Genomic DNA, 115,343 nt, shown 5'->3' with positions numbered 1-115,343 from the left:
TGCGTTTTGATTTTTGTAACCCCGCGAGGACGAACCAGCAGCTTTTTGAGCATAGCCTCGGTTTCATTGGTAATAATGTACAATGTGACCTTGACGTGACTGATATGAATGAGATCCAGCACCTTGCCTGTAACATAGATGGAAACCATGGAGGCAAGAGCGATGTTCCAGTTATCATTCAGATAGCCTGCAAGCAGAATAATAGCCCCGTTCATGCCGGCCATTACGGTACCGATCGGGAAATCGCGATTCCGGGTGAAAATAGAACCCACGATATCAAGTCCACCGGTGGAACCACCAACTCTGAAGGAGAACCCGGTGCCGATTCCAATAAGCACACCGCCAAAGACACAGCTTAACAGGGGATCGGTGGCGACAGCAGAAACAGGCAGCAGGGCGATGAACCAGGAAGTGGCTGCTACCGAGATAATGCTTAATATAATGAAGCGGCGTCCAAGAATAAACCAACCTGCAACAAGCAGGGGAATGTTTAGAACAAAATACATTATACTAAGGTTCAGCTTTGTGAAATAACCCAGAAGCATGGAAATACCGGATACCCCGCCGCTCAGCAGCTGGTGGGGAACCAAAAACCAGTTAAAGCCGCAGGCAATCGCTGCAGCACCCAAAATGATCACCAAAGAGTGCCAAATTATTTTGGGCAATTTAATCACCTCATTTTTATTTAAAACCAGATTGCTGGTAATCTTGAATAGTTTTATGATATAATGATTTGTGGATATTCTTGAGTAGGAAACTTTTCCCAAATCGAAAGCTAAAATTTGAAATGTTTCAAACGCACGATTGTAGTTTTAGTCTTATGTTGGGGACCCATTCATGGAATTATGTTCGTACGTGAAAATAATTCATCCCGTTGGGATACCCTATAAATATTAACGCTACTTAAGAATACAGACAACAAAGTGGATTGTCCACCATGTCCACCATATAAAAGGAGTATGAATAATTTTGACAAATTTAAATTTCTCAGATTTCAATCTTGAACCACTGGTGCTGCAAGCCATCACTGAGCTCGGGTTTGAAGAAGCAACACCGATTCAATCCAAATCGATTCCAATTGCACTTGAAGGCAAAGATTTGATTGGTCAAGCTCAAACAGGTACAGGTAAAACTGCAGCATTTGGTATTCCATTGATTAGTAAAATCTCCAAAACGGATGAAAAAATCCGCGCCCTCATTATGGCACCTACACGTGAACTTGCGATCCAAGTTGCTGAAGAGATCGAAAAACTTACTCGCTTCAAAGGTCTGCGCTCCCTGCCAATCTACGGCGGACAAGATATCGTACGCCAGATTCGTGCACTGAAAAGAAAACCACAGATTATCATCGGTACACCAGGACGTCTCCTTGACCACATCAACCGTAAAACAATCAAACTTGATGATGTACAAACTGTCGTATTGGACGAAGCGGATGAAATGCTCGACATGGGCTTTATGGAGGATATTCAATCCATCCTGAAACAAGTTCCAGACGATCGTCAAACGATGTTGTTCTCTGCAACAATGCCTCCTAACATTCAAAAACTGGCTCAACAATTCTTGAATAACCCAGAACACGTTTCTGTTATTCCTAAACAAGTCAGCGCTCCGTTGATTGATCAGGCGTATATCGAAGTTCCTGAGCGCCAGAAATTCGAAGCACTCAGCCGTTTGCTGGATATGGAATCTCCTGAACTGGCAATTGTATTCGGACGTACAAAGCGTCGCGTAGACGAATTGGCTGAAGCTTTGCAAAAACGTGGATATTCTGCGGATGGCCTGCATGGTGACTTGTCACAAAACCAACGTGATACGGTAATGCGTAAGTTCCGTGACGGCAGCATTGATGTACTCGTTGCAACAGACGTAGCGGCTCGTGGTCTCGATGTATCGGGCGTAACCCACGTAGTGAACTTTGACCTTCCGCAAGATCCTGAAAGTTATGTTCACCGTATTGGTCGTACAGGCCGTGCGGGTAAAGAAGGTGCAGCATGGTCTTTCGTTACACCGCGTGAGATTGATCACCTGCACTTCATTGAGCGCGTAACTCGTCACCGTATTCCGCGTAAACCACTGCCAACGATGGCTGAAGCGGTTGAAGGAAAACAACGTGTAACGGCTGAACGTCTCCTGGAGATTGTTCAATCCGGCGAACTGAACGAGTACAAAGGCATTGCGATTCAAATGCTTGAGCAGTATGATTCTGTGCAATTGCTGTCTGCAGCATTGAAACTTCTCACGGGCGACAAAAAGGATGCTCAGGTTGATCTGACTCCAGAAGATCCAATCCGTGCAAAACGTCGCAGACCAGATGTTCGTTCTGGCGGACGTAAGCCATCTGGTTATAACGGTAACCGCAGTAGCGGCAGTGGTGGTGGCTACAACCGTGACCGCAACAGCAGCAGCGGTGGACGTGGTGGCTACAACCGTGACCGTAACAGTGGTGGAACCGGAAGCAGAGAAGGCGGCTACAACCGTGATCGCAAACCGCGCCCAAGCAACAACAATGAGGGACGTCGTCCAGCTAGAGACAACTCCTTCGAATAAGCATACGATTTAATGAGGATGGGGCAGGGATGCTGCCCCATCCTTTTGTATTTGTAAATGTTCATATAATTTCCAATTATTACTGTGATGCATGTTTTTGAAAGTGATCTTCTTTCGGGAAGTGCTGGCTTTTCCTATATATAATAAGGTATATTAATATTAGACTTGAGGTTATAGGCAAGGTACGGAGGGGGAGAATGGTTTGGAGTTTAAAGGAGCTATGGGCGGGATATACCGGCTGACAGAATGGATTACGAGACTGGCTGCAACCAATCTATTGTGGGCCATCTGTTCGTCACCATTTCTGTTTTTCTTGATTATGAAACTGCTCGTGATGCAGCAGAATCTCGCCAACGAATCATTACAAATGAACTGGGCTATAGCCATTGTGGCACCGCTTACACTTTTTCCGGCTACAGCAGCATTGTTCACGGTTGTTCGTAAATGGAATATGGGAGATACGGATGTTCCGATCTTCCGTACGTTCTTTACAGGTTACAAGGAAAACTACAAGCAAAGCTTAATCGGGGGTATTTTCTATACACTGCTGTTTGTGATTATGTACCTGGACTATACGGTGTATATGACGCAGTTCCGCAATATGCAGCTGGTTGGTATCATTATGCTGGTGCTGCTCCTGTTGCTGTTTGTATCCTTGTTTAACTTCTTCTCAATGGTTGTTCACTATCACATGTCAATCGGACTAATTATCAAAAATGCCGTGCTTCTGACGTTGATTCGGCCTTTCCGTGTGTTCTCCACATTGTTGGGAAGCGGATTGCTGTTTTATATCGGATTGCGTTATCCGGTGTTGTTTATCTTTTTCATCATGAGCATTATAGCCTGGTTTGCGTTCTTTAACTTCTATGCGACCTACAACAAAATGCAGGAGCAGATGCAGAAGCTTCAACTGCAGAAGGAGGAAGAAGAGGCTGCCGCACTGGCTGAGAAGTCTGATGATGCTAATGAAGAGGGCAAGGCAGCTGAACCGGCTGACCAGAAGGATTTTACACAGTCTAAATAAAACGTGGTGCTGCGGCATTTACTTTTTACACAGTTAGGGATATAATAATTGTACATCCTGCGATGTACGTTTCGGTTATTCGTTGTTTTGAACCAATGATGATGTCTTTGGGAGATTAATACAGAATGTTGCTGAAAAGCCCTGTCTATAAGACAAGGGGACTTCAAATGCATTTTTGCAGTCACCCACCTGCCAAGCAGGTTCATAAGACAATGTAGCCGGACGGCATAGGCGGGTTTTCAATGTTACAATGTACAGCACCCTGACTTTTCCTTCAACGAAGGAAGCCAGGGTGTTTTTACGTTTGTTTACGGGCTGCTGTAGATGAATGATTAAGCATCGCGGGGAGTTGGCGTTCTATTTTTGTTAAATATGATGCTTACCCTTTTGTTACTCCAAGAACAATGTTACACTAGAATACATAAATGGAACGGTTACACTCAAAGGAGGAAGGGTCTTGACCTTAAAGAGAACGCTCGTCGGTATCATCCGCAGCATGGAGGGAACCAGCGATCGAGCCAAGGATCCCAAATTAAAAACACGGTATTACAATCTATCTAAAGAGAAGGCCTGGGAAGAGATCTCGTCGACACTCAAAAAAATTCCGGGTTATAAAGTGTTGCATGAGGTGCACTCGGTAGGGGAAATTATACTGGAGAAGCGCACGACGTTTGGGCGCACGATGGATATTACGGTTTCCATTATTTCAGTAAGTCCTGTGCGGAGTGCAGTAGATATGTATTCAGCATCCCGCGGCTCAATGGGAGATCTGGGTTCAAACTACCGTACAATTATGAACCTGTTCTCTGTATTGGATAAAAAGCTGAGCAAATACAAAGTGAATGAGTAACATAAAGGATGGCATACAAAAAGCGAGAGAAGGCGGACCTTCCTCGCTTTTATTCTGCACATATGAAACCAGTTTTACAGCAAAGCTTTTACAGCAGCGATGGCTTGCTCGAAGTTAGGGGAGTCTGTCATTTCAGGCAGGTACTCCACATATGTAATTTTGTCTTCGGCATCCACTACAAATATAGAACGCATGTCGAGCTGGAATTCTTTGATCAGAACGCCGTAGTTCTCGCCAAAAGAGCGCGTTTTATAGTCAGAAAGTGTCACTACGCGGTCAACGCCCGCTGCACCGCACCAACGTTCCTGTGCGAATGGGAGGTCAACGCTGACAGTTAGAACAACAACGTTCTCTCCGAGATCTGCGGCTTCAACATTGAAGCGGCGAGTCTGTGCATCACATACGCCAGTGTCCAGAGAAGGAACAACGCTGATTAATTTGATTTTGCCTGCGAAATCTTTCAGAGATGCGTCTTCAAGCAGGTTTTTGCTCACAGTGAAGTCTGGAGCTTGATCGCCTACCTTCAATTCAGGTCCGATCAAGGTAATAGGGTTGCCTTTAAAAGTGGCTGCGCCTGTACGTTCTTGTGTCATAAATAATGTTCCTCCTTATAAATTGGTGATCCGTGCCAAAATCCATTATAATCTTTTATGAAAGGCATTGTCCAATCCGTGGATGCGCCTTGTGGTGTATCCGAGAAGCTGTGTCTGATCTTAACAGGGTGGAGTGAAAGTAAAAAGTCTATGATATTTATCCGCTATGAAAATTGGAAAAGTTATTTGAAGTTCTTTCCTTTGACATCGTTGTTATTAATTGCGAATGTAATTATGTTTTTTGTCTTGACGTTTAATGGTGGTTCAACGAGCAGTCTGGTGTTGTTGAAGTTCGGTGCGCTGACAAACCATGAGTTATTGGCTGGAGAGTGGTGGCGTTATGTGACCTCCATCTTCCTGCATGCCGGCTTCAGTCATCTATTGTTTAACAGCTTTGCGTTAGTTGTGTTTGCTCCGCCGATGGAGCGTCTTCTGGGATCGTTACGATACGGAGTGTTGTACCTGGCAGGTGGTGTGGTCGGCAATATTCTTGCAATTGCGTACTATAATTCGATCAACGTAATTACGATTTCGGTAGGAGCATCCGGTGCGATTTATGCTGTGTATGGGGCGTTTCTCTACGTGGCGTTGTTCCAGCGGGGCCTGATGGATGAGACATCACGCAAAACGTTGTACACGTTGCTGTTATTCGGGATTATTTTCTCCTTTGCAGTAGCAAATGTCAATTGGATGGCGCATTTAGGTGGTCTGGTGGCCGGATTCTTTATCTATGGCTTGATGATTCGTTTGTGGAAACCGCGTATATTCAGGAAGAGGAAGTAGTCAGAACGTTCTCAAGATGGAATGCGTTAATAGGGATAGAGTAGGGTATAACAGATTGGAGCGATCAGGCAAGTGGAATTAAGACAGTTGCATTATTTTTTAAAGGTGGCGCAGAAGGAGCACGTCACACAAGCGGCTGAAGAGCTTCATGTGGCGCAATCTGCGGTCAGCAGGCAGATTCATCAGCTCGAAGAAGAGCTTGGGGTGGATCTATTTATGCAAAAAGGAAGGAACCTGCAGTTAACTGCTGTGGGCCAGCTTTTTTGCAAACGGGTTGAAGGCATATTGAAAGACCTCGACAAGGCAGTTGGAGAGGTGCATGAGTTTCTTGACCCGGAGCATGGGGAAATTCGCATCGGTTTTCCCCACAGTCTGGGAATTCATCTGATTCCTTCGGTGGTGGCTGCTTTTCGTCAGCGTTATCCGAATGTGAAATTCAGGTTCAAGCAGGGAATGTATCCAACATTGATTCGGGATGTGTTATCTGCGGAGGTTGATTTGGCTTTCATTTCACCATTTCCCGAAAAACATGATCAAGTAGCGGGTGATATTGTACTGACCGAGGAGCTGCATGCCATTTTGCCGCCAAATCATCCGCTCGCAGGGGAAGAGAGAATTGCATTGGAGCAGTTGAAGGATGACAAGTTTGTACTTTTTAGCAAAGGGTACTCACTTCGTCCGATTGTGTGGCATGCCTGTCTGGAGGCAGGGTTTACACCTAAAATTGCGTTTGAGGGCGAAGAGACGGATACGATTCGTGGATTAGTTGCCGCGGGTATGGGGGTTAGTTTGCTGCCGGAAATGGCATTATTTCAGACCAATCCGTTGCAGCCTGCACATGTGGCGATTTCTCATCCGAAGGTAACCAGAACAATCGGCTTAATTCATCGTGCAGATGATAAGCTCCCGTTGGTTGCACAGTCCTTCCGCTCGTTCTTGCTTCATTATTTTGGTTTACAGCAAAACAATACCCCATCCGAATAAACGGTGGGGTATTGTTTTGTTTTTACCAAGCTATTATGGATGTTTTAATTAATCACGGCTGTTAAAGATACCGATGTAACGTATCAACTCAAGCAACGAGATTAAAGCGGCAGCCACATAAGTTAAAGCTGCGGCATTCAACACTTTAGCTACGCCTTTTTCCTCTTCGTTACGGATATAACCTTCGGATACCATAATCTCACGAGCGCGATTGCTGGCATTGAACTCAACCGGCAGGGTGATCAATTGAAAAGCAACCGTCACCGAGAAGAAAATAATGCCGACGCCGACCAGGTTCATTGCGTTAAAGATGAAACCTGCGATTAACAAGAGTGGTGCAATTCCGGATGCAAAGTTTACTATCGGGAAGATCCGATGACGTAGTGCCAGCATTGGATAACTTTCTTTATGTTGGATCGCATGGCCAACCTCGTGACAAGCAACGGATAGGGCCGAGATGGAGCGTTCATAGTATACAGGCTCGGACAAACGAACGACCCGATTAATGGGATCGTAGTGGTCAGAGAGTGAACCGCGAACGGGTTCAATCGGTACATCGTGAAGGCCGTTAGCATCTAACATGTGGCGGGCTGCGTCGTAACCAGTCATGCCACTCAGGTTAGGTACCTCGGACCAGCGTCTAAATGTACCTTTAACTCGGAATTGCGCCCATAAAGAGAGTAAAAAGGCGATAATGATCAGTACGAACATTCCGTTATTGAAACTCATATTCATTCCTCCGCTTTCATCATAATAAGCTACATCATGGTGTTTTCAAGCAGGATTTTTAAAGCCTCCATCGTGCCTGCGCTTTTTGTGAGGAGTCCTGCCATCATTTTGCGAGCTTGTACTGGCTTCATCTCTCCAAGGAGTGGCTTGAGCTCATTAACCTCTCGCTCAAGCTGCTGCACATGAAGTTCAAGTGATGTCAGTTTGCTTGCAACCTGTTCCTCTGTGCTGACCAGACTCCATTTCTCAAGAGATTGTTTGATCTCTTCGAGACTATACTTCTCCTGTTTCATCTGTACAATACGTTCTAGCCTGGTTAAGGTTTCATGACTGTAGAGACGATAATTTTTTTGTGTTCGTTCTTCAGGAGCGATGAGCCCAAGTTTTGTGTAATAGTCAATTGTTCGTTCACTTACACTAGCGGTTTTGGCGAGCTCGCCAATCCGGAAAAGTTTCATATCCCCAATGATATTCACCTCGCTTGCAAGTTCAAATGTAGGGAAATGTAGTTTCCTCAAGCGCTTCATTAGAGTGCGCCCGGTTATTATTACTAATAAGTATGATACATGATCACCAACCATACAGTCAAACGTTATGCTTTGGCATAGCTTGCCTCCATTTCTATATCTATGTGCTTAAGCAATATGAATATGTACTTAAGTGCAAGAAAAAGACGTAAGACTTTATTCCCATAAAATATTTTGAAAAATGATGAAAATACTCTTGTCAACTTTCCTGTCTTCTGCTTATAATGACATTAAGAGTTTCACGATGTGTTAAGAAATATAACATAAGAGGGAGTGGGGTATATGAGAAAGAAATGGATGGTTTCAATGTTAGTAATGCTTACTTTGCTGGCTTTTCCGGTAAGTGCATTCGCAGCTGCAGCGGAGGGTCCGAGTACTATTGAACTTCAAAGTGGTTTGAATTCAGTGTTTACGTTCCTGGCTGTAGTGCTCGTGTTCTTTATGCAAGGGGGCTTTGCACTTTTGGAGGCAGGCTCTACTCGAATGAAAAATGCAGGACACATTGCGGGTAAGACAATCCTGACACTCGGGATTTCGGTTATTGCATTCTGGGGAATTGGTTTTGGCCTAGGATTCGGTAACGGTAATGGATTCTTCGGGACGACTGGTTTCTTCTTGAGCGGAGACAAGATGGCTGCTTCCTTTGAGTCACTGGCTGCTTCCGACGTTCCGCTAACGATTAAATTTATATTCCACCTTGCCTTTGCTGCTGTATCCTTGGCGATTGCCTGCGGTGGTATGGCAGAACGTGCAAAAATGAGCGTATATATCGTGTTTGGTACACTGTACACCATTATTATGTATCCGGTTGTTGCTCACTGGGTATGGGGTGGCGGCTGGCTTGCCGAGCTGGGCATGCAAGACTTCGCAGGTTCTACCGTTGTTCACTTGACTGGTGCAACTGCAGCGCTCGTAGCAACGATCTTGCTTAAACCTCGTATTGGTAAATACAACAAAGATGGCAAACCTAACATCATTCCAGGTCATAACCAAGTGTACTCCGTACTCGGGGTAATCATCCTCTGGATCGGTTGGTTCGGTTTCAACCCAGGTAGTACGTTGTCTGCTATGGGTGATGGTTTCTTCGGATATGTGGCATTGACTACCAATGTAGCTGCTGCTGCGGGTGGTGTAGCTGCACTGTTGATTTCCTGGGCAGTTCTTGGGAAATCAGATATCCCTAGCATGCTGAATGGTGTGCTTGCTGCACTCGTTGCCATTACTGGTGCTTGTGCCTTCGTAGAACCTTGGGCAGCTCTGGTAATTGGTGCACTGGCAGGTATTATTACATTCTTCACAGCACAATATTTCGATCGTAAAGGGATTGATGATCCAATCTATGCCTTCTCCGTACACGGTATCGCTGGTATGTGGGGTGCGATTTCTACAGGTTTGTTCGCAACACCTGAACTGGCTGAGAAAGTAGGCGTAGGTCAAGCGGGTCTGTTCTATGGCGGTGGATTCCACCAATTGGGCGTGCAATTGTTAGGTCTTGTAGGTGCATTTGCCTTCGTACTTGTGATGTCCTTCATTATTCTGGGCGGTATGAAAGCTATTATGGGTATCCGTGTTACTGAAGAAGAAGAAACAATGGGTCTTGATCTTAGTGAACACGGTACGTATGGCTATCCTGAGCAAATGAAACATGCAGACTCCAAATCGGGCGGTACGTTCAGCTCCTGAGGTGAATCATGATGGAAATTGCTTCAAGGAGGCTGGATATGATGGAACCTATCTCAATAACTAACCCTTTCTGGTCTTATCAAGGGATCGAGGGTGCAGCTTCTGCACATGATCTGCGCCAGGCACGCGTCATTTTACAGAGAGAGCTTCAGCAATCACTGTCCGCTTCCTTGTCGCTGGTAGAATGGTACGAGACGGTAAATGAACTGCATGACCGCATTGCACGGAAAGCAGTAGAGTTATGCATGCAGGGGATGGTAGAGGAGGGCTTCGGCCTGCCTCCCGTCCCCTATGCCTTTATCGTATTTGGAAGCTCCGGCAGGGAAGAGGCGACATTATGGAGTGATCAGGATAATGGCATGATTATCAGTGATGCTCCGCATGAAGGGAAAGAAGCGTATTTTAACGAATTCGGTGCCCGGATTGCAGATTTGTTAGAGCAGCTTGGTTATGCAAAATGTGAAGGCAAAGTCATGTGTTCAGAGCCGTTATGGTGCAAAACACTCACAGCCTGGAAGGAACAGCTCGTTCAATGGAGCTCAGACCTGAGCTGGGAGCCAATCCGTAATCTGATCATCGCTTCGGATATGCGCTTTGTTGCAGGAGAAATTAGTCTTGCAGATGAATGGCTTGCAAGCTTTTATGAGCAATTCCGCCGGGTGCCAGAGCTTTCGGATGCGGTGTTGCGTAATACAGTGAAACATAAGGCTACGTTAAACATACTCGGCCAAGTGGTTACTGAACGATTTGGTGAACATGCAGGCGGTTTTGATGTCAAATATGGTGTATATATCCCGCTTGTAAACAGTGCAAGGTTTTTAGCTCTTCACCATGGTATTCAGGAATCGTCAACGGTAAAGCGGATGGAAAGGCTCACTTCGCTTGAGGCGGTGCCTTTTCCATTAATGGATGCGTGCCAGCGTGCGTTTACAGCTGCTTTGAAGCTGCGCCGGAATACACCAGTAGTTATCCGGCAGGAGCTTCAGCAGAGCAGTGGTTTTCTGGACGAGAAACAGATGAAGCAAAAACAGATTCATTATGATCTGAGAGAGACACTGGGATTAGTCAAGCGAGTGCATCGTGCCTTGCAAAGGCAGCTGCGTTTTGCAGAAAGGAGACGTCCATGAGAGAGCCGGCAAGGGGCAGTACAGGATTTTGGAATTCGCTGCGTCAGGGAGGGGTTCCTTCCGCCATCGCTTCCATTATGGGGGCCCCTACGGCGCAACATATGGCGTTTATCCGCTCGATGATGAGGGAGCAACGCAGACCGGAAGTGCTGCATACCCCTTTGAACGAGCTGGATGCGGTTGTGTTTGATCTCGAAACGACCGGGTTTTCTCCCCAGCATGGAGATGAGATTTTGTCCTTTGGTGCCGTGCGCATTCGAGGAGGCGTCGTGCTGGAAGAAGAGCAATTCTACACGGTGGTTCAGTCCAAAGCGTTGGTACCAAAGCATATTACCGAGCTAACGGGAATAACACAGCAGATGACGGAGGAGGCTCCGACACTGCTGGAGGGACTACATGATTTCATGTCTTTTGTTGGGGGCAATGTACTGGTTGCACATGCCAGTGCGCATGACCGTGCGTTCCTCAATGCAGCATTATGGCGAACCTCCAAGGTCAGGTTGACACACCGTTTAATTGATACGATGATGCTTGCTCGCTGGCTGGAGCCGACCAGATCCGGATATGGTCTGGATGAGCTGCTGGAATCAAGGGGGATTCCCATCTACGGTCGGCATCATGCGCTTGAAGATGCCAAGATGACAGCACAATTATGGTCCTGTTACCTGGAGGATATGAAGCATAAGCATGTTGAGACATTGGGCGACCTGTATACACGCCTAAGTCACGCGTAGCTCCATAGGGATCAGATGAACGGACGGAAACTTGGAAGCTGCATTGCTTGGTTGCTGGTGATTGGACGTTGCGATCTGATAGGCGTTCATTAGCATACGGGATGGCGATTCGTTTGGATTGGAACATGAAGATTGGGTATCCGGATTGGGTGAGCCGATGAGATACACCTGAACCATGCCGCCAAAGTCAGGGAGGGCTTGCAGGTCCTCGTGCGAAGGCGTAGGGGTGGTGTGTGGGTGGGTGTGGAAGATGCCCACGATGGTGGAACCGGAGAAGATACAACGTATCCATTCTGTTTGATCCAGTGTAAAGTGATGCAGCGGGTCAGGCGCTACGTTACGAATGGGCTGAAACCGACTGATTCGTATGCCGCCCGCTGCGGATTCACCCAGCACAACCCCGCAGGCTTCCTGCGGCAGCGAAAGATGCATGTGCCTGGACATTTCCTGTTCCACCGAGCAGGGGATGGTTAAGGTATTTTGCTGCCCGTGAAGTGCTGCCATTTGTATTCACCCCTCTCTCTTTTGGCTCCTGCTTAGGCAGGGGTCCTTTTTCATTTTATTTTGCTTGAAGCAGATTGTAAAATTTTTAACGAAAAGGGTACAATATAACAGAGGAGCGATGGAAGATACCTCAGAAACATGTTTAATGAACAAGAGGGTGGCGAGTGATGAAACGAAATAAATACATAATGCTTGGGGTCGTCCTGCTTGTTACACTGACTATGGCCCGTAATACCGAGGGGGGCATCGCCACTGTTTTTAAACAGGATGAGCCTATGCCCACAGAGACTGGCGCAAAGGCTGGCATGCTAGCTCCTCCGTTTACACTGACAGGACTTGATGGCAAGACGTACAGCGTGGGCGGTGCCAAAGAGAAGGCGACGTTTGTCAGCTTTTGGGCATCGTGGTGTGACCCGTGCAAGCAGGAAGCGCCTGAACTGAACAAACTAGCTGAAAAGTATAAGGATAAGATGGATCTCTACGGTGTGAACGTGACTTCATACGATAAATTGAAGGATGCCAAGGCCTTTGTTGACCAATACAAGCTGACCTTCCCGATTCCACTGGATGAGAAAGGTACTGTGTATGCCAAGTATAACGGGATGGCATTTCCGACAAATGTATTAATTGATTCCAGAGGAGTCATTCAAGAAATTGTGCTGGGCATCATGCCAGAAAAAGAATTGGAGAAAAAGATTAAAAAGTTAATTGCAAATTAACATTCCGGCTGTAATTGCGAATACAAGATTGCTTGTATCCGTTGTGCTCAAAAAAGCTTCTGCCCATTAGAAATGGATGCAGAAGCTTTTAATATTTTCCGGGAAATAAGAAAAAAGGGTTGAACGATTAATGGTTAACTAAACCGTGAGACGGAAGTGAACGTGCATCGGGCTCGTCCAGTATGCGTTCCTGAAGCAGGGCATATCGGAAGCTGTGAACGAGTGCTTCCCAGCTGGCTTCAATGACGTTCTCGGATACACCGACCGTGTTCCAGGTGTTTTCTGTATTTTTGGATTCAATCAATACACGAACCTTGGCTGCGGTAGCATCCTTCTCATCGAGTACACGTACTTTGTAGTCAGACAAGTGCATATGAGCGAGTGAAGGGAAGTATTGCACTAATGCTTTACGCAGTGCGTTATCCAGCGCATTGACCGGACCGTTACCTTCAGCTGCGGTGTATACACTTGCTCCCGCCACGTTCAGTTTCACAAACGCTTCGGAAACAACGGATTTGCCTGCTGTTTTTTCCACAAGCATTTTGAAGGATTCAAATGTGAACAGTTCTTTCATGTCTCCATTGGCTTCGCGGATTAACAATTCCAATGAAGCATCTGCACCCTCGAACTGATAACCTTGATGCTCCAGATCCTTGATTTTCTCAATAATCTGGCGTGAGTTAGCACTGTTCGTGTCGAATTCCAGTCCCATCTCCTGTGCTTTGGATACAATATTGCTCTGTCCGGCCAGCTCGGAGACCAATACCCGCTGTTTATTGCCAACGAGTTCAGGTACGATGTGTTCATATGTCCGTGAGTCACGCAATATTGCAGATACGTGGATGCCCCCTTTATGTGCAAAGGCTGCATTGCCCACGTACGGCTGGTTGATTGGCATATTCACATTGGCGATCTCGCTGATGTAGCGGGCGACATTGGTGAGCTGCTTCATGGAATCCTCGGCAACACACTCGTAGCCGAGCTTCAGCTGCAGGTTCGGAATAATGGAAGCAAGATTGGCATTACCACAACGCTCGCCATAACCGTTCATGGTGCCTTGCACCTGACGTGCCCCGGCTTGCACAGCGCTAAGTGTGTTAGCAACAGCCAGTTCGCAGTCATTATGGGTATGAATGCCGAGATGTGCCTGCGGCAGCATGCGGTGCAGACTGGATACGATCTCATGCACTTCATGTGGCATCGTGCCACCGTTGGTATCACACATCACTAGCCAGTCTGCTCCGGCTTCATGGGCTTTGGTCAGGACGGCTTGGGCGTATTCGGGATTATGCTTGAAGCCGTCGAAGAAATGCTCTGCATCAAAGATAACTTCCATACCGCTTTGTTTCAGGTAGGCGATGGAATCATAGATCATGGACAGGTTTTCCTCGAGTGTTGTCTGCAAAGCCGTGTGCACATGGAAGTCCCATGACTTTCCGACCAGTGTGGCTGCCTGTGCTCCAGACTCGATCATACGTTTGAGATTGGCATCCTCGCTGGCAATGCTGCCTTTGCGGCGTGTGCTTCCGAATGCAACAACCTTGGCGTTCAGCTTCAGCTCCTTGACTCTTTTAAAAAACTCAATGTCCTTGGTGTTGCTGCCGGGAATTCCGCCTTCAATATAATGAGCACCTAGGTCATCCAGCTTTTTGGCTATTTTGAGTTTGTCGTCTGCTGACAAGCTGACGCCCTCTCCTTGTGTGCCGTCACGTAAAGTCGTATCGAAGATGGAAATGGCCTTTGACATGAAGATCCTCCTTTAAGGTAAAGCGCTTTTTTTATAAGTTTGATGGAAGGGTTGAAAAGCATGTGAAGATGTTAATGGATAAATCCTTCGGTTCAGCAACGCTACACTGTGTTAAATTCGTTGAATGGATTTGTCCCAAACACGTGAATTTGTATAATTAATTATTATAGCATCATTATAGCCAAATGCTACATAGAATTCGCCGCTTGACACAAACAATTGTAGATTGAAGGGTGGAACAGGCGCCAGAAACATATGGAAGGACCATTATGTTATAATTGGCTTACTACATTTATGGAAGATAATACGAGTGAAGGATATGTGGAAGGGAAGTGATTGTTGTGACGATCATATGGGAAAATGTGCTTCTTGCAGTGCTATTACTGCTTGTCGTAGTTATGGTATGTACAGCCATTTTTCGCGGTATAATCCGACTGGGTCGAAAATAAATGAACTCATCAGCGAAGACTGAATATAAATCATACTTTTGATATAATGTATAAACAGATTGACTTAGATGAAGAACGTGAGGATAGAAAGGGTGGGGGGCGTGAAGTCTTCAGACAGCAATCCTCCAGTGGATGTAAGCGAATATTATCCGGTAGCGGGCAGAGTCATTTTGCATGTGGACATGAATGCCTTTTATTGTTCTGTACATGAGGCCGAGGAGCCTGAGCTATATAAAGGAAGAGCAACGGCAGTTGCCGGCAGCAGTGAGCTGCGCAAGGGTGTAATTGTAACTTGCTCGTATACAGCCCGAGGCCGGGGGATCTCAACAGGAATGGTTGTACATCAGGCCTTGAAGAAATGCCCGGATCTTATCGTCATACGTCCAGATTTTCACTTATATCGCAAGTACTCCAGAGCTTTTATGCAGATTGCATACAGCTACACCCCTCAACTTGAAGCGACTTCAATTGACGAGTGTTATCTGGACATCACGGGATCAAAGCAATTTGGTACACCTGTGGAGATTGCTGAACAGATGCAGCAAAGAATCAGAGATGAACTTGGCCTGCCTTGTTCCATTGGTATTGCACCTAATAAATTGCTGGCCAAAATGGCGTCGGATCTGAAAAAGCCCAATGGCATATCCATTCTGCGGATGAGGGACGTTCCCCGTATATTATGGCACAGGCCTTGCAACGAGATGTTTGGCATTGGCAGGAAGACGGCCGAGAAGCTTAAAAAGCTCGGCATTGATACCATCGGTCAGCTGGCTAAATCAGATGAGAAAATGCTGACGGACCTGTTCGGTATTAATGGAGCATGGCTAAAAAATTCGGCAAATGGCATTCATCACTCTCCTGTCGTTGCTGAACGGGAAGCGAACAAATCTATTGGTCATACGACTACACTGCCAGCCGATGTTGAGGAAATACATGATATACATCGAGTGTTTCTGAATATCAGTGATCAGGTGGCCCGAAGATTGCGCAAGCACGAAATGTTAAGTCAGGGCATTCAGATTACGATTCGAACACCAGATATGAAAACGATCACCAGATCCCATATGATGGACACACCGACTGAGGATGCGGCAGTGATCTATCGCGAGGCCTGCCAGCTCTTTGCGAAACATTGGGGAAGTGGCAAGCCGGTGCGTATGCTTGGTATAACGCTGCAGAGTTTGATTCCACGGGAGGAGTCAGCAGTGCAGATGGACTTGTTCGAATACGAACAAAAGCCGAAAAAGGAAAGCCTGATTCGGATCATGGATGAATTGCGTGATAAGTTTGGTGAGAATGCAGTTGTGACGGCGGGTATGCTGGGCGATGATCCTTCCACATTACTCCGCAACCATAAGGTGCGAGGAACGTCACTGCAAAAAGATAACTTGCAAAGTCTGGACTGAATAGGAGATAATAAAGACTTGCGGGTGCAATTTTATTTGTAATTATTCTTGCTTTGTATTAATATGTTTCTAGATAAAAACACAGTACGTGGTGAATCCTAGGAGGAGAGATTGTAAAATGAGCAAATATACTTGGGTAGAAAAAGATACATGCATTGCATGCGGCGCATGCGGCGCAACAGCGCCAGACATTTATGATTATGACGATGAGGGCTTGGCAGAAGTCATCTTTGACGGTGATGCAAACAAGGGCATCAAGGCTATTCCTGAAGATCTGTTTGACGATATGCAGGATGCATGCGATGGCTGCCCGACTGACTCCATTAAAGTAGCGGACGAGCCTTTCAATAAAGAGGGTTAATTTTTTTATATAAGAGATGAAAGCACACGTTTTGTCCTGGCGACAAGAGGTGTGCTTTTTTTTTTGTGTGTGTCAGGGAGGCGAAGTGTTTCTTCAATGTTTGGATGAGTGGGAGCTGCTGGTTTGCATCAAATTTAGTTAGTACCAGGTGCTGTAGTCCTATGCAATATGAAGTGCTGTCTGCCGATATATTAATCTATAAGCTCAAGGCGGAATAGTGGAGGACTAGATGCAGAACACTGATCTAAGATCATATGTGAAGAAACATCCAGATAATAAAATGGCCTGGTATTTGCTTGGTAAAGAATATCTGGCGGAAGGACAGGAAGCGAAGGCTAATTATTGCTTTCAACAAGCGGGCGAAATATATGAGGCGTTTGAACGCAGTAAAGCTCCTGCCCACATATGGATGGATTATCAGGACAAGCTTGTAGAGATGTCTGCGCATAAGGCAAAAAAGAAACGCAGACGTAAAATGTGGCTGACGCTGCTTATGTTTCTTCTGCTAGCAGGGCTTCCACCGACAGATGCTCCTGGGGCCGCTCGGGGGGCCACGGATGCCTTGTCCTCTGCTCTGGATTCTGAGGATGAGCTGCAGGATGTGAAGCCGGAAGTAAAGGAGAAGAATGGGGCAGAGGCCTCTTCAGAGAAGCAGAGCAATGTATTCACCGCAGCGGCATTCGGTGGGGAGAATGATGGAGGAGGGGCGCTTGCAGCGGCTTGGGCAGGCTCTGGGGAGGGTGTTCAAACGACGGCAGTGCTTGGAATGCAAACTTCCGATGCCTGGGCAATCTGGAAACGGGGCATGCCGGTTAAATACATTATGCAGACGAATTCAAAAGGAAAGCTCACTGCACAGAGCTATGATGCCAAGCAGTGTAGCTGTGAACCTCCTGAAGTGTCTGCCAAGATTAAACGGATGGCGCTGGCCTGGACAGCCAAACAGGAGAGCGCGGCGGCATTGTCCAGTGCCATCGTCTCGTATCAGAAGCAACATAAAACTTGGCCGAAGAGTGTTACAGCACTCGCTCAGCCCTTCCCGGACAACATTCTGGGGGAAACCTCGGCCGAAATGAGCGAGATGTTTCCGCAGCTGCTGGCAATGCATCAGAGCAAGGCTCAAGCTATAGCGAAGGGGGATGCTGGCAAAGGGGAATCGCAGGCATCAAAGTCGCCCACCCCCAAAAAGGCATCGTTTGCCGATACCGTAGGTGGGAAGCCCTTTTTTACGAAGCCGCTTGAAATTGTCATAGACAAGAACAGCCACAGGCTGGCGCTCGTTAGTGGCAGTACAATCCTTCGTATGTATGAGGTGGGTCTTGGTGGTGAGCGCACGCCTGAGGGTTCTTATGTCATTACAGACAAGGTGGTAAATCCAAATGGTCGCTCCAATGGAGAATTTGGCAGCAGGGGAATGCAGCTTTCCGACACCAATTATGCCATCCACGGGACTAATGAGCCGAGCAGCATCGGGCTGGATGAGTCCCTTGGATGTGTACGAATGGGTAGGGATGATGTGGAGGAGCTGTTCGCTCTTGCTCCCCAAGGAACTCCAGTGCGAATTGGTAAAAATCTACTGCCTGCGTTGACGTCTGTACCGGAATCGAAGGAGCGCTACTCACACAAGCTTGTCCCGAAACAGAGCAATACAGCCAAAACGTATCACTGGCTGAATTGATTCGATCCCATAAAAGGTCTGATTGAAATGCGGTCAGAGCAAGACTTGCCGGTATCCTCGCCTCTACATGTAGTTGGCAATAACAATCAAAGCGCCAATAATAATAATCAGGCCGACTACGCTGGCTGCTGTCCAAGCAATGGCCTTGCGGTTAACCTCTTCTTTTTTTTGTTGCAGAGCGGGTGGTTTACGTTTCTGAGCCATTATTTATTCCTCCTTATAAGGTATAGAACTGGTCATGTAACCATGCTCTCATTGTAAAGAATTCAACTCGTCTTTTCCAGTAGGCGGGTTGATTTCTTGTGCATTTGCAGCTCGATTTGAAATTTATTTGTCTATGCGCAAATGACTTTCTTTTTGTAGAAGAAACCGATAGACTGGTGTGTAGAGTTTTTTACATAAATGAGACGGAGAGCGGCCATATGGCGTACCGGACCAGAACGGAGTGATTGATTTGTTATACAAAAGTCTTGCTAAACCTTTATTGTTCAAAATGGACCCAGAGCAGGCCCATCATCTGATTATTGGCGGCCTTAGCGGTGTGGGCAAGGTGAGGCCGGTTCCGTCCGGGCTGCGTGTTATGTATGGGGTGCGTGAGACCCCCGATCTGGCTGTGGACATGTTCGGATGTCATTTCCCTACACCTGTAGGGCTTGCGGCAGGCTTGGACAAAAATGGACAGGCTGTAACGGGCTTTTCCTCCATCGGATTCGGGTTTATGGAAGTGGGCACGGTGACTCCGCTGGCGCAGACAGGTAACGAGCAGCCGCGTCTGTTCCGCTTGCCGCCAGATGAGGCGCTGGTCAACCGTATGGGCTTTAACAATCTGGGTGCAGAAGCGATGGCAGGCGAGCTTGCCCGTCTTCAGGAACGACGCATCCCCGTCGCGGTGAATATCGGTAAAAATAAAACAACACCCAATGAGGAAGCTCACCTGGATTATGAGAAATGCATTCAAGCGTTGTATAATTATGCTGACCTGTTTGTCGTGAATATCAGTTCACCAAATACACCAGATTTGCGTAATCTGCAGCATGGGAATGAATTGAAGGAGCTGCTTGCGGCGGTTATGAGCGAGATGAACCGTCAACAGGAGAAGCATGGCGGAGCGAGCAAATCTGTGCTTGTCAAAATTGCGCCTGATGTGAATGATCAGGAGCTTGAATATATGGTCAGTACCATTGCGGCAAGTGGAGTGTCGGGCATCATTGCGACCAACACAACAATCAGTCGTGAAGGTCTGTCCCATCAGCATGCGAAGGAAACTGGCGGACTCAGCGGTAAGCCGCTGCGCGAACGCTCTACGGAGATTATTCGTCAGGTCTACAGACAGACTGAGGGTAAGCTTCCCATTATCGGCTCGGGCGGTATTTTTACAAGTGAGGATGCTTATGAGAAAATTAAGGCCGGGGCAAGTCTGGTGGAAATCTATACAGCCCTGATCTATGAAGGACCAGAGGTTAACCGGCGTATCCATGCGGGATTGCGCGAACTGCTGCGCAAGGATGGTTATCATCATATTTCAGAGGCCGTTGGTGCAGAGCACCGCTAAGAAGCAGGATGAATCCCCAGAGTATTAATATAGAAGCGTGGAAGAGTGTATAATGGAACGGGACTCTTCCCCCCGGCAAACATCATGTATAATGGATAAGAACAGGGGATGCTATAGAGACAGGAGGCTTAACCATGGACGGTAGAGACTGGGGTACATTTTTACTTCCTTATGAACAAGCGGTAGAGGAATTGAAGGTCAAGTTCAAAACGATGCGGGCCGAATTGAAAAAACGGGAAGAATATGCCCCGATTGAATTTGTTACTGGCCGTGTCAAAAAAATCTCCAGCATTCTGGAAAAATCAAGACGCCTGAACGTGGCACTCGACGATGTGGAGACAGGCATAGAGGATATTGCCGGTATTCGCATCATGTGTCAGTTCGTGGATGATATTCGCCGCGTTGCCGAGTATATCAGAGCCCGTAAGGATCTGACGGTGCTGATTGAGAAGGATTATATTACCAACTTCAAGGAGAGCGGTTATCGCAGCTTCCATATGATTATTGAATATCCGGTTCAAACAGCGCTTGGTCAGAAAAAGGTGCTTGCCGAGATTCAGATTCGAACCCTGGCGATGAATTTCTGGGCTACGATTGAGCATTCCTTGAGTTATAAATACCGGGAAAGCCTGCCGGATGATATGCGAGCGAGGCTCAAGAAAACGGCAGAGGCTGCCTTCGTGCTGGATAACGAGATGTCCGCTATTCGTCTGCAGATTCTGGAAGCACAGAAGGCGTTTGAGGACGACTCCAATATTGTGTCAAGGACACTCAGCATCATTCAACAGCTATATTTCTATCATCTGGTGCATGAGGCGATTGAAGCACAGAAGCGATTTAACGATTGCTGGGAACGTCATGACATGGAAGGACTCAAAGTGTTGCTGGACGATGTGAAGCAGCTTCTGAACAACGCCAGAAAGGGCGAAAACCCGGATGAACAGCTATGAGCCGCTCTACATTGACTATCTGATTTATTTTAATCGGGACCAGGATTATTTCGAGTGCCATGAGGTGCTTGAAGAGCTCTGGCTTGAACGGGATCGTGAGCCGCTCTATAAAGGTCTGTTGCAGGTAGCAGTTGGGCTGTACCATTATCGGAACGGCAATCTTCGAGGTGGACTTATGATGCTGCAAAGCTCACTTGAATTAATGGAAGCCTATCCGAATGTGATGCTCGGCATTCGTCTTGGCGAGTTGAAGGAGCAGGTAGGCAGACTTGTGAAGCAATTGCTGGCAAGTAAATCAGGATCACTTGAATATCGGGATTTGTCTATCCAGATTGAGGATAAATCGCTTCAACAGCATATACAAATCAGGTCATCCGAGCTGAAGCCAAACGTTCCGCAGCGGCGAAGTCCAACCCGGGGACGGATCTATGAAGAGAAAATGAGAGAGCAACAGAGGCAAGCACAAGCCATGGAGCACCTTAGCAATGCCAAGCTTAACAATCATGCAAATAACTAGGATGAAGCATCCTATGTCTTGTATACAAAACACCCCGACTATTCTGTTCACGGAATAGTCGGGGTGTTTTTGGCAGGCATTTCAACTAGCGTGTGTCTGATAACGCTGAAGTAAGCCAATTTTGCTAAATTTTCGTTCCAAGCCAGGACGTTTTCCGCAGCAGGGAGCGAAAAGGCGGTAAAAGATACACTTCAGTAGGTATCAAGACAAGGCCTAGCTTTTCTCAGGTGTAGTGTTGCCTTTGTATTTGTCAAAAAATTGCTTGTAGTCGTCCAGTGTATAACCGTTGTCGCTTCCATTTTCTTTCAGACCGCCAACCATGCGATCTTTCTCTACGCCCTTCTCGTAATAGACGAGTGTAGGGGTGAACTCAATGTTGTAATCGGTCCAGCCTGATTCAAATTCACGCAGATTAAACTGCGGAAGCTTGATGCCTTCACTATCTACCAGTGGCATCAATTGCGGTGTCGTTGCACGGCAGTGTGAGCAGTCAGAAGCAAAGAAGTATACAAAGAAGCTGTCTTTCTTATCTATTCTGGCTTTCAGATCGGCTGGCAGAATAATCTGCTGATAGTTAGGATCACTCAGAAGTTCACGTGTTGCCGGATTAAGCTTGGAAGCCGCGATACCATAAGCATTGGGTACAGAATCAATCTGATCCTTGGACTTCTGGTTCACAAACACCAGGGCCGCAATCATAACAACTAAAATACCGAGAAATATAAGGATTGCAGCGCTTTTCTTTTTCTTCTTGGAATTCATTGTTCATCCCCCAATATTCATATCAAGATATAATTACAGCTACAGCAAAAACAGAGGTTGGGATAATATGCATAAACAACCGAATTTTTGCTCATCAAACAATCTATTAGCATTATACTACATTACACGATGTAGTGGAATACACATGATAGGATAGGCAAGTAAAAACAGGATATGATAACATAGAGCAATATGTCATTTTAACAGGATGGGATGAGTGGAAATATGGCTGTACAGCTGCCTCACATGTTTACAGAGCGGATGAAACATCTGCTCGGTGATCAATTTGAATCTTTTATGCAATCGTATGAACAATCCCCGCATGCCGGGCTTCGCGTAAATACACTGAAAATATCAATGGAACAATTCAAGGAAATGGCACCGTTTGACTTGAGACCCATTCCGTGGTGTGAAACCGGTTTTTATGTACCGCATGGGGTGAAGCCCGGGCTGCATCCTTATTATCATGCAGGCCTGTATTATATTCAGGAGCCGAGTGCAATGGCTCCCGTCGAGCAGCTGCAGGTGCAGCCAGGAGATCGTGTGCTAGACTTGTGTGCTGCCCCTGGAGGGAAATCGACTCAGATCGCTGCCAAGCTACAGGGTAAAGGGGTGCTTGTTACCAATGATATTCATGCCGAGCGGACCAAGGCCCTTGCCAAAAATATCGAGCTCTATGGTGTGAGAAATGCAGTCGTATTAAATGAATCACCCGAGCGGATTGCCGATGCATTCCCTCATTATTTCAATAAGGTATTAATTGATGCGCCTTGTTCAGGCGAAGGCATGTTCCGCAAGGACGAGGATATGGTGAAGTCATGGGAGCACCATTCCGTGGAGAAGTGTGTGCTGATGCAGCGCGATATTCTGGAAACGGCAGCCCGGTTACTGGCTCCGGGAGGTACGATCGTATATTCGACCTGTACCTTTGCACCAGAGGAGAATGAAGCGATGATTGCTGCGTTTTTGAAACTGAATCCAGACTTTAGCGTTGTTAATATCGCAGAGACTAAAGGGTTTGCCCCAGGACGTCCGGATTGGGTGCGTGAAATGCTGCCGACGCAGGCATCAGAGACAGCAGAGGTGCTGGATCAGACGCGAGGCACGGCGAGATTGTGGCCCCATCTTCTGGAGGGAGAAGGACATTACGTCGCGGTATTACAGCATATCGCTGGGCATGAAAGTGATGTGAAATTATCTGAACATGTGAATGATAAGTCTGCGCCGCTGAATGAATCGAGTGAGGATCGTTCCTTTTTACGATCGGCTTCGTATCCATTAACCAAAGCCGATCGTAAAAAGGAACGTTTGTTACGTGTTGAATCAAGAGAGGGCAGTGACAGGAATACACGCTCTGGCCACCCCTCAGGCAAAGCAGGCAGAAAAGCTAAAGAGACCGGTGGACGCAAATCGGAACGAGGGCAGGGACGGGCAACGGATTCAGGGAATGTTGATCCGTTGGCGGTTTACAGCCAATTTGTAAAAGACAATATAGATCTGCCGTTGCACGGAGAGACGGTGTGTTACGGAGATCGGATATACCAGTCAGCGGTCGGTGCTTCCCGCTTGGAGGGACTGAAGGTCGTTCGCCCCGGATGGTTTGTCGGTACGATCAAGCATGCACGTTTTGTTCCTTCTCATCCTTTGGCTTGTGCTTTGCGCACTTCCGAGGCACGCCGAAGCGTGAATCTGTCCTCAGCGGATGGAGAAGCGGTAAGGTACTTGAAGGGGGAAACGTTGAACATTGAACAGGAGCGCATCGTGCTTCATGAAGGTACCTTATCAAAAGGATATGTTCTCGTATGTATTGATGGATATGCCGCAGGCTGGGGGAAATGGCTGGACGGTGTGCTGAAAAATGAATATCCTGCCGGATGGAGGTGGACATCGAAATGAGTGGGAAGGGCAAACAAACGCAGCGTCTGGACAAAATTTTGAGTCACATGGGCGTAGGTACCCGCAGTGAGCTCAAAAAAATGGTGAAGCAGGGCCGAATTTATGTGGATGGAAAGGTGGTCAAGGATAGCGGTATCCAGGTTAACCCGGAGATTAACGTCATCGAAGCAGATGGCGAGCGAATTATGTACCGTGAAATGATCTATCTGATGCTGCACAAACCGCCGGGTGTCGTATCTGCGACAGAGGATGCACGAGACCAGACGGTGCTGGATTTACTGCGTAAGGAGGACCGAATCTTCCAACCTTTTCCGGTAGGGCGACTGGATAAGGATACAGAGGGGCTTCTTATTTTGACGAATGACGGTCCTCTTGCCCATGAACTGTTATCCCCGCGCAAACATGTGCCCAAAACGTATGAAGCACGCGTGCTCGGTAAAGTGGACGCAGAGGATGTTAAGCAATTTGCAGCCGGGGTGCGGCTGGATGATCAGTATGAGACAATGCCAGCACAGCTTACTGTGCTCGGATATGAGGAAACAGAGGAAGGCACGGTATCGCTGATCTCCCTTATTATCCATGAAGGTAAATTTCATCAGGTCAAGCGTATGTTCCAGGCTGTCGGCAAACGTGTATTGTACCTGAAGCGCGTAGCTATGGGGGAATTGAAGCTGGCTTCTGATCTGGCGATTGGGAGTTACCGTGAATTAACGCAAGAGGAATTGAAGCTTTTACGGAATGATGACGCGGCTAACTAAAACGAACAGATGGGGATGAGATCATATGACTTATAAACTGATTGCGCTGGATGTAGACGGAACCTTACTGAATGATGATCATGAGCTGACTGAGCGGACACAGGAAGCTCTGATTCAAGCCTCGCGCAAAGGGGCGGAGATCGTGCTTTGCTCCGGGCGTGGACCGGGCAACACGATTCCTTTTATGAAGCAGATGGGTCTGGATGGTTATGTCATTACACATAATGGTGCGGTAACAGCGCAGGTAGAGACCCGTGAGGTTGTTCATCAATTTGCATTGGATACTCAAGGGCTGGAGCCTATTATTTCGTATTGTCGTGAGAATGGAGTGCATTTTGACATCAATACGGCGTTTGGACTGTATGTGGATCAGCCTGAAGGCTTGGAGTTGCAAGTCAGACAGATGTATTATAATTTTCTGGCTGAGCCTCTCAAGCTGCCTCGTTGGGCCGATATGCACGAACCACTCGCCAAGTTTACGGCATTTGGCCCTATTGAGCAGATGGACGAGGTTCAACGTGAATGGACGGCCTGGAATCTTCCGTATTACATGACACGCAGCGGGGATTTCTTCATTGATCTGATGCACCCGGAAGCCTCCAAGGGAGCGGCGCTCAAGAGATTGGCTGATTCCAAAGGCATCGCTTCCTCCGAGATTATGGCCATAGGCAATTATTATAATGATATTACGATGCTGACTTTTGCCGGAAAGGGTATTGCGATGGATAACTCTCCAGAGGAGGTCAAAGCCGCCTCCGACGAAGTTACATTATCCAACAACGATGAAGGGGTTGCGCATGCCATCCACAAGTATATTTTGTCGGTATAGTTTGATCACCTCATAAACGACTGCTTCCCAGGACATCCTAAGAGGATACGTTAGGAATGAGGAGGACTGGCAATGAAGCAGGTAGAACTGACGACAGATTTGCGTACTGCATCAGGTGAAGTGCAGGATATTATGGTCGATGGCCGCTATGCAGGCTCACTTGTTCTCGTATATAGGGAGGGAGATCGGCTGTTGGGCAGCCTGCAGCTGGATCAGGAAGCGATAGATAATCAGGTAGAGCGGCTTATTACAGATAAAGCGGAAAGGTATATTCGTATGCTTGCAGATGCCGTGGGGGCTTCGCATTATGAAGTGTTGGTGAGCCGTGGCATACTGCATACAGTTCTGCAACAGTCTGATATGAGCAGCAGCCCGGCAACTGGATATGGTCTGCCGCTTGGTGAGCAGGGTCATGACGATGGTGTAGCTGACGAGGTGAACATAATTCCTGCAGCTCGGGATGACTCTTTTACATACGAAGATCCGAAGCATCTGCTGGAGATGGAGATGGTAAGTTCCGGGCGAAGTGTATCAACTTATGTATTCAATGACGCTGAAGGCGAGGAAATGGCAGAAGCGGCGCTGAAGCAGTATGGGGCTGACGCCCAGGGAGAAATCCACTGGTACGAGGAGCCGGATGAAGCACTGCAGGAAGCTGCGGCTGAGCTGCTTGTCAGGGAGCTGGACGAGGAGATCATTGATACGATTACGATTCGCATGTGGTATCAGGGAAATGAACTGGAGAACCTTGAGTGGGTGCATCGTGATGTTGAAGATGATGAAGATTTCGCAGATGAGGACGAATATGGTGAAACAAATTTTGAAGATGCATATGATGAAACAGAGGTTGTAAATGTTAATGATAAACGGCATGGATTAACGTGGAGTGCATCCGAGATGGAAGAAGCGGAGGAAACATGTTATGTCATGCTTAGAAGCAGGGATCGGGAGTTCAGAGTTTACGATCTGTATGTTCAAGAGCGTGGGGGGCTTCCGGTAGGCACAGCAACCATTGATATGTCTCATGCGGATCTCACCGGTTTCATGGATTATGATGTGCCAGGAACAAGCGTGCAGCGCAAAACGCTGGTAGAAGTGCTGATGCGGGAACTGAACAAGGAGATTGAATTCAACACGTTGCATCTCACCATGTTATATCGCAATCAGATTATAGATGAAGCCAGAGTGGAAGGGTAAGAGGCACAGGCCTTTTATCCTTTTTTTATTGATTTTGACGAGTCATGGATTTCCCGGTATAGTACGATTAGTTTAATTTTACATGAAGAGAGCTGCCGGGAAGGGGAGGGGATACAGTGACACACACATTCAACATTCACAGTGAATCCATTCATGACAATTTTCGAGCGGTGCAGGCTGGGCCAGAAGATACGGACGATGTGCAATCCCTGCTTCTAGAGACAGCGTTATGGTTGCAAAGCCAGGGCTCTTCCCAATGGAGCGCGCTCCTGGACGGAGAGGATTCTCATAATACACCGGCCGCGATTCGGCGGGGAGACGTTTTTATTTTTAAAAAAGAGGCAGAAATCGCAGGCATGGTCATTCTGATGCAGAAGCCGAGTCCATGGGATTGCAAATTATGGGGAGACAAGGCTCACGCTCTGGATGGGGCGCTCTACCTGCACCGGCTCGCCATCCGTAGAAAATATGCACATACGGGGCTGGGGAAATCCATTCTGCTGTGGTCCATCAATGGCATTAAATTTGAACATAAATCTCTTGTAAGGCTGGATTGCGGAGCAAGTAATGCTACGCTAAATGCTTTTTATGCAAGGAATGGATTCAGCTTCGTTAATGAATCAGACGGCTTCAGCATGTATGAGCGAGCAGTTGAGCTTTAACGAATACAGTAGCAGGCCTTCAAAGCTGGAAATATGATGCAGGGACGTCTTTATGATCAGTTGTATGAATATCATGTATATACCACTTCATATTTGTTACGCATAAACGGTAGATGTTCAAGCTTTTCTATGTCATAATGGACAGTAATGATATGCAATAAAATGCATGAAAATACACTTCTTCGTGTAAAGGGCTGAGCTGAGCATGAACTGGTTCTTCTTTACCCAACATATGTTCTGATATATCATAAATACATGTAGAAGAAAAGAAATGAAGCTGGAAAGGGGGATAATCACGTTGAAGTTGCTACAGGCGCTATTCTTTCCTCCGGAGCAGCCCGGGGGAGTATCCTCTATGATTCCTTACCTGCAGGAGCGATTCACAAGCCCGAGGTGGGAGATGGATTTGTTTTCCCTGCCGAAGCGCATTCGGAATAAAGGGCAGGAGGAGGTACAGTTTCAAACGTTTGATTGGACCATCTATGGAGATAGTCCTGTTGTGCAAAAATATATTCAGACGTATCGCGATTATTTATGGTGGACCCGGCTTCGCATCCAGAAGCCCTATGATCTGATTCATGCACATCATCCCATTGCAGGTCTTGCCATGAAGTCGGTGTTTCCTGACACTCCACTGATTCAAACGATTCACTCCAGTTACGAACGAGAGCTTATTCTTAACGGGCGTATTGAGCCGAACGGGCTGGAGCATCAGTTCCTGCTATCAATCTATGGGGAGCTTGAGCATCGAGCTGATCGTTTGTTAACGGTATCGGATTCCTTCCGCCGATATTTGGCCCCCTATGTTAAACATCCGGACCGGATCGGAATTATTCCTAACGGGTTTGATGAGAAACGCTTCAAGCCGATTCCTCATGACAATGCGGTGACGCAGCTTGTAACGGTCTGCCGTCTCGTTCCAGCTAAAGGGTTGGACATTTTATTCAAGGCCTGTGCAGAGCTTAAAGACAAAGGTCATGATTATGTGCTTCACATTATCGGGGATGGACCGATTCGCCCTGATCTGGAGGAGCTGGCTCAGCGTCTGGGCATATATAATGAGACTATTTTCTATGGATATACCTTGCATCCAGAAGAGTTCATGCCGTTCTTTGATGTGTTTGTGCTGCCATCGCGTGCAGAAGCCTTCGGTTCTGTGTTTGCTGAAGCAGCACTGAGCTGTCTGGCTCTCGTAGGTACAGAGGTAGGCGGGATACCCGAACAGATTGAGGACGGTATTAACGGTCTGCTTGTACCGCCGGAAGACCCATCTGCTCTGGCAGAGGCGTTGGAAAAGGTGATGCTTGATCCGGCTTATCGCTATGAGCTGGCTCGTTCGGCCTGTGAAAAGGCCAAAACGCACTATTCGCTGGGGAGATCGGTGAATGAATTGAAAAAGATGTATCTGCAGTTTCAGGCGGAAGCCTGAGAAGGGTCAGAGCAATGAAATTAGCCGCTGTAGGTGATACAGCGGCTTTTTGGTTGGTCAATATGACGATGAGGATATTAGATAATACAATTTCTCGGAGGGTATAGCTGTTTCTGAACGGACTTCATAAACAGCCTGCGTGGTAACCGTCACACACTGCGTGATGGAGCTATAATGAAATAAACTCTTGAATAAATGTCAAAGGTCAGTAAGACCTTCGAATGAAAGGTAACTGTTGGTCGATTTCCTCATACATTATTTCGGCGACGAAACGTTCCCCACCGATTCAAGAGTAACTTGATGGCCCAGAACAGTGCCATACAGCCAAAGATCGGATACAGGATGGATAGCAGTGAGCTGAAGCCGAATTGACTGAGTGAGTAACACAGCAGCATGATGGTTAATGTAATTAATCGGGGATGCACGCTGATATGCTGTCTGAGCTGTAGCGTCATCCCATAGATGTCGGCAACAAAGGTCGTGAAGATTTCCATAAAAATCAGTGACACATAGATTGATTGCACAATCCAGCCTAATTGAAAAGCAATGCTCCCCATCGGGATTTCGAACTGGGTGATGCCCGGCATATGTGCCGACATGGCAAAATGAGCCGCCATCAGCATAAAGCCTACGCCGATCCCGCCTGCAATACCGCCCCATTTCAGCGTATTGCGATGACTAATCTGGTTCCCAACGGGTACAAGCACTGCTTGAGCAAGAGCGAGGTTGAATGCCGTGTACAGCAGGGGGGATAACCAGATCTGAACCGGATTGTTATCTGTCGTAAGGGTGATAAAACGCAGGGCACCAGGGTGATGGACTGTGCTGAAAATCATCGTTAAGGAGAGCAGCAGCATCATCGGCACGACAATGCTGTTCATTTGCAAAATGGCCCGCATTCCGCGTCCCAGAAGCAGATACGTGCCTACCAGAGTGATGATCAAACCGGTTTGATAATGCAGCCCCAGATGCTCCATAAAAACAGAGCCTGCTCCGGCAAGCATCACACTGTTTACACCGATCAGCACGATCAGGGTTACCCAGGTAATCCACCCGCCCGCCTTGGGGCCGAACAGATGTTTATTCAGGTCTTCGTATGAGCGGGAACCTGTATCATGAGCGATTAGCATCATCTTGGTGCCAAGCCAGACAAAGAGCAGGGTGGACAATCCGATGGTGATGGTGGCCCACTTGCCATACTGTGTGAAAAATTGCAGTATTTCCTGTCCGGTGGCGAACCCGGCGCCAACAACAGTTCCGATATAAGTGAATGCAATCTGCAGCACCCGGAATGCCTGTTTCATATGTTACCCCTTTCAGGTCCCGGGATTCATTGGACATGCGGGTACCATAGTACAGGGTATGCTTGACCCATAAAACTCATGACAGCAGGATGAACGGGGATGTGGATTGTCATTGTTATATGGAAGTGTGCTGGATTTCGCTTGAACTTGCAGTGGGATATATGATACTTTAAACCTCATAGGATAGGCTTGGGAGGTCAAATCATGGATATATTAAAACAACGAATTTTAGAAGAAGGAGTCGTCATCTCGGATCAGGTTTTGAAGCTGGATGGACTTCTGAACCATCAGATTGATCCTGCATTAACGATGGAGATGGGACGACGGTTTGCAGCGCGTTTTCGCGAAAGTGGTGTGACACGAGTCATTACTGTTGAATCCTCTGGCATTCCGGTTGCATTTGCCGCAGCGCATGAGCTGGGGGTGCCCTTGGTATTTGCCCGTCGCAAAAAAACGCTCTTGGCCGATCCTGATGCCTACTGTGAACGTGTGCCATCCTTTACGAAAGGGATTGTAACGGACATTATGGTTTCACGCGAATTTATTCATGAAAATGACCGCATTTTGTTCATTGATGATATTATTGCGAATGGAGATGCCGCTCGTGGTGTTATCAAAATCATTGAACGTTCCGGTGCGGAGCTGGTTGGCTTCGGTGTAGTTGTGGAGAAGTGCTTCCAGGCCGGTGCGCGCACGATTCGTGAGCAGGGCATTCCGGTGGAGGCTCTTGTACGCATTCGTTCATTAAATAATGGTACTGTGCAATTTGACGATAACGAAATGTGACATTTTGAAGGAAATAGGGCCTAATTTTTGAACTATGCCTTTGCATGGCTGCGGATTTCCTTTATAATGAGGGTATGTTAGGGAGAGGAGGCAACACCATGGGGAACCAACCGGCAACAGACCAATTTTTTATTGATAAGCTGGCGGAATCGAAAGTTCATTTTGAACGTGCCCTGGATTGTAAACATACGGAATTCGATGACCTTTATCCCTATATGATTGAACATCCTCAATTTTTCTGGTACAAACGCTATGTTGCCTGGTCAGAATTGCTGACGATTGTAGGCTTGTGTGAAGAGTTGTCCTTCTCTTGGAAAGAACAATTTACACCGCACCAAGTAGAGTACCTTGAAGAACGTGTGATGTCCGCCAAAGTGCTAGATTTTTGGTTCGAGAAGAACGACAGCAAAGAGCACGCGCAGCGGTAACTCTCAGTCGGGACATTTTCTTCGAATGACATGACAGTCCAATACAGTCACGTGAGACCTAAATGACTTTTCATTTAGGTCTCTTTTTGTAAACGAATTTGAATATAGGAGTTCAGAACATGATCAGTGATACAGAGTTGGATGCCCTGCGGTTGTCAGGGGAAAAGGTAAGAGTTGTAAGGGACGAGCTGGAGTCTAACGATGTGACCGGCATTGTGGTGGCCTGGGACGAAGCGCAGGTGCTGATTCGCCGTCAGAATCGTCGTGTGGTCAAGCTGGATCGCCGCTATCACTACCAGCTGTTCAGTGAGCCTCGTCAAAGTGTTCTGGGGGAATAAACATGATCCTCGAGTCAGGCATATGCTTGGAATTACCATCATGACCTGGCATAATTGCCGCACAGCCGAGAGAAGATAGGTACAGTGGAAAAATTCGCTGTATTTACAGCCGAAAGGGTGTGCTGCAAGCCATGACATTAATGAATGATAAGGTTCATGCGTACAAGGATCAGATTGGCGCATTAAGCGATGTACTGCCGGATGTGGTGAAGTCGTATCACGAGTTTACAGGAGAGTGCTTCCAGCCAGGTGTGCTGGATGCCAAAACGAAGCAACTGATTGCGCTTGGTATCGGTCTGTTTGCCAACAATGAAGTATGTACGTTCTATCATGTGCAGGAGGCCCGCTCCAAGGGAGCGACCGATCAGGAGATTATGGAGACGGTTGCTGTCGCTGGGGCTGTTGGAGGCGGACATGCCTTGTCACAAGGGGCTATGCGGGTGCAAAAGGCGCTGCAATAGTTCAAGAGCAAGTGGTCTATATGTATGGAAAATAGAAAGGAGGCTCTGGCATGTACCAGAGCCTCTCTTTTGTATGGAAAATAAACTCTATAATTTTCCAATCATTTTGTTGTACATAAACTGACCTGTAACCCGTCTAGCTGTCACATAACGGTCGTTAAAGTAAGGGTTGGAGAGCTTGGTTATGCTGACCCCTTTGCTGCTGGACGCATGTGCAAATTGACCTCCACCGATATATACACCTGTATGTGATACGCCTTTGCCTGTTGTATTGAAGAATACCAGGTCGCCTGTACGAATGTTGGTTTTCGCTACGGGTGTACCTGTTTTGGCCTGCTGCTGTGAAGTGCGCGGCAGTTCGATGCTGTATTTGTTGAATAGATATCTCATAAACCCGGAACAATCGAAGCCAGCCATAGTTGTGCCGCCCCATTTGTACGGGATTCCTGTCATATTGTTAACCACCGTATTAATTGTGCTTGCCTCTGTGCTTGTTGCCCCGGATGTAAATAGTACAGCAGCGCCAAAAATGGAAATAAGCAATTTTTTCAAAATCAATGTTCTCCCTTCGATGCCTACGGAGTTAGCTAAGGGTTCGGTAGAAGGTTCCCTATATTTCCTATGTATAAGAATAATTCACCCAAAATGGTTCCCCCGTTTTCAATCCTGAAACTCGGCAAATGAATAATTAAGTTTTTGTAACTATTTGAAACTATATTGCATAAATACGTAATTGTCAAACCTGTTTATATAGCTTCTTTTCGGTTCAATGTTAGCGGAATTATCGAATTTCGTCATAATTCTGGTGGTATTTTGATGGCAAAGATTACAAAAAAGTCATTATTGTTTTGTGGGGTATGAAGTTGGTTATTAAACCGATCTGTCAAGAGCTAAAAGTTGGATGCAGGATGTGGATTTAGAATGGGAATTTGATTTTTATTGCATATATTGACAAAATATACTTTATTGCATATCATAAAAATATTAAATACAAATTTTGTATTTAAATAGATTTTATTGGATGACCCGTGCGATGAATAGAGACCTTGCATGAAAGAATGGTCAGCAGATAGACATGTGAATGAGCGATAAAAATTTGTAAAATGAGGAGCGTGTTGTATGTTGAAACGGAAAAAATTGGTTACGTTTGTGCTCGCGTGTTCGATGGTTTTTTCTGCAGTGGGAATGGCAGTTTTACCAGTAGCAACGGTGTCTGCGGCTGATGCCTCAGGTACAACGGCAAGTATGTCCGATATTTTGAAAAATCAGCGTCCTGATGGGGGCTGGAGAAAGGACTATAGCCAGACATCGGGTGAGTGGGCCAAATCAACGATTGATAACAAAGCTACATACTCAGAGATTAGAAGACTTGCAAGTGAATTCAAAAAAACAAATGATCCGCGATACTCGGCTGCTGCAATCAAGGGAATTAACTTTTTGCTGAACATGCAGTATTCGAATGGCGGATGGCCACAGGTGTATCAAAGCTCTGGCTATCATGCACATATTACGTATAATGACGAGGCTATGATCAATGTCATGTACATGCTTGATGAGGTTGCAGCCCGCAAAGGGGACTTCTCCTTTATCGACAGTTCACTTGCGAATCGCAGTAAAAATGCGGTATCCAAAGGTGTGGATGCGATTCTGAATACACAGGTAGTATCCGGTGGTAAGCTTACGGTATGGGGGCAGCAGCATGATGCGAGCTCACTTAAACCAGCGGGAGGCAGAATTTATGAAGTGCCTTCATTAACGGCGGCTGAAAGTGTGAGTATTGTGAAGTTTCTGAAAACCAGACCGTCCAATTCCAGAATCACGGCCTCCATCAAAGGGGCAGAGGCTTGGTTTAACAAAGTGAAAATTACAGGCTATCGCTATGAAAGAGGCAATGGAGACAGCCGGATTATAGCGGATTCAAGTGCAGCACCGATCTGGGCGCGTTTCTATGAGCTGGGCACAGACAAACCGATCTTTGTCGGTCGTGACGGAATTGTAAAATATAAGCTTAGTGATATTGAAAAGGAAAGAAGAGGCGGGTATGCATGGTATGGCAGCTGGCCGTCCAAGCTGTAATGATATAGACAGGAGAGGTCTTCAAGCTCCTGCCTTCATCTAGCAAATTAAAAAAGTGCGAATCAGATCTGCATCTGGTTCGCACTTTTTGGTTTTATTTTAGTGTTGACAAGAGAAATAGCGCGTGATATATTATTTCTTGTCGCCGATAATAATTGTTGTAACACTGAATATGCGGTCGTGGCGGAATTGGCAGACGCGCACGGTTCAGGTCCGTGTGGGCTAACCCCCCGTGGAGGTTCGAGTCCTCTCGACCGCATAACATGAAAAGGTTCTTTCAGGGCAATCCTGAAAGAACCTTTTTAATTTTTTGGATCAAGTAACCGAGATTGAGATTAATCTATATTTCTGGCTTCCATTTGGTCGGCATTGTACCGCCAAACGCTTCCGTATTAGGAGGCCGTTACTGTAATGTTATCCATATTCGGTCCCTCTGTCCCGGTGGTAACAATGCGAAGGGTGTTCACTCCTGAGTTCATAGCAACTTGAATGGTTTTCTCACCCCAGGTAGACCAGCTTCCGGTTTCGGTGAAGGGCTCATTGCTGAGTACTTTGGTGCCATTAACATAAATGTCGAGATTGCGTGTACCGCTCTCCAGCGCATAACGGAACTTGACGTTTTTGGTACCTGTTGTCATGTTGTTGATGGCATTCCATTCAATGGCCGAATTGGTATACGCGTTAAAGTTCACATATCCTGAACCCGTATATCCTGGGTAAAGGGTTTCAACCACGGCATCAGTCAACGTTGTTCCGGTCTCAGCTTCATATGTGGTGCCGGTGTTTACATTACCACCACCGCTGTTACCACCAGAGAGGTTAGCAACAAATGTTGTTACACTCTGTGCTGGAAGCTGAGCTGTGAAGGCACCGTTGGAAACATTAATCGGTGCAAGGCTTGCCAGATTACGACTGCTGTCTGTTACATACGAGGATACAGTTGAGGCGTTGCCATTTTGCAGCACAAACCGCTGACTAGCTGCCGAGGTGCCTCGGTTAATTGCGACGATGACAACTTTATTGTCTCCTTTATAAGCCGAAACGTAAGTATTGGTATCCGGGTTTTTGGTTGCATCTACACGAACATAGCCTGGACGAACAAATTTGGAGAAATGAGCCATGTTGTAACCACGCTTACTGATTGTGCCGTCTTCCTTCATCGGTCCATATTGTCTGCGAATATACCACCATACATAGGCCTGGAAATCCCCTTCAACCATCGCATTGTGCATGTGATAGGATACATCCAGTGCTTCTGGCCAGCGGTCAGCGGAATTGTTGTCACTGTTCGGGACGTATACTTCGGTCATCCACAGCTCTTTACCTGCTCCCTTTTGTTTGAAAAGAGGGTATGCAAAGTCCTTGATCTGAGTTCCGTACGTATGTGCGCCCAGAATATCCATATTAGCCAGTGCTTGAGGATCATTCAGAATCGGATCGGATATGTTTTTCAAGTATTGGAAGGATTCGGGAGCCATAACTCTAGTGCCCTGAATGCTACCTGCATTTTCTTTCATAAAACGAAGAATTTCCTGTGGTGTCCACCACGTCCAGTCATGAGCATAATCCGGCTCGTTCTGCACCGAGATGGCATAGAGGTCTACCCCATTGTTTTTCATAAAGGTAACAAAGTCATTCAGATGCTGCGCATACGCGGCATATTTGTCGTATTTCAAGCGTTTCGCGCTGGCGCCGTTGCGATTAAAGGTTTCAACCATATCACTTGGCGGGTTCCAAGGTGAAGCGAAGACGAGAGCACCTTGCTCAATTGCCCGTTTAGCCGTAGCTACTTCGCGGTACCAGTTGTTCCGATTATCGTCAACATAGATACGAAGGATGGAGAAGCCTAACTGATTCTGACCATTACCAAAAGCGGTTTCACGTTGTGCTGCCGTAAGGTCACCGATCCAAGCAGGATGGTTGATACCACCAAATCCTTTGATGAGCTGCTTTTCAGAGGACAGATTGATGTTGGCATCACTTGCTGCAGACACTTGAGTTGGAGTCAACATAAGCGGCAATGCGGTTAAACAGGCCAGCAAAATATTTACTGATTTTTTAAATTTGAATCCCATCTTCATACGTTACCCTCCTCAGATTAAGTGTTACTCCAAAAGCTGGTCAAGAAAAACATACATATGCTTGCTTGGCAGCAATACAAGGCTTCGCGCTCACTTCCTCTCTGTCGTCAAAATTTGAATATTGATGTTGATTTGAAAATTTTACCATATAACCGCGATGAAAAATACCCTACAAATTGCAGTTGTATGTAAAATTTCCACTATTTTTGTATGAAAAGAGATATAAACGTGTGAAATCGACAAAATAAATATTTTAGAGAGGTATGTCAACCGGTTGACATACTGTCTGCTGAACGTTTATGATAAATCTGCATTCGAAATGTATGCGCATTCATAACAAACACCAGGGGGGAAGTTGAGACATGAAAAAGAAATGGGTACCGTTTGTTGGCGTATTGTTACTGATGTTGATTATTACAGCCTGTTCACAAGGTAAAACAACAGAATCTTCATCACAGGATTCGGGCAAGAAGGCTGATGAGTCTTCCAAGGAGGTAAAACTGACCTTTTTTAACACCTCCGCTGAAGTCAATGGCGTGTTTGAAAAGCTGTTCAAAACGTATCATGAGCAGCATCCCAATGTAACCATTGAGCTGATTCCAACCCCGATTGGCGGAGCGCAGCTGGAGAAGTTCCAATCCCTGCTTGCGTCAGGTAATCCGGCAACGATTGCGAATCTGGATGCAGGTACGATCTTGCAATATAAAGACAAATTCCTCAATCTGGACTCCGAAAAGGCGACATATGAAGGCTTGACCAAACCAGGAGCGGTAGACGGAGCACTGCTGGACGGACAATTTCTCGGTATTCCATGGACGGCACAGGGATACGGACTGTTGTACAACAAACGTGTAGTGGAAGAGGCAATGGGGGGGTCCTTTGATCCGAGCAGTATCAAAACCCGTGATGATCTGGAGGCCGTTTTCAAAAAGGTAGAGGCCGCAGGTAAAGCGCCTGTTATGCTTCATGGCGCAGACTGGTCGCTTGGAGCGCATTATCTGGGACTGACATATTCCCTGCAATCCAGCAATGTGGATGACAATCGCAAATTCGTAAAGGATCTTGAAACTGGAACGGCGAAGCTTGCTGACAATGCCGCATATAACGGATTGATAGATACCTTTGATCTGCTGAAAAAATATAACGCACGCAGCAAAGACCCGCTAGTGGCAGATTACACCAAAGACAGCACTGATTTTGCCAAAGGCGAAGCAGCTTTTTATTTCATGGGTGACTGGACTTGGGCTGTTATTGGTAATCTGGAAGGCCGCGACAAGGAGTTCGGCATTGTGCCGGTGCCAATCAGTAACAATCCGGAAGATTACGGCAATACACAAGTAGCCTACAGCGAACCGAAGCTGTTTGCGATTGATAACTCTGGCTCCACCGAGGCTCAGCAGGCTGCAGCCAAAGAATTTATTCAGTGGATGGTCACAAGTGATGAAGGGCAGGACGCCATTGTAGCACAGATGGGTCTGGCTTTACCTTACAAGGATGTCAAAGTGAAAAGCAGCAACATTTTATCCGAGGCTGTGGGTAGTTTTGTAGACCAAGGTAAAGTGGTGAATATTAGTGTGATTAACTATTTGCCGCAGGATTACTGGGCGAAAACAGGTGCATCCATGCAGAAATATCTTGCAGGCGTAATTGATCGCAAAGGATTGACAGATGAAGTGCAGGCGTATTGGGCCAGCCAGGCAGGCAAATAAACAACTAACCCGTGATCAAGAGGATGTGTGCCGTTAGAGGTGCACATCCTTCATTCATCAAGACGTAACCAAGGGATACACAGGAGGTCAACATGGATAGAAAAATACGATTGCGAAATGCGGGAACCTTCTTGCTCTTTGGAGGTCCTTCCATTATCGCTTTTCTTGCAGTAGTTGTGATCCCGTTTATTGTCGGATTATATCTTACGTTTACCAATTGGGATGTTCGTACCGGGGATAACAGCTTCATCGGTTTATCGAATTACATTGCGGTTTGGCAGGATACCGTGTTCTGGACTCAGTTATGGTTCACGCTCAAGTATGTGTTTTTCACGGTTATTATTGCCAATGTAATCGCATTTTTTATCGCTCTGGCGTTGACCGGCGGCGGGAGAGGAGAGCAGTGGCTGCGTACAGGTTTTTTCACACCCAATCTGATTGGCGGCATTATTCTCGGATATTTGTGGCAGACGTTATTCTCGCAGGTAATGCCTTATCTGGGTGAGAAGTATGGCTGGTCCTGGTTCGAAACCTCTTGGTTAACAAACACGGATACAGCCTTCTGGGCACTGGTCATCACAACCTCATGGCAGCTGATTGGTTACTTGATGATTATTTATATCGCTGGCTTCGCCGGAGTGCCGAATGATGTACTGGAAGCAGCCAGCATTGATGGAGCAAGCCGGATGGCAACGATTCGCCGAATTATGCTGCCGCTGACAATCCCGGCCATCGTGATCTGTGTATTCATTTCCATATCCAGATCATTTCTAACTTACGATATCAACCTTGCGCTGACCAAAGGTGGCCCCTTTAACTCGACGGAACTCGCGACCTATCATATCGTGCAAAAGGCGTTTTTATCTAACCAATACGGGGTTGGTCAGGCAGAGGCTGTGGTGCTGTTTGCCGTCGTAGCCATCATTGCGCTGACACAATCGTATTTGCTGAAGAGACTGGAGGTTGAATCCTGATGACTAACCGCCAATTCCTTCCGTCGCTGAAAAAAATATTGCTGTATGTCTTGTTATTCGTATTTTTAACACCATTTTTGCTGATCATTATGAACTCGTTCAAGTCTACCCAGCAATTTGTAGAGAATCCACTATCATTTCCAACAAGTTTTCAATTGCACAATTACACGAGTGCATTCGACAATATGAATTTTATGGACGGATTTCTGAACTCGCTGCTGATTACAGTTGGTTCAGTGGTGCTAATTCTCTTTTTCTCCTCGATGACAGGATATTTGTTTGTGCGCTTTAAATGGCGGATCAACAGCATTTTTTTCTATGCGATGCTGGCTTCGCTGGCACTGCCGTTTCAGGTGTTAATGATTCCGCTGGTGATGCTATACGGCAACATGAGCCTGCTGGACTCCAAGGTGACACTGCTCTTTATGTATCTGGGCTTTGGTGTTCCGTTCGGTGTGTTTACTTTCCATGGCTTCATCAAGGGCATCCCGTTTGAGCTTGAAGAATCCGCCTTTATTGAGGGAAGCTCACGCTTGCGTACATTCTTTCAGATTGTGCTGCCCTTGCTAAGACCGGTTTTTGTGACCTTGATTGTGCTCGACGTCTTGTGGATCTGGAATGACTATCTGTTACCAAGTCTGGTGCTGTTATCGCCTGAACACAAAACGCTGCCGCTCTCTACGTACAACTTCTTCTCGTCCTACTCCGTGGATTACGCACCACTTATGGCTGGATTAATCATGACCATTATCCCGGTATTAATCATGTATTTGCTCTTGCAGAAGCAGATTATCAAGGGGATTACAGAGGGAGCACTGAAGTAGGAACGGGGCGGCTGGAGTGAAATGCATGAGGAATAAGCTTATAATGGATTAAAAAGAGCAAGGTGGTTAACGGTTATGCCCAAGATTGATGATGTTGCCAAACAAGCGGGAGTGTCGGTCACAACCGTGTCCCGTGTGCTGAATAACAGGGGGTACATTAGCGAGGAAACCCGCGAAAAGGTGTACCGTGTAATGAAAGAGCTCAATTATCAGCCCAACGAGATGGCCCGAGCGTTATTTCGCAGAAAATCGAACATGATCGGCTTGATTATTCCCGATGTGTCTCATCCCTTTTTCAGTGAGATGACCTATTATTTAGAGTATTACGCAGATAAATCGGGATATAAGCTGCTCTTGTGTAACTCCAATCGGGATGTTCGCAAAGAGAGCAAATATATGGATATGTTGAAAAAAAACAAGGTCGATGCCATCATTACAGGCAGCTCGCTGCTTGAAGTGGAGCATTATCTCAATTTGAATTTGCCTATCGTTTCACTTGATCGCGAAGTGGCAGACAATATTCCAGTCGTTTCCTCGGATAACGAGATGGGGGGCAGGCTGGCAACACAGCTGCTTCTGGACAAGAAGTGTAAACAGCCAGCTTTTCTCTATCGAGGCATTGGCGGCCCACACCATGTGGCTTTACTTGCTAATGGAAGGGCGCAGGGGTATGAGGAAGTGATGCGCAGTGCGGGGTTTGATCCCATTCATCTGCAGCTGGATGCTTCCGCGAAGGAGGAGCAGGAGATTCAAGAAGAAATTATACGTTTTCTGGAGGAGCATCCAGGTGTGGATGGCATCTTTGCAAGCAGTGATGTTATTGCTGCGGAGGCCCTGCAGGCTTCCCGTCATGCAGGGAAACGTGTTCCTACGGAGATGAAAATTATAGGCTATGATGATGTCAAGATTGCATCGTTGCTTAGCCCGCGCCTGAGTAGTGTAAGGCAGCCGATTCAGCCCATGGCTGAACGAATTATCGAGCTTGTGGTCAAGCAAATTAATGGAGAAGAAATTTCGAGTACGAACCTATTTCCGGTGCAGCTGGTAGAACGTGAGACGACATAACAGGGGGTGCTTTTGCAGAAAGCACACTTTCTGTATAGCATTTGTGTCAACCGGTTGACACAAGATTAAGATAAACTTCGAACGAATGCTATATAAGTCGAACATTCATTTACAGGTTAACGGAGAGAACAGAATAAACCAGAAAGGTTCAACTTATATTGACCCCAAATGAAGCTTGTCAATACGTCAGGAGGATACAGAATGAATTTCATAAATAGAGTTGCTCCAGAACTGCGAGCGGGTCTGCATGAGCTTGCGGTCTTTCAGCTACCAGAGGACCTGATGAAGGCAAGACTCGATGCGGCACCAGTTGTTCAGGTTTCTGATGATGTGGAGATTGAAAATGTATATATCCGTGGAGTACATGGGGATGAGCTCCAGCTCCGCATATATACCCCCGCACATACAGAGACAGCAGAGAAGCCGGCCCTGTTGTGGATTCATGGCGGTGGAATGATACTCGGAAGACCCGAGGGGGATGACCGGCTCTGTGCAGATTTTGCGATACGTGCGGGCTGCATCGTTGTCTCGCCGAATTATCGGTTGGCACCGGAGCATCCTTATCCTGCGGGACTTGAGGACTGTTATACAACGCTGGAGTGGATATCCAGTGAGGCAGAAGCACGGAAAATAGATCGGAGCCGGATTGCTGTCGGAGGAGCCAGTGCCGGAGGAGGACTGGCTGCTGGGCTTGCTCTTTTGACCCGAGATCGCCAAGGACCGAAGCTATGCTTCCAGATGCCGCTCTACCCGATGCTAGATCATCGGAACGTGACTCCGTCCAGCTATGAGATCACGCATCCTTCGGTATGGAACCGGGCTCATAATGTGGCAGCATGGGAGATGTATCTCGGTCAGGACCTGAAGGTGAATGTACCTGTGTATGCTTCCCCTAACCTTGCTGCGGATCTCGCAGATCTGCCTCCTGCTTACGTTTGCGTAGGTGAGCTGGATCTGTTTAGGGATGAGATTATGGACTATGTTGCTCGTCTGGCCAGAGCGGGTGTGCAGGTTGAGTTTCATCTGTATCCCGGGTGTTATCATGCGTCAGAGCATGTTGTCCCAGAAGCGGAGAGCAGTCAGCGTATTCGAAACGAATATATTGAACGTCTGACTCAAGCCTTGAAGAGTGATTAGTGATAACACCGGCTGATTTTCGAATATACAAAGGAGGATTCGGGGGAGGAATCAGGATGTTTGGGCTGGATGAAAGCATAAAGCTGGAGAGTCGAACCAATGATCTCTTGGCCATCGGGGAACTGCTGGTTGATATGATATCTGATGAATATGGTGATCATGCTGGATCGGATGGATATACCCGCTTTTTCGGAGGAGCGCCCTCCAACATTGCCATTAATGTCAGGCGGCTTGGGATTCGTTCGCGTATCGCTTCAGCTGTCGGTGAGGACGGATTTGGCACCTTTTTGCTGAGCCGCTTGCAGCAAGCGGGTATGGATACTGACAGCATTAAACGAGTGAGTGAAGCAACAAGCATAGTTGTCGTTAGCAAAAGCAAATCTACACCGATCCCCATTTTCTATCGGGCGGCTGATTTTCAACTGACATTGGATGCACCGCTCGCGGAATGGCTTTAATGTACACCAGATTCGGTGCACATATTACAGTGCTTTGAATGAGGATGAAAATGCCTATCTGGCTGCACGAGCTATTCAATTTTTTGTGCCAGGCATCCCATGTGCAACGTCTGATGAAGCTGATCCGTTTCCGCAATACACATCAAGCGTTTCAAGGAGAATTCAGCGTGCTGGAGTCCTCGGATGATCAGGTCTGTCTGCGCTGGCAGCAGGAACATGTTCAATGCAGATTAACCGTTAATCTAGGCACCTATCAATCCATCGTGCACTTCACGGACGACTCGGGTGAGCTTGCCAAATACATTGTTTAATTTATAACAATTCACATTTCTGTCAACGAAATGTCCGTGTGAACCATCTTTGGTTCATTAAGGCAGCAAGGTGCAAGTCCAGCGTAAAGCCTGCTAATGCAGGCTTTTTGGCGTTGTGCTTAGACTTTAGAATGAATTGGGAAAGGGAGCTTACATAGAAGTGTCGATGGAATCAAACAATGAGAACACGAAGTTCAGAAGGAGGCAGCAGGGCATGAAGGAAAAGGATATCAAGCAAAAAAATAGCGGGTACACGTATTCTGTTTCTGTCACGAGGGCATTTCGATGGGTTACTTTGCTCTGTGTAGCAAGTGTAGTCAGTGTAACAGGCGGCGGAGCGGATATTGCTGCCCGACTGAATGACGCTTCAACTTCTCAGCCCAATCGAATGGCGATCATTATTGATGATGTGGGCAATGACATGAAAGGCACCTCAGAAATATTAAATATGCCCGTCAAGCTGACAGTGGCGGTAATGCCTTTTTTGCAAACAACCAAGAAAGATGCAACGGCTGCGCATGAAAAAGGAATGGACGTCATTGTTCATATGCCGATGGAACCGAAGAAGGGGAGACCCGAATGGCTCGGGCCGGGAGCAATTACTTCCAATCTGACAGATGAGCAGGTTCGGGAGCATGTGGAAAAAGCGATTGATGATGTCCCTTATGCCATCGGCATGAATAATCATATGGGTTCCAAAATTACGTCTGACAAACGCATTATGTCCATTGTGCTGGATGTATGCCGGGAGCGTGGCCTGTTCTTTGTGGATAGCCGGACCAATTTTCGTTCCGTTGTCGGGGAACTTGCCACAGCCAAAAACATGCCGCCTGTGGGTAATGATATTTTCCTGGACGATCAGAATACCAAGGCGCATATTCGTAAACAGCTTAATCTCGCTGCCCAGCGTGCGGTTGACAAACAAAGCTGCGTTGTCATCGGGCATGTGGGGCATACAGGCATGAATACCTCTGCCGTGATTCGTGAGTCGATAGCTGCTTTGCAAAATCAGGTTAAGTTTATCGGCATCGGTGATCTGGTGCGCGATGTATGGCACTGGCAGGCGGAGCCTACACTACCGACAGATAATAAATAATGCCGTCTGCAATAGATTGTGCAATTCGTTTCTGCTCTTTCGGATCACTGATTCTGGCTCGATCAGCGGCGTTGCTTAGAAATCCGGTCTCCACAATGACCGCAGGCTGCTTCACATAATTCAGCAAGTAAAAAGGCTTTCCCCATACTACTTCACGATGTGTGCCGCAAGAACGGTTCATCGCATCCTGAATGGATTGCGCAAGCAAATAGCTGCGACCTTCGTTCTGGTGCAGAACAACAGGTCCATGAGTAGCCGCACGCGGGCTCCAGTTCGCATGAATGCTGACAACGATATCGGTGCTTACTTCCTCGCTGAGGCTTTTACGCTGTGCCAGATCTCTTATGTGCCGAGAACGGCTGTTTAACCAGCGGTTCTCATCACTGAGCGCATAATCGCCCAGACGATTAATGATGACCGCATACCCTTTACTGCGGAGCAACAGGTAAATTTTTTGACTGATCGCCAGATTAATGTCTTTTTCCAGAACTCCGGCTTCGGTTGTCCCGCCATCAATACCGCCATGTCCGACATCTAGCAGAATCACTGGTGCTGCAAAAGCATGATGGCTTGAGCGGTAAGCATCTCCGTCCGTGATTGGCATCATCGAGGGCTGGTAGACTGGAGATGGCTTGACCTGAACCGACAGTGAAGCGAAGCATAGTTCTGTGCCGGCAAAAGAATGAAAACTGATCAGCAGGGCCGCTGTTGCGACCAGCAGCTTATACATGGACACACACTCTCCTTCATGAATTAGGGATCTGTAGCAGATCCGGGACGTTGTGGATAGCTTTGGCATTAGACTGTGCATTCTGATGTATTTCATACGCGGCTGTTCAAAAAAATGTTTAGGCTGACCACGTCCTGCGCACAATAGAGGTAACGTCCCTTCATGAATAGTGCGTAAAGGAGGCTGCGATATGGCTAAAAGTGATGAGCTTGTTAAATACATTACACAGCGTGTTGTAAATTATATGGATACGCCTAAGGATGAGCGGAAGGAACGAAAAGCGCAGAGCAGAAGGAAAGAACCATGGGCGATGAAGTGGTTTGGCATGATTCCGTTTGCGTTCTCCCTGTGGGTTGGTCAAAAGGAAAGCAGCATGAAATTAAAGCATCGTAAGCACCGCTCGGCGAAAAAAAGAGAACACACATGACGGATGGTTATCGAAAGGGTTGTAATAAATCTGTCGTGCACATAAAGAAGACGCGCTCCTTGTGAACAGGAATGCGTCTTCTTTGAGATGAGTTATGATGGCATAGTGAGTACTTTATACTTTGAATAATCTATAGGTTGGTTGCTAGGGGTTCAGGATATAAAAGTGTCCATCATTCCACAGTGTGTGTAAAGATACAAATCGTTGCACCGAGTATATGCCGCCTAAGGCCACGTAAAGAACGGAATCAGACTCCTCAGGGTCCATAGCATTTATATCCCCAGTGTGCCAGAGCTGATGCCCGCTTACCGGCAGCGGACCACCGTAAAATAGATTGCGCTCCCCTGCTGAGAAGACCAGCGCCTCGCGTTGATTATACTGAAGCCATCTCTGAATGTGAGCAGGCTGGAGCGGTTCAGATGTAAGCCACGCCAGCTGTATGGAAGGATCAAACGCGGGGTGCTTGTGCACCGTGCTTGTTCTTCCCGGCTTCACAGTGGACATGACCTGCGGCTTGAGCAACTCGGCAAGCCCCCCTGATTGGACATGTGCATCACGCTCCAGGCGCTGTAACGTATTGGCAGGTAACAAATCACCATTGGCTGCATCCAGATACAAGGCTTCCTGATTGGGTCGTTCCAGTTTCCAGTATGCGAGCAGGGGAGGAGCATAACGCGCTGTAATTTCCCCGCCGGCAGCGAGCACCGTTGTCTGCTTCAGATGAAGTCGCTCCAAGGCTTGTCCCAGCAGCTCGTTATCATACAGAGCTTGTTCGCCCTGACCATACTCGGTAAGGGTAAGCTGCCCGTCGCTTGTCACCGAAATAATCATATACCCGATACGTTTGTTTTGAATGCTCGCTTGAACATACCAGCCATGCGTACCTGGCCCCAGTGGATAATAATCCAGCCGGGCAGCAAGCCAGTCTATATTGGACGTGCCGAGTGCTTGTGCTTGCTGTTCTGCATATTGCTCTACGGCAGCGGGTGCCAGATTGCTTGTTGGTGCAGCTGCATAGGCCGTCGGCCAGAACGAGAAGGCGGCAAAGCCGAGCATCACGCTCAGGAAGACATATATACATTTTTGAATCCGGCTCTGCTTTAGTGCGACATCACTTTTCACATCAACACCTTCTTCCTGATTTTTATTGTAGAGGACTCTGATTGCAAAGGATGCTGCAACCTGTCGGTCAGGCAGTCAGGAATAAACACTACTTTTGCCAGCATTTGCAGGAAAAGTAGTGTACTCGTCTATCTTAAATGAAACATGCCGCTACTAATTGCAGTAACCTTCACCTTTGGCTCATATTGCCAGATCATCTCGGTTCGCCGTGTCTCATACTGCCGTTGCATCGCCTCACGATCCATAACCGCCTGTTTTGCTTTTTCCTGCTCCGGGTCAACCTGCTCTTCCGTAGCAACCCCGGCAGGTTCAGCAGCAAGCTCTGCATCATTGGTGACTGGCTCCAGCATGCCACGAACCCGATTGTTGACCGTATGAGCCGGTGGTGTCTCAGTTGAAGGAATAACCCGGATATTGGTGGTATCACGGGCAGTTAACCGGCTCGTAGCGCTCTGTTCAGGAGCTTTTTCATCAGGTTCCGCAGCTACGGGCACATCTTCCCGCAGCACCGCTTCATAATAGGCATCGACTACATCCAGCTCCAGCTGCAATCGTTCCTGAGCTTTTTCAGCCCAGCTGTAATCCAGCTTGCTTAACTGACGGGTCAGATGTAATTCGAGGGCAGCACCTGCATCGGCCAGAGAAATTTTGGGTGCCTGGGCATGCATGTTCTCAGCCAGTCTTGGACTAAGGTCTCGCCGATTCAGCTTGCTGCCGAAGTTTTCTATGATCTCACCTGAACGAAGGGAAATGCCAAGAAAGTGCAGCTCCTCCCGTTTCAGGTCACAGGCAAATTCGATTTTGAAGCAAACTCCCAGCCATGGCTCATATACAGCGGGAGCGGTTGCACGAATCTGTCGTTTGGCAGCCTGTTCAAACAGATTGACAAAAGCTCCGCCATCACGGGCCGCTGCAAAAATCTGCTGTAATCTGCGGCTGCCATATACGACGTCCTCTCGCAGAATACGAGGACCAAGCTGCGGCATGGAGGGTGTAATGCCAAAATATTTTCCGAGAATGGTATCTTTGGGTGCGTTTGAGCCCGTTTCATTTGCAGCCGAAGCAGGTTGTGCTGCCTTTACCTTTGCTTCCGCCACTTCCATCATCTGCTGATAAGCCTCAGGGTCAAACACAAAGGTAAAGGACATCGTCTCCGGCTCCACACCAACACGTTCAACAAACCCCCAGTAATAGGGGCGGTTGGTCAATGCTTTATCCGCTTCAGGCGACAGCTTAACCGTCACATGGGCAGGTGATCTTTCAAGTATTTGACAATCGAGCGCTTCAAGGTAAGTCAGAACATAAGCCTGTATTTCATGCGGTGACATGGTCATGAATCAGCGTCCTCCTTTGTGAAGATCGAGTTGGGTGATCAGAGGTATCTTATCTGCAACGTTATCTGCAACGTCGCGCTGAATGGAATGCAGCGACTGCCCGAGCGAGTCCATTTTGCGGCGAATATCATCTTCGTTCTCGGATTCCAGCATAATTTTGTATAGACTTTTTTCAATGGATTCATTTTTCTCCAGTCGCTCCAGAATAACGTCCAGACCGCCAATGACCATCTCGAACATATTGATCTTCTCATGCAGCAGATGCAGAATGTGCTCCTCAATCGTGCCTTTGGTGGACAGGTTGAAAATATTCACGTCGTTCTGCTGGCCAAGCCGGTGAACCCGGCCAATCCGTTGCTCTACCCGCATCGGGTTCCAAGGCAGGTCAAAGTTGATCATATGATGACAGAATTGCAGATTGATGCCCTCACCACCCGCTTCTGTTGCAATCATCGCCTGCACACGTCCACGGAAGAGATCCATCATCCAGTCTTTTTTCCCCCGGTTCATGCCACCCCGATAAGGAACGGCTGTAAGCCCGTTATTGCGAAAATAATTCAGCAAATATTCCTGTGTAGCCCGATATTCGGTGAAAACAATGACCTTTTCATTCATATCGCGAATCAGTTCCATCGTTTTCTCCGCTTTTGTATTTTCCTTAATCGCCTTGATATGTGCCACGAGCTCCCAGATTTTGTCCCGCAGCGGGGAGTCGAGAGGCAGCTTCTTTGACAGATTAACAAGGGTTACAAACACCGCATCCCGGCTGCTGCATACTTCTCTCTGTAAAGTGACGAGGGAGAGCATGCTGCTGAGATTGCCGCCGGCCTCCTGATACTGGTCTTTGACAAAGGAGGTGACTCCTTCGTAAAGTGCCTGCTCCTCAGGGGAGAGATGAAGATCGACGTTGGAAACGTTCCGTTTGGTGAATTGCACCGGGCCTTCGCCACGTCTATTGCGGATCATCACTTTGGACAGCTCATCCTTGAGCTGCTCCTGATTTTTGGGAACACGTTTATCCACCACAAAGTTGGCGGCAAAATCCCCTTGACGCCCAAGCTGACCAGGCTTCAGCAGGTTGATCAGGTTGAATAGCTCGCTCATGTCGTTCTGCACAGGTGTAGCGGTGAGCAGCAGGCAGTATTTTTTGCGCAATTGCAGCATGAATTGATAATTGGTCGTTTTTTTGTTTTTGAGTTTATGCGCTTCATCAATGATGATCATGTCATAGTCCATACCTAATAGCATGTCTTTGTGCGGGTCCCGTTTGGCGGTATCCATCGAAGCTACGACGACATCATTTTGCCAGGAGTACGCTTTTTTCTGGGCAACGGCAGGAATGCCAAATTTGGAATTGAGCTCACGCACCCATTGCAGCACAAGGGATGCAGGCACGAGAATCAACACTTTGGAGACAAGACCACGGACCATATACTCTTTCAAAATAAGGCCAGCTTCTATCGTTTTGCCCAGACCCACCTCGTCAGCAAGAATGGCCCGGCCCGACATTTCAAATAATACTTTGCGTGCCGTATCCATCTGGTGAGGCAACGGGGTTAAACCTTGCAGATGCTTCAGACATTGAATTTCGTCAAAGTTCGGGATTAGATTGGTTTCCTCAGCCTGAATGCCCAGTTGAAAGAGGCGATAGTCTCCCCACGGGCCCCCCTTATCCAAACGCGATTCGAGCTGGTTCAGCCAGCTGCGATCAAACTCCAGCGGAACGGGTATTTCGACTTCAGGCTGTATCGTATGTTGCGGATGTTTCCGGTTCATGCTGCGTCCTCCCCTGTCATGCTAAATAGATGACGTTTTATTCGTAGGTAATAGTATGGACGAAGGAGAGGCAGTTCATAACCTGAAGTGCAATTCTGTCATGCTGCCGATGGGATTCTCAGAAAATTCATCATTTGCGCGAGAGTGCGTATAAGAGGGTTAGAAGAGAACTTGACATAGTCCGGGCAGCTTATATGGTAAGTCTATGACGGAAATCACATAGAAAATCAATATATTGTGTAATATAATAGGTTTATATCACTATATGTAGTGTTGATGCATATTTTATTCGCAGGTGTGAAGTGAATCAGAGGATTAGTCTATTCAGGGAGGATGATTGTAGCGATGACATCCAACAATACACAACCGAATCAACCAGAATATAGTCAGGACCACAAGCATAAGCACAAGCTGGAGGGGCTCAGCGAGAAAATCTTTCTGGATCGTTACGCGTGGAAGGATGCGGATTCGTCGCATGCAAAAGTTGGAGATATTGTGCTTGTTCTGACCAAGGACGATCCCAAGTTCCCGATGAAGGAAGTCGGAGAGATTGTAGAGCGGCAGGGACAGCAGGTTAAAGTGCGTACACGAAGCGATGCAGTCATTGAGACGGATGTGGAGAAGCTGACATTGACCATCGAGAAAACACCAGAAGAGATGTGGGACCGACTGGCCAAAGCCGTTGCCTCTGTTGAAACAACACCGGAGCAGCGCGCCATCTGGGAAAGCCGATTCCGCTCGGTGCTGGAGGACTGGAAGCTGGTTCCGGGTGGACGTATCGCGGCCGGGGCAGGGGCGAGCGAAGAACTGACGCTGTTTAACTGTTATGTCATTCCTTCTCCGCAGGACAGTCGGGGCGGCATCATGAAGACGCTGACGGAAATGACCGAAATTATGGCTCGCGGCGGTGGCGTGGGCATCAACCTGTCTTCGCTTCGTCCACGGCGGGCTGTCGTAAAAGGGGTGAATGGTTCATCGAGCGGCTCGGTATCCTGGGGTGGCCTGTTCAGCTATACGACTGGACTCATCGAACAAGGCGGCAGTCGTCGCGGTGCGCTGATGCTGATGATGAATGACTGGCACCCGGACGTGCTCGATTTTATTACGGTCAAACAAACGATGGGTCAGGTAACCAATGCGAATCTGTCAGTTTGCGTAAGCAACGCATTTATGGAAGCCGTCAAGCAGGACGGTGACTGGGAGCTAGTTTTCCCCGATACCGGTGAATCGGAGTACGATAAAGTTTGGGATGGCGATCTGAGCAAATGGAAGGAAGCAGGTCACAAGGTCATCTCTTATCGGACTATAAAGGCACGTGAAATATGGCAAACCATCATTGAATCTGCCTGGAAATCAGCGGAGCCTGGCGTTGTATTTATGGAGTATTACAACCAGATGTCCAACAGCTGGTATTTTAATCCGATTATTTGTACAAATCCGTGTGGGGAACAAGGCCTTCCAGGCTGGGGAGTGTGTAATCTGTCAGCGATCAACCTCTCCAAATTCTATGATGAAGTGAATCATGATGTGGCGTGGGAGGAACTCGCGGAAACGACGCGCATCTCGGCCCGATTTTTGGACAATGTGATTGATGCGACACCATATCATTTTGCAGAAAACCGAATCAATCAGCAGCTCGAACGCCGGGTGGGGCTGGGCACAATGGGGCTGGCGGAGCTGATGATCAAGCTGCGTATCCGTTATGGCAGCCCGGAATCACTTGAATTTCTGAATCAATTGTATGGCTTCATGGCAAAGGAGGCCTATCTGGCTTCGGCGGACATGGCTGCGGAGAAAGGGGCATTTCCGGCGTTTGAGGTAGAACCATACTTGCAGAGCGGATTTATGAAACAGATGACGGAGGTGTACCCGGAGGTTGAAGAGGCGATCCGTGAAAAAGGGATTCGTAACGTGACGCTGATTACACAGGCACCCACGGGCAGCACGGGAACGATGGTGGGCACATCGACAGGCATTGAGCCGTATTTTGCCTTTAAATATTTTCGTCAGAGCCGTCTCGGGTATGATGAGCAGTTTGTGCCGATTGCCCAGAACTGGCTGGAGCAGCATCCCGGTGAACCGCTGCCTGATTATTACGTGACGGCGATGGATCTCTCGGCTGAAAATCATATTCGCGTACAGGCGGCCATCCAGAAATGGGTGGACAGCTCGATCTCGAAAACGGCGAATTGCCCGGCTGATTTTACGGTACAGGATACCGCAGAGCTGTATGAGCTTGCCTTTGAACTCGGCTGTAAAGGGGTAACCATCTACCGGGATGGCAGCAGAGACGTGCAGGTGCTCTCCACGTCGAAGAAAGAAGAGCATGCCGCTTCGGATCAACATGCGGAAGTTGATCCGAAGAAACAAGCAGTGCAGGGGGATGAGTCGGCAGGTCAGATCGGTTCTGAGAACGGAAGGTTGAACACCAGCTTAGATGAACCGAGCGTAGCTTCCAGTCCGGAGGCTGGGGAGCGGATTAATCGTTTGCTCGCGCCACAGGAGAATCCGGTCCAAAGTGTAGTGGATAAACAGTACAAACGCCGTCCGCAGGTGCTGCGCGGTGCAACGTACAAGATCAATACGCCGTTTGGCATGGCATACATTACGATTAATGATCTGGAGGGAACGCCGGGAGAAATTTTTCTTAACGTAGGCAAGGCAGGCTCGGATGTGTTTGCTATGGCAGAAGCGTTGGGCCGTGTATGCTCACTGTTCCTGCGGTATGGCGACCACGGTCACAAGGTGGAGCTGTTGATTAAACATTTGAAGGGAATTGGTGGTTCAGGGGCGATTGGCTTCGGTGCCAATCGGGTGGAGTCGATTGCAGATGCAGTCGCCAAAGCGCTGGAAAGCCATGTGCAAATGCATGAGGTGCAGGACAAGGCAGACATCATGGAAGCACAGCATGACAAGAAGGGTGAAGCGAAAGAGGTCCTGTCCGAATGGTCCAACATACAGGAACCGATCCCACAACGGCATGAAACAGGAAGTGAGGAGCAAAAGACATTTGTGCAATCCATCGACCTGTGTCCCTCATGCGGCTCGGCATCTCTGATCAATATTGAGGGCTGCAAAACGTGCAGTAATTGCGGTTATAGCAAGTGCAATTAATTGTTTTCACAAAAGCTATACGGCGTGTCAGGGCGGCGGCATGGTTGTCATGCTGCCGTATTTCTTTATATTTTCCAAGGCGCGTTATGAAGAAGCTACTGTTTAAGCCGTTCCATGCTGATAACGATCTTAGAGCGAAATCATCAATCAGCAACAGAGAGGAAAATCGACGCAAAATGTTTTAAAATAATTCTTTTCAAGCCGCTTTAAATTCCATTATAATGAAAATAAGGATGAAATAAACTGGAAAGAGGGGGCATAATGCATAAACCGATTGATGAGCCGATGTTTTATTCTTATCCCGGCATGGTTGCTGTAGTTACCTCGCGTGATGGAGATAGACAAAATGTAATGGCCTCTGGGTGGCATACGTATATCGGGTCCTCTCCAGGTGTATACGGCATTTCGCTTCGGAAAGAAACGTATTCATATCAATTAATCGAGCGGAGTGGTGTATTCGGTGTCCATTTTTTGCCTGCCCAACGTTCAGAATGGATTCAGGCAGCGGGAACTTTTAGCGGTAAGGATACGGACAAATTCTCCAGGTTTGGTATTACGTACAGCAATGGGTTGAAGGTGAATGTGCCTGTTCTGGACGATGCTTACTTTGCTTATGAATGTAAGGTGATTAATATTACCACCTATGGTGATCATGAGTGGATTGCAGGTGAAGTGATGCAGCGGTATCGGGACGATTATTATTTTTTGGAGAATGGCATGGTAGATTTGGAAAAGCTCCAGATTCCGATGTACACGGGACGTTCCAGTTATCGTATTCTGGATGCAGATGCTGCGGAAAAAGTTCATCCGTTCCACCTCTAGAGTCCTAGGCAAGAAGATGCAATTCGAAGCAAAACTTTCAATCCGGTTGCAGATCGGTTTATAATGGATAGTGGCTGCTGAGCAAGTCGGCAGCTTTTTTCTATTTTAGAGGCAAGGTAATTTTGCCCAGAAGATAAAAAGGGCTATATTAAACGATCATTTTGCAGTATGATTTTACAGCTGGTTATACTGGCAGGAAAGGTTACATGAAATCAACTCGATTGTAACTATTCTTGTAACGTGTTCGAGCTGATTTCGGGCGTATAATACTAATCGTAATCGTGATCTCACGATAAAATAGATATCAGATGTACCATGTATACAACTAAATCTATAGGCAAAACGTCTTCTTTATGTTGTAAATGAAAGATGGAAGGTGCAATACGTATGTTAATAACAACCAGAACGACCGAAGGTTCCAAAATGCCCCGATCACCGTGGATGTGGATTGGCAGTTACAAGGAGGGGCGCGCATGTCACAAGCAGTGAAAAAAAAGAGGCATATGAACGGTCTGGATGGCCTGCGGGCTATCGCGGTACTTGGCGTAATCGCGTATCATCTCAATTTGGATTTTATTCCGGGCGGCTTGCTCGGTGTTGGTATATTTTTTGTTCTGTCCGGTTACCTGATCACGGATATTCTCTTATCTCAGTGGCGGGAGCATGGGCGCATCTCGCTCGTGGATTTCTGGTTCAGGCGGTTCAGGCGCCTGCTGCCAGGAATGCTGACAATGACAGCGGCAGTCATGCTCTGGCTGGCATGCACGGACCCGTCCCGGCTTGCCTCATTGCGAGGGGATATTCTATCCGGGATGATGTACATAAGTAATTGGTGGTATATTTTTCACCACGTTTCCTATTTCGAAAGCTTCGGGCCACCATCACCTTTTGGACATTTCTGGTCGCTCGCTGTAGAGGAGCAGTTTTATCTGGTCTGGCCACTGCTACTGATCGCTGCCATTATGTTGTTCAAAAGAAAAGGATGGCTGGTCGTGTTCATCGTTGTTGCAGCGGAATTGTCTGCCGGTGCAATGGTGATTATGTATAACCCTGATCTGGACCCCAGCCGAGTATACTATGGAACAGATACCCGTGCATTTGCTCTGCTGGCCGGGGCTGCATTAGCTGTAGTCTGGCCGAGTCGCAAGCTCTCCGATGCGCTACCTGCGATGAACCGGATGGCATTGGATGCTGCGGGCCTGGGTGCTCTTGCCGTGTTGATCTATATGATGCTGAACACCAGTGAGTATGATTCATTCCTGTATCAAGGGGGCATGGTGCTGCAGGCTGTTGCCGCGACTGTCCTTGTCGCCGTGCTTGCTCATCCCTCATCTTTATTGGCTCGCATCATTGGTGCCAAGCCACTTCGCTGGATTGGTGAACGTTCCTATGGAATGTATCTGTGGCACTATCCGGTTATCGTATTAACGAGTCCGGTTGTAGATACGGGGGGTTCACATCCTGTGCGTATGGTGCTTCAGGTGATAGCAACGGTAATACTCGCGTCCATGTCATTAAAATATATTGAAAACCCGATACGGTATAATGGCTTCCGTGACTCCTTGTCCAGGTTGTGGGGAAGAAGCCGGACGTCCCTCGTTCCCCGTCATGTGTGGTGGAAACGTACAGGGCTGTTAATGACACTTCTGTTGTTGTGTTACAGTGTGTCTCAGATGGTGCTGCCTGTTGCAGCCAATTCCGATTCTCATGCAGTGTCGATGTCTACGGTGTTAAACGGAGAGAAGTCTGCAGAAGAAAAGGGTCAGAACGTTCTTCCGGCTGGAACGAAATCGGCAGGTTCTGATAAAACGAATCAGGATGTTCAAGCAGGTTCGGAATCAGGTGGCAAAGGCAAACCGGAAGAGAATAACAAGCCGGAAGCCGGGGATGCAGCAGGTTCCAGACCCTCGAAGACAAACGATTCCTCTAGCGGAATTGAAGGTCAGAAGAATGAAGCATCAGACAACAAACCTGATTCAAGTTCTTCTGTGGCGGATAACGGGCAAGCAGATCAATCCGGGTCCGAGCCTGCGAACGGGAATAAGGACAAAGCGGATTCTGTCAAAGCGGCTATACCATCCAAGCCTGTCGTACAGGATGGCACCATTAATTATACCATTATTGGAGACTCGGTCATTCTGGATGCCAAGCCGTATCTGGAGCAGAGTATCGGCGGTGTCTATGTGGATGGTCATATCGGTCGCCAGATGTGGCAGGCCGGAGACGTGCTCCAGGATATGAAGCGAAACAAACGGCTGGGCAGTCAGGTGGTGCTTGAGCTTGGAACGAACGGTTCATTTAATTCCAAAAGTTTGAAGGCCGTGCTGGACGGCTTGAAGGATGAAAGCCATGTGTACCTTGTGACAGTTCGTGTTCCGCGTCCTTGGGAGCGGACGGTTAACAAGGCTCTGGAGGAAGCAGCCTCGGACTACAGCAATGTTTCGCTTATTGACTGGTATGGGGCAAGTGAGGGTCATGATGAATATTTTGAGAAAGACGGTGTGCATCTGACCGTCACAGGTTCTGAAGCTTTTGCAGCATTGGTGAAGAACAGTATTCAATAATTCATGCGTTTATCAAAACGAAAACGGATTACCGTTTCTCTCAACTGATTTCGAACTTATTTATTTTTTATCTTATACGGATGTGGATGGGATGTATGTCCATCCACCATTTATAGAAGAGCTCTCCGAGAGTGATATCATTAAAGGTACAATGATGATATCGCTTGTGGGGGGGGCTTTTTTTTTGTTAGAAAAGAGCATCCGATATAATTCACCCCTGCATCCGCGTATTGTCTCCTTACGGTATGATAGCGTTACCATTTACAATAACAGATATCCAATGCTCAAGGGGGAGTATAAAGATGTTGAAAAGATGGCTTTCAGGCATGCTGGCAGTGACCCTGTTCACGATCGTTCTGGCAGGGTGCACCAATAATGATTCGTCCGAAGCAGGCGGCGGGGGGGACAAGGTCGCTGTGACGATCTGGCACAACTGGACTGGACAGGATGCCAAGGCGGTAGCCATGCGTCAGATCATTGAGGATTTCCGTGCGGCACACCCGGACATTGAAGTGGTGGATGAAGGACTGCCAACGGATGGACTGAAGACAAGGCTGCGCACAGTCGCGGCAGCGAATGAGATGCCCGATCTGTTTGTAATGTGGCCGGATGCGATGACCAAGGAGTTTGTGAAGGGAGATCTGCTGCAGCCGATTAACGCAGAGCTTGATGCGAAGCCGGAATGGAAAAACAACTTTATTCCGAGTGCGCTGGATGGATATACGGTGGACGGCAACATTTATTCGGTACCGATGAATCTGGCGCCAAGCTCTTTTATTTATTACAATGAGGCACTGTTCAAGGAGCATAACGTCAAGGTGCCTGAAACGTGGGCTGAGCTGGAGAAAGCGATTGCTGCCTTCAATGACAAGGGCATTATTCCGATGGCGCTGGGTAACAAAACAAATTGGGTTGCGCAATCTACGATTTTTAGTACACTGGCGGACCGGGTAACGGGTACGGACTGGTTTCTGAAGGCGGTAGCCCAGGATGGGGCAAGCTTTACAGACCCTGTGTTTTTGGATGCGCTGAATCGAATGCAGGAGCTTGGCAACATGAAGGCTTTTCAGGACGGATTTAACAGTATTGATGAAACACAGATGATGCAGCTCTATTTTCAAGGGAAAACAGCGATGGTCATGAATGGCGGCTGGGCGCTGGCTAACCTGGTCAACAATGCTCCCGAAAACGTATTGAACAACACACATATTACGATTCTGCCTCCGGTGAAGGGCGGTCAAGGTGAAGCAAGAACAACGTCAGGTGTGGTCGGAACGGGGCTGGGTGTTAGCAAAAAATTAAGTGGTGCTCAAAAAGAAGCTGCCATGCAGCTGTTCTATGCACTCGCTGGCCCGGAGGGTCAGAAAGCTACGCTGGACAGCAGCACACTCGTGAGCTACAAGATTGAACTGGATAAAACGAAGGCACATCCACTGTTTGTCGAGCTGTACGATCTCATGCAGGAAGTGAAAATTACGCCGGTATACGATTCGAAGCTGGGCTCGGCTACCGTTGAGGTCATTAATAACGGCCTGCAGGAGCTGCTGATGGGCGGCAAAGCGGAGGATATAGCGGGCCGAATCCAGGCGGCTCAAGCAAATGCGGTGAGTCAATAGGCCTCAGAACATACGTACTGACTGCAGCTGTGGGTAAGTGAATGAGCGAAGGTAATCACAAGGGATTTCCCCTTCCCGGGAGGGGAGGGGTTTTTAGATTAGCGAGGGGAAGTGAACCGATTGAACGCACTGCGAAGCCGACGTTTCATTATGCTGGGCTTGGCCCCGGCAGTGATCATCTATGCATTGTTTGTGTTTGTTCCGGTTGTGTGGTCGGCGTATTATGGATTTTTCAACTGGTCGGGCATTGGAGCAGCTTCGTATATTGGTCTGAGCAACTATGTAGAAATATGGAATGATACGATCTTCTGGCGAGCCTTGAAAAATAACGTCATTTTTGTACTGGCTTCAGTGTTCGGCCAGATTCCATTAGCTTTGATGCTGGCAGTGATGCTGCACAAGAGCAATCCGCTACAGCGATTTTTACGTTCTGCTGTATTTCTGCCGATGGTTCTGTCCACGGTGGTCATCGGCATGATCTGGCAGTACATTTATCATCCGCAGATCGGCATTCTGAACTTTCTGCTGGATGCGCTCGGGCTGGAGAGCTGGAAGCTGCAGTGGTTATCCGATGCAAAGCTTGCGATCTTCTCACTTGTGCCGCCGCTGCTCTGGAGCTTTGTCGGGCTGTACCTGATTATTTTCATCTCAGCGCTCCAGAACATTCCGGGAGAAATTCATGACGCTGCCAAAATAGACGGTGCATCCGGGGGACGCAAGCTTGTATCCATCTCGCTGCCGATGATTTGGGGTACGGTTCAGGTGGCTATTATTTTGTGTATTTCGGGTAGTCTGAAGTCCTTTGATCTGGTCTACATTATGACAAAAGGCGGGCCGGCTCACGCAACGGAGCTGCTTGCTACGTATATGTATAACTCGACGTTTGCGACGTATCGCTACGGCTTCGGCAGTGCCATCTCAACCACCATCGTGTTGATTTCCTTGCTTCTTATTGGAACAAGTCAGTGGGTAACCAGCCGTGGACGCAAAGAAAAGGGATAGGGAGGAGGAGCACTCATGCGAGTTTCACCTGTGTCGATGCAAACATCGAGAGGTCCAGCAGGGCATTCAATTCGCCGGATGCGCAGCGGAATCGTTTGGACGCTGCTTACGGTATATGGTATTTTAACATTGTATCCGTTTTATTGGCTTGTGCTTAGTGCGTTCAAAACAAACGAGGATTTTTACAGCAGGCCTTTTGGTCTGCCAGCTAACTGGCATGCAGCCAATTTCGTGAACGCCTGGGAGAGCTCGAAGCTGGGAACTGCTTTTGGCAATTCAATGATTGTGTCTACGGGGTCACTGGTGCTAACACTGTTTATCGCGGCACTGGCCTCCTTTATTCTGGCCCGATTCCAGTTTCGCTGGAAAGGCCTTGTGATGACATTTTTTGTAGTGGGAATGCTTATTCCGATTCATAGCACACTCGTGCCATTATTTATCTTGATGAAACAGATGTCTCTTTTGAACACCTACTGGGCTTTAATTCTGCCGTATACTGCTTTTGCACTGCCTACAGCGATCTTTGTGCTTACTGCGTATCTGATTAGCATTCCGCGTGACATTGAAGAGGCGGCGTTCATGGATGGCACGGGATTGTGGGGGCTTTTTACACGAATCATGCTCCCGATGTCTCTGCCTGCGCTCTCAACCGTGACGATTTTGAGCTTTCTGCATGCGTGGAATGACTTTTCTTTTGCGCTGGTGTTTATTAATAAAACCGGATTGAAAACGTTACCGCTTGCCATTGCGAACTTTGCAGATGGATATCAGACCGACTATGGTTTAACCCTTGCTGCGATGACCTTGTCCGTTATTCCTACCATTATTGTATATCTGATCTTTCAGGAACAGGTGATGAAGGGCATGACAGCGGGTGCAGTCAAGGGGTAAATGAGAGCGCATCCAAAGGAGGAACAGAGTTGGTTCGCTGGCTTACATCTTCACTACAGCGTAAGTTATCCGTAGTAGTTGCAGCCTCGATGATTGTGCCGCTTCTGGCGCTGGGGCTGTTTGCTTTTCTGTTCTCCTCGCGCATTACAGAGGAAAAAACGAAGCTGTCGGGTATGGATACGCTGAAACAGGTTGAGGCCAACCTCCGATATATGCTTCAGGATGCCGAGAATTTATCCATTTTCCTGATTGGAGAACGTGATATTCAGCAGTATTTAAGCCGTAACGAGGATCATGAACGGGATCGCATCGACATTTTGGGCAGAATGACCAACCTGGCTGCCTCCAAAAAATATATAGCCAACATAGCGATATATCCCGGGCGTTTTGATGCAGCTTTATCAACAGCCACCTGGTACGAGGCAGACGGTGCAAGCATCTACAATCCCCCGGCACCAAGCGGGGAGTCAGACAAACGATGGACGGGCGTCTATCCGGTCCGAAACTACGCCGGTATTCAGAATGTCATTACTTTAATTCGTCCGATCCGCAGCATTCATGATTATCGTCTGATCGGCTGGCTTGCGATCAGTCTGGATGAGAAAGTGATATCCAAAGGATGGCCCGCATTGGGGCTTGGCAGAGGGGAGGGCAGGCTGGAACTGATCGGAAGCTCCGGTGAGATTTTATCCTCCATGGACAAGCCCAGACTTGGACAGCATGTATCTGATCTGGAGCCTGGCCTTATGCTGCGTATTCAGAAGGGGCGCAGCGGAACGGCGATATACGGTGAGAAGAAACACAAGCGTACCGTGCTGTACTATCCTGAGGAATTAACAGGCTGGACTTTGGTCGGAACGGTCCCTTACGAGCAGTATCGTTCCGAGAATAGTTACATTTTGATTCTAACGGCAATAGCAGTGGCTATGTCGGCTCTCATCAGTGGGGGTCTGATCTGGTTCACTGTTCGCCGGATTACGAGACCGCTGCTTCTGTTGACCCGGCATCTGTCGAGAATTGATCCGAAACGTCCGCTTCCCTTGTTTCAATCCGTGAGCAATGATGAGATTGGCAGGCTGGGCGAGAGTTATAACCTGCTTGGCGAGCATATCCAGCTGCTGAAGGAAGAGGTTATCCGCGGGGAGGCTCGCAAAAAGGAGGCAGATCTGCGTGTGCTTCAGGCACAGATTAATCCCCATTTTCTGTATAACACGCTCTCTTCCGTTCATTGGATTGCGCTGATGTCCAATGAAAGTCGAATCGCAGATATGGTGGAGGGATTGAGTGATTTTCTGCGCATCAGCTTGAATAATGGTCAGGATTATTGCCCGGTTGCTCAGGAGATTGCACATATCCGTCATTATGTGCGGGTGCAGTCTATTCGTTTCCCGGATCAGTTTGTGCTTCATTATATTGTAGATCCTGCTCTGGAGCAGCAAATGATGCTAAAGCTACTGCTGCAGCCGCTTGTGGAGAATGCGATGCTTCACGGTATTCAGCCAACAGGAGGCGGGGGTACGATTACGATTATGATTCAGAAGGACGCGAGAGATGAGCGTATGAATATTCTGGTGCTGGACGATGGTGCAGGAATGGCCGCGGACAAGCTGGGCCAATTACGGGCAAACCTCATTGCCGGAGCAGAAGGAAGCAATGCGCTGCGATCAGGCGGTCAGCTACAGGAGAAATCGTTTGGCAGCTCGTTATCTGATGGCGGGTATGGCCTACGTAATGTCAATGAAAGACTGCTGCTGCATTACGGAGCCGATTCACTGCTTGATGTGCATAGCAGCGAGGGCGGAGGCACCCGGATTTCATTTTCCATTCCAATTCTGGAGGATATGCCATGAGATTATTAATTGTTGATGATGAGGTCATTATTCGAACAGGACTTGCAAGTGTTATTGCCTGGCATGAGCTCGGGATCGAGCTGCTTCAGCCGGCTGCCTCAGCGGAGGAAGCTCTGACAAGGATGGCAGAGGAACGTCCACACATGTTGATGACGGATATTCGGATGAATGGCAAGTCAGGGCTGGAGCTGGCGGAGGAGGCCATGCTGCTGATCCCGGAGCTTGAGGTCATTATTTTATCGGGTTATGATGATTTTTCATATGCGCAGCAGGCTATTCGTAACGGAGTCACCGATTATTTGCTCAAAACAAGCAGGCCGGAAGAAATTATAGAAACTGTATTGCAGGCCAAGGGGAGAATCACAGACCGCTGGGCCGAAAAATCTCGCGAGGAACAGCTTTTGCGTGAAAATCGAGAGCGGCAGTTTGCAGATTGGGTTATTGAAGGAAACATACACTCAGGGGTCTGTCCTGCTTTTTTGGAATTTGCAGCAGCATCCGTGCAGTCAGCATCCACCGAACGGCAGGATCATACCGGGGATAGGCATTGGAGCAGGCAGGTTGCCCTGATCCAGACCAAAGGCTGGAGCGGCACCTCGGATGCGCTGCTGCGGTTCGCTGTACAAAACATGCTGCAGGATGTGCTGCCCGGAGCGGTGGCTCAGGTGCATAAACAGCATGTTGTTTGCATTGTTACTGCTGTTTCTGAGGATGAAGTAAGCGTATACAGGCTGGAAGCCGGGTTAAACCGAATCGAGCAGTGGTTGAAATGCTCACTCCGGGCAGCAGTTGGCAAGGCGGTTCATCGTTCCGATGAGCTGCATCACAGCTACGAAACCGCTTTGACTGCTTTTCGCTATCACGGGTTACTTGATGCCAAAGTGTGGCGGTATGAAGACATCCATACACGACAGGGTGGTAAAAGTGTTCTGACACATGAGGAGGAGACGTCTCTTGGCACACTGCTGCTGGATCATGATCCGGTCAAACTGACAGCATGGATTCGTGAGCTGATGACAGGACTGATGCATGAACCGCACGTCACACCAGGATCATATGCAGCCTGCTTGCATTCAGTTGTCATTGCGGGTCACCGCTGGTTGGCCCGAACGCTGCAGGCGATCGGGCGGGAACATTCAGCCCGAGTGGAGCCATGGACCCCTGAATCGAATGAAGATGCTGCAACGCTGGGAGATGAGCTGTTTCACCATTTATATGAACTGATGCATGTGTATCACAGCCTTATGGGACAAGGGCAGGCGGCACATGTGCAGAAAGCGATTGGTTATATTGAATCCTCACTGACGCAGGATGTTAGCTTGCAGCAGGTGGCAGGGCGTATTCATTTGCATCCGGGGCATCTTAGTGAGCTGTTCAAAAAAGAGATGGGGGTAACGTTTGGTGATTTTGTCACCAATATGCGAATCAGACGGGCGATGGATATGCTCGCGGTGTCTCCAGCCAAAGTGAGCGAAGTGGCCGCGATTAGCGGTTACGAGGATGTAAAGTATTTTAGCAGGCTGTTCAAAAAGCATACAGGCAAAACTCCCAGTGAATACCGGGAGCATGTACTTTTATATAAATCTTCAGGCATCTAGGACAGGGGGAGCAACGGAATGGTGGCGAACGTGGGTCGGTCAAGTCAGGATCTGTCAGGGCAGTGGAGGATACAGCATTATGAGGTAGGAGAGAAGCGGGCGATGGAGGTGGCAGCCGCAGCGCTGGATGACCGTTTCTGGATCGGAGCAGCGGTGCCAGGTGATGTTCACGGAGCACTTGCAGAACGAGGCATTATTGATGCACCTTATTATGGACATAACGATGCCAAGAGCCGATGGATTGAGCAGAAGGAATGGTGGTACCGCACTACCTTTAATCTTGATCTGCATGCTGTATCCGGGGAGCAGGAGCATTTTGAGATGATTTTCGAAGGACTCGACACATTTGCCACGGTATATGTGAATGGACATGAGGTTGGGAGAACTGCCAATATGCTGATGTCTCATACCTTTGATGTAACCCGTCTGGTACGACCGGGCTGGAATGCGGTTGCCGTTCGGTTTGATCCACTTTTTCTTCATCATCATGACAAAGAGCAGTTTGATTGGTCCTCGTATACGAAGGAACGCCCTTGGCTGCGCAAGGCTGCGATGAATTTTGGCTGGGACTGGGGACCGCGCATGGTTACTGTCGGAATCTGGGGAGCTGTACGTCTGGAGCGCAGCAGGATTGCCAAGCTGGAGAACGTATACGCGCGCACTGAATCCATTCATACGAAGCATGCCCGGGTTCAGGTTACCGCCGATGTACGCTCTGTGCTTTCATACCGCAGCAGGCAAAAACGTACACAGCCTCTCGTAACCACCTGTGATATTCGCCTGCTGAATGAGGCTGGAGAAGTGGCTGCTAATGCTGTTTCATTGCCTGTCACTGGGGGGCAAGTGCACACCATGTTACATGTGGCTGATCCTCGGTTATGGTGGACTCATGATCTGGGAGATCCGTATTTGTACACCTTGGAGGTTACGCTTTATGCGGACGGGGAGATGCTGGATCAATACAGTCAGCTCTTTGGCATCCGCACGATTGAACTGGCTCTGCAGAATGGACAGGGAGAGAACCGTTTTGCTTTTATTCTGAACGGGGTTCCGATATATGCCAAAGGAGCAAACTGGATACCTGCAGATCAGATGATTGGAACGATACCGGATACTCGGTACAAAGAGTTGGTTGAGCTGTCTGTGGAGGCGCATATGAATATGCTTCGTGTCTGGGCGGGCGGCATCTATGAGAAGGATGTATTTTACGATGAATGCGATCGTCAGGGTGTGCTCGTCTGGCAGGACTTTGCGTTTGCCAATGCACTGTTCCCGGATTTTAACCGTGACTTCATGCATAATGTGCGGCAGGAGGTCAGAAATAATGTGCTTCGACTGCGAAGTCGGACTTCCCTTGCTCTCTGGTGTGGTAACAATGAGATTGACTGGCTGTATGATATGAAAACCGCAAGCGGTGATATTACAAGTCCGTTCTATGGAGAAAGGATCTATCACGAGCTGATCCCCGAGCTGCTCGAAGAGCTTGATCCGTCACGCCCGTACTGGCCTTCCTCGCCTTATGGGGCAAGCAATGGCCAGGATGCAAATGACCCGGATACCGGGGATCGGCACAACTGGCAGGTGTGGCACGGTTCGGTGTATCCGCGCAAGCAAGGAGAAGTGCCCGTGCTGGATTACAGCATTGAAGGGGTAACATTTAAAAATTTTAAAAAGGATCATGCCCTGTTCAGCAGTGAATTTGGCATGCATGCTTCTGCGAATCGGTATACGCTCGAGAAAAATATGCCTGAGGGTCAGTTCTACTGGGGCAGCCCCGAGATGGCCTACCGCAACAAGGATACGAATCATCAGAAGGGCATTCTGCTGATGAAAGGGTATACGGGCATTCCAAGGGACATTGAGGAATACATGAACTTTTCGATGCTGACTCAGGCGGAGGGCTTGCGTTACGGGATTGAGCATTTCAGACGAATCAATGATCGTAACAGAGGTGCGCTTGTATGGCAGCTTAATGACAGCTGGCCGGGAACAAGCTGGTCCATGATCGATTATGAGCTGCTGCCTAAGGCTTCGTTTTATTATGCCAAAACATTCTTTCATCCTGTTCTGCCTTCACTGGAGCATGAGCCAGAAGAGCCGCTTGTATTATGGGTTGTGAACGATACACAAGAGGGCATAAAGGGTCATCTTCGCTTGAATGTGTACGATCTGCATGGAGAACTGCTCTATACCCGAACGGATGAGGTGAATGCGCCGCTTCATTCTTCTACATGTATTGTCTCATTACAAGAAACGCAGGTATTAGCTGCAAAACAAGCCGAAGAAGTCATAGTGGAGCTTGTACCCGAAGGCTTTGATGCTCCGGTTAATCGTTACTTTTTGCGTGATCCCAAGGATGTGAAGCTTCCTCCATCTCTGCTCAGCGTTCATTTGAATGAAGAGGATCAATCCGTGACGATCACTGCAAGTGAGGCTGTTGCACGTATGGTGAAGCTGGAGCTACCTTTGGGACGGGTTCGATTCAGTGATAACTATTTCGATCTGCTTCCGGGAGAGAGTCGAACGGTGACGCTGCGGCATCCGGAAATACAGGCGCTGCCTCTCCATTTGCTGAGAATATGTGCGATGAATGCACAAGAAGGTTGAAAAGATGAAGACAGCACCATCTGATCATAGAATCAGGCAGCACGGAGAGGAGGACGCAGCAGCATGTCTTTTGTTTTTTGGCCCCAGTTAATCGTTATTCTTCTATTGATAAATATGTGTGCAAGGCAGTTCTGTTATGGGAATGCATTGTGTAAATTTTTGGTGTAACTTATATGGACGCCAATTAGCGAAACGATTCATAACGCTGCTGAAAAGAAGACTCCATCTCGATCTGGCGTGCCAGTTGCTGTTGTACTTTTGTGCCACGAATATCCTGTAGCTGTTGCAGGGCATCAACGGATCTGAAATCATCCTTTGCCATCTGAATAAGCAGATCGGAGAGGATATCAGCATCCTCCAGCGCGGCATTTAAGCCAAAGGCACCTGTAGGTGTCATCGTATGGGCGGCATCCCCGATGAGCACCACGTTATCCATTGCCCACCTGGCACTATAGCTACTTTCTACGGAAAGCAGTACAAAGTCACTCCAGTTCTGAATATGTGCTGCGACGGAATCAGCAAGACACGGGAAGGCCGCTACCAGTTTGCCAACGAAGGGCGCGAAGGGCTGCTCGCGCAGCTTGGCATAACCGCCCTCTGGAATATTCCATCCGATCTGAACATAACCGCCGTACTGCGAGAACAACGCCAGCTGCTGTCCATCCATGCTGGCCATCCGAACTGCTGGCTCCCATCCGGCGGGGGCGGGAATTCTGGCCCATAACAGATCGTAACCATGCTTGCGGATTTCTGGCATCAAGCCGGCATGCTTGCGTACTGCTGAATATCGGCCGTCTGCTCCAACAATGACAGATGCTTTGATGTATGCCGGGACACCGTTCTGACGTACATGAATGCCCGCAATGCTCCTATCTTTGTCCCGAAGCAGCCCCGTCATAACGGTATTGAATCGGGTTTGATGGAGGGGACCCACATTGTCCGTTTGGGCCATGATTGCTTCAAGCAGATGATCCTGAGGTACATGAATGCCAACATGCCGTTCCCCTTTATTCAAATCAGGATCAATCGTGTGCAGGATGTTACCCTCTTCCCAATACTGGATTTGCTCCAGCGGCAGTGCACCAAGCTCCTGAATGTGTGTAAACAGCCCATGTTTTTTCAGAATGGCTTCACCATCCGTGTTCAGCAGTTCTCCGCGAAAAGACTTGTGAAGATGCGGCTGACGCTCAATAAGTGTTGTAGAGATCCCCTGCTGGTTGAGCAGATATGACAATAACATGCCACCAGGGCCTGCGCCGACGATGCAGACATCTGTATGACTAAGGCTGTTTGTTTCGGTCATTTTCATTGAATTCATATCCATTATTCCCTTACGATATAGTGATAAATCCCATTTACTTTATGATAACAAATTTACTTAAATTATTAAGTAACTAAAAGTAACTAAAAAGATATACGTTATTATATACAAACTATTCGGTAGATACAATAGGTTGCCTCATATTTTTATTGATATGTAGCGAGCGACACAGGCTACATCAGAAGCTTCCGTTTTTTTCGCAACCAAATGTGTATAAATATGTTACAATATAAGGTAGGTTATGATGAAAGGCAGGAGGAACGGATATGAGCCCGAATACGGAGCGAAACTCGCAATTGGCAAATGTGGATCAATTGTTGGAGGCCTTCTTCAGATATAAAAACAAAGTATTGGATCAACAGCAAAAGTCGGAAACCAACTGTAAGCTGAATCCAACGAAGAGTCATATATTAGGCATGATTTTACGTGAACAGCGCTGTATGGCTGTTGATGTTGCACGTCAGCTCAGTCTATCCTCCGGGGCGACAACGATTGTGTTAAACCAGCTCGAAAGTGAAAATCTGATTCAACGGGTTCGGAGCGAGGAAGATCGCAGAATTGTCTGGCTTTCCTTAACGGAAGAAGGAGAGCAATTAGCGAGAATGTTAAATGCCAACCGAGGGCGCATGACTTGGGAATTGTTACAAGCGCTTACGGAGGAAGAACAGCAACTAATGCTCGGTATGCTCAAAAAAATCGAGATGAAGCTGCTGGAGAAGATGAAGTCGTTTGAACAGACCTATCGTTAATAAAAAAATAGAATATACAGCTGAAGACGTCAGTCCTCATGCGTTCGTCCCGGAAGCCGGGCATGAATCGTGAAGACTGGCGTTTTTAGCATTTCTGTTCAAATAGAACGAGGGGTTAGAGGTGAAAACGGGATACATGCTCGTTCAGACCTTCCTGCGTCAATATTTCCTTCTGTCTGCTCCCCATCAGATCAAAATGAGGGAAGGGCTGTCTTCGATGAATGTAGCGTGGGTTCAGGTCATGTTCCCTGCACCATTGCTCCAGGCGGTGCAAGTCTGCACAGCCGACCTTGGTAACACTTGTGATACCGGGAAACCGTGGATCAATCCAGTAATGAGTCAGATAGGCGATCTCGCCGCGAGCAACCTGCTCTTTCCATGCTGCCAGTTCCTGTCGTTTAATTCCAAAAGCCATGATTTGAACGATCCTTTCTAGCGGGGTATGGTACTTTGTATATTGTACATCTTATAGATATCCTGTATCAAAATTGTTTGTACAAACGCGTAGCAACATGGTTGAAGTGGGTAAGAGAATATGAAAACTTTGTTATAAGCATCTTTGATTTTGTGAGAAAAAAAGGCTTATGATGTATCGTTAACTTTAGCAGCGGAAAGGGTTGTCATCATGGAACTATTTATTGGGGTGCTTGTCTTGCTGGTGCTGATCGGTTTGTCGAATGTATTAAACCGGTTTGTGCCTTTTATTCCCGTTCCGCTCATTCAGATTGCGCTTGGTGTAGCTGTGGCGCTGCTGCCTGCGGGTGTTCATTTGCCGCTTAATCCAGAATTGTTTTTTGTACTTTTTATCGCACCATTGTTATATAACGATGGGAAAAGAACACCACGAAACGAACTGTGGAACCTGCGTGCACCGATTTTGCTGCTTGCCCTTGGTCTAGTGTTCGTTACGGTTGCTGTAGCCGGGCATATCATCCACTGGCTGATCCCGTCCATTCCGCTGCCAGCGGCATTTGCGCTAGCAGCCATTCTGTCTCCGACAGATGCCGTGGCAGTAGGGGCAATGGCGGGACGTGTACATTTGCCCAAAAGCATACATAGACTCCTTGAGGGCGAGGCGTTGATGAACGATGCTTCGGGTCTGGTAGCATTTAAATTTGCGATCGCTGCAACAGTTACCGGCGTTTTTTCACTGGCTGAAGCGACGGTCAGTTTTATCGTAATTGCAGTGGGAGGTCTGCTTGCTGGTGCTCTGATGTCCTTTCTGTTGATCCGCCTCGGACTATGGATTCGCAGACTAGGTATGGAGGATGTAACCATTCATATGCTTCTGCAAATTTTGACTCCTTTTGTAATTTACCTGGTAAGTGAAGAGATCGGGGTTTCCGGCATTTTGGCGGTTGTAGCCGGGGGAATTATTCATGCGATTGAACGTGACCGGGCAGAGTCGGTGCAGCTCAAGATGCAGGTGGTATCGGCAAGCACATGGTCGGTTATTTTATTTATTCTGAACGGTCTTGTATTTATGATTCTGGGCGTGCAGATTCCGGATGTATTAAATACAATCTTTGTCAACGTATCCTTTAATAATCTCGAAGTGTTAGGTTATGTGGTGCTCATCTCACTTTTGCTTGTTCTGCTCCGCTTCCTGTGGATTTATCTATTCTGGCAGGGGAATGAATGGCTACGGCGTACCAGATCACCTATTGGCAAACCACGATTTAAAGAAATTACAATTCTCTCCCTTTCTGGCGTAAGGGGTGCGGTAACGCTCGCAGGTGCATTTTCAATTCCTTATGTGCTTCAGGATGGCTCACCCTTTCCCGAGCGGGATTTGATTATTTTCTTGGCGGCCGGTGTCATTCTGGTATCTCTGATTGCGGCCAGTGTGCTATTGCCTGTGTTAGCGAAGAAGGAAGGAAGGACATCCGATGAGAATACACCGCAGAACTCTGAACGCAAAGCACAAGACATTATGCTGAATGCTGCAATTCGAGCTGTCAAATCCGAGATGAATGATGAAAATAAAGCTGCTGCCCTGACCGTCGTATCGGATTTGTCCAAATACATTAAACAGGCGGCAGGGCAATACACTGCAGATACACGCAAAGCGATGCAGAAGCAGGAAACTGCATTAAATCTGATCGCTACAAGAGCGGAGCGCAAAGAGATCGAAGCCATGATGGATGAGAATGCTCTTGGACCCGAGGCAGCCTTCAAATGTGATAACTGGTTAGATCGTAAGGAGATGATGCTCTCCAATCGCACCAACATACAGCTTCTTGCCTCGCTCAACGAGGTTGGACGTATGCTGGGTCAGCTGTTCACCAGTCGAGATCGGAAGCAGGATCAGCCGTTTGTGCTGGAAAATGCAGAGCTGTTCCGCAAGGTGAAGCTGCGCACGTCACAGGCTGCGATCAAAGCTGTACGCGCACAGATGAATGATACGAACCGCACGGCGGCGCTCTCTGTTATTGCCAAATATGAACGAGTTATTGCAAGGCTGCGTGCATGGAGTCAGGACAAGGCGGAAGATCCGTTTAATCAGGAAAAGCTCGAGCTTCAGATGATAGCCATTCAGGAACAGCGGAACACCGTTCAGCAATTGTATGAGAGCGGAGAGATTACCCGGGATGTAGCAGCCCAATTGCGTCGTTACATTAATGACGTGGAGGCGACTGTGCTGAAAAATGCCTGATGAAGATTATTGATGATTTGCCCACAATCGGGTAATGCTAACAGAGGATTGCAGTTAAAGTATGAAGTAGTATGAAGTTAAAGTATGAATGAAGTTTGAAGGATGATGTATGAATATCAAAGTGAGGATACGACATGAACCTGAAAGCAGCTCGATTTGTCGCATTGTTCATGCTGGCTATGGTGTTGCTGACCAGTTCAGCGTATGCCAAGCCGGTACAGAAGAATCGTGAGTATTATGAGGAGCGTGGGGAGATCGTGTGGGAAGTTCCTACACATGACAAACTGATTGCTCTGACCTTTGATGACGGACCGGACCCTGTCCAGACACCTCAGATTTTGGCTTTATTGAAGCAGTATGATGCCAAGGCGACCTTTTTTGTACTTGGCAAATGGGCTGAGAAGTACCCGGATATTGTTCGGCAGGAGCAGTTCCAGGGGCATGAGATCGCAAATCATACGTATGCACATACGTATGCCGTCCGCTCCACAGCACTAGATTATTACTTGAAGGACATGGGGGCGGCAGAGACCTCCATCGTTAACGCAGGAGCGCAGCGACCGTTATTGTTCAGGCCCCCCGGAGGTTATTACAATGATATGGTCATTCAGGCGGCCAAGCAGAAGGGATATACCATTATTTTGTGGTCTTGGCACCAGGATACACGAGATTGGGCTTTGCCTGGTGTATCAGCTATTACAAGAAAAGTTCTGGGCAATGCACGGAATGGGGATATCGTGTTATTCCATGATAAGGTTGATGGCAGATCACAGACCGTTGAATCCTTGCGGCAGATTCTGCCCAAACTGAAGGAACGAGGCTATGAATTTGTAACGGTGTCCGAACTGCTGGCTGTCAAGGCTCGCGAAGCTGCCAAGGAGGGAGTCTCCTCCTCATCCCCGCAAAAGCAGCCTTAATATCCAGTCAACTCAAGCCCAAGCCGCAGCCCCTGATCTTGTCAGGGGAGCTGCGGTCTTTTGTTTTGCAGTCCAAACGTCTACAATAGTTAGAGCTGAGCTGCTACTGATACTTCAATAAAGAAGGTGAATATATGAATGGACAAAAGAGAGCCGACATCAAACCGGGTCTGGAGGTTGATATCGTGCTCAAGCAGGACCAGTCCTCGGGTAAACTGACCCGAGGTGTTGTCAAAGATCTGTTAACCAAATCGCCTAACCATCCGCACGGCATTAAAGTGAGATTAACGAGCGGACAAGTTGGCCGGGTGAAACAAGTGATTTCAACGGGCAATCCCAGCGCCAATGAATAAACAAGGCAGAATCCACACCATTCAGAGGTGATGGTGCATCTTGCAGCTGGGAATCCTGCGGGATTTTGCTTAATCACGCATTATCTTTTAGATAAGAAGGACCGCAACGATAGTTGTTACGGTTAGTCCAAGTATGACCGGTTTCAGATTGCGCCGTGCCAGCTCAAACGGACTGACCCCGCAGATCGCAGCAGCTGGAATTAATGCCCACGGTATTAACGTGCCACCGCCAACCCAGATTGCTGCGATTTGCCCCAATGCGGTAAGTATCGGTGCTGAATCTGCTGAGCCAGCAAACATCGTAGCAATTGAACCCACGAGTGAAATTCCCGAAAATCCTGAACCGTCCATACCGGTTACAGCGCCAGTAACAGTCATCGTAATGGCGCCCACCGTGTCGTTCAGCGGTACAATACCCGCCAGTGCAACGCCAAGATCATTAACAATTCCGTGTGAGCCCTCAGGAAGAGGATTAGCAAATAATTCGGCAATAGCCGCGTCCCCGAGATAAAAAAACGCCGCAATCGGAATGACCGGACCAAATACTTTGAAGCCAAACTGAAAACCTTCGATGAGATAATGGGTCGTTTCCTCCGAGCCGTTATAACGATGTGCCGCCAGCGAAACGGCGATCAGAATAACTACGGCGGTTCCACCGATTAACGCTGTTGCATCTCCTCCCTGCAGGCTTAGCACAAACATCAGCACAACATCAAGTGCGAATAACAACGGTATAATAAGCGCAAATGTTTTTCGAAGACGAAGGGGCATCCTATGCGCTTCAATAGATGAATGACTTTCTGCTGCTAAAGGTAATAATGGAAGCTCTGTTGATGAGTGCTCCAGCCTCACTGCTGGCTGCGGCCCGCTGCTGGATTTCATCTCTTTGCGCAGCATCCAGAAGGCAGTCAGTGTAGATACCGTGCCCATGACAAGCACAAGAGGAACGCTTGCAGCCATCACGGACGCTACGGGAAGACCAGCCGCATCTGCTGTAAGCTTGGGAGCACCTTGAATAATGTAATCGCCGGATAAGGCAACACCATGACCAAACAGGTTCATCGCAATCGCAGCTCCGATTGGAGGCAGCCCAACCCTGACCGCTGCTGGCAGAAGGACTGCACCGACGAGTGCAACCGCTGGAGAGGGCCAAAAAAATAAAGATACGACCATCATAATGAGCCCGATGCCCCAATAGGCGGCCTGAGGTGTTCGAATAAACCGGGTGAGGGGTCTCACCATGACTTCATTGATGCCTGTTCTGATCAGAACCCGACTCATCGCAACGATAATCGAGATGATAAAGATAGTGCTTAACAATTCCTTGGCAGCGTAAATAAAGCTGTTGAAAACTCCGGCGACCGAGCCGCTTAACGTTTCTGCTGCCAGCAGTCCAATGGTCATAATGCCTGCGACACAGATGATGGTGGTATCTTTGCGTCGAACCATCACGGCGATAATCAGGACAATAAATGCCAAATAAACATAGTGCAGCGGAACAAGTTGAATATTCATCATGATGACAGCCTCCCTGCACCCCTGGTCACTTATCCGGGGGGTGATATATCCTATGCATGTCAGGCCTGGGCGTTCAAGCAGGATTTTTTTTACATTCAGAGAATTATGTAGGAGTGAAGCAGAGCATTCAAAGGGGGTGGACTTGAGAATACAAGTCACGATAACACACATATGGGAGTCACTGAACCTGATAGACAACGTCGAACACAGGTGATTACAATATACATGCCATCTTGAGGAAGAAATTAGAAAAAGTCAGATACAATCAATGAATCAGCTTATCTTGAATCAAAAGGACGGTAATCCATGAACTTGATCCGTTCATTACGCTTTAAATTTATTGTGGGCCTTACGCTGATCATGCTGCCATTGTTCCTGCTGCTCTATTACAACAACGTTTATGCCATGAAAGTGGTACGTGATAAGGTATCCCTCACTTATATGAATCATCTGGCCAAAAATGTGGAGCAAAATGAACGAGTATTGCAGGAAACGAATCGATATTTGTACAGTTTGGGCGAGCGTGACCCTGATATTATTTCTCTGTTCTTTCTGCAATACGGAAGTGGAGACTACATTATTGCCAAGCAGCGTATTATGAACAAATTTATGACTGATATCGGATTCTACAATCTCATTGATTCATTCTATCTGTATGATGCAGTGAACGACGATCTGCTACTGGCAACCGCGGGAAACTATGATATCAAAAAGTCGGTTGTGCAGCGCAGTATGCCAGCCCAGCTGCGCCAGCTGGAGGGGGATATTCAGAAGCCTGAATGGAGTATTGTACGTGGAGGCTCGTTTAATGCATTAGTGAAAACAGTGCGAATCAATCAGCAATTTTATGCCGGGGCTTTGGTAGACATGAATGCAATGAATGATTCACAGCAGTTTGCTGAATCGGGAGACAGAGGCGGAGCGGTTATCGTGACTACCGATGGCAGAGCCTTATCTGACTCAACGCTGAATGCGGGACAAATTAAACTGGCGGCGGATCATTTGACCGGTTTGGAAAGTCCGTATCAGGTCATCTCTGAAACGGGAAGGCAGGCCCGGCAGTATCTGATGGTTGGCATTTCCTCTGCGATGTCAGAGATGAATTATGTTGTACTGCTACCAGAGGAAGACATGATGCGTAACCTGCCTTTTTTTCAACAGATTATTCGATTGCTGCCTATAGGGGCTGCTGTCATTCTCATCACCGCGCTGTTCTTTCTGCGTCAGCTGCTGTTTCGTCCCATGAATGCTCTGATTCGTGGCATGAGAAGGGTTAGTCGCGGGGAGCTGGATGTAACACTGGAGGCACCATCCTCCTCCGAGCTGGAGTTTGTGACACGTAGCTTCAATCAGATGATTCAGGAGATCCAGCATCTGAAGATTGATGTATATGAGGAGCAGCTGCGGACACGGGAGGCCGAATTCAAGCAGCTGCAGATGCAGATCAATCCGCACTTTTATCTGAATTCACTGAATATTATTCATAGCCTGGCCTCTCTGCAAAAACATGAGCTGGTACAACAGATGGCAGGTCATCTGGCTGATTATTTCAGATTCAGTTTACGTGCGGGCAAACGTGTAATCAGTCTTAACGACGAGATCGAGCATATTCGTCACTATCTCGAGATTCAGAAGCTGCGCTTCCCGAGCAAGCTGGAATTCGAGCTGGACATTGAACCGAAGGCGGGTCAATATGTTTTGCCGCCGCTGACCATACAGCCTTTTGTGGAAAATGCCATTATTCATGGATTTCAGCGGAGGATGCAACCCTTTGTCATTCGTATTGCTGCGCGTGTGACGGGAGCTACAGACGGTGAGGCCAAGGATGGAATGCTGGAGCTTCGGATTATGGACAGCGGCGTCGGATTTGCACCGGAGCTGCTGGAGCGGCTGCAGCATGGCCAATATGCCAAGGACCCCGGAGGACAGCATATTGGCATATGGAATGTGGCCCACAGGCTGCTGGTGAAGTATGGCAACGAGGCCGGGTTGATTTTTGAAAACAGGATAGATGGTGGCGCTGCAGTAAGCATTTATCTGCCTGCTCAGACCGAAGAGCAAGAAGGAGGAACTCATGCGGAACCTGTTGATTGTGGATGATGAAGTATACGCTCTGCAAGCGATGCTGGAGGGTGTGGACTGGAAGGCTGCCGGAATTGATCAGGTGTTCGGGGCATGTGATGTAGAAGAGGCGAGACAGGTCATTCGGAGTGAGGCCATTGATATTTTGATCTGTGACATCGAGATGCCTGGGGAGAGCGGTCTCGATCTGCAAAGCTGGGTGTTGAAGCACGATCCAGGGATACTGACTATTTTTTTGACAGGGCATGCTCTGTTTGATTACGCTCAGACGGCAATCAAGCTGAACAGCTTCGATTATCTATTGAAGCCTGCTCCTGCGGATCAGCTTATTAAAGTGGTTACACAAGCCATAGACAAAATCAAGGACGGAGAGCAGCGTACACGAACGAACGAGGTTTACGAAACCGTATACAAGCGGTGGAAAACCCATAAACCTCTACTGACCGAGCGTTTCTGGAAAGATGCGGTGTCCCAGCGCAGTGCGCTTACCCCACAGAAGCTGCAGGAGCTCGCTGAGCTCTACGGAGCAGAGATTGATCCTGAGGTTCGTGTTCTGCCGATTGTGATATCGGTAGAGGAGTGGGTACGTGAGTTCAATCTGCGCGATGAAGAGGTATTGGAATACGCTCTGCGTAATGCGGCCAGAGAAATGGTGCTGGGGGATAAGCCAGGAGAAGTATTTCAGGATCACAGTGGACTTAACATCGTACTGGCGTACGAACAGGATGGAAGCGTCCTGTCTGCCGAAGAAGCCCAGCAACGCTGTCAGCGTTATATCCAGGAGTGTGGCATCTATTTCTACTGTCGTTTATCCTGTTATGTCGGTGCACCCGTTGCTGTAACTGAACTGCAGGGCATGCTGAATGACTTGATGGACATGGAGCGGCGTAATATCAAGGAACTGGAAGAGGTTTTTGTCTATGATGAGCGGCATCGGGCGCAGGAAGATCGCTTTTTACCTATTCCATGGTTCTCCGAGCTGTCCATTTTGTTCGAAACAGGTAAAGTAGATGACCTGCGTGAACGTGTACATGAAATTTTCGAGCTGCTTGCCGCGCAGGAAGGATTATCCCCGGAAATGTTGCATCTCTACTATCATGCGATGCTACATGTCGTTTACCCGCTGCTGCATCAGAATAACGTATCCATTCGCAGTCTGTATCCCGGAGAGCGGGAGCCCGAGGAAGCCGTAGTTACACGATCACTGTCGCAACTGAAGCAGTGGACGCTTGAATTGATTGACCGTGTCATCCCCGTATTGTACCCGGACGATCACAATCCGATGTCGATTGTGGATCAGCTGTGCATATACATTGAGACTCATATCGGCGAAGAGCTGATGCGGGAGGAGCTTGCGGCTTTTGCCGGGTTTAACCCGGCGTATCTGTCCCGTTTATTCCGTAAGGAAAAGGGAATGTCTCTGTCCGAATTCATTCTGCAGCGCCGAGTTGCGATGGCAAAAACCCTGCTCTCTCAATCGACCGTCAAGGTGACGGATATCGCAGGTAAGGTAGGGTACTATAACTACTCTCATTTTACGAAAATGTTCAAAAAATGCACGGGGATTACGCCACAGGAGTTTCGCAAGCAGTCCAGAACCGTGTAATCAGGCGCAGCATGCTGCGCTTTTTGTTTGTTTTTAATGGGATAAAAGTCATAATTTGATCATTGAACAGGTCACCACAGCAGATAGAGGACTTGATCGCCCCGCCGTATACTTGAACCACAGGAGGCGCACGGAGCTTCATCCTGAGGAAGAATTCAAGAGGAGTGAGGGAGAACACGTATGAAGACACAACCCCAGGCGGGTAAGGGCGTACGAATATCGGAGATACCGGAAGGCACGGTTCGAAAGCGCAAGTCCGTGTTATACAATCTTGGCAAGTACAAGGTGCTCTACCTGATGTTTCTGCCAGGTATTTTGTTTCTGCTGGTAAACAACTATATGCCGATGTTCGGCGTTCTGATCGCATTCAAAAATGTCAACTATGCCGATGGAATATGGGGGAGCCCGTGGAGCGGATGGGATAATTTTAAATACCTGTTCTCAACCAGCGATGCGTGGGAGATTACGCGAAACACGCTTGCTTACAACACCGTATTTATCGCACTCAATCTGTTTGTTGGTGTAGGGCTGGCAATTATGCTCAACGAAGTAAAAAATAAAGCAATGTCCAAGTTATACCAATCACTTATGCTGTTGCCTTATTTTTTATCCATGATCGTGGTTAGCTATCTCGTGCTTGCTTTTCTCGGCAAGGACTCGGGATTTATGAACTCAACCATTCTGCAAATGTTTGGAGGACAGCCGATTGACTGGTACTCTGAACCCAAATATTGGCCATACATTCTGCCACTTGTGAATACGTGGAAAAATATCGGTTATTATGCGGTTATTTATCTCGCAGCAGTTGTGGGCATTGACGAAGAATATTACGAAGCAGCTGTACTCGATGGGGCGTCAAAGTGGCATCAGATTCGTTTCATTACGATTCCTTTTCTGATTCCATTAATAGTCATTATGACTTTGCTTCAGATCGGACGTATCTTTTATGCAGACTTCAGCCTGTTCTATCAGGTTCCGCTGGAATCAGGCGCATTGTTCCCTGTAACCAACGTACTTGATACGTATGTATATCGTACATTCCTTATTGGTGGAGACATCGGGATGTCATCTGCGGCAGGTTTGTATCAAGCGATTGTCGGTTTTGTGCTGGTGCTGGTATCCAATACCATCGTCCGACGGATTGACAAAGATAATGCACTATTTTGAGAGGAGGCAAGTCAGTTGTGAAAACACGTGATCCATTAGCTGTATCCAAGCGTTCCGCAGCCGTTATCCATTTCATGTTTCTATTCTATGCCATTGCCTGTATCGTGCCGATCATACTGGTCTTCGCCATCTCTTTTTCGGATGAAACAAAGGTTATTGCCAATGGCTACAAGCTCATACCAGAGCAGTTCAGCCTGACAGCCTATGAATTTCTGTTCAAGGATATGGATCAGATCATCCACTCCTATGGCATATCCATCATTGTTACTGTTATCGGTACAATTACAAGTGTGGCATTAACCGCCCTTTATGCATATCCACTCTCACGCAGAGATTTGCCATATCGCGGCTGGTTCGCCTTTTTCATCTTCTTCACCATGCTGTTTAACGGGGGACTTGTTCCCTGGTATCTCGTATATGTCAACGTACTGGATTTGAAAAATTCCATTCTGGCATTGATCATGCCGCTGTTGTTATCACCGTTTTTTGTACTTGTTATGCGAACGTTCTTCGCCAACTCTATTCCTGTATCTATTCTGGAATCGGCGCGCATTGACGGAGCGGGGGAATTGAAAACGTTTTTGCGGATTGTCCTGCCACTATCGTTGCCCGTTATGGCGACGGTTGCACTATTCAGCACGCTGAACTACTGGAATGACTGGTATCTCAGTATGATTTTTATTTCAGATAACCGGACGATCAGCCTTCAGTACCTTATGTACCGGACGCTGCTCGATATTCAATATTTAACAACCAACTCCAACGTTTCTTCACAGATTTCATCACAGGGCGCAATGCCTGATCTACCTAATAAAACGCTGCAAATGGCAATGGCTGTTGTCGGTATAGGTCCAATTGTACTGGCGTACCCATTCTTCCAGCGTTATTTCATCAAAGGTTTGACGGTAGGTGCTGTGAAGGGATAACTCCAGCCGGTTAGGGAGTGGTCAAGGTTTATTGAAGATAGACGAAAGGGCATATACAGAAAGGTTTTACCGTTTATTTGGAATTGGGGAAGAACGGTAAAAGGGTAAGGTGTACAAGGTAACGGTCCATTATATGAACAGGAGGGGTTCAATTGGTTCAATCGTTTAAAGTGTGGTCACGTATGACAGCGGCTGCCATGACACTGGCTCTGGTGCTTGCTGGCTGCTCGCCTGACAAGGGGGGGAGTGCAACACCGGGAGCGGAAAGTAATACACCGAACGCAGGCAATACCGAAAAGCCTTATGAGGTTTCGCTGTTCTATCCAGGCACACCTCAGAAGGATGTTGCCTTGGTAGAAGCTGAAATCAACAAAAAGATGGAGCCCAAGATTGGAGCTACGATCAAAATCAATGCTGTGGACTGGGGGCAATGGGATAATAAGCTGAACCTGATGATCTCCTCAGGGGAGAAGGCCGACATTATCTTCACCGCAGCTTGGCAGAACTACACCGTTAACGTAGCCAAAGGTGCGTTCTTGCCACTGAATGACCTGCTGGATGAGTACGGGCAGGACATCAAGAAAAATCTGGACCCTGCCTTCCTGGAAGGTTCTCAGGTGGATGGTGTCAACTATGGTGTGCCAACCAACAAGGAGCTTGCCGCCACTCGTGGTGTGCTGGTCCGCAAAGATATCGCTGATAAATACAATCTGGACCTGACAGCAGTGAAAACATGGGCTGATCTGGAGCCGCTGCTCAAAACGATTAAGGAAAATGAACCTTCCATTACTCCGTTCTACATGTCCAATACGAATGGTAATGGATTGCTCGAAAATCTGGACTGGGATTATCTCGGCGATGCATCGGTACCGGGTGTGATCTCCAAAACAGCGGGCGAAACAAAAGTGCTGAATGAAGTGGAAACACCGGAGTTCAAACAAGCAGCCGAGCTTGCACGTAAATGGTATCAGGCGGGTTATATTAACAGTGACGCAGCAACGTCCAACGTATTCCCGAAAGACCAGGCCAAAGCCGGCAAAGCGTTCATGTGGACGGATGGTATGAAGCCGGGTAAAGATAAGGAAGAGGAAGGTTATGTCGGTTATCCGCTAACACAGATTGAAATGACAAGTCCAACGATTACGACAGGGGATGCGTCTGGTGCGATGCTCGCTATCTCCCGTTCTTCTGAAAAACCGGAAAAAGCAATGCAAGTCATCAACTTGCTTCACTCTGACAAAGAAATCAACAACCTGCTCAACTTCGGTATTGAAGGTAAGCATTATGTGAAGGTTGAAGGACAGGACAACATTATCAAACTGCCTGACGGTGTTGATGCCAACAGCCGTACCTATAATCCAGGTGCACAGTGGCAGTTGGGTAACCAGTTCCTGAATTACCTGTGGGATAATGAAGATCCGCAAAAATGGGAGAAGTTCAAGGAGTTTAACGCCAAAGGTGTGAAATCTCCTGCCCTTGGTTTCACGTTTAACAGCCAGTCGGTGAAAAACGAAATTGCGGCTGTAAACAACGTCAACAAACAATTTAAACCAGGCATGACCTCGGGTGCCGTTGATCCGAATGAGATGATTCCGAAATATTTGGAAAAATTGAAAGCAGCAGGTATCGACAAAATTATTGCGGCGAAACAGGAGCAGCTGGATGCGTTCCTGGCTGGAAAATAAAGCTTCAAAAAAAGACGTTATCGGCTATACGCGGTAATGTCTTTTTTTGTTTTTGGATTGTTGATCAAAAATAGGAAAAATATGATATAATCAGGTGGTTGATTAGGAGGTGTTTGCGTGTCGAGAACCAGACTTGTGTTCTCAGGAGGTTTATTGGTGTTTGCGATTATTTTTACCTTTAATCATCACCTTGGTTTCTCAGTAGGTGATTCATTGTTGTTATCAATCGGCATTTCCCCTTATACCAAATCGTATGTCAGCGGTGTACATATTACTATTTTCTTTGGACTTGGCATGCTGGCCTGCGGATATTACCTTGCGCGCAAGGAGATCATGCTCAGGTATCCGCTTGTGGCGAGAACGTTGTGGATTGCAGTTGTAATTGTAGTCTCCAGCTATTCATTTATGACGGACAAGCTGATGTATGTGGTAAAGTGGGGGGCTACGGGTTTAAACGGCATATCGTATACGCAGAACAATAGCTCATGCACGTATCATGTTCATCCTAACGGTCGAGTTCACGCAACTTGTGAGTTGACTCTGAAAAATTACAGCAGCTCATCCATCGCCGCCATGGTAAAGCCGGATTTGGCAGGTAGCTACCGCCATGATGATGATGCTTTATCCGAATCTTTACACTCTGTAGCGCTCAGCGCCGTACCAGTCAAGCTTGAGCCCCGCATGACGTTCACAGGAACACTCGAATTTTCGGGCTTGGCGAAACGACCATTAGAGGTAAGCGGCAAGCTGGATGAGATCGTACTTGATGTTGCAGTAGATGGGAGCAATACGGTTTTTGACTATGACATCCCTTAGCACGTGAGAGTAGACTGTAGTTCCAAGTACATAACCAATATATACTAAATGATCGGAAGACAGGATAACATAACAAGTACAGCATTCATGAACAAGTGAAGTCGGCCTAGCGCCGACTTCACTTGTTTGCGTAAGTTGGATTAAGTGCTAAAACCTTGCATTAATGTCCTTTTCGAAAGGCTGGACGAGGCTTACGATAGAGCATGGGACAGTCTGTTTATGAAGGCATCTAACGGTGCGTTATGAAGCCTGTCCAAGAAATTGATTGTATTTAAAGCTTACATGGCTACAATTAATGTCACGACTTGTGTCAGGAAGATCAGGGCGTATCTTGAAACCTGCTGAAGTGCATCTTTTACCGCCTTTTCGCTCCCTGCTGCGTCAGTTTCCATTGACGTGCCCCGGCACGCCTGCGGAAAACTTCCTGGCTTGGAACGGAAATTCAGCAAAATTAGCTTCCTTCAGCATTTTCAGACACGCCCTAAAGAAAAATATAATAAAGCGAGATGAACATTTCCATGTCATACCGGACAAATCTGTTTTCCAAGATGGTCATTTTGATACTGATCATGCTTATTCCTGTTGTGCTCCTGTACTGGTATTCCAATCATAAAACCACGGCTGTGCTTCGAGCTGAGCTTAACCGCTCAAACAGCAATCAGCTGGAGTTCTTTCAAAATCAGGTGAACTCTAACATTGAATTGTTGTCCTCATGGCCTAATTTGCTGATCCATGACCCGGACATTGCCAGTTTTCGGCGTATATTTGCCGAGAGTCGCTATTTTGATCTTGATGCTATCAACTTGGTCAAGCGTATTCAGAACAAGCTGAGTATTCAGGAAAGCTCATCGAACTGGGCCACCAAATTATATCTGTACTCCCCGTCGCTCGGCAGAGTCATCTCGGAAAGGGATGCACGTTCTTATGACAAGCAGGCGTTAAAAGAAAATATAATTTCGGGCTGGGATGTGCACAAAATTGAGGATGGGCAGAATGACCGCTTTATGTTCAGCTGGATTACTGTATCCCCCTACGGAATCAAAGACCCTGCTGAAAATGCAGAGACCATCATTAAGCTGGAATTCGACAGTGATAACATTCGGGACATGCTTGATAAATTCAAAGGTGATGGAAGACATGACCCCTTTTATTTCCGCGAGGAGACGGGAGTGATCTACAATCGTACATCTGATCGGACATTGACAGATCAATTGATCAAGGAATTGTCTAGTCATACCTTGAAGGACGTGGAGAACCGCACGGTCGTTATTGGCAATGAGCCATATATGGTCAATTCTGTGAAGTCGAGTACCACGGGCTGGTATCTGGTGGACTACATGCCGCTGTCCGATATTTTGAAGCCGATTCATCAGTCTAACATCCTGTTCTACTCGTCGATGATTTGCTTGCTTCTGATGAGCTTTACCGCTGCTTATTTGCTTTATGTACAGGTTCAGGTGCCGGTAAAACAATTGATTCGCGGATTCCAGCGGTTGAAGCAGGAGGACTACTCCGTTCGAATTGAGCCGAAGGGTCGCAATGAATTCAGTTTCCTGTCGGAGCGCTTTAATTCAATGGTGGAAAAGATTCAACAGCTGTTCGAGCACGTATATCTGGAGCAAATCCATGTACGGGAGGCAAGGCTGAAGCAGCTGCAGTCGCAGATTAATCCGCATTTCTTCTATAATTGCTTCTCATTTATTACAAGCATGGCGAAGATGAAACGCGTGGACGCTGTTGTAGCGATGTCTCACAATCTTTCCAGATACTACAGGTATACGACAAGGCAGGAGAGGGATTTGGTTCCGCTATCGGAAGAGATCGAATTTGTAACCAACTATCTGGAAATTCAGCATATGCGCATGGAGCGTATCCATTATGCGCTTGATTTGCCAGAGGACATGTTACGCATTGAAGTTCCGCCGCTCATCGTACAGCCGCTCGTTGAAAATGCAGTCATACACGGGATCGAAGCAGATGCCGAGGCCGGTGAGATCAGAGTATCTGGTGAGCAAAAGGATGGAATGATGCTTCTCATCGTTGAAGATGATGGTCAGGGCATGACACAGGAGCAGCGTGAAGCGCTGCTCACCAAGCTTGCCGGTACGCTGGATCAGGAGATGGGCTGCGGGTTGTGGAATGTGAATCAAAGACTGCAGCTGAAGTATGGTGAGAAGGGTGGGCTGTATATCACCGAATCAGAGCTGGGCGGCGTGCGAGTTGTCTTGTCATGGCCAGTGGAACAGAAACCAGCGCTTGAAGAGTACGAGGAGTGAACATCAGTTAACCGGGAGAGTGATTGAATTGATCGATATATTGCTTGTGGATGATGAAACGTATGTAACGGAAAGTCTGGAGCTCACCATTCCGTGGGGAGAGATTGGGGTCACAACTGTGCTGCGTGCAGCATCCGGCAAGGAAGCGCTGCAGATTATGGAGGAGAATGCGGTGGATATTGTCGTTACTGACATTCGTATGCCAGGTATGACAGGCCTTGAGCTGATTGGTGAGGTGAGCCGTCGCTGGGCGCATGTGCGCTGCATTTTACTGACAGGACACAGTGACTTTGATTATGCCAAAAAGGCGATTCAACTACAGGCGGCAGATTATATTTTGAAGCCTGTGAACGATGATGAATTCATGAATTCTGTGTCAGCCGCGATTACCTCCTTGCGTGATGAATGGGATGAATTTGACAAGTATCATCGCCTGCTATACAGCCGCAAATCAGATTACAAAATTTTACGTGAAAATCTGATGCATGATCTGCTCTTGGGCCGAGTGCTTACTACCAAAGCATTGCGCGAGCAATTTGAACAATACGAGCTGCATATGGACCCGGAGCAGCCGGCTGTTATGATGCTGATTCGTCTTGCCGGACGTTTTGCCTCTATGGATCAGCAGTCGCTGGATCTGATGGATTTTGCAGTCGGGAATATAGCCGAGGAAGTGCTAGGGGAAGCCTACAACGTCTGGTTCAGTCGCGGACCGCATGAGTGTCTGGTTATGTTTCTGCAGAACCGCGAGCCGGATGAGCTCTCCCGGATGGAGAAAAGTGCATTGCAAGCTGCTGCCGGAACCTTCCGGGAGCATGTGGTGAGGTACCTGCAAGGTGATTTGTCGATGGTGGTTACGCCTCCATTTCCGTTTAATGAGCTAACGAATGTATATCGCAAAAGCTTGGGGTCATTAATCCTTTCAGGACCGGAGGAGCACAGCATCATCTATATCGACATGGAAAAAACGTTAAACAAACGTCCCGAAAACGATGCCGCGCAAGCGCTTGAAGAGCTGTACAAGCCACCGGTGCTGCCACAGCTGCTGGAGACCAAACAATGGGAAGCTGCTGCGGACAAGCTGAATGTAGTTTTTGATGCCGTGGAGAAGGTATGTTTGTCCAGAGAGCATGCGTATGAGATGTATCTGTCTGTTACGAATGCTTTTATGTACATTGCTCACAAACAAGGACATCTGGTACATGAGATTGATCATGCGGGCTTCGATCTGGTGCTTGCGCACCAGTTAATTCAATCCCCGGAGAAGCTGCGGCGCTGGGCCATGAACATGCTGGAGAAGCTGCAGGAGGAGCTGTCGGATCAGGAGGGGGTACAGAGCCGCCGGCATGTCATTAAGCAAGTTCAGGAGCTGGTCACTCGAGATACGGGACAGGATTTGTCGGTAAAAATGATTGCGGACAAAGTGTATCTGCACCCGGTGTACCTTTCTAAAATATACAAAGCAGAAACGGGCGAGGGTCTGGGAGACTACATGATTCGTATGCGCATGGAGCGAGCGCTGTATCTGCTCAAAAATACGAATAAAAAAATATACGAGATTACGAGTGAGCTGGGCTACCAGAATCCGCAATATTTCAGCAAAATGTTCAAAAAGCACTATGGCATGACACCGAACGAATTCCGTGATCAGACATAAATACAACATGATTCGAGCAATAGGTTGGTAAAGGTGCAGAAATCTTGATTTCGTATCATAGGCTGATGTGCCTGGTCGTCCTATAATGAAAGGGTAACCAAAACGATTTAAGGGGGAACAACATGAGAGCGCAATCAACGAAAAAGAAATTCTTGTCGCTTCTCGCTACGACGCTCTGTCTGACCGTCGTTCTTGCAGGATGCTCGGGAGGAAGCGGGAGCAAGGATAGTGCTGAACCAAGCGCATCCGGGACCCAAAATGAATACAAGGAAAAGTATGATCCAGCAGTAACGATCACCACAGCATGGGGGATCGACCCTGAGTTGAAATTCAAAAATGGCGAATCCATGGAAAATAACGTCGCTACGAAATGGGCCAAGGATAAATTCGGTATCGAGATTAAATCCCTGTGGTCTGTAACCGATACAAACAACGCGTTCGCAACCAAGCTTCGTTTGGCCATGTCCTCGGGTCAGGAAATGCCTGACATCGTAACCGTAGGTGACAACCTGCTGGCTCAGGATCTGATCGATTCCGGCATGTATCAGGAAGTTGGCCCGCTGTTCGACAAGTATGCTTCTGATACTTGGAAAAAAGCGATGGAACAGGATCCAAATGTATGGAATTCATACAGCCGCGACGGCAAAAGAATGGGTATTCCTGTACTGGATTACGCGTACAACAACGACTACCTGCTCTGGATTCGTCAAGACTGGCTTGATAAGCTGAATCTGAAAGCACCTAAAACGATTGATGAGCTTGAAGCAGTTATGGAAGCTTTCAAAAACAAAAACCCAGATGGTCTGGCACCTGATAAAGTAACTCCGCTCAGCATCGGTTTCAAAACATCCATGAATACCTGGATGGGTGATCCTTCCTGGATCTTTGGCGCTTATGGCACACTGCCGTTTCAATGGAATGTAGGTACAGATGGCAAGCTGGAGTATGGTTCGATTAACCCAGGCATGAAAGAAGGCTTGGCTAAATTAAGCGACTGGTTGAAAAAAGGATATATTCCGCAAGAAGCAGCACTTTGGGATGAAAACAAAACAGCAGAACCTGCTGTAGCGGGTACAGCTGGTATTATCCCTGGTCCTTACTGGATGAGCGGCTGGCCGCTGATTGATACGGTGAAAAACGTACCAAGTGCAGTATGGAAGCCTATCGAAATTCCGACAGGTCCTGAAGGTAAAGCAATGCGTCACGGCACACAGTTTGTTAACGGTGTGACCCTGATCAAAAAAGATATGGCACATCCGGAAGCATTCTTCACATACCAGAATTACCTGTTCGACAACTATGCTGATCCGGCTCCAGGCAGTCCTTATGATAACGGTCTGTTTGAAGGTTATGATTATCAGCTGGATGCCAACGGCAAACAGAAAAAACCGGACGAAATTGATGGTGGATATGTCAACGTAGTACGTTATCTGCTTGTTCGTGACGGCGCACGTATTCCAGATGCACAGATGAAAGCTCTGATGAATCTGGCAGATGGCAAGGAGCCGCAAACGAAGCTGGAAAAAGATGTAGCGGTGAACTATGGACCTGAGACACCTGCGGCGGCCAAAGTGCTGCTGGAGCAAAAAGATATTTCGTTCAAAAATATGTTCACAGGCCCTACAACCAAAACGATGAAAGCCAAGCTGGACTATCTCAACAAAATTGAGAATCAGGCATTCAATGAAATTATCTATGGCAAGAGCCCAATCGATTCATTTGATACCTTTGTTCAAACATGGAAATCCGGTGGCGGCGATCAGATCACTCAGGAAGTTAACGAGTGGTATGACGGCGTGAAGAAATAAGCTGAACTACTCTATGAAATCGTAAAGCAAATGTGGCGCACAGACGATATGAATCTGTGCGCCCTTTTGTATGTTCAACGTCATAAAAATACATAAAAAATCCAGTGAAATAGCGGCTTGGCGGCTTTCCGAGCTGAGCAGCAGGGCCTAAGTCCAAAGTAGTTGCTTTTGTGCCATTTATATTGCTTTTATGCGCTGTTTGAGGGTGCTGGAAGGTTGATATAATTTGCCTATAAGCCACTCAGGGAGTCTTGAGTAGGAAGAATTACAGGGGGAGCAATCATGAGAACTTTAAAACGAACTTGGCCATTCCACGTAATGCTGCTGCCAGCTATCATCTTTCTGATTATTTTCAGTTATGTGCCTATGGGCGGAATTGTTATGGCATTCCAGAACTACAAACCATGGCTTGGCATTAGCGGCTCGGACTGGGTCGGGCTTGATAACTTTAGATATTTATTCGAACGGGAGGACAGCTTGCAGGTCATCTGGAATACGCTGATCATCGCTGTACTCAAACTGATTTTTAACTTGTTTATACCTTTCGTGTTTGCCATTCTGCTGAATGAGGTTCGCAAGATGGCCATTCAACGCACAATTCAAACGCTTGTATATTTGCCTCACTTCTTGTCCTGGGTCATTCTGGGCGGTATTTTGCTCGATCTGCTGTCAACAGGTGGTCTGGTGAACCGGGTGCTTGGCACCTTTGGTCTTGGGCCATACTTCTTCCTCGGAGATAACAGCTTGTTCCGTCCGACGATCATTATCACGGATGTGTGGAAGGAATTCGGCTATAACATGATTGTCTTTCTGGCTGCACTGGCAGGCATTAATCCGGCACTATATGAAGCGGCAGAGATCGACGGAGCGAATCGCTGGAAGCAGACACTTCACATTACGATCCCGTCTCTCGTACCGATGCTGATGGTGGTAGGAACGCTCGCGCTCGGTAACGTATTGAATGCCGGCTTTGACCAGATCTTCAACCTGTACAACCCGCTTGTATATCAATCGGGAGACATCATTGATACATTCGTATATCGCTCGGCGCTGGAAAATGGGGAGATGGGCTTCGCAACAGCCATCGGATTGTTCAAATCCGTCATCAGTATGGTGCTAATCCTCGTATCGTACAGCCTGGCTAAGAAATACGCCGGATACCGCATATTCTAAACGAATGAACAGAGAAGGAAGGGACTACGATGTATCATAAATCAACATCATATCGTGTATTTAACGTTATCAATATCAGTTTTCTCATTCTGGTCGCCATTATGTGTATTGTACCGATGATTCACGTATTGGCTGTATCCTTCAGTAACAAAGCTGCGGCGGATGCCAATCTGGTCAGTCTCTGGCCGGTAGGCTTCTCCCTTGAAGCTTATAAAAAAACAATGAACAATCCGATCTTTCTGAACTCACTCTGGATTTCACTGCTGCGTACCGTTATCGGTACAGGCATCACGCTCCTCATCACCTTCCTTGCAGCATATCCGCTGTCCAAGGAAAACAGTGAGTTTAAAGGCAGAACCGTATACTCCTGGATTTTCGTATTCAGCATGATTTTCAACGGCGGTCTGGTCCCGTTCTACATGGTTATTCAGAAAATCGGTCTGATGGATTCCTTCTGGGTACTGGTGCTGCCAGGTGCAGTCAACACGTTCCTGGTTATCCTGATGTTGAACTTCTTCCGCGGCATTCCGAAAGAGCTTGAAGAAGCAGCCCTGATTGACGGAGCGAACCATTTCAGAACATTGTTCAGCATCTTCCTGCCGATCTCCATGCCCTCCATTGCAACCATTGCACTGTTCAGCATGGTGTTTCACTGGAACTCCTGGTTTGATGGTCTGTTGTATATGAACAATGCCAAAGACTATCCGCTTGCAACATTTATGCAGACCGTCATTATCAAACGGGATATGAGTACGATGGCGATGAATCCGAAGGAGATGGAAACGATCTCTCAAACAACGGTACGTGCAGCTCAAATCTTCATCGGAAGTGCGCCAATCCTGATTGTATATCCATTCCTGCAACGCTATTTTGTAAAAGGTATGACACTGGGCTCAGTGAAAGGCTGAGCCTGAATCCCTAATTTATGGAGGCTGATATTTTGAATCAATCCACCAAACAACCATTTATTCTTGGCATGGATGTGTCATTTATGGACGAGATCGAACAGCATGGGGGAACATATCGGGATGCGGATGGCAAAGAAGAAGATCTGCTTACCATTCTCAAGCTGAATGATGCCAATGCAATTCGGCTGCGAATCTGGAATGATCCAGTCGGCGGATTCTGTAATCTGGAGCGCACAATTGAAGTTGCGAAACGTATCAAGGCTCAGGGCTTGCAGTTTCTGCTCGATTTTCATTACTCGGACCGATGGGCTGATCCGGCCAATCAGTGGAAGCCGAAAGCATGGGAGAACCTGTCCTATGAGCAGCTTAAACTGGCGGTATGCACATATACAGCGGATGTACTTCGCGCATTAAAGGAGCACGATGCCCTGCCGGATATGGTTCAGGTCGGCAATGAAATTACGCCAGGCATGCTGTGGGATGATGGACGTGTCGGCGGCGAAGAGCATGATACGGACGAGCAGTGGCAACGCTTTGCGGGGCTTGTGAAATATGGCATTGCGGCAGTTAAATCAGTTGATCCTTCAATTCAGATTATGATTCATATTGACCGCGGCGGCGATAATGCGGAAAGTCGAAAATTCTATGATCGCTTTGAAGCACTGGGTGTTGAGTTTGACGTCATCGGGTTGTCCTATTACCCTTGGTGGCATGGAACGCTGGATGCACTGCGTGACAATCTGAACGATCTGGCCAAGCGTTATGGCAAGCCAATCAATGTTGTGGAAACCGCGTATCCATGGACCCTTGAACAGCCGGAAGGCATCGAATGGATCATGAATCAGGAGGATATGCTGTTGCCAGGTTATCCGGCCACTGTGGAGGGGCAGACTCGATATTTGCAGGATATGCTGCAGATTATTCGTGAAGTTCCCGGCGGTCTGGGCCATGGCTTCTACTATTGGGAGCCTGCATGGATTCCGAGCAAGGAAGAATGGTCCGTAGGCCACCCGAACAACTGGGGGAACCTGACGATGTTTGATTTCAAAGGTCGTAAGCTCGATTCATTCAAGGCGTTAACTGCGGCGCAAGAACTGAATGCCACATCCTTCGTTTAATAAGGTTTGCAAAAGCAAAATGTTCGTAATACAACAGCAAGGGAGTTTTACTCATGACATACCAATTTCCACCTGTAAGTTCCAAAGCACCGCATATGCTGCATGGTGCAGACTACAACCCGGAGCAGTGGCTCCGTTATCCTGAAGTGCTGGAAGAAGATATTCGCTTGATGAAACTAGCCAAATGTAATGTGATGTCCATCGGTATTTTCTCCTGGGTATCACTTGAACCGGAAGAAGGCGTGTATACGTTTGAATGGCTGGATCAGGTGCTGGAGCGTTTCGCAGCGAGTGGCATTTACGCTTTTCTGGCAACACCAAGTGGTGCCAGACCAGCTTGGATGTCAGCAAAGTACCCTGAAGTGCTGCGTGTCTCCGAAAATCGGGTGCGGAACCTTCATGGCTTCCGTCATAACCATTGTTATACGTCTCCGGTGTATCGCGAAAAGGTGACGGAGATGAACACAAAACTGGCCGAGCGGTATTCGGATCATCCTGCCGTCATTGGCTGGCATATTTCGAATGAATACGGCGGGGATTGTCACTGTGACTACTGTCAGGAGGCATTCCGCGGCTGGGTGAAAAATAAATACAAAACGCTGGATGAGCTGAATCATGCGTGGTGGACAACATTCTGGAGCCATACGGTAACAGACTGGAGTCAGGTCGAATCTCCGGCACCGCATGGTGAGACTCAGGTTCATGCCATGAATCTGGACTGGCGCCGTTTCGTAACGGATCAGACAGCAGATTTCATCGTACACGAGACGAAGCCACTCAAGGCGAAAAATCCGAATCTGCCTGTGACTACCAACCTGATGGAATTCTACGGCGGTCTCAACTATTGGAAGTTCGCAGATATTCTTGATTTCCTCTCCTGGGATAGCTACCCGACATGGCATGATGCAGAGGATGATGCGAAGCAGGCGTCCCGTATTGCGATGATGCATGATATTGTACGGTCCATCAAAGGCGGTCAACCGTTCCTGCTGATGGAAAGCACGCCAAGCTCAACCAACTGGCAGGATGTGAGCAAGCTGAAGCGTCCGGGTATGCATCTGTTGTCTTCCTTGCAGGCGGTAGCTCACGGATCAGACAGCGTGCAGTACTTCCAGTGGAGAAAAAGCCGCGGGTCCAGCGAGAAGCTGCATGGTGCTGTGGTTGACCATGTAGGCACTGAGCATACGCGTGTATTCAAGGATGTAACAGACGTAGGCACAGCGCTACAGAGCATGCAGGATATTGTAGGGGCGTCGGTTCCTGCCGAAGTTGCAATCATCTTTGATTGGGAAAACCGCTGGGCTGTGAATGATTCACAGGGTCCGCGCAACATCGGTGTGAAATACGAGCAGACGGTAGAGGCTCACTATGAAGCCTTCTGGAAAAAAGGTGTAGCCGTGGACGTGATTGATATGGATGCCGATCTGTCCAAATACAAAGTGCTCGTTGCACCCATGCTCTATCTCGTTCGTGAGGGTGTAGGCGAACGAATCGAAAAGTTTGTGGAGCAGGGCGGTACATTTGTAGCAACATACTGGTCGGGCATCGTTAATGAGAACGATCTGTGCTTCCTGGGAGGATTCCCTGGACCGCTTCGCAAAACGCTGGGCATCTGGTCTGAAGAGATTGACGGACTGCATGATCGTGAACTCAACGGCATTATTCCAGAGCAGGGCAATGCGCTTGGGCTTACAGCGGAATATGATGCAATTGAGCTCTGTGATCTGATTCATCTGGAGGGTGCGAAGTCGCTGGCTTCTTATCGTTCCGATTTCTATGCAGGACGACCGGCCTTAACTGTGAACGAGCTGGGCTCGGGCAAGGCCTATTATATGGCTGCACGTATGAAAGCACCATTTTACGATGATTTCTACGGCAAGCTGATTGCTGAGCTCGATCTGGAGCGCGGACTCAAGTCCGAGCTGGCTGCGGGTACAACGGCTCATGTTCGTACAGACGGTCATTCCGACTATGTATTTGTACAGAACTATACAGAGAACGAGAAGCAGATTCAGCTGGACAATCAGGCGTATACCGATGTGCTCAGCGGTCAAGCGGTGCAATCTGGCATGAGCTTGCAACCTTACGATATTCGCGTGCTACGCAGAGCAGCAAATCGCAAATAAGGCGATGTCAGTGAATTGCATCAGAGGAATAGCATAATATAATATGAAACAGCCGATAAACGGATTGCCCAAGTGCCTCGAAGCAGGTGCTTGGGTAATCTTTTTTTGATGCTGAAATAGGGCTTCAGCACTTTTTCTGGACAAGATAAAGGATAATCGTGTCCACGTAGCGAAGACAAATACGTAACTTGTCAACTTTAGACTTTCATTGTCTGGGAGGAATTGGAATGAATCAGAGAAATCTGGACGGCAACAGCATTATTATACGGCTGGAAATGACAACGAAAGATATCAAGTTTGGCGAAGTGGCCTCGGCCATCTCGGAAGCTGGAGGAGACATCATTGCCATTGACGTCATTTCGACCAATCAGGATGTCAGTGTGCGCGACTTGACTGTTGCAGTCACCGACTCACAGGACAACAGTAAAATTATAGAAGCTGTGCGTCAACTAAAAGGCGTATCTATCGTTAACGTATCGGATCGTACATTCCTGCTGCATCTGGGCGGCAAGATTGAAGTGACACCGAAAACCCCGATTCACAACCGGGAAGACCTGTCGCGTGTATACACACCGGATGTGGCCCGGGTATGCTCTGCGATATCCGAGGAGCCGGGGAAAGCTTTCTCACTCACAATTAAACGGAATACCGTTGCCGTTGTGTCTGATGGCAGCGCGGTGCTGGGGCTTGGCAATATCGGACCGCGTGCAGCGATGCCGGTTATGGAAGGAAAAGCGATGCTGTTCAAACAGTTTGCAGGTGTGGATGCGTTCCCGATCTGTCTGGATACTCAGGATACCGAAGAAATCATCCGAACGGTGAAAGCGATATCACCAGCCTTCGGCGGCATCAATCTGGAGGATATTTCTTCCCCGCGGTGCTTCGAGATTGAACGCCGCTTGAATGAAGAACTGGACATTCCGGTGTTCCACGATGATCAGCATGGTACAGCGGTTGTGCTGTATGCAGGTCTGATAAATGCGCTGAAGCTGGTTGGAAAATCCATTGATGATGTGAAAATTGTAGTGTGTGGCATCGGGGCCGCTGGCGTGGCATGCAGCAATATTTTGCTATCTGCCGGTGCGAAGCGACTCATCGGTGTGGATCGCGAGGGTGCAATCGTCCGTACGAATACGTATGAAAATGAGGTCTGGACAGAGTATGCAGCGCGCACTAACCCTGATCTGGAGACGGGTTCCTTGCGGGAAGTTATCCGCGATGCCGATGTTTTTATCGGCTTGTCTCGCGGCAATCTGCTTACACGCGAGGATGTACAGACGATGGCGGATAATCCTATTGTATTTGCAATGGCCAATCCGGTGCCTGAGATTATGCCGGCTCTGGTTGAGGATATTGTAGCTGTTATGGCGACAGGACGCTCTGATTATCCGAACCAGATTAATAATGTGCTTTGTTTTCCAGGCATGTTCAGGGCGGTACTCGATTGCCGGGCAACGGAAATCAATGAAGAGATGAAGCTGGCGGCAGCTCAGGCGATTGCCTCATCCATCTCGGATGAAGAGCGCACTCGTTATTACATTATCCCAAGTGTATTTAACGATAAAGTGGTGAAATCCATGCGCAGCCGTGTCATTGAGGCGGCAATCAAGACGGGCGTGGCGAGACGTGTGCCGCGAGAGCAGACGCGTGAAGGTGGAGAATCCTGATGACCTCCGATCGACCTCATTCATCGAAGCGATCACATCATCCAGTGAATGAATCCATTCTGCGTGCGGCTCGTGCTTTTGTACAGGAGGACGCATCCCGGCACTCCGATGGACATGACTGGACTCATATTGAGCGCGTCACAGCTCTTGCAGCCAGACTGGCTCATGATGAAGGGGCTGACCCGTTCATCTGTGAACTGGCTGCACTGCTGCATGATGTACCGGACGAGAAGCTCAATGACAGCCTGGAGGCGGGCATGGCGAAGCTGCACGCGTGGCTGGATACGCAGCCGCTTGCTCCAGCCACGCGGGATGCGGTGCTGAACATTATTAGCACGATTTCGTATGCAGGTGGTCAAGTAGCTGCGCTCAGCTCCCTTGAGGCCCAAGTTGTACAGGATGCAGATCGTCTGGATGCACTGGGTGCAATCGGCATTGCCCGTACCTTTGCATTTGCCGGTGCTCGCGGGCGTGAAATGTACGATCCTTCACTTCCGCCACGGGAGCAGATGACCCGTGAGCAATATCGGAATGAGCGCAGCACAACGATTAATCATTTTTACGAGAAATTGTTCAAGCTCAAAGATTTGATGAATACTTCCCGTGGTAAGGAACTGGCTCGGCAGCGTCATGATTACATGGTGCGGTTCGTAGAGCAGTTCAAGAACGAATGGCAAGGTACGGAGCAGTAAAGCAAGCGGCAGCCAATCGCCGGCGTGTCAACAACCCATGTCATTGTGAAAGCATTCCGTCTCTGTTTGGAGACGGTGTGCTTTTTTATATTTTTTCAGCCGAAGAATGGTTATGATTACGTTTCGAGTGGTTTGTTCTTATGTGAGACCGAATTTAACTTTGCAATCTCCAGCATCTGCTCGGTCATATATTGAGGGGAATATTTAAAGTTGGACTTGATCCAGAAGGCGATGAAGCTCAGCAGCAAGTACACATGATGATGGGTGATAATGTCTCGATTGATATGTTCAGGTATCGCGGGAAAGAGCAGCTCCATGTCCTGTATGTAGATGGCCTGTATCGCTTGAGCAAGTTTTTCCTGAAAACCCATATTGCTTCTCGTAAAGAATAGCCTGAAGGCAGAAGCATTTTTATGGATGTATTCAAAAATAGTAACAGTGGGATAGGAGATATTCATAAGGTTAAACTCGTGCCTCCTACGTTCATACGGTTCTTTGAAGGAGGTCGTGAATCCCCGGATCGTATCGTCAATGAGCTCATCCAGCAATTCCTCTTTATATTGATAATGAAAGTAGAACGAACCTCTGGCATAACCTGCTGCAGATGTAATCTGAGTGATGGTGATCTCACGCAGCTCCTTCTCGTGAAGCAACGATAGTAAAGCGGCTTTTAAAGCATTTTTGGTTCGGGCAACCCCGATGTTCTCGCGCATGACATATGGCCCTCCTTATGTACAAAATAAACAATATATTGAACATATTATAATTGAAATGTACGATTTTGAACAAATGATTAAAAGTTGTTAATTGAAGTAAGCGTTATCATTTGTATAAAATAAGTGTGTACGTTACTCAACACATGGAAGCATAGAGATTCAGCATTTTGAATATAAGGGAGCGCATGCAGATGAAACTTCAGGGGAAAGCAGCAATTGTAACGGGTGCAGGAAGCGGCATGGGACGAGCTATCGCTGTATTGTACGCACAGGAAGGCGCTAAAGTGGCAGTTGTTGATATTAATCAGGCTGCTGTAGATGCAGTTGTGGCTGAGATCAAGCAAGCCGGGGGAGAAGCCACGGGCATTGTTGCCAATATGGCGTTGAAAGATGACGTTGAACGTATGGTTCAAACCACTGCTTCAACTTATGGTTCGGTTGATATTTTAGTAAATAATGCCGGAGTAATGGACAACTTCACACCGGTTGGTGATGTGACGGATGAGCTGTGGGAGCGCTTGATGAATATTAACCTGAATGGTCCGTTCTGGGCGTGCCGGGCTGCGATCAATATTATGAAGGATCAGAGCGACGGAGGGGTTATTGTCAACAATGCATCCGTGGGTGGGTTGTTTGGGACACGTGGCGGCGCAGCCTATGTTGCCTCGAAGCATGCTCTGATCGGTTTAACGAAAAATATTGCTTCGACCTATGGTCGTGAAGGCGGAAACATCCGGGCCAATGCGATTGCGCCTGGTGGTGTGAACACGAATATTCAGACAACGATTACGGCGCCGCATCCGTTGGGAATGGCAGCTATTGGAGATGCTGGACCAGGCAAGCTTGCCGAGCCGGTGGAGATTGCTCGTGTGGCCTTGTTCCTTGGCTCGAATGATTCCAGCTTTGTAAACGGAGATGTCATTAAAGCGGACGGCGGCTGGACGGCTCGTTAAACCAAAGCATGGATTGCTTGGGCTAAGATGCAAGGAAACGGAAAATAAGCTTCATCCTTTTGCAGGTTTTGGGTTAAATTATGCTCAGAACATCTGCAAGGGATGAGGTTTTTTTGTTGTTTCTATAACGTTCATGAACTGGGAATAGCAAAGGCATAACATGTCATGGTACAATTAATCGTTCTCCTGAACTCATTCAGGCAAAATAAGAAATATGGGGTAATCATGAACATGATCATTATCAAAAGTAAACGAACCGGTTGGGTAAGAGGAGGTGCATGCCATGTCATTTGGTGCACGTGTACTTAAGACAGGTATCGCGGTCACACTGGCTTTATATCTGAGCAGTATGTTCCTGAATCCGCAATCTCCTGTACCTGCCGCGATTGCAGCGATCTTTGCGATGCAGCCTTCCATCTATCGTTCGTGGAAATATTTTCTGGATCAGCTGCAGACAACGACGCTGGGAGCTATTGTGGCTTTGCTCGGTGGCATGGTGTTGTCCAATGAACCCATTGCAGTCGGATTAATTATTGTGCTTGTTATCATGATCTGTCTTAAATTGAATATGGGTGAGACCGTGGGGCTGACACTGGTCACGGTGGTTTCTATTATGGAAGCTTCAGGTGATTGGCACTTTGCACTGAATCGGTTCCTGTTGACTCTTGTAGGCATCATATCTGCATTCCTGATTAACATCTCGGTGTTTCCGCCAAAACCCAAGGTGCAGTTTGTAAAGCAGATCCAAAGTGTATTTAACGGCATGTCCTTGCTGCTTCGCACCTCGATCTCCGACGAGATCAAAGAGGTTGTTTTCCGGGAGGAGAAAAGTAATCTTGGTGGGTCAATCAAGTCCTTATCTGACAAGTATCATCTCTTTGAGGAAGAGCAGAAGAAGATGAAGCGTGCCAAATTCAGCGAGACCCGTCAGATGGTTGTATACAAGCAGATGCTGTTGAGTTTGCAAAAAGGATATGATGTACTGGATTCCGTTGAACGTCATTACTTTCAGGCACAGCGTACCCCGGATATGGATCTGTTCTTTGACACACATCTGGAACGGGTGATCAAGTTCCATGAGCATGCTTTACTTAAATTCGAAGACAAGCTAAAGCCGAATGGTGAGGAAGCAGCACAGTTTGTACTCGATAACGATCATTTCATGGAACAGGCGATCAAGGAGTTTGATATCGACAAGGAAGGTATGTTACGATTATCCATCGTAGCCGCAGCCATCTACGACTATGGCTATCAGCTGGAACGATTAAATCGGCTGGCAGACCATGTGCATAGTGTTGGCGAGGATAAGGATTCACATGACAATTTACTGAACTGGCTGAGATGGCCTTAGCCTGGAAAATCATATACAATAGAATAACAACCAAGCCCGGACATTAGCGTCCGGGCTGTTTGGTCTATTGGGTCAGGAATCGAGGGATAAGGATATGCATATAGATCAGCTTGATACAGAACTGATGGAATGGATGAATGGCAGCCGGCTGGAGACCAAGCAGCATGAGGCGATGCAGCTGCTCACGGTAACAGGCGGGCAATGGGCACATACGGCTATGATTAGCATGGGAGAAGTGCTGGCAATAAGCCCGAGTTGCCTCAGGCTGGCACTTTGGCAAGGCACTCAAACGAGTATGAATATGATGGAAACAGGCAAGGCTACCTTAATTGCAATTCACGGACAACGTTTGCTGCATATCCGTCTGGAAGTGCGCCTTTTGCCGGAATTGGCGAAGGCTGTGCATCCGCGCGACAGATATGAAGGGAATATACAACATATTCGTATAGATGAGGCACCCTATGCAGAAATCACATCAGGCATTACCTTCCAATTAAAGGATCCGGCCAGTGCTTTAGGACGCTGGGCAGCAACAATCGAGGACTTGAAAAAATAAACATATTACACATATACCATTGCCTTTTCGGGCTTGTCCAATGGCTATTTGAAGACACAATCCGGGGAAAGAGGGGCGTATCAATACATGAGTACAGAACAGCAATGGCATGAGGAACAACAGCGGGTTAATATAGTGACTGATTTGATTGAGTGTAGAATCACTGCACTGGAGGAAGAAGTCGGTTCCTTCCGTGGCGAAGTGGTCGAGATGAGAAAAGAATTTTGGGATGAGGTCACAATGAACTTCAGTGAAGCAGATGATGTCGGGGAGACGTCAACAAGCATGCGACAGCAGTCGCAGGTGTTGTCCGACAGGGAGCGAAGTCATCTGAACACAGCTGCGGCTCTGGATAAAATGAAACGACTGCGTCATTCCCCGTATTTCGGACGTATTGATTTTAAGGAGGACGGATATGCAGGTGCGGAGCACATCTATCTGGGGATCGCATCGCTGCTGGATGAGAAGGAGGAGTCCTTCCTCATCTATGATTGGCGTGCCCCCATCTCCAACTTGTATTATGACGGTGCACCAGGACCGATTACCTATCGTACGCCAAGCGGCGAGATTAGTGGTGAGATCGAGATGAAGCGGCAGTTTGTCATTCGTGACAGACGTATACGCTTTATGTTTGATACGGGCGTCACGATTGGGGATCAGCTGCTACAGGCTGTGCTCAGTCGAACGTCGGATGCACAGATGAAAAGCATTGTGGCAACGATTCAGAAGGAGCAAAACCGGATTATTCGCAATGACCGGACGAGAATGTTAATCGTGCAGGGAGCGGCAGGCAGTGGTAAAACCTCTGCTGCGCTCCAGCGGGTAGCGTACCTTCTCTATAAATACCGCGAGCATCTGCAAGCGGATCAGATGGTTCTTTTTTCACCGAATCCGATGTTTAACAGCTATGTATCAACGGTATTGCCGGAGCTAGGAGAAGAGAACATGCTGCAAACGACATTTCAGGAGTATCTGGAGCGCCGATTAGGACGTGAATACCAGCTGGAGGACCCGTTTATTCAACTTGAATATGTACTTACAGGCACGCAAGAGCCGGGATATGCTGCACGAATGTCAAGTATCCGCTTCAAGTCTTCTGCATCCTTTCAGAAGGTTATCACGCGTTACAAGGAAAGCATGCTTTCCGGTGGTATGAAATTCAAGCACGTGCGTTTTCAGGGCAAGGTGATTGTGGATTCGGAAGCGATGGCGGAGAAATTTTATAGCTTTGGTTCATCTGTCAAGCTGGTGAGCCGGCTGGAGCTGCTGCGAGACTGGCTGCTGAAAGAGCTATCGACATATGGCAAAAGTGAACTGGATGCGCCTTGGGTGGATCAGCAGCTTGATGTGATGGAGCCGGAGGACCTGCAGCGCGCTTATCAACGGTTGAAACGCAAACAGAAAGGGAAATCACATACGTTTGATGACTTCCAGCAGGAAAGAGAGATTTTGGCCCGAATGGTTGTCAGTGACCGGCTCAAACCTCTGCGTAAATGGATCAAATCCTTGCGTTTTGTCGACATCCGTCAGCTGTATGCGAATCTGTTTCAGGATCAGGCACAGATGGTGCGTTTGCTGGACAACGAGCCGTTGCCTGCACACTGGGAAGAAATCTCAACGATGACGCTGCGCAGGCTGAAGCTGCAGGAATTGGCTTATGAGGATATCACACCGTATCTGTATTTGCGAGAGCTGCTGCTTGGCTTCCATATTAACTCCGGCATCCGTCATGTCATTATTGATGAAGCGCAGGATTATTCTGCATTTCAGCTGGCGTTTATGAAAAGGCTGTTCCCGCATGCCAAAATTACGGCGCTTGGTGACTTTAATCAGGCCATCTATGCCCACTCGTCTGTACTTAGCGGGACAGGACCGTTAAGTGATCTTTACGGACCAGAGAATACAGAGGTTATTGAGCTGACGCGCAGTTATCGCTCTACGATGGAGATTGTAGAGTTTACACGGGGCATGGTTCCCGGCGGCGAGCAGATTATACCGTTTAACCGAAGTGGCGAAAAGCCAAAAGTCATCGTAACTGCTGATCGGGATCAGCATATGCATCACATTACAGTTGATCTTCATCATCTGATTCAACAGGGATATGAATCAGTTGCAGTGATATGCAAAACAGCAGAAGAGAGCAGCGAGGTTCATGCGCTTCTAAGTCAGAAGCTGGATACTGCGCCCAAACTGATCAAAAAAACGACACTTGCTTTTGAACAGGGTGTTCATGTTGTACCTGCTTATTTGGCAAAGGGGGTCGAGTTTGACGCGGTACTGATCTATGACGGGTCTGCCACAGCTTATTCCCATGAACAGGAACGTAAGCTGTTCTATACGGCCTGTACGCGAGCGATGCATCTGCTGCACGTATATTCTCTAGGAAGACCTAGTCCGTTTATTACCTCACAGTCTGAGGAGTGGTATGAGGTGAAAGACATTACTGCGACTCGTGTAGAGTAACGCTGGTTTTCACTGCCATGTTGCGAGCTAATCATGAATCGCAGTTGATATGCATTAAGATAGGCTGACCTGAATCCCAACTTCTGGTTAGCCTATTTTTTTATTCATGCTGAATGTAGACCAGATTTGACTGGGGTGGTGAAGTAAGCAGACACTTTTTAGTGCATATTGATAATTCAGGTGGTTTTCGTTGTGTGTATACACAATTGATGTAATTTTTCTTTACACATCGAGCCGAGACTCATATAATCGTAACAATCTATTTTTTTTTGGAGCGTTGCAGGATAAAGGGATGCTGGTACCTTCATGAGGGGCACAGGTAACGTTATGAAGGGAATAGGGGATTGATTGAAGGAGGCAGGGAGCTTGAATAAAACAAATTTTGAACGGCCGCTGATGGCCGATTGCGTACCCGATCTGGTTGCAACAGCACGGGGAGATATGAAGGCAACACTTGTGATCCGAGGAGGTACACTGGTCAATGTCATATCGGGTGAGATTTTGCCAGACATGTCAGTCGCTGTACAAGGGGCAAGAATTGCCTATGTCGGCAGAGATGTAAGCCATACGATTGGAGAGCATACCCGAATCATTGAAGCCAAGGGCAAATATATCGCGCCTGGTTTGCTGGATGGTCATTGTCATATCGAGAGTACACAGATGAAGGTGTCCGAGTTCGCAAGAGCAGTATTGCCTTCGGGAACGACGGGTGGTTTCTTCGATCCGCATGAAATATCCAACGTGCTTGGGCTTAGAGGATTGCGGCTTATGCTGGATGAAGCACGTACTACGCCTATGGCTGCATATATGCAGGTGGCTTCGTGTGTGCCCTCCACTCATCCGGGTCTGGAGACAACGGGAGCCTATATTGGCCCGGAAGAGGTGGCAGAGGCGCTTTCCTGGGGCCCGGACATGATTGGTTTGGGTGAAGTGATGAACTTCCCTGGAGTTGTGTACGGAGATGAAACGATGATCGGAGAGATTCAGGCAACGCTGCGTGCAGGCAAGGTGGCAGATGGTCACTTTACCTGGGCAGCCGATGATTGGCGCCTGCCCGCTTATGCGGCAAGTGGTGTTACCGGGGATCATGAGTGTGTAACCAAAGAGGATGTTGTGGAACGGCTGCGCCTTGGCATGTATGCGAAGATGCGTCAGGGGTCCGCTTGGCATGACGTTGCTGAGACAATTAAGGCTTGCACAGAGCTTGGATTGGATACCCGACGGATGATGCTGGTGACAGACGATCGAAGCTCGGAATCACTGCTCAAGGAAGGACACATGGACTTTGTTGTTCGACTGGCCATCTCTCAAGGGGTGAAGCCTGTAACGGCATTTCAGATGGCAACGATTAATACAGCTGAACGCTTCGGCGTAGCGCGTGATATCGGCGCCGTTATTCCGGGCAACATCGCTGACATTATTTTGCTGGACGGTCGCCTTGCAGATGTGCGTGTAGGCATGACGATTGCTGCGGGGCAAGTGGTAGCGGAGAACGGTAAGATGACAGCAGTATGGGATACCTTTACGTATCCTGAGGAAGCTCTCAATACGGTGAAGCTTGAAGCCAATATTCAGCCTCGGGATCTGGAGCTGGCTGCTCCAATTATGGAAGGCACCATCGGTGCGCGAGTAATTCATGTGACAGAGAATCATGTGGAGACCAAGGAAACACATGTGCAAGTGAATGTTCAGGGCGGCAAGGTTGTTCTGCCAGCAACGGGTGAGGTGTGCAAAATTGCGGTGCTGGAACGCCATAAGCAAACAGGAAATCGGGCTGTTGCCCTGGTTGGCGGCATCGGGTTTATAGCACCAGCTGCCATCGCGATGACGGTAGCCCATGACAGCCACAATCTGTTGATTATTGGCAACGATGATGCGCTAATGGCTGAGGCGGGGAATCGGGTCATCCGTATGCAAGGCGGTGTAGCTGTTGTTACGAATGAAGGAGTAACCGAGTTCCCGCTTCGTATTGCAGGGCTCATGTCTGTGGAGCCATTCGAAGTGGTAGCAGAGCAATCGGCGGCTGTCAGCGAAGCGCTGCAATCGGCTGGCTGTACGCTGAATAACGCGTTTATGACCCTGTCCCTGCTCGCATTAGTGGTTATTCCTGAGCTTCGTTTATCGGACATTGGTCTGGTACGAATCTCCGCAGAAGGCATTGAACGGGTTACGTTATTTGATGACGAGCCTGCTGCAGATTAAGCGGACTGTAGACAAGAAGAACGTTTCCACGCAAGCAAGATGAAGATTATTTTTACTATTGTTAATCACAAGCCGCCCTCGGGCGGTTTTTTTTTGTTTGAAAAAAGAAAGCGCTCACTAGGTCTGGAGAATTGCCTCTCTCGAAACGAGGAGAATGACTGAAGTCGTAGTTGGATTGTATATTTTACATAAAATATTGATATTTGTGACTTTTGGACTATGTATTCAGAACTGTGAAATCCCGAAATAAAGTTATATGATTCTTTCGTCATGAGTCTTAGAGGTGATATTGCGTATAAAAGAAGTTTTCATTTATCGTGCTTCCATTAAAGTGCAAAAGTGAATAATAAACGACAACAATTCATCTGGATTTATACGTATGAGCTGCTTAATTTCAAGGGAGTGTATAAATATGAAAACCAAAAGAGAAATTCGTTTCATGCTGCTGATGAGTTGCCTGATCTTGTGTTTGAGCACGGCCTGTTCCTCCAAGGTGTCTGCGATAGGTTCCGATGAACGTGTGGATAGCTACGCTACAATCCATGGCAAGCTGGATCGGCCCGTGAGAGCTACCTGGGTATGGGATACCACTCAGATTAGAAGCAACACACAGGATTTGCTCCATTTTGCTGCGGAGAACGATGTGAATACCATCTATCTGCAAATTAACCGTGACATCAAAATCCCTGAATATAAAAGCTTTATTCGTCTTGCGCGGGCGCAAAATATCGCTGTAGATATCATGGACGGACGTTCTGCCTGGGGCCTGACGGAGAGCCGGAATCAGATTGTTTCCTTCATGGACTGGATTGAGGCTTATCAGGCGCAGGCCTTGTCCCAGGAGAAGTTTGCGGGCATTCATCTGGACATTGAGCCACATGTACATCCACAGTGGAAAACGAATCAGGCTGGTGTCATCACACAGTGGCAGGGAAATGTGAATTATATTGTGGAGCGTGCTGCGGCTATGAAAATGCCGGTCGGAGCTGACCTTCCGTTCTGGCTGGACAATTACAAAATTCCGGGTTCCACGATGGCTGTAAGCAGCTGGATGATTCGTAAATTTGATTCAATCACCATCATGGCTTATCGGGACACAGCAGCAGCGATCTATAATGTTGCGAAAGATGAATTAATTGATGCAGCCTCCGTTGGTAAAACGATCTCGATTGCCGTAGAAACCAAGCAGAGCAAGGAAGGGAATTTTATTACGTTCTACGAAGAGGGGGAAGCATACATGGAAGAGCAGCTAAAGCTGGTAGAGAACATGGCAAGTGTGCATCCATCCTTCAACGGGTTCTCCATTCATGAGTATACGTCCTGGAAAACGTTGAAGAAATAAGAAGTGCACTTGTTCAGCAATGAACAAGGGATAGGAGGCTTGAAGGCTGGCTTCCATGAATCCTTTAAATCGGTTTTAACTTAACGTCATCAAAGGTAAAAACGTAAAAGCTGAAAAGGGAAAAGGTGCTTGCAGAAGTGGTGGCTGCGGCACCTTTTTGGTGTTTTCGCCAATTAGAGGAGCTGGGTAAAGGAATCAGGCTCAAGTGTCATGCTTTGCGTAAACATTTTGCGATAATGGGACGGGGTGGTATGCTTGTGCTTCTTAAAGGTAGTAATAAAGTAGCTCAGATGCTCAAAACCAACGTCCATCGCAATATCGACAATTTTATGATCCGTATTCTCAAGCTGGTAGCAGGCCTGCTGCACACGATAATAATTAATGTAGTCCACCGGACTCTTCTGCACCATCTGTTTGAAAAAGCGGCAGAAATGCCCTTCGCTCATGTTCGCTTCGTCCGCGAGCTCCTTCAGCTTGAGCGGTTCAGGATAACGCTTGTGTATATAACCTAGCACCGATTTCAGGCGTTCCACCTTGTCCGAGCTTCCCCCGTGAACGGAGCCCTTGGTTGGCAGCTCGTTACGGTACTCAAACATACGGGCAAACATCAGGTAGAGGTAAGCTTTCGTGGTCATCTCACAGGTGACTGCCCCGGCCGCATGATCTGCAAAGATACGCATCAGATATGCCAGCACTTCTGCTCCCCAGGCCTCATCTGCCGTAATATGAGAGGGGAGTCGTACGTTTTTTCGTATAAGGGGTGCGATAAACTTCTCCTGTACTGCGTCAAAATTATGGCTGCCAAGCAGATCGACATGAAACACAATAGAGGAAAATACACAGGGCTCAGTGCCTCTCAGGTTTCCTGCATGAATCTCGCCTTGATGAACAAATATCGCCTCGCCTGCCTTGACTTCAATTCGCTTCATGTCAATCTGAAACATAGCAGAGCCTTGCGTGACCAGCGTAAACTCCATCTCGTCATGCCAGTGACAATCGAGGATGCTGTCACCATTTAGCTGCTGAATGTCGGGATACACACTAACCGGGTACATGGCATTGCCATGAATGCGATCCTCCCGTAAACGTTCACGTTCCATATAAGGCCCCTCCTTATATCCTAATCAAAATGTAATCGCTTGCATTGTATGCTGAGAATCAACGATATAACGTCTATAATATCAAAATCCTGATATATTTGATCAAAATAGAAGAAGAAATTCATCATTTATATCAATATCATTATAGTATAACCGAAGGAGGTAATCCAAGATGAAATTTACCGATGGCTACTGGCAAATCCGTGATGGATATCATGTTCAAAATCCGGCGGATGTTCGAGATATTGTACAAAAGGGTGATTCCTTGACTGTATATGCAGCAACGAAACGCATTGAGCGCAAAGGGGACACCTTGAACGGAACACTGCTCAAAGCAACCTACAGCTCGCCTATGCCGGACGTTATTCGTGTACAGCTGAACCACCACAAGGGCAAATTTAATCCCGGGCCCGAGTTTGCTCTGAACACATTGAATACCGATGTAGAAATTACACAAGATGAGCATGGTGCAGAGCTGAAAAGCGGAAATCTTCGTGTAAGCGTGAACAAATTAAAGGGCTGGGATATCGGCTTCCATTATAACGATAAACGTTTGACAGGCAGCGGCTGGAGAGGTCCGGCTTATATTGAGTCAGCGACAGAAGGTGCATTTTTCCGGGAGCAGCTGGAGCTGGGCGTGGGCGAGTATGTCTATGGCCTGGGTGAACGCTTCACTCCGTTTGTGAAGAATGGTCAGGTTGTGGAGATCTGGAACGAGGATGGCGGTACAAGCAGTGAGCAGGCGTACAAGAACATTCCGTTTTATCTGTCGAACAAAGGATATGGCGTCTTTGTTAATCATCCTGAAAAGGTATCCTACGAGATTGCATCTGAAAATGTATCGAAGGTGCAGTTCAGTGTAGAGGGCGAAACACTGGAGTATTTCATTATTGGCGGTGCTAATCCAAAAGAGGTGCTCGATAACTACACCAAGCTGACAGGCAAGCCGGTCTTGCCGCCAGCATGGACATTTGGGCTATGGCTGACGACGTCGTTTACAACAGATTATGATGAAGCGACGGTGAATCACTTTGTAGATGGGATGGCTGAGCGTGATCTGCCGCTTTCCGTTTTTCACTTTGACTGCTTCTGGATGAAGGAGTATCAGTGGTGTGATTTTGAATGGGACAAGGACATGTTCCCGGACCCGGAAGGTATGCTGAAGCGGTTGAAGGATAAAGGGCTAAAAATCTGTGCCTGGATTAACCCGTATATTGCCGAGAAATCCCTTTTGTTTGATGAAGGCATGGAAAAAGGCTATCTCGTCAAAACGGCCGATGGCAGTGTATGGCAGTGGGATAAGTGGCAGGCTGGTATGGGGCTCGTGGATTTCACGAATCCAGAGGCGACTGCATGGTATAAAGACAAGCTGAAAGGATTGATTGACCAGGGCGTGGACTGCTTCAAGACCGACTTTGGCGAAAGAATCCCGACAGATGTTGTGTACTACGACGGCTCCGATCCGGTGAAAATGCACAACTATTACACATTCCTCTACAACAAAGCGGTATTTGATGTGCTGGAAGAAAACCTCGGTAAAAATGAAGCGGCTTTGTTTGCCCGCTCCGCAACCGTAGGTGGTCAGCAATTCCCTGTACACTGGGGCGGCGATTGCTCGTCGAACTATTCGTCCATGGCAGAATCACTGCGTGGCGGCTTGTCGCTCGGACTCTCCGGGTTTGGCTTCTGGAGCCATGATATTAGCGGATTCGAAGCGACAGCAGAGCCGGATGTGTATAAGCGCTGGGTACAGTTCGGGTTACTTTCTTCCCACAGCCGGCTGCACGGCAACGAGTCGTATCGTGTACCGTGGTTGTTCGATGAAGAGGCAGTTGATGTTGTACGTGATTTTACGAAGCTGAAGCTCAGTCTTATGCCGTATCTGTTTAATTCTGCGGTGGAATCTTCTGTAAAGGGTCTGCCCATGATGCGTGCGATGGTGCTGGAGTACCCAGATGATCCAACCTGTGCAACGCTTGACCTGCAATATATGTTTGGTGATTCCATTCTGGTTGCGCCGATTTTTAACCAGCAAGGTGACGTGCGTTATTACCTCCCCGAGGGCACATGGACGAATTATTTGACAGGAGCCAAGGTTCAGGGAGGACGCTGGATCAGTGAGCATCATGATTTCAAAACATTGCCAATTATGATCAAGCCTAACAGTCTGATTGCGGTGGGCGCTGTGGACAGCAAACCGGATTATGATTTTGCCGATAACGTATCCCTGCATTTGTTCGAGCTTGCTGATGGAGAGACAGCACAGGCTGTAGTTGTTAATCAAACCGCAGAACGTGAATTACAAGTCGCAGTAACACGGAGCGGGTCGAAGCTGGACATTCGCGCGGCAGGTGCAGGCAAGCCGTGGAGCATCGTGCTTCGTGGCATTGAGTCTGTATCCAGTATAAAGGGTGGCACGCAGCAAGCCGGATCACAAGGGATTATCGTGACTGCAGCAGCTGGTGCAAGCGAGCTTACTATAGAGCTGTAACATGCTGCAATAGGCGGACGGACGGTGCGTAAGGCACCGTCCGTTTGTTGATCTGGAGAGGACAGCACCATTGCTGGAATAGTGGAAACGATTCGGTTTCGCTAAGGAAATCCATTTTGACATATCCTGAATAATCAACCTTAGTCTAACCGACAATAACGCTGATGTGTGTAGAATCTGCGAAGGTGGTTAGGGTATGTCTGATAAAAAGTGGGACCTCGTCGCACTTGCTTCTATCCCTGTCATTATGACGTTAGGGAACTCCATGCTTATACCGATTTTGCCACAGATTGAACGGGAATTGAAGGTATCTTCATTCAAGGTAAGTATGCTGATTACGGTATATGCTGTAGTGGCCATTCTGCTAATTCCGCTGGCAGGATATTTATCGGATCGGTTTGGCAGGAAAGCTGTAATTATCCCCAGCCTTGTTATTGCAGCGGTGGGTGGGGGTGTCGCGGGTGCCGCGGCATGGATGATGGAAGGAAATATCGCGTACTGGACGATTCTTGCAGGAAGGTTTTTACAGGGGATCGGTGCGGCAGGTGCTTTTCCCATTGTCATTCCACTGGTTGGGGATATGTTTAAGGACGAGGACCAGGTAAGCAAAAGTCTGGGCATTATTGAAACCTCTAATACGTTTGGCAAAGTGCTTAGTCCGATTCTGGGAGCAGCGCTGGCGGTCTGGCTCTGGTATTCACCGTTTCTGGCTGTTCCTGTGCTTTGTCTATTTTCACTATTGCTTGTTATTTTTCTGGTTAAAACGCCGAAGAGACATGAAAAACCCCCGACATTTTCTGAATTTATTGCGTCTATTCGTGACGTTCTAAAACAAAAGGGACGTTGGTTATATGCTTTGTTTGCCATTGGAGGAATCTGCATGTTTCTTCTTTTTGGCGTGCTATATTACCTTTCCGAGACGCTGGAGAGTGAATTTGCGTTAAAGGGCGTTGTGAAAGGCCTTGTACTGGCGATACCGCTGGCTGCATTATGTCTTGCATCTTTTTTCACAGGCAAATGGATCGGCAAAAACAAATCCAGAATGAAATGGCTCGGCTTCACTGGACTTGCTCTGGTTACGGTATCGCTGGGGATCATCGGCATGTTCGACAATATCTATGTTGTCGTGGGGTTATTTACGCTAGGCAGCGTCGGGATCGGGGCCGCACTGCCGTGTCTTGATACGTTAATTACCGAAGGTGTGGATAAAAAACAGCGAGGCACGATAACGGCTTTGTTCAGCAGCATGCGTTTTATCGGAGTATCCCTGGGCCCGCCTGTCGTGTCCTTGCTCATTGGTGCCCATCATTTCCTGCTGTTTGGCATTCTGGCTGCATCCGGCGCATCTGGCGCTTTACTTACCTTGTTAGCGGTGAAGCCGGATCAGGGAGGACAGTCATCCTCCGAAGGAGATCGGAAGCAGCGGCATCAGCATGAGCAGAAAAATGAAACAGAGCCAGCCTACAGGGCCCCTCTGCGCCGTAAAAAAAGTCCGTTTTGACATGCTTCTCTCAATAATGAATATGTCTGAAAAGGGTAAAGCAAAGACGCGTCTACTCCGTAAGCAAATGAAGCATTTGCCCGGTGTAAACGCGTTTTTGTTGTACAATGCGCTACGGCCTGTTATCTTTTCTCAGAATCAGAAGGGGGCTGTTCTGAAACATCTGATGCAGTGATATGCGTGTGAGAAAGCAACGGATGAGTTTCGATCTGAAAGCTGCCGCTCCGTTTTCCCTGAATTAGATAGATCAGTAGAAAGAGTGCCATAAACAATATAGAGTAGCGATACATTTCAGTATAGCTGGTCAGGGAAGCGATGGAACCGAGCAGAAGTGCACCGATTGCAATCCCGAGATCAAGTGTATTTAAAAACATGCCATTCGCCATCCCGCGTTGAGCAGGGGAGACCACTTGAATCATCCAGGTTTGCAGTGACGATTGCATGGAGCCATAACCCATTCCGTAAATAAATGCAGCTGCAAACAATACAGGTGTTGTTGCTGCTGTGGAAAGAATAAGAAGTCCAACTGCAATGCATACAGCTCCCGGAATCAGTAAAGCTTTAGGTCCCTTGTTGTCATAGATACGACCGGCAAAAGGTCTGACCAGCAGAACAGCTATTGCGTTAAAAAGGAAAAACAAAGCCGGATTCGCAAGATGAGCTTCCTTGCCATACAAGACAATAAATCCGACCAATCCGCCGTAAGTAATGGATAATAGGCCGTTCAGTATACTTGGCAGAATCAGCTTGCGGTTAAAGGGGGCTTTTCCGGCAACGCCCGAGGTAGCAGGCTCAGCTTCTGAAACGGTCACCGCAGCAGCGGATTCGGCAGCAGGCTGAGAATGCTGGTTTGAGACGGCATGCTGGGTTTGAGCCGCTTTTTTACGGGTCAAAATATAACTGAGTGGGTATATGACAGCGATAACAGCCGCAGTACACACCATAAGTGTCACAAAACCCGCCCCTTGCAGCACTGTGACACCGATGATCGGACCCATTGACATAGCAAGGCTTGTTGACAGGCCAAAGTATCCCATGCCTTCCCCCATTCGTTTCACGGGCACAATGTCCGAGGCCATCGTTGGGAAAGCGGTGCTGCTCATACCGAATCCAACGCCAAATAACATGCGAAGCAGCAGCAGCACAGCAATGCCGGCAGCAAAATAATAGCCAAGCGTGGCGAGCAGGGCTATGGACAGGCCAATATAGATCATCGCATTACGCAGGCCCTTCTCCAGCGCTTTGGCGGAGTAGAGTCGTGCGGCAATGGCACTCAGCGCGAACAAACAAGTGAATAGACTGATCTGAAAGGCATTGGCGTGGAAACGATCCTGTACATACGAGGGCAGTGGTGAAACGATCATGTGCAGCTGCAGAAACAGCAGAAAATTACATAGCATGAGCAAAATAAAATCGGATGTCCATAATCGGACAGGTGAAGATTGTTCTTTCATGGTGTGACATTCCCCCCCTGAGTTGTGATAGTTACAGATTGCGATTGATGAGGGAAAGAGTATGCTTAAATGCTTCCATCTGGTCTTCAGGTATACCTTCTGCAAGTTTTTTATTCATTGCTCTTTCGATCGGTACAAGAATATCAATTAAAGCTCGGCCTTCCTTGGTTATATACAGTAGATATGCCCGGCGGTCCTGTTCACTGGTCCGGCGCTCTACCCAGCCTTTCTTCTCAAGCAAATCAATAATTCGTGCTGTTGTTGGCTGATCCTTAAAAACAAGCGCGGCGATCTCCTTCTGGTTCACACCTTCTGAACGATTCACATTAAAAAGGACAGAGAATTGCTCCGTCGTGATGTCGTATGGCTTGAATTGAGATGCGAGCAGTGCAGCGGATTTGCGATGGGTAAGTCCAAGCATGAAGCCAACGGATTGCTCCAGAGAATAATCCATGTATTAATGAGCCTCTCTTTCCGTAATTACATCGTTTAAATTTATATAATTGTTATAACAACTATATGTGAAACAAGTAATTTTGTCAAAGTAAATTTACTGCTTGCAAGGTGATTACACTCCAGTGCAAAGCCTGCACAATCCTGTTAAAATAAAAATGAAACGGCTTTCAAAGCAATCAAATTCGGTATGTAAGGAGCGTTGAATGATGCTGAAAAATATCCCTGCCATACTTCCGCCCGAGCTACTTAAATTCATGTCCGAGATGGGGCATGGCGATGAACTTGTGATCTCTGATGCCAACTTTCCGGCAGCCAGCCATGCCCGCCGATTGATACGCTGTGATGGCGTAGACGCCGTTCAGCTGCTGCAAGCCATTCTGCAGCTGTTTCCGCTGGATACGTATGTTGACAAGCCCGCTACTGTAATGCAGGTGGTCAAGGGAGATCCGGTCATACCGATAATCTGGGAGGATTACCGCCGAATCATTGAAGCGTACGAGGGCATGACCGATGCGTTGGAGTACGAGGAACGCTTTGATTTTTATGAAAGGGCTACCAAGGCTTACGCCATTGTCGCCACAGGAGAGCGGGCGCAATATGCAAATCTGATTTTGAAGAAGGGAGTTATCTTTCCTGAACCCGGCCCTGCTCAAGGGCAGCTGAATCTGGAATTGAAATAGGCTATGCATGTTTATGGCGACGGAGCCGGAGAGGCTTTCGTTGCCTTTTTGCATTTGCTTGGGTGCAGCCAGGAGTGTAGATTTACTGCAAACTTTGCTTCAGTTGATGAATGGGGCACAACAAAAATTTCTTTTACAATATATGAAGCAAGATATGCAGAACGAAAGGTATTCACTGAAAGGAAATGACATGACATGGGAAAGGATGAAGAGAAGTGAAAGACAGCGAGGTACAGGAAACACAATTTCGAATCAGACAAGCGAACATAAACGATATATCTGAAGTATCCAGGCTTTTTGACAAGTATCGCATATTCTATGGTCAGCCTTCGGATTTGGAGGGAGCCAGCGATTTTATCAAGGAACGAATCAGTAAGGACGAATCCATCATTTTTATTGCTGAATCAGGGAGAGCTGGTGAGGGTGCGTCGGCCGAAGCTTTATCCATCGCGGAGCATTCTGGTGAATCACCGATGCAGGCTGCTGGTTTTGTGCAAATCTATCCCAGTTTTAGCTCTGTTTCAATGGCTCCGATCTGGGTACTGAACGACCTGTTTGTAGATTCGAATTCCCGACAACAGGGAATTGCGAGAAAGCTGCTGCAGGCTGTTACCAGAGCGGCACAGAAACAACATATTGTTCGTATTACGCTTAGTACTGCGGTAAGTAATCTACATGCTCAAGCATTATATGAATCTGAAGCGTATACACAGGATCAGAGCTTCATGTATTATGAACGTAGTGTGCATGCTGGAAGTGAAGCATAAGAGGAGCATTCATGAGGGCCATGCAAAAGGAGGGGAGCAACCGGGATGATGCAATGGATTGCCATGATTACGATGCTGATTGATCATATAGGCGCTGTATTTTTTCCACATATTGTCGAGCTGAGAATCATCGGACGTATCGCGTTCCCGATCTATGCGTTTGCCATATATATTGGCTACACACATACACGTGATGTGCAGAAATACATATGGCGTCTGTTCTGGATCGCGGTCATTTCTCAATTGCCGTTCATGGCAGCGTTTAATCATTTCTCGTTGAATGTAGTCTGGACTCTATGGTCAGCGCTGCTTGTTCTGTTGGCTTTGGACAAGTTGCCTTCCAGGCTGCTCGGTATTCTGATCGCCGTCGGAGCGGGGATAATCATGGAATACACCCATATGGACTATGGAATGTACGGTCTGCTGCTGGTCCTGTTGTTCCGCTACTTCAACGGGCCTGTGCTGGTTATGGCCCATGTGCTTCTCAATGGACTGTACCTGCTGCTGCACCACAGCTCGTTACAGATGTACAGTGTGCTGGCAACAACCGGGATTGCAATTGCACAGTATTATCAGGCTGGTTTCCGCTTGAGGGGGCCACGCTGGGTCTGGCGTTATTTCTATCCGGCTCATCTTGCGATTATTGCTGTGATTCGCTGGCTACCTCAAGTGTATATTTCATGATCATTTGGCAAGAAAAAGCCACTTTCTTCGCTGTGGGCAGCGAGAAAGTGGCTTTTGAAATATGAAGTACATGGATGTTTAATGTATAAAAGATTTGTCCTATCCCGATTTAATCCGCAAAGGTCTTCGTTCCGTAATTAGGACGAATCGGCTCCGGGAAATAACCGATCTGAACAGCATAGTTCAGCATAAGGTTAATGAAACGATGATCCGTTCTGGCACATGTAATGCCCGCCGGTTCAACATATGCAGTTGTTACCGGTGATGCATAGGCGTATGCCGAATCCTTGGCTCCATCCCCTTCAAGCTGAGCGATTGCAAGCTGAAGGGCTTCTGGCTCTTTAGGGATAGCTGCATCGAAGAGCCAGCGGTTATAATCCTCAAACGGCATCGTCTCTACATCATAACCGGCATGATTGATCGCCTCGATCAGATCGTCATAACGAATCGGCTCCGGATTACAGATGTGGAATACACGTCCGGCAGTATCCTGACGTAAGGCCAGATGTACAATCGCTTCACTTGCATAATCAATGGGGGTGAAGTCCATCATCCAATCTGCGGCAGGTGCTTTACCCAGCATGAGCATTGCTTTGACCATCCGGTAAACCGCATTGCTGTCGATGTTGCTCTGGAAACGACCGGTATGAGAATGACATGTGAGATTGCCCGCACGATAGATGCTGACAGGCACACCTTCTTCTGCGGCAGCCATAAGCACCTTCTCAGCTTCAAGCTTGCTGTCCGAGTAGAGGTTGTCTACATGAAGCTCAGCCGGGAAGCGGTCGTATTGCAACGTGGATTCCCATTGTCCGCTAAGTGCGAGATCCTCTGGTATACCCATGGTGGATACGTGATGGAAGGAGGCTCCTTTTTTGTTACGAATCAGATTAAGCAGGGCAACGGTGCCTTCAACATTCGTTTTGGCAAACTGTGCGGCTTCTCCGAAATGTCGTACGTCAGCAGCGCAGTGAATGATGCGGTCAATGCGTGCTTGAATGAAGGTCTGCTGTTGACCAGACAGCCCTAGGTTTTTTTCCTCCAGATTGCCTTCAATGATCTCCACACGATCTGCAAGCTGATCAGCCAGTTGTTTTCCGAAATAACTTTGCATGATTTTGGTTAGACGCTGCATGGCTGTTGTTCCATCACTTGCACGGCGAACAAGGGCGTAGATCCGTACCGAAGATTTCACAATCAGCTGCTGCAATACGTGGGAGCCGAGATAACCAGTTGCACCAGTCACCAGCACATGCTCAGGTTTAACAATATCCGGGTACCCCAGCTGGGAGGAGAGCTCAACCGGATGCTCGGAAAGCTGAGTCAGAACTCCATTGTGAACAGAAGCTCGTGTATCCATATGTTGATGGGATAACGTTTCTACTCGACGAGCAAGTGCGCGAATCGTTTTTTCTGCAAAGAAATCGGCAATTTTCAGATGAGGAAAATGTGGCTTCAAAATAACCAATACATGGATGACCCGCAGGGAGTCGCCGCCAATGCTGAAAAAGCTGTCCTCGATACCGAACTCGTCATGCTGCAGAATTTCTTTCCATGCATTGTAGAGAAGAATTTCCGTTGCTGTTTCGGGCATCACCCGGTCAGGCTGATCCAAATGACGTTCCGTATGCGGCATGGATACCATGGCTTTACGGTTGATTTTGCCCGTCGGTGCAATGGGCATCATATCCAGCTGGCAGATCCATTTCGGTACGAAATACGATGGCAGTTTCTCTGCAAGCGCGGCCTTGATGTCAGCTGGCGAAATGGTGCTTCCATCTTTGGATGTGAAATATCCGACCAGCATGTTCTGACCATCGGCTTCCTTTTTCGGAATAACGGCCACATCCTGAATCTGCTCCAGCCGAGCCAGATGATCCTCGATTTCACCAATCTCAATCCGAT

General features: G+C 47.7%; 98 protein-coding genes, 1 tRNA gene, 1 other RNA gene and 1 riboswitch (2 of these 101 running past the window's edge). Of the genes, 76 read left to right on the top strand and 24 right to left on the bottom strand.

From position 1 onward, the window contains the following. On the bottom strand, positions 1-665 hold the 5' portion of the coding sequence (locus tag DFQ00_RS01550; RefSeq protein WP_110893458.1) for a YitT family protein. It extends 157 nt beyond the left edge of the window; only the first 665 of its 822 coding nucleotides appear in the window; it begins with the start codon at positions 663-665; the stop codon falls past the left edge of the window. Between the two features lie 304 nt (positions 666-969). Between DFQ00_RS01550 and cshA the strand changes: the two genes are divergently transcribed. The 4 genes from cshA to DFQ00_RS01530 all read left to right on the top strand — a co-directional run bounded on the left by cshA (position 970) and on the right by DFQ00_RS01530 (position 4,424). After that, positions 970-2,550 (top strand): degradosome RNA helicase CshA, encoded by a 1,581-nt coding sequence (cshA, locus tag DFQ00_RS01545; protein WP_110893456.1) that lies wholly within the window; start codon positions 970-972, stop codon positions 2,548-2,550. A gap of 202 nt (positions 2,551-2,752) precedes the next feature. Further along, positions 2,753-3,574 carry a YesL family protein gene (locus DFQ00_RS01540; protein ID WP_110893454.1) on the top strand — a complete coding sequence of 274 codons (822 nt, stop codon included), beginning with the start codon at positions 2,753-2,755 and terminating at the stop codon, positions 3,572-3,574. A gap of 51 nt (positions 3,575-3,625) precedes the next feature. Next, a non-coding RNA gene (gene ssrS, locus DFQ00_RS01535) (6S RNA) lies at positions 3,626-3,816 on the top strand. A gap of 215 nt (positions 3,817-4,031) precedes the next feature. Then, positions 4,032-4,424, top strand: coding sequence for a DUF1499 domain-containing protein (locus DFQ00_RS01530; RefSeq protein WP_110893452.1), 393 nt, complete (start codon positions 4,032-4,034; stop codon positions 4,422-4,424). A gap of 74 nt (positions 4,425-4,498) precedes the next feature. Here DFQ00_RS01530 and tpx read toward each other — a convergent pair whose 3' ends face one another. Continuing rightward, the gene (tpx, locus tag DFQ00_RS01525; protein WP_110893450.1) at positions 4,499-5,017 is read right to left on the bottom strand and encodes a thiol peroxidase; all 519 of its coding nucleotides are present in this window, start codon (positions 5,015-5,017) and stop codon (positions 4,499-4,501) included. A gap of 150 nt (positions 5,018-5,167) precedes the next feature. On the opposite strand from tpx, the gene DFQ00_RS01520 reads away from it, so the two are divergent. Further along, positions 5,168-5,800 carry a rhomboid family intramembrane serine protease gene (locus tag DFQ00_RS01520; RefSeq protein ID WP_110894055.1) on the top strand — a complete coding sequence of 211 codons (633 nt, stop codon included), beginning with the start codon at positions 5,168-5,170 and terminating at the stop codon, positions 5,798-5,800. A gap of 72 nt (positions 5,801-5,872) precedes the next feature. Continuing rightward, positions 5,873-6,784 carry a glutamate biosynthesis transcriptional regulator GltC gene (gene gltC / locus DFQ00_RS01515; protein ID WP_110893448.1) on the top strand — a complete coding sequence of 304 codons (912 nt, stop codon included), beginning with the start codon at positions 5,873-5,875 and terminating at the stop codon, positions 6,782-6,784. Between the two features lie 48 nt (positions 6,785-6,832). On the opposite strand, the gene DFQ00_RS01510 is transcribed toward gltC, so the two are convergent. Then, positions 6,833-7,513 (bottom strand): zinc metallopeptidase, encoded by a 681-nt coding sequence (locus DFQ00_RS01510; RefSeq protein WP_110893446.1) that lies wholly within the window; start codon positions 7,511-7,513, stop codon positions 6,833-6,835. A 29-nt stretch (positions 7,514-7,542) separates the two neighbouring features. Continuing rightward, positions 7,543-7,971 (bottom strand): MerR family transcriptional regulator, encoded by a 429-nt coding sequence (locus DFQ00_RS01505; RefSeq protein ID WP_110894053.1) that lies wholly within the window; start codon positions 7,969-7,971, stop codon positions 7,543-7,545. A 351-nt stretch (positions 7,972-8,322) separates the two neighbouring features. Here DFQ00_RS01505 and DFQ00_RS01500 point away from each other — a divergent pair, with 351 nt between their 5' ends. Genes DFQ00_RS01500 through DFQ00_RS01490 form a run of 3 tightly spaced genes read left to right on the top strand, consistent with a single transcriptional unit; the run spans position 8,323 to position 11,584 of the window. Then, positions 8,323-9,723, top strand: coding sequence for an ammonium transporter (locus DFQ00_RS01500; RefSeq protein ID WP_110893444.1), 1,401 nt, complete (start codon positions 8,323-8,325; stop codon positions 9,721-9,723). A gap of 41 nt (positions 9,724-9,764) precedes the next feature. Continuing rightward, complete coding sequence (locus DFQ00_RS01495; RefSeq protein ID WP_110894051.1) at positions 9,765-10,850, top strand: DUF294 nucleotidyltransferase-like domain-containing protein; 1,086 nt, start codon at positions 9,765-9,767, stop codon at positions 10,848-10,850. Further along, positions 10,847-11,584 carry an exonuclease domain-containing protein gene (locus DFQ00_RS01490; protein WP_110893442.1) on the top strand — a complete coding sequence of 246 codons (738 nt, stop codon included), beginning with the start codon at positions 10,847-10,849 and terminating at the stop codon, positions 11,582-11,584. Before DFQ00_RS01495 ends, DFQ00_RS01490 begins: the two co-directional genes overlap by 4 nt. Here DFQ00_RS01490 and DFQ00_RS01485 read toward each other — a convergent pair. Then, positions 11,570-12,088, bottom strand: coding sequence for a M67 family metallopeptidase (locus tag DFQ00_RS01485; protein ID WP_110893440.1), 519 nt, complete (start codon positions 12,086-12,088; stop codon positions 11,570-11,572). The genes DFQ00_RS01490 and DFQ00_RS01485 overlap by 15 nt on opposite strands. 167 nt (positions 12,089-12,255) lie before the next feature. On the opposite strand from DFQ00_RS01485, the gene DFQ00_RS01480 reads away from it, so the two are divergent. Beyond that, positions 12,256-12,807 (top strand): TlpA disulfide reductase family protein, encoded by a 552-nt coding sequence (locus DFQ00_RS01480; RefSeq protein ID WP_110893438.1) that lies wholly within the window; start codon positions 12,256-12,258, stop codon positions 12,805-12,807. A 127-nt stretch (positions 12,808-12,934) separates the two neighbouring features. On the opposite strand, the gene cimA is transcribed toward DFQ00_RS01480, so the two are convergent. Beyond that, positions 12,935-14,554 carry a citramalate synthase gene (gene cimA / locus DFQ00_RS01475; protein WP_110893436.1) on the bottom strand — a complete coding sequence of 540 codons (1,620 nt, stop codon included), beginning with the start codon at positions 14,552-14,554 and terminating at the stop codon, positions 12,935-12,937. A 550-nt stretch (positions 14,555-15,104) separates the two neighbouring features. Between cimA and DFQ00_RS01470 the strand changes: the two genes are divergently transcribed. From DFQ00_RS01470 to DFQ00_RS01460, 3 genes are all read left to right on the top strand, one after another. Continuing rightward, on the top strand, positions 15,105-16,409 hold the full coding sequence (locus DFQ00_RS01470; protein WP_279630381.1) for a DNA polymerase IV: 1,305 nt from the start codon (positions 15,105-15,107) through the stop codon (positions 16,407-16,409). A gap of 118 nt (positions 16,410-16,527) precedes the next feature. Further along, the gene (locus DFQ00_RS01465) at positions 16,528-16,770 is read left to right on the top strand and encodes a ferredoxin (RefSeq protein ID WP_110893432.1); all 243 of its coding nucleotides are present in this window, start codon (positions 16,528-16,530) and stop codon (positions 16,768-16,770) included. Between the two features lie 229 nt (positions 16,771-16,999). Beyond that, the gene (locus DFQ00_RS01460; RefSeq protein ID WP_110893430.1) at positions 17,000-18,448 is read left to right on the top strand and encodes a L,D-transpeptidase family protein; all 1,449 of its coding nucleotides are present in this window, start codon (positions 17,000-17,002) and stop codon (positions 18,446-18,448) included. 63 nt (positions 18,449-18,511) lie between these two features. On the opposite strand, the gene DFQ00_RS28950 is transcribed toward DFQ00_RS01460, so the two are convergent. Further along, entirely contained in the window at positions 18,512-18,652 is a 141-nt protein-coding gene (locus DFQ00_RS28950; RefSeq protein WP_167433566.1) for a hypothetical protein, read from the bottom strand. Between the two features lie 250 nt (positions 18,653-18,902). Between DFQ00_RS28950 and DFQ00_RS01455 the strand changes: the two genes are divergently transcribed. The 3 genes from DFQ00_RS01455 to DFQ00_RS01445 all read left to right on the top strand — a co-directional run bounded on the left by DFQ00_RS01455 (position 18,903) and on the right by DFQ00_RS01445 (position 21,467). After that, positions 18,903-20,000: a quinone-dependent dihydroorotate dehydrogenase gene (locus DFQ00_RS01455; RefSeq protein ID WP_110893428.1), complete on the top strand. Its 1,098-nt coding sequence runs from the start codon at positions 18,903-18,905 to the stop codon at positions 19,998-20,000. 134 nt (positions 20,001-20,134) lie between these two features. Further along, positions 20,135-20,950 carry a GTP diphosphokinase gene (yjbM, locus tag DFQ00_RS01450; protein ID WP_110893426.1) on the top strand — a complete coding sequence of 272 codons (816 nt, stop codon included), beginning with the start codon at positions 20,135-20,137 and terminating at the stop codon, positions 20,948-20,950. After that, complete coding sequence (locus DFQ00_RS01445; protein WP_110893424.1) at positions 20,937-21,467, top strand: DUF309 domain-containing protein; 531 nt, start codon at positions 20,937-20,939, stop codon at positions 21,465-21,467. The genes yjbM and DFQ00_RS01445 overlap by 14 nt, the downstream gene beginning before the upstream one ends. Before the next feature lie 213 nt (positions 21,468-21,680). On the opposite strand, the gene DFQ00_RS01440 is transcribed toward DFQ00_RS01445, so the two are convergent. Continuing rightward, positions 21,681-22,229 (bottom strand): thioredoxin family protein, encoded by a 549-nt coding sequence (locus DFQ00_RS01440; RefSeq protein ID WP_110893422.1) that lies wholly within the window; start codon positions 22,227-22,229, stop codon positions 21,681-21,683. Positions 22,230-22,454: 225 nt separating this feature from the next. On the opposite strand from DFQ00_RS01440, the gene DFQ00_RS01435 reads away from it, so the two are divergent. The 6 genes from DFQ00_RS01435 (at position 22,455) to DFQ00_RS01410 (ending at position 29,000) form a co-directional block, all read left to right on the top strand. Next, on the top strand, positions 22,455-24,125 hold the full coding sequence (locus DFQ00_RS01435) for an RsmB/NOP family class I SAM-dependent RNA methyltransferase (RefSeq protein WP_110893420.1): 1,671 nt from the start codon (positions 22,455-22,457) through the stop codon (positions 24,123-24,125). Further along, a complete protein-coding gene (locus DFQ00_RS01430) occupies positions 24,122-24,883 on the top strand; it encodes a pseudouridine synthase (RefSeq protein ID WP_110893418.1) in 762 nt (253 codons plus the stop codon). The genes DFQ00_RS01435 and DFQ00_RS01430 overlap by 4 nt, the downstream gene beginning before the upstream one ends. 25 nt (positions 24,884-24,908) lie before the next feature. After that, positions 24,909-25,712, top strand: a complete 804-nt coding sequence (locus DFQ00_RS01425) for a Cof-type HAD-IIB family hydrolase (RefSeq protein ID WP_110893416.1) — start codon at positions 24,909-24,911, stop codon at positions 25,710-25,712. A gap of 72 nt (positions 25,713-25,784) precedes the next feature. Beyond that, on the top strand, positions 25,785-26,909 hold the full coding sequence (locus tag DFQ00_RS01420) for a hypothetical protein (protein WP_110893414.1): 1,125 nt from the start codon (positions 25,785-25,787) through the stop codon (positions 26,907-26,909). 116 nt (positions 26,910-27,025) lie between these two features. Then, positions 27,026-27,571 (top strand): GNAT family N-acetyltransferase, encoded by a 546-nt coding sequence (locus DFQ00_RS01415; protein ID WP_110893412.1) that lies wholly within the window; start codon positions 27,026-27,028, stop codon positions 27,569-27,571. A 298-nt stretch (positions 27,572-27,869) separates the two neighbouring features. After that, the gene (locus tag DFQ00_RS01410; RefSeq protein WP_110893410.1) at positions 27,870-29,000 is read left to right on the top strand and encodes a glycosyltransferase family 4 protein; all 1,131 of its coding nucleotides are present in this window, start codon (positions 27,870-27,872) and stop codon (positions 28,998-29,000) included. Positions 29,001-29,248: 248 nt separating this feature from the next. On the opposite strand, the gene DFQ00_RS01405 is transcribed toward DFQ00_RS01410, so the two are convergent. Next, positions 29,249-30,304 (bottom strand): YkvI family membrane protein, encoded by a 1,056-nt coding sequence (locus tag DFQ00_RS01405; protein WP_110893408.1) that lies wholly within the window; start codon positions 30,302-30,304, stop codon positions 29,249-29,251. Positions 30,305-30,508: 204 nt separating this feature from the next. Here DFQ00_RS01405 and DFQ00_RS01400 point away from each other — a divergent pair, with 204 nt between their 5' ends. From DFQ00_RS01400 to DFQ00_RS01385, 4 genes are all read left to right on the top strand, one after another. Beyond that, positions 30,509-31,090, top strand: coding sequence for a xanthine phosphoribosyltransferase (locus DFQ00_RS01400; RefSeq protein ID WP_110893403.1), 582 nt, complete (start codon positions 30,509-30,511; stop codon positions 31,088-31,090). A gap of 98 nt (positions 31,091-31,188) precedes the next feature. Next, complete coding sequence (locus DFQ00_RS01395) at positions 31,189-31,518, top strand: hypothetical protein (RefSeq protein ID WP_110893402.1); 330 nt, start codon at positions 31,189-31,191, stop codon at positions 31,516-31,518. Between the two features lie 119 nt (positions 31,519-31,637). Further along, entirely contained in the window at positions 31,638-31,856 is a 219-nt protein-coding gene (locus DFQ00_RS01390) for a hypothetical protein (RefSeq protein ID WP_110893401.1), read from the top strand. Positions 31,857-31,987: 131 nt separating this feature from the next. Further along, positions 31,988-32,317, top strand: a complete 330-nt coding sequence (locus DFQ00_RS01385) for a carboxymuconolactone decarboxylase family protein (protein ID WP_110893400.1) — start codon at positions 31,988-31,990, stop codon at positions 32,315-32,317. Positions 32,318-32,404: 87 nt separating this feature from the next. Here DFQ00_RS01385 and DFQ00_RS01380 read toward each other — a convergent pair whose 3' ends face one another. Beyond that, positions 32,405-32,869, bottom strand: a complete 465-nt coding sequence (locus DFQ00_RS01380) for a C40 family peptidase (RefSeq protein ID WP_110893398.1) — start codon at positions 32,867-32,869, stop codon at positions 32,405-32,407. 5 nt (positions 32,870-32,874) lie between these two features. Then, positions 32,875-33,006, bottom strand: a riboswitch (cyclic di-AMP (ydaO/yuaA leader). Positions 33,007-33,436: 430 nt separating this feature from the next. Here DFQ00_RS01380 and pelA point away from each other — a divergent pair. Together pelA and DFQ00_RS01370 are read left to right on the top strand one after the other, a co-directional pair. Then, positions 33,437-34,393 carry a pectate lyase gene (gene pelA / locus DFQ00_RS01375; protein WP_110893396.1) on the top strand — a complete coding sequence of 319 codons (957 nt, stop codon included), beginning with the start codon at positions 33,437-33,439 and terminating at the stop codon, positions 34,391-34,393. 174 nt (positions 34,394-34,567) lie between these two features. Further along, positions 34,568-34,652: transfer RNA gene (locus DFQ00_RS01370), tRNA-Leu, on the top strand. A gap of 133 nt (positions 34,653-34,785) precedes the next feature. On the opposite strand, the gene xynC is transcribed toward DFQ00_RS01370, so the two are convergent. Continuing rightward, positions 34,786-36,468: a glucuronoarabinoxylan endo-1,4-beta-xylanase XynC gene (xynC, locus tag DFQ00_RS01365; RefSeq protein ID WP_110894049.1), complete on the bottom strand. Its 1,683-nt coding sequence runs from the start codon at positions 36,466-36,468 to the stop codon at positions 34,786-34,788. Between the two features lie 368 nt (positions 36,469-36,836). Here xynC and DFQ00_RS01360 point away from each other — a divergent pair, with 368 nt between their 5' ends. The 8 genes from DFQ00_RS01360 (at position 36,837) to DFQ00_RS01325 (ending at position 44,048) form a co-directional block, all read left to right on the top strand. Next, positions 36,837-38,183, top strand: coding sequence for an ABC transporter substrate-binding protein (locus tag DFQ00_RS01360; protein ID WP_110893394.1), 1,347 nt, complete (start codon positions 36,837-36,839; stop codon positions 38,181-38,183). Between the two features lie 92 nt (positions 38,184-38,275). Further along, positions 38,276-39,157, top strand: a complete 882-nt coding sequence (locus tag DFQ00_RS01355) for a carbohydrate ABC transporter permease (RefSeq protein ID WP_110893392.1) — start codon at positions 38,276-38,278, stop codon at positions 39,155-39,157. After that, entirely contained in the window at positions 39,157-39,981 is an 825-nt protein-coding gene (locus DFQ00_RS01350; protein ID WP_110893391.1) for a carbohydrate ABC transporter permease, read from the top strand. Before DFQ00_RS01355 ends, DFQ00_RS01350 begins: the two co-directional genes overlap by 1 nt. A gap of 75 nt (positions 39,982-40,056) precedes the next feature. Further along, on the top strand, positions 40,057-41,046 hold the full coding sequence (locus DFQ00_RS01345; RefSeq protein WP_110893388.1) for a LacI family DNA-binding transcriptional regulator: 990 nt from the start codon (positions 40,057-40,059) through the stop codon (positions 41,044-41,046). A 201-nt stretch (positions 41,047-41,247) separates the two neighbouring features. Next, complete coding sequence (locus tag DFQ00_RS01340) at positions 41,248-42,183, top strand: alpha/beta hydrolase (RefSeq protein ID WP_110893385.1); 936 nt, start codon at positions 41,248-41,250, stop codon at positions 42,181-42,183. Positions 42,184-42,239: 56 nt separating this feature from the next. Beyond that, positions 42,240-42,641, top strand: coding sequence for a carbohydrate kinase family protein (locus DFQ00_RS01335; protein ID WP_244213654.1), 402 nt, complete (start codon positions 42,240-42,242; stop codon positions 42,639-42,641). Between the two features lie 50 nt (positions 42,642-42,691). Further along, positions 42,692-42,952, top strand: coding sequence for a hypothetical protein (locus DFQ00_RS01330; RefSeq protein ID WP_208643737.1), 261 nt, complete (start codon positions 42,692-42,694; stop codon positions 42,950-42,952). Positions 42,953-43,166: 214 nt separating this feature from the next. Further along, positions 43,167-44,048 carry a divergent polysaccharide deacetylase family protein gene (locus DFQ00_RS01325; protein WP_110893383.1) on the top strand — a complete coding sequence of 294 codons (882 nt, stop codon included), beginning with the start codon at positions 43,167-43,169 and terminating at the stop codon, positions 44,046-44,048. Here DFQ00_RS01325 and DFQ00_RS01320 read toward each other — a convergent pair. Continuing rightward, complete coding sequence (locus DFQ00_RS01320; RefSeq protein WP_110893382.1) at positions 44,023-44,778, bottom strand: N-acetylmuramoyl-L-alanine amidase family protein; 756 nt, start codon at positions 44,776-44,778, stop codon at positions 44,023-44,025. The genes DFQ00_RS01325 and DFQ00_RS01320 overlap by 26 nt on opposite strands. 190 nt (positions 44,779-44,968) lie before the next feature. On the opposite strand from DFQ00_RS01320, the gene DFQ00_RS01315 reads away from it, so the two are divergent. Beyond that, positions 44,969-45,205: a YqzE family protein gene (locus DFQ00_RS01315; RefSeq protein WP_110893381.1), complete on the top strand. Its 237-nt coding sequence runs from the start codon at positions 44,969-44,971 to the stop codon at positions 45,203-45,205. A gap of 144 nt (positions 45,206-45,349) precedes the next feature. Here the strand turns inward: DFQ00_RS01315 and DFQ00_RS01310 are convergent, their stop codons facing one another. The 3 genes from DFQ00_RS01310 to DFQ00_RS01300 form a co-directional block, all read right to left on the bottom strand. Then, complete coding sequence (locus DFQ00_RS01310; RefSeq protein WP_110893380.1) at positions 45,350-46,327, bottom strand: hypothetical protein; 978 nt, start codon at positions 46,325-46,327, stop codon at positions 45,350-45,352. A 128-nt stretch (positions 46,328-46,455) separates the two neighbouring features. Then, positions 46,456-47,661: a YqhG family protein gene (locus DFQ00_RS01305; RefSeq protein ID WP_110893379.1), complete on the bottom strand. Its 1,206-nt coding sequence runs from the start codon at positions 47,659-47,661 to the stop codon at positions 46,456-46,458. A 3-nt stretch (positions 47,662-47,664) separates the two neighbouring features. Beyond that, the gene (locus DFQ00_RS01300; RefSeq protein ID WP_110893377.1) at positions 47,665-49,437 is read right to left on the bottom strand and encodes a DEAD/DEAH box helicase; all 1,773 of its coding nucleotides are present in this window, start codon (positions 49,435-49,437) and stop codon (positions 47,665-47,667) included. 345 nt (positions 49,438-49,782) lie between these two features. On the opposite strand from DFQ00_RS01300, the gene DFQ00_RS01295 reads away from it, so the two are divergent. The 9 genes from DFQ00_RS01295 to DFQ00_RS01255 all read left to right on the top strand — a co-directional run bounded on the left by DFQ00_RS01295 (position 49,783) and on the right by DFQ00_RS01255 (position 65,501). Then, on the top strand, positions 49,783-52,551 hold the full coding sequence (locus DFQ00_RS01295) for an adenosylcobalamin-dependent ribonucleoside-diphosphate reductase (RefSeq protein ID WP_110893375.1): 2,769 nt from the start codon (positions 49,783-49,785) through the stop codon (positions 52,549-52,551). 261 nt (positions 52,552-52,812) lie between these two features. Further along, complete coding sequence (locus tag DFQ00_RS01290; RefSeq protein ID WP_110893373.1) at positions 52,813-53,373, top strand: flavin reductase family protein; 561 nt, start codon at positions 52,813-52,815, stop codon at positions 53,371-53,373. A gap of 473 nt (positions 53,374-53,846) precedes the next feature. Then, the gene (locus tag DFQ00_RS01285; protein WP_110893371.1) at positions 53,847-55,937 is read left to right on the top strand and encodes an acyltransferase family protein; all 2,091 of its coding nucleotides are present in this window, start codon (positions 53,847-53,849) and stop codon (positions 55,935-55,937) included. Positions 55,938-56,239: 302 nt separating this feature from the next. Further along, complete coding sequence (locus DFQ00_RS01280) at positions 56,240-57,553, top strand: extracellular solute-binding protein (RefSeq protein WP_110893369.1); 1,314 nt, start codon at positions 56,240-56,242, stop codon at positions 57,551-57,553. Positions 57,554-57,673: 120 nt separating this feature from the next. Next, positions 57,674-58,555 (top strand): carbohydrate ABC transporter permease, encoded by an 882-nt coding sequence (locus tag DFQ00_RS01275; protein ID WP_110893367.1) that lies wholly within the window; start codon positions 57,674-57,676, stop codon positions 58,553-58,555. A gap of 36 nt (positions 58,556-58,591) precedes the next feature. After that, positions 58,592-59,446, top strand: a complete 855-nt coding sequence (locus tag DFQ00_RS01270) for a carbohydrate ABC transporter permease (RefSeq protein ID WP_244213670.1) — start codon at positions 58,592-58,594, stop codon at positions 59,444-59,446. 29 nt (positions 59,447-59,475) lie between these two features. Next, a complete protein-coding gene (locus tag DFQ00_RS01265) occupies positions 59,476-61,296 on the top strand; it encodes a sensor histidine kinase (RefSeq protein ID WP_110893363.1) in 1,821 nt (606 codons plus the stop codon). Then, on the top strand, positions 61,293-62,894 hold the full coding sequence (locus tag DFQ00_RS01260; RefSeq protein WP_110893361.1) for a helix-turn-helix domain-containing protein: 1,602 nt from the start codon (positions 61,293-61,295) through the stop codon (positions 62,892-62,894). Before DFQ00_RS01265 ends, DFQ00_RS01260 begins: the two co-directional genes overlap by 4 nt. An 18-nt stretch (positions 62,895-62,912) precedes the next feature. Beyond that, positions 62,913-65,501 carry a beta-mannosidase gene (locus DFQ00_RS01255; RefSeq protein WP_110893359.1) on the top strand — a complete coding sequence of 863 codons (2,589 nt, stop codon included), beginning with the start codon at positions 62,913-62,915 and terminating at the stop codon, positions 65,499-65,501. Positions 65,502-65,685: 184 nt separating this feature from the next. On the opposite strand, the gene DFQ00_RS01250 is transcribed toward DFQ00_RS01255, so the two are convergent. Continuing rightward, the gene (locus DFQ00_RS01250; protein ID WP_244213653.1) at positions 65,686-66,819 is read right to left on the bottom strand and encodes an FAD-dependent monooxygenase; all 1,134 of its coding nucleotides are present in this window, start codon (positions 66,817-66,819) and stop codon (positions 65,686-65,688) included. Between the two features lie 269 nt (positions 66,820-67,088). On the opposite strand from DFQ00_RS01250, the gene DFQ00_RS01245 reads away from it, so the two are divergent. After that, positions 67,089-67,571: a MarR family winged helix-turn-helix transcriptional regulator gene (locus DFQ00_RS01245; protein WP_110893357.1), complete on the top strand. Its 483-nt coding sequence runs from the start codon at positions 67,089-67,091 to the stop codon at positions 67,569-67,571. 115 nt (positions 67,572-67,686) lie between these two features. Here DFQ00_RS01245 and DFQ00_RS01240 read toward each other — a convergent pair whose 3' ends face one another. Continuing rightward, positions 67,687-67,986: a hypothetical protein gene (locus tag DFQ00_RS01240; RefSeq protein WP_110893355.1), complete on the bottom strand. Its 300-nt coding sequence runs from the start codon at positions 67,984-67,986 to the stop codon at positions 67,687-67,689. Between the two features lie 210 nt (positions 67,987-68,196). Between DFQ00_RS01240 and DFQ00_RS01235 the strand changes: the two genes are divergently transcribed. The 3 genes from DFQ00_RS01235 to DFQ00_RS01225 all read left to right on the top strand — a co-directional run bounded on the left by DFQ00_RS01235 (position 68,197) and on the right by DFQ00_RS01225 (position 71,497). Further along, on the top strand, positions 68,197-70,227 hold the full coding sequence (locus tag DFQ00_RS01235) for a Na+/H+ antiporter (RefSeq protein WP_110893354.1): 2,031 nt from the start codon (positions 68,197-68,199) through the stop codon (positions 70,225-70,227). Positions 70,228-70,361: 134 nt separating this feature from the next. Then, complete coding sequence (locus tag DFQ00_RS01230; protein WP_110893353.1) at positions 70,362-71,144, top strand: polysaccharide deacetylase family protein; 783 nt, start codon at positions 70,362-70,364, stop codon at positions 71,142-71,144. Positions 71,145-71,278: 134 nt separating this feature from the next. Continuing rightward, entirely contained in the window at positions 71,279-71,497 is a 219-nt protein-coding gene (locus DFQ00_RS01225; RefSeq protein WP_110893349.1) for a YwbE family protein, read from the top strand. 87 nt (positions 71,498-71,584) lie between these two features. Here DFQ00_RS01225 and DFQ00_RS01220 read toward each other — a convergent pair whose 3' ends face one another. After that, positions 71,585-73,012 carry a hypothetical protein gene (locus DFQ00_RS01220; protein ID WP_110894045.1) on the bottom strand — a complete coding sequence of 476 codons (1,428 nt, stop codon included), beginning with the start codon at positions 73,010-73,012 and terminating at the stop codon, positions 71,585-71,587. 309 nt (positions 73,013-73,321) lie between these two features. Between DFQ00_RS01220 and DFQ00_RS01215 the strand changes: the two genes are divergently transcribed. From DFQ00_RS01215 to DFQ00_RS01190, 6 genes are all read left to right on the top strand, one after another. Then, the gene (locus tag DFQ00_RS01215; RefSeq protein WP_110893347.1) at positions 73,322-75,115 is read left to right on the top strand and encodes a sensor histidine kinase; all 1,794 of its coding nucleotides are present in this window, start codon (positions 73,322-73,324) and stop codon (positions 75,113-75,115) included. Beyond that, a complete protein-coding gene (locus DFQ00_RS01210; RefSeq protein WP_110893345.1) occupies positions 75,090-76,703 on the top strand; it encodes a response regulator transcription factor in 1,614 nt (537 codons plus the stop codon). The genes DFQ00_RS01215 and DFQ00_RS01210 overlap by 26 nt, the downstream gene beginning before the upstream one ends. Positions 76,704-76,883: 180 nt before the next feature. Continuing rightward, entirely contained in the window at positions 76,884-77,870 is a 987-nt protein-coding gene (locus DFQ00_RS01205; RefSeq protein WP_174812286.1) for an ABC transporter permease, read from the top strand. 17 nt (positions 77,871-77,887) lie between these two features. Next, entirely contained in the window at positions 77,888-78,796 is a 909-nt protein-coding gene (locus DFQ00_RS01200) for a carbohydrate ABC transporter permease (protein ID WP_110893343.1), read from the top strand. Positions 78,797-78,948: 152 nt separating this feature from the next. Beyond that, positions 78,949-80,481, top strand: coding sequence for an ABC transporter substrate-binding protein (locus DFQ00_RS01195; RefSeq protein ID WP_110893341.1), 1,533 nt, complete (start codon positions 78,949-78,951; stop codon positions 80,479-80,481). A gap of 117 nt (positions 80,482-80,598) precedes the next feature. Then, complete coding sequence (locus DFQ00_RS01190; protein ID WP_146236089.1) at positions 80,599-81,297, top strand: hypothetical protein; 699 nt, start codon at positions 80,599-80,601, stop codon at positions 81,295-81,297. 278 nt (positions 81,298-81,575) lie between these two features. Here DFQ00_RS01190 and DFQ00_RS28945 read toward each other — a convergent pair whose 3' ends face one another. Further along, complete coding sequence (locus DFQ00_RS28945) at positions 81,576-81,746, bottom strand: hypothetical protein (protein WP_167433565.1); 171 nt, start codon at positions 81,744-81,746, stop codon at positions 81,576-81,578. A gap of 69 nt (positions 81,747-81,815) precedes the next feature. On the opposite strand from DFQ00_RS28945, the gene DFQ00_RS01185 reads away from it, so the two are divergent. The 9 genes from DFQ00_RS01185 to DFQ00_RS01145 all read left to right on the top strand — a co-directional run bounded on the left by DFQ00_RS01185 (position 81,816) and on the right by DFQ00_RS01145 (position 94,722). Beyond that, positions 81,816-83,573 carry a sensor histidine kinase gene (locus DFQ00_RS01185; RefSeq protein ID WP_110893337.1) on the top strand — a complete coding sequence of 586 codons (1,758 nt, stop codon included), beginning with the start codon at positions 81,816-81,818 and terminating at the stop codon, positions 83,571-83,573. A 28-nt stretch (positions 83,574-83,601) separates the two neighbouring features. Continuing rightward, positions 83,602-85,230 carry a response regulator gene (locus DFQ00_RS01180; protein ID WP_110893335.1) on the top strand — a complete coding sequence of 543 codons (1,629 nt, stop codon included), beginning with the start codon at positions 83,602-83,604 and terminating at the stop codon, positions 85,228-85,230. A gap of 122 nt (positions 85,231-85,352) precedes the next feature. Further along, entirely contained in the window at positions 85,353-87,038 is a 1,686-nt protein-coding gene (locus DFQ00_RS01175; protein ID WP_110893333.1) for a type 2 periplasmic-binding domain-containing protein, read from the top strand. A 282-nt stretch (positions 87,039-87,320) separates the two neighbouring features. Beyond that, positions 87,321-88,211, top strand: a complete 891-nt coding sequence (locus tag DFQ00_RS01170) for an ABC transporter permease (protein ID WP_110893331.1) — start codon at positions 87,321-87,323, stop codon at positions 88,209-88,211. 29 nt (positions 88,212-88,240) lie between these two features. Beyond that, complete coding sequence (locus DFQ00_RS01165; RefSeq protein ID WP_110893329.1) at positions 88,241-89,119, top strand: carbohydrate ABC transporter permease; 879 nt, start codon at positions 88,241-88,243, stop codon at positions 89,117-89,119. Positions 89,120-89,151: 32 nt separating this feature from the next. Further along, positions 89,152-90,237: a glycoside hydrolase family 53 protein gene (locus tag DFQ00_RS01160; protein WP_110893327.1), complete on the top strand. Its 1,086-nt coding sequence runs from the start codon at positions 89,152-89,154 to the stop codon at positions 90,235-90,237. 53 nt (positions 90,238-90,290) lie between these two features. Continuing rightward, positions 90,291-92,363 (top strand): beta-galactosidase, encoded by a 2,073-nt coding sequence (locus DFQ00_RS01155; protein ID WP_110893325.1) that lies wholly within the window; start codon positions 90,291-90,293, stop codon positions 92,361-92,363. A gap of 227 nt (positions 92,364-92,590) precedes the next feature. Next, the gene (locus DFQ00_RS01150) at positions 92,591-94,030 is read left to right on the top strand and encodes an NAD-dependent malic enzyme (protein WP_110893323.1); all 1,440 of its coding nucleotides are present in this window, start codon (positions 92,591-92,593) and stop codon (positions 94,028-94,030) included. Then, a complete protein-coding gene (locus tag DFQ00_RS01145) occupies positions 94,030-94,722 on the top strand; it encodes an HD domain-containing protein (protein WP_110893321.1) in 693 nt (230 codons plus the stop codon). Before DFQ00_RS01150 ends, DFQ00_RS01145 begins: the two co-directional genes overlap by 1 nt. 116 nt (positions 94,723-94,838) lie before the next feature. Here the strand turns inward: DFQ00_RS01145 and DFQ00_RS01140 are convergent, their stop codons facing one another. After that, entirely contained in the window at positions 94,839-95,435 is a 597-nt protein-coding gene (locus tag DFQ00_RS01140; protein WP_110893320.1) for a TetR/AcrR family transcriptional regulator, read from the bottom strand. Positions 95,436-95,629: 194 nt separating this feature from the next. Between DFQ00_RS01140 and DFQ00_RS01135 the strand changes: the two genes are divergently transcribed. The 6 genes from DFQ00_RS01135 to DFQ00_RS01110 all read left to right on the top strand — a co-directional run bounded on the left by DFQ00_RS01135 (position 95,630) and on the right by DFQ00_RS01110 (position 104,305). After that, complete coding sequence (locus tag DFQ00_RS01135) at positions 95,630-96,391, top strand: glucose 1-dehydrogenase (protein ID WP_110893318.1); 762 nt, start codon at positions 95,630-95,632, stop codon at positions 96,389-96,391. Positions 96,392-96,674: 283 nt separating this feature from the next. Continuing rightward, a complete protein-coding gene (locus DFQ00_RS01130; RefSeq protein WP_110893317.1) occupies positions 96,675-97,742 on the top strand; it encodes an FUSC family protein in 1,068 nt (355 codons plus the stop codon). 94 nt (positions 97,743-97,836) lie between these two features. Next, positions 97,837-98,298: a pyridoxamine 5'-phosphate oxidase family protein gene (locus DFQ00_RS01125; RefSeq protein WP_110893316.1), complete on the top strand. Its 462-nt coding sequence runs from the start codon at positions 97,837-97,839 to the stop codon at positions 98,296-98,298. A gap of 87 nt (positions 98,299-98,385) precedes the next feature. Continuing rightward, a complete protein-coding gene (helD, locus tag DFQ00_RS01120; protein ID WP_110893314.1) occupies positions 98,386-100,761 on the top strand; it encodes an RNA polymerase recycling motor HelD in 2,376 nt (791 codons plus the stop codon). 396 nt (positions 100,762-101,157) lie between these two features. Continuing rightward, on the top strand, positions 101,158-102,963 hold the full coding sequence (locus tag DFQ00_RS01115; RefSeq protein WP_110894041.1) for an adenine deaminase: 1,806 nt from the start codon (positions 101,158-101,160) through the stop codon (positions 102,961-102,963). A 412-nt stretch (positions 102,964-103,375) separates the two neighbouring features. Then, positions 103,376-104,305 carry a hypothetical protein gene (locus DFQ00_RS01110; protein WP_110893312.1) on the top strand — a complete coding sequence of 310 codons (930 nt, stop codon included), beginning with the start codon at positions 103,376-103,378 and terminating at the stop codon, positions 104,303-104,305. 173 nt (positions 104,306-104,478) lie between these two features. Here DFQ00_RS01110 and DFQ00_RS01105 read toward each other — a convergent pair whose 3' ends face one another. Beyond that, a complete protein-coding gene (locus DFQ00_RS01105; RefSeq protein ID WP_110893310.1) occupies positions 104,479-105,405 on the bottom strand; it encodes a helix-turn-helix domain-containing protein in 927 nt (308 codons plus the stop codon). A gap of 172 nt (positions 105,406-105,577) precedes the next feature. Between DFQ00_RS01105 and yicI the strand changes: the two genes are divergently transcribed. Both yicI and bcbE read left to right on the top strand, forming a co-directional pair. Beyond that, positions 105,578-107,896, top strand: a complete 2,319-nt coding sequence (gene yicI / locus DFQ00_RS01100; RefSeq protein WP_110893308.1) for an alpha-xylosidase — start codon at positions 105,578-105,580, stop codon at positions 107,894-107,896. Between the two features lie 196 nt (positions 107,897-108,092). Further along, positions 108,093-109,397, top strand: coding sequence for a bacillibactin exporter BcbE (bcbE, locus tag DFQ00_RS01095; protein WP_110893306.1), 1,305 nt, complete (start codon positions 108,093-108,095; stop codon positions 109,395-109,397). Positions 109,398-109,519: 122 nt separating this feature from the next. Here bcbE and DFQ00_RS01090 read toward each other — a convergent pair whose 3' ends face one another. Together DFQ00_RS01090 and DFQ00_RS01085 are read right to left on the bottom strand one after the other, a co-directional pair. Further along, positions 109,520-110,851 (bottom strand): MFS transporter, encoded by a 1,332-nt coding sequence (locus DFQ00_RS01090; protein ID WP_110893304.1) that lies wholly within the window; start codon positions 110,849-110,851, stop codon positions 109,520-109,522. Positions 110,852-110,882: 31 nt separating this feature from the next. Then, the gene (locus DFQ00_RS01085) at positions 110,883-111,305 is read right to left on the bottom strand and encodes a MarR family winged helix-turn-helix transcriptional regulator (RefSeq protein ID WP_110893302.1); all 423 of its coding nucleotides are present in this window, start codon (positions 111,303-111,305) and stop codon (positions 110,883-110,885) included. Positions 111,306-111,513: 208 nt separating this feature from the next. Here DFQ00_RS01085 and fucU point away from each other — a divergent pair, with 208 nt between their 5' ends. The 3 genes from fucU (at position 111,514) to DFQ00_RS01070 (ending at position 113,438) form a co-directional block, all read left to right on the top strand. Further along, the gene (fucU, locus tag DFQ00_RS01080; protein WP_110893300.1) at positions 111,514-111,987 is read left to right on the top strand and encodes an L-fucose mutarotase; all 474 of its coding nucleotides are present in this window, start codon (positions 111,514-111,516) and stop codon (positions 111,985-111,987) included. A 215-nt stretch (positions 111,988-112,202) separates the two neighbouring features. Next, positions 112,203-112,754 (top strand): GNAT family N-acetyltransferase, encoded by a 552-nt coding sequence (locus DFQ00_RS01075; protein ID WP_110893298.1) that lies wholly within the window; start codon positions 112,203-112,205, stop codon positions 112,752-112,754. A 45-nt stretch (positions 112,755-112,799) separates the two neighbouring features. Further along, entirely contained in the window at positions 112,800-113,438 is a 639-nt protein-coding gene (locus DFQ00_RS01070; protein ID WP_244213652.1) for a TraX family protein, read from the top strand. 109 nt (positions 113,439-113,547) lie between these two features. Here the strand turns inward: DFQ00_RS01070 and DFQ00_RS01065 are convergent, their stop codons facing one another. Further along, positions 113,548-115,343, bottom strand: partial view of a non-ribosomal peptide synthetase family protein gene (locus DFQ00_RS01065; protein WP_110893296.1) — the final stretch only. 1,906 nt of this gene lie beyond the right edge of the window; 1,796 of the gene's 3,702 nt are visible here — the last part of the coding sequence; its start codon lies beyond the right edge, outside the window — the gene reads right to left on this strand; the stop codon is at positions 113,548-113,550.

The organism is Paenibacillus barcinonensis (genome assembly GCF_003217495.1).
GTDB classification, from domain to species: domain Bacteria; phylum Bacillota; class Bacilli; order Paenibacillales; family Paenibacillaceae; genus Paenibacillus; species Paenibacillus barcinonensis.
Note: the sequence above shows the minus strand (reverse complement) of the source record. Positions and strands in the feature narration are given on the sequence as shown.

Excerpts from the sequence above, each read along its gene's own strand:
- DFQ00_RS01425 (WP_110893416.1), top strand. The coding sequence starts at position 24,909 with ATGACTTATAAACTGATTGCGCTGGATGTAGACGGAACCTTACTGAAT.
- DFQ00_RS01185 (WP_110893337.1), top strand. The coding sequence starts at position 81,816 with ATGTCATACCGGACAAATCTGTTTTCCAAGATGGTCATTTTGATACTG.
- helD (WP_110893314.1), top strand. The coding sequence starts at position 98,386 with ATGAGTACAGAACAGCAATGGCATGAGGAACAACAGCGGGTTAATATA.
- DFQ00_RS01085 (WP_110893302.1), bottom strand. The coding sequence starts at position 111,305 with ATGGATTATTCTCTGGAGCAATCCGTTGGCTTCATGCTTGGACTTACC.
- DFQ00_RS01245 (WP_110893357.1), top strand. The coding sequence starts at position 67,089 with ATGAGCCCGAATACGGAGCGAAACTCGCAATTGGCAAATGTGGATCAA.
- DFQ00_RS01155 (WP_110893325.1), top strand. The coding sequence starts at position 90,291 with ATGACATACCAATTTCCACCTGTAAGTTCCAAAGCACCGCATATGCTG.
- DFQ00_RS01405 (WP_110893408.1), bottom strand. The coding sequence starts at position 30,304 with ATGAAACAGGCATTCCGGGTGCTGCAGATTGCATTCACTTATATCGGA.
- DFQ00_RS01445 (WP_110893424.1), top strand. The coding sequence starts at position 20,937 with ATGAACAGCTATGAGCCGCTCTACATTGACTATCTGATTTATTTTAAT.
- DFQ00_RS01400 (WP_110893403.1), top strand. The coding sequence starts at position 30,509 with ATGGATATATTAAAACAACGAATTTTAGAAGAAGGAGTCGTCATCTCG.
- pelA (WP_110893396.1), top strand. The coding sequence starts at position 33,437 with ATGTTGAAACGGAAAAAATTGGTTACGTTTGTGCTCGCGTGTTCGATG.
- DFQ00_RS01350 (WP_110893391.1), top strand. The coding sequence starts at position 39,157 with ATGACTAACCGCCAATTCCTTCCGTCGCTGAAAAAAATATTGCTGTAT.
- DFQ00_RS01390 (WP_110893401.1), top strand. The coding sequence starts at position 31,638 with ATGATCAGTGATACAGAGTTGGATGCCCTGCGGTTGTCAGGGGAAAAG.
- DFQ00_RS01465 (WP_110893432.1), top strand. The coding sequence starts at position 16,528 with ATGAGCAAATATACTTGGGTAGAAAAAGATACATGCATTGCATGCGGC.
- DFQ00_RS01145 (WP_110893321.1), top strand. The coding sequence starts at position 94,030 with ATGACCTCCGATCGACCTCATTCATCGAAGCGATCACATCATCCAGTG.
- DFQ00_RS01345 (WP_110893388.1), top strand. The coding sequence starts at position 40,057 with ATGCCCAAGATTGATGATGTTGCCAAACAAGCGGGAGTGTCGGTCACA.
- DFQ00_RS01330 (WP_208643737.1), top strand. The coding sequence starts at position 42,692 with ATGCCTATCTGGCTGCACGAGCTATTCAATTTTTTGTGCCAGGCATCC.
- cimA (WP_110893436.1), bottom strand. The coding sequence starts at position 14,554 with ATGTCAAAGGCCATTTCCATCTTCGATACGACTTTACGTGACGGCACA.
- DFQ00_RS01070 (WP_244213652.1), top strand. The coding sequence starts at position 112,800 with ATGATGCAATGGATTGCCATGATTACGATGCTGATTGATCATATAGGC.
- DFQ00_RS01395 (WP_110893402.1), top strand. The coding sequence starts at position 31,189 with ATGGGGAACCAACCGGCAACAGACCAATTTTTTATTGATAAGCTGGCG.
- DFQ00_RS01210 (WP_110893345.1), top strand. The coding sequence starts at position 75,090 with ATGCGGAACCTGTTGATTGTGGATGATGAAGTATACGCTCTGCAAGCG.
- DFQ00_RS01165 (WP_110893329.1), top strand. The coding sequence starts at position 88,241 with ATGTATCATAAATCAACATCATATCGTGTATTTAACGTTATCAATATC.
- DFQ00_RS01235 (WP_110893354.1), top strand. The coding sequence starts at position 68,197 with ATGGAACTATTTATTGGGGTGCTTGTCTTGCTGGTGCTGATCGGTTTG.
- DFQ00_RS01255 (WP_110893359.1), top strand. The coding sequence starts at position 62,913 with ATGGTGGCGAACGTGGGTCGGTCAAGTCAGGATCTGTCAGGGCAGTGG.
- DFQ00_RS01430 (WP_110893418.1), top strand. The coding sequence starts at position 24,122 with ATGAGTGGGAAGGGCAAACAAACGCAGCGTCTGGACAAAATTTTGAGT.
- DFQ00_RS01115 (WP_110894041.1), top strand. The coding sequence starts at position 101,158 with ATGGCCGATTGCGTACCCGATCTGGTTGCAACAGCACGGGGAGATATG.
- DFQ00_RS01250 (WP_244213653.1), bottom strand. The coding sequence starts at position 66,819 with ATGAATTCAATGAAAATGACCGAAACAAACAGCCTTAGTCATACAGAT.
- DFQ00_RS01385 (WP_110893400.1), top strand. The coding sequence starts at position 31,988 with ATGACATTAATGAATGATAAGGTTCATGCGTACAAGGATCAGATTGGC.
- DFQ00_RS01090 (WP_110893304.1), bottom strand. The coding sequence starts at position 110,851 with ATGAAAGAACAATCTTCACCTGTCCGATTATGGACATCCGATTTTATT.
- DFQ00_RS01440 (WP_110893422.1), bottom strand. The coding sequence starts at position 22,229 with ATGAATTCCAAGAAGAAAAAGAAAAGCGCTGCAATCCTTATATTTCTC.
- DFQ00_RS01290 (WP_110893373.1), top strand. The coding sequence starts at position 52,813 with ATGCATAAACCGATTGATGAGCCGATGTTTTATTCTTATCCCGGCATG.
- DFQ00_RS01240 (WP_110893355.1), bottom strand. The coding sequence starts at position 67,986 with ATGGCTTTTGGAATTAAACGACAGGAACTGGCAGCATGGAAAGAGCAG.
- DFQ00_RS01285 (WP_110893371.1), top strand. The coding sequence starts at position 53,847 with ATGTCACAAGCAGTGAAAAAAAAGAGGCATATGAACGGTCTGGATGGC.
- DFQ00_RS01280 (WP_110893369.1), top strand. The coding sequence starts at position 56,240 with ATGTTGAAAAGATGGCTTTCAGGCATGCTGGCAGTGACCCTGTTCACG.
- bcbE (WP_110893306.1), top strand. The coding sequence starts at position 108,093 with ATGTCTGATAAAAAGTGGGACCTCGTCGCACTTGCTTCTATCCCTGTC.
- yjbM (WP_110893426.1), top strand. The coding sequence starts at position 20,135 with ATGGACGGTAGAGACTGGGGTACATTTTTACTTCCTTATGAACAAGCG.
- DFQ00_RS01505 (WP_110894053.1), bottom strand. The coding sequence starts at position 7,971 with ATGAAACTTTTCCGGATTGGCGAGCTCGCCAAAACCGCTAGTGTAAGT.
- DFQ00_RS01500 (WP_110893444.1), top strand. The coding sequence starts at position 8,323 with ATGAGAAAGAAATGGATGGTTTCAATGTTAGTAATGCTTACTTTGCTG.
- DFQ00_RS01300 (WP_110893377.1), bottom strand. The coding sequence starts at position 49,437 with ATGAACCGGAAACATCCGCAACATACGATACAGCCTGAAGTCGAAATA.
- DFQ00_RS01435 (WP_110893420.1), top strand. The coding sequence starts at position 22,455 with ATGGCTGTACAGCTGCCTCACATGTTTACAGAGCGGATGAAACATCTG.
- DFQ00_RS01150 (WP_110893323.1), top strand. The coding sequence starts at position 92,591 with ATGAATCAGAGAAATCTGGACGGCAACAGCATTATTATACGGCTGGAA.
- DFQ00_RS01175 (WP_110893333.1), top strand. The coding sequence starts at position 85,353 with ATGAGAGCGCAATCAACGAAAAAGAAATTCTTGTCGCTTCTCGCTACG.
- DFQ00_RS01260 (WP_110893361.1), top strand. The coding sequence starts at position 61,293 with ATGAGATTATTAATTGTTGATGATGAGGTCATTATTCGAACAGGACTT.
- DFQ00_RS01230 (WP_110893353.1), top strand. The coding sequence starts at position 70,362 with ATGAACCTGAAAGCAGCTCGATTTGTCGCATTGTTCATGCTGGCTATG.
- DFQ00_RS01490 (WP_110893442.1), top strand. The coding sequence starts at position 10,847 with ATGAGAGAGCCGGCAAGGGGCAGTACAGGATTTTGGAATTCGCTGCGT.
- DFQ00_RS01130 (WP_110893317.1), top strand. The coding sequence starts at position 96,675 with ATGTCATTTGGTGCACGTGTACTTAAGACAGGTATCGCGGTCACACTG.
- DFQ00_RS01320 (WP_110893382.1), bottom strand. The coding sequence starts at position 44,778 with ATGTATAAGCTGCTGGTCGCAACAGCGGCCCTGCTGATCAGTTTTCAT.
- DFQ00_RS01520 (WP_110894055.1), top strand. The coding sequence starts at position 5,168 with ATGATATTTATCCGCTATGAAAATTGGAAAAGTTATTTGAAGTTCTTT.
- DFQ00_RS01360 (WP_110893394.1), top strand. The coding sequence starts at position 36,837 with ATGAAAAAGAAATGGGTACCGTTTGTTGGCGTATTGTTACTGATGTTG.
- DFQ00_RS01315 (WP_110893381.1), top strand. The coding sequence starts at position 44,969 with ATGGCTAAAAGTGATGAGCTTGTTAAATACATTACACAGCGTGTTGTA.
- DFQ00_RS01295 (WP_110893375.1), top strand. The coding sequence starts at position 49,783 with ATGACATCCAACAATACACAACCGAATCAACCAGAATATAGTCAGGAC.
- DFQ00_RS01170 (WP_110893331.1), top strand. The coding sequence starts at position 87,321 with ATGAGAACTTTAAAACGAACTTGGCCATTCCACGTAATGCTGCTGCCA.
- DFQ00_RS01305 (WP_110893379.1), bottom strand. The coding sequence starts at position 47,661 with ATGACCATGTCACCGCATGAAATACAGGCTTATGTTCTGACTTACCTT.
- DFQ00_RS01215 (WP_110893347.1), top strand. The coding sequence starts at position 73,322 with ATGAACTTGATCCGTTCATTACGCTTTAAATTTATTGTGGGCCTTACG.
- DFQ00_RS01355 (WP_110893392.1), top strand. The coding sequence starts at position 38,276 with ATGGATAGAAAAATACGATTGCGAAATGCGGGAACCTTCTTGCTCTTT.
- DFQ00_RS01420 (WP_110893414.1), top strand. The coding sequence starts at position 25,785 with ATGAAGCAGGTAGAACTGACGACAGATTTGCGTACTGCATCAGGTGAA.
- DFQ00_RS01205 (WP_174812286.1), top strand. The coding sequence starts at position 76,884 with ATGAAGACACAACCCCAGGCGGGTAAGGGCGTACGAATATCGGAGATA.
- DFQ00_RS01485 (WP_110893440.1), bottom strand. The coding sequence starts at position 12,088 with ATGGCAGCACTTCACGGGCAGCAAAATACCTTAACCATCCCCTGCTCG.
- DFQ00_RS01270 (WP_244213670.1), top strand. The coding sequence starts at position 58,592 with ATGCAAACATCGAGAGGTCCAGCAGGGCATTCAATTCGCCGGATGCGC.
- DFQ00_RS01335 (WP_244213654.1), top strand. The coding sequence starts at position 42,240 with ATGTTTGGGCTGGATGAAAGCATAAAGCTGGAGAGTCGAACCAATGAT.
- DFQ00_RS01480 (WP_110893438.1), top strand. The coding sequence starts at position 12,256 with ATGAAACGAAATAAATACATAATGCTTGGGGTCGTCCTGCTTGTTACA.
- DFQ00_RS28950 (WP_167433566.1), bottom strand. The coding sequence starts at position 18,652 with ATGGCTCAGAAACGTAAACCACCCGCTCTGCAACAAAAAAAAGAAGAG.
- DFQ00_RS01325 (WP_110893383.1), top strand. The coding sequence starts at position 43,167 with ATGAAGGAAAAGGATATCAAGCAAAAAAATAGCGGGTACACGTATTCT.
- tpx (WP_110893450.1), bottom strand. The coding sequence starts at position 5,017 with ATGACACAAGAACGTACAGGCGCAGCCACTTTTAAAGGCAACCCTATT.
- DFQ00_RS01510 (WP_110893446.1), bottom strand. The coding sequence starts at position 7,513 with ATGAGTTTCAATAACGGAATGTTCGTACTGATCATTATCGCCTTTTTA.
- DFQ00_RS01110 (WP_110893312.1), top strand. The coding sequence starts at position 103,376 with ATGAAAACCAAAAGAGAAATTCGTTTCATGCTGCTGATGAGTTGCCTG.
- DFQ00_RS01105 (WP_110893310.1), bottom strand. The coding sequence starts at position 105,405 with ATGGAACGTGAACGTTTACGGGAGGATCGCATTCATGGCAATGCCATG.
- xynC (WP_110894049.1), bottom strand. The coding sequence starts at position 36,468 with ATGGGATTCAAATTTAAAAAATCAGTAAATATTTTGCTGGCCTGTTTA.
- DFQ00_RS01225 (WP_110893349.1), top strand. The coding sequence starts at position 71,279 with ATGAATGGACAAAAGAGAGCCGACATCAAACCGGGTCTGGAGGTTGAT.
- DFQ00_RS01140 (WP_110893320.1), bottom strand. The coding sequence starts at position 95,435 with ATGCGCGAGAACATCGGGGTTGCCCGAACCAAAAATGCTTTAAAAGCC.
- fucU (WP_110893300.1), top strand. The coding sequence starts at position 111,514 with ATGCTGAAAAATATCCCTGCCATACTTCCGCCCGAGCTACTTAAATTC.
- DFQ00_RS01495 (WP_110894051.1), top strand. The coding sequence starts at position 9,765 with ATGGAACCTATCTCAATAACTAACCCTTTCTGGTCTTATCAAGGGATC.
- yicI (WP_110893308.1), top strand. The coding sequence starts at position 105,578 with ATGAAATTTACCGATGGCTACTGGCAAATCCGTGATGGATATCATGTT.
- DFQ00_RS01340 (WP_110893385.1), top strand. The coding sequence starts at position 41,248 with ATGAATTTCATAAATAGAGTTGCTCCAGAACTGCGAGCGGGTCTGCAT.
- DFQ00_RS01125 (WP_110893316.1), top strand. The coding sequence starts at position 97,837 with ATGCATATAGATCAGCTTGATACAGAACTGATGGAATGGATGAATGGC.
- DFQ00_RS01220 (WP_110894045.1), bottom strand. The coding sequence starts at position 73,012 with ATGAATATTCAACTTGTTCCGCTGCACTATGTTTATTTGGCATTTATT.
- DFQ00_RS01135 (WP_110893318.1), top strand. The coding sequence starts at position 95,630 with ATGAAACTTCAGGGGAAAGCAGCAATTGTAACGGGTGCAGGAAGCGGC.
- DFQ00_RS01460 (WP_110893430.1), top strand. The coding sequence starts at position 17,000 with ATGCAGAACACTGATCTAAGATCATATGTGAAGAAACATCCAGATAAT.